Source organism: Ewingella americana, assembly GCF_006438725.1.
GTDB lineage: Bacteria > Pseudomonadota > Gammaproteobacteria > Enterobacterales > Enterobacteriaceae > Ewingella > Ewingella americana_A.
This window is the reverse complement of sequence record NZ_RCZD01000009.1, coordinates 57,672-173,014: the sequence shown is the minus strand read 5'-3', so window position 1 is coordinate 173,014 and position 115,343 is coordinate 57,672. Positions and strand designations below refer to the sequence as shown.

Here is a 115,343-nt window from a genome sequence, read left to right as displayed (position 1 = left end):
TTCCATACCATAAAACTCTTCAAACGCAGGATAACGGGCGACAACCCGATTAGAGAATAAACGCGACAGGCGAGATTCAAGTGCGGTATCTACCATCACTGGTTCACCGATGGCCATCAGCAGACGTTCCGCAGCGTTAACATAAGCACTGCGATCTTGCTTGGCAATGGTAAGAAATTCCTGAAGTGTGAACTCTTCGTCCTTGGCAGCTTCATAGCGCTGGCGATAATGGTCAAATATGTTCATACGATGCCCGTCCTTCGTTAATTTACCCCTTGTTATTGGCGGTGTTGCCGGATAGCCGCAGCGCCAACGACGTTGGGTATAGCACAGGTAAATGAGAGCGTTAGGAATCGTTCTGCTCCCGGAAGAAAGCTCCCCATCTGAGTACAGCAACCCTTATGCCAACTTGCAGAAACCCATCGTTCGGGGTGACAGACCGCGAAAAATATAAACTGTCTGCAATCCCCGGGGCGGGAAGCGCCTCAGGTGGAGTCTTTCGTCTATTAATAAGCGTAGTTTGGCATTACAAAAATTTCCTCTACCTCCCTCCCATTTTTTAAGACATATCAATGACTCACTTAAGGGAATTCTACTTTGAACCCTTACAGGACGTGGTCTGAGAGGGTAATGAAATTCTTTTAGTCATTTTTATTTCATACTTTGCATATAAATTATGCGATCGTCTTGGTTTTCTGAGCAAAATAGTTCGACCGAACTGTAAATGCTAAGCGCAGTCATTAGTCTTCGCTTACACTATTGGCGGTTATTACAATAAGGGATCTATTAACAATGAAAGTTTCGCATTTCAGAACACTGTCCATCGCAGCGACTGCCATCATGTTCAGCCATGCAGCAACGGCTGGTACCTGGGCGCTGGGTGCATCTGCACTCGTTGGCACGACCCCGTACAAAGGGTATGACACCAAAGTTTACCCGGTACCGATTATCAGCTATGAAGGCGATGATTTTTATTTTCATACTCTGACTGCAGGGTACTACCTGTGGAAGGATGACAAAAATAAACTCAGCCTGACGGCAACCTATATTCCATTTGGTTTTGATACTGACGACACCGATGATTCACAGATGAAGCGTCTGGATAAGCGTCGCGGCACCCTGATGGGCGGTCTGGCCTATTCTCATAATGAAGAGTGGGGCACCATCCGCACAACCTTCAACGGTGACGTTCTTAACAATAGCAACGGTTTGGTTGCTGATGTGGCGTATCTGTATGCATTCCATCAGGATAATTGGGCGTTGATCCCTGGGGTGGGCGTATCCTGGAACAGCAGTAACCAGAATAAGTACTACTACGGTATCAACGGCAATGAATCCCGTCGCAGTGGCCTGAGCAGCTATTCGCCTAACGACAGCTTCAGCCCCTATGTTGAGCTTTCCGCTAAGTATGACTTTAACAGCCAGTGGCAAGGTTTCTTCACCGGTCGTTATATTCGTTTAGCTGATGAAGTGAAAGACAGCCCGATGGTTGATAAATCTTACACCGGAATCTTGTGGACGGGTGTGACGTACAGCTTCTAACTCTCTCGCGCTGCATCATGGTGCGTGAATTGTAATAAAATGGGGCATTGCGCCCCATTTGCACATCTGTGGTGCGGTCGTCGTTTGACGGCGGCTTTTTAACGCTGACTTATGGTCACAGCAAGTTTTGCCGGTGCTGACGGCGTGCTTTTTTGTGGCGCGCTCACGGCAGCAGTTTCGACACATACCATCGTTTTGTAACTGTCATCAGCCATATCTTTCATGCTGACAGAAAGCTCTGCGCCCGGGTTCCACGCTACCACATCGCTGTTATGCTGATGTTTGATAACCAGCGTGCGGTTCAATGCAGAATCGACAATCAGACTGGTTGCCTCTGCCTGAGTATAAATACGGTCAGTCTGGCCGCTGAAGGTTAAATCACCTTGCTGCTGCGCCGTTTTCCCGCCATCGACTTTATCGATAAAACGTGTGCCAAGACCTGACACTTTCACCTTGTTGATATCACCGATATTGAAATAGGTGTGCAGTGCGGTGGTAGCTTCGAAATCACCCGCTGCTTCCAGTTCAATATGACACTCTTTACCCAGACGGAAACGCGCCGTCAGCGTGAAGTCGTGCGGCCACATTGCCCGGGTTTCTGCATTTGCTTTCAGCGTTAACAGAAGTTCGACACCGTTTTCATCTTCCTGATGAGACGTCAGTTCCCATGGCAAGTTGCGAGCAAAACCGTGCGACGGTTTTCCTGCCGGGCCAAACCATGGCCAACAGATAGGAACACCGCCACGGATAGCAACGCCAGATTTGAACGCAGACTCGCTGCTCAGCCACAGTACAGGCTCTTCACCCGTAGGCTGGTAAGCCAGAAGATGTGCACCCTGCAGGGTTATCGCGGCACGGACTTTAGGATGGGTGATAACCAGAACAGGTAATTCATCAATCTGACGCTGGCTGATAGCCGAGGTGATTTGTTCTAAGACGGGTAGGGTATAGAGTGTTGTAGTCATAAGGTAGGTCCTGTGATTTTATTAAAAATCCAGACCGGTGATGAACAGCTGCTTCACTGACTTTTGGTGCTTGCTGTGGGGCAGAAAGCAAAAGGGCGACTTAGCGTCGCCCTTCAATCAGTTCATCACATCGGCCAATTATTTGGAGACGTGTGAAATCAGGTCCAGAACTTTGTTTGAGTAGCCAGTTTCGTTATCGTACCAGGCAACCAGTTTCACAAAGTTGTCGTTCAGCGCGATACCAGCTTTAGCATCGAACACAGAAGTCAGTTTTTCACCGTTGAAATCGGTAGAAACAACGTCGTCTTCGGTGTAGCCCAGAACGCCTTTCAGTTCGCCTTCAGAAGCTGCTTTTTTGATTACTGCGCAGATTTCTTTGTAAGACGCGCCTTTTTCCAGACGTGCAGTCAGGTCAACGACAGAAACGTTAGGAGTAGGAACGCGGAACGCCATACCAGTCAGTTTGCCGTTCAGAGCAGGGATAACTTTACCTACTGCTTTAGCTGCACCGGTAGAAGAAGGGATGATGTTCTGAGATGCGCCGCGGCCGCCGCGCCAGTCTTTGTGAGACGGGCCATCAACAGTTTTCTGAGTAGCGGTAGTTGCGTGAACTGTGGTCATCAGGGCTTCAACGATACCGAAGTTGTCGTTGATAACTTTAGCCAGTGGTGCCAGGCAGTTGGTGGTGCAAGAAGCGTTAGAAACGATTTCCTGACCTGCATATTCTTTATGGTTTACACCCATAACGAACATAGGGGTGTCATCTTTAGATGGACCAGTCAGAACCACTTTCTTAGCGCCTGCAGTGATGTGCTTACGTGCAGTTGCATCATCCAGGAACAGACCTGTTGCTTCAGCAACAACGTCAACGTTAACTTCATTCCATTTCAGGTTAGCTGGATCACGCTCAGCGGTAACGCGGATGGTTTTGCCATTAACAACCAGATGACCGTCTTTAACTTCAACGGTACCGTTGAAACGGCCATGTGTTGAGTCGTACTTCAGCATGTATGCCATGTATTCAGCGTCTAACAGATCGTTGATTGCTACGATCTCGATGTCAGAACGTTCTTGAGCAGCACGGAAAACAATGCGGCCGATACGGCCAAAACCGTTGATACCTACTTTGATAGTCATATATTCCACCAGCTATTTTTTAGTGAATAAAAGGTTGGTTGTAAAATTACAAAAACCTTGCTGAGCGTCAAGCGGAATCGTGTCAATTCTTGCTGTAAGTCAAAGCGCAGACTCACTTTTGCTCGGATATTGCACATTCCGTTTTTTAATCGGCTTTTACTTACATGGGGACGAATTGCCGAATATAAAGTGCATGAAGAATGATTATGTGATCGCCGTCACATAGCAACTTTCACTTAACGCCGATGGCATACAGTTTAAGTCAAAACAGGCAGACTCGTTGTTAATTTTTTGTTATTATTAACTGTTATTTTAGTTGATTTTCCTATCTGGCAGAGAATGACAACCATGGCCAATGAATCCAAAGAACCAACATCTTCAGTGCAACTGACTGAAATTCAAAAATATGTTACTCAAGAGCGCGGAACTGAACGCCCGTACAGCGGTAAACTGCTGCACAACAAACGTGACGGCATCTACCACTGCCTGGTCTGCAACTCGCCGCTGTTTTACTCCGATACCAAGTTTGATTCCGGGTGTGGCTGGCCAAGTTTCTACCAACCGGTCAACCATGACTCAATAAAGTATCTGACTGATAACACACACAATATGGAAAGAGTTGAGATCCGTTGCTCAAACTGCGATGCGCACCTCGGCCATGTCTTCCCTGATGGCCCGGAGCCAACCGGTGACCGTTATTGTGTGAACTCCGCCTCAATGAGTTTCATCGACGGCGAGAGCGGAGATAAGACCGAAGGTTAACAGGTAAGCGGTGGTGTAATTTAAACGACAAAATCGATTCAGCCATTATTCACTCTTCGATGAATAATCAGCCGACATAACGAGAGCTGCGAATGGAAATTAATGAGTTGGTCGGCGTCATGACGCCGGAGATTTATCAGCGTCTGGCCCTGGCTGTGGAGTTGGGTAAGTGGCCTGACGGGGTGGCCCTGACGCCGGAGCAAAAAGACAACAGTTTACAAATGGTGATGTTGTATCAGGTGCGTCACAACACCGATGCGCAGCATATGAGTATTGGCACGGACGGGCAAATCGTCACCAAGAGTAAGCAGGAACTGAAACAACAGTTTGCTCAGGAAACATTGATCCGTCTGAAACCTGAATAAAAACGCGATTCTAATCGCAAAAAAGGGCGCTCATCAGAGGCGCCCTTGTTGTTTCGTATGGCTCTGAAAAAATCATCCTAACTCAGACAGCCTGATACACTGTGCACCAGCCTGTTGCATCTGCTCAAGGGCGTGTTGGCTATCTTGCGGATTCAGATTCACCCCACGACAGCCTTCCTCCAGCAGTGCCACCTGATACCCCAGTTCCAGCGCATCGAGTACGGTAAACTTCACGCAGTAATCTGTCGCCAGCCCCATCACCACCAGACGCACGACCTGCAGGTCGCGCAGCCAGTGATGCAAAGTCGTTGCAGCGCGGTGGCCGTTATCAAAGAACGCGCTGTAACTGTCGATGTGGCTGTTCTGACCCTTGCGCACCACATAGTCGATGGCATGGCTTTCAAGCTGCGGGTGAAATTGAGCCCCCGGTTGTTCCTGAACGCAATGCACCGGCCACCAAACCTGCGGTAAACCGTCCAGCTCACCGGCGGTCCAGGGCTCTGCATTTGTATTTACTGCGAAACTGCCGTGGTTGTGCGGATGCCAGTCTTGTGAAGCCGCCACGCTCATCCCTTGCGCCTTGCACACAGCGATAGCCTGATTAGCAACGTTAATCACCGCGTCGCCATCCTGTACGGCCAACGCACCGCCGTGGCAGAAATCATTTTGCAAATCGACCAACAATAACGCGGTTTTCATCAGACTTTCCTTATTCGGTCAGTTCGCCGCGCAGGTTTTGCTGCATCAGCGTGCGTATTTCTTCCGGTGCCAAGGGCTGGCTAAGCAGGTAATGCAGTTTAGTCAGTGCGGCTTCCACGGTCATGTCAAACCCGCTGATCACACCAGCATGCGCCAGCGCGTTACCGGTAGCATAACCGCCCATATTGACCCGCCCCGAAATACACTGTGTCAGATTGACCACTACGATGCCGCGTCCGGAGGCATCTTTCAGCACTTTCAGCAGGTCACCTTTTTGCGGAGCATTGCCTACGCCATAAGAGCGCAGGATCAGTGCCTTAACAGGCTGCATCAGAAAGTTTTGTACCACTTCAGCAGAAATTCCTGGGTAAATGGTTACCACGCCAATCGGCTGCGGGGTGATGTTATGCACTTTAAGCGGGCCTGCCACCACAGGCAGTGAAGGCGTGGACAGCCTGCGAATATGGATACCCGCTTCCAGCAGGGGAGCAAGATTTGGCGAGGCGAACGCGTCGAAACCATCGGCATGGGCTTTCGTACTGCGGTTGCCGCGATACAAGCGGTTATTGAAGAACAGGGTGACTTCATTGACCGGATGGTTGGCCGCAATATACAGCGCATTCAGCAGGTTGATTTGGCCGTCAGAACGCAGTGCTTCAAGCGGTATTTGTGACCCTGTCACAATAACCGGTTTGCCGAGGTTCTCCAGCATGAAAGAGAGTGCTGAGGAAGTGAACGCCATGGTGTCTGTGCCGTGCAGAATGACGAAACCGTCGTACTGATCATAATGCGCCATGATGTCATCGGCGATGTGCTGCCAGTCTTCCGGCGTCATATCGGAGGAGTCCATTAGCGGGGCATATTCCTGAATAGTGAATTCAGGCATTTCAGGACGATGGAATTCAGGCATTAACGCCAGTTGGCGTTGCAGGTGGCCGGATACCGGAATGTAACCATTTTCAGAGCGTTGCATACCAATGGTGCCGCCGGTGTAAGCAACATAAATAGATTTTTTAGTCATCGAAGATGTTCTTTTTTAGAAAGGTGAAAACCACTGCAATAAGTATAAGGGCAGCCATTGATATAAAAAAGCCCGGCAGTCTCTTGTTAAAGAGACGCCGGGCTTTGAACCCACATAAACAGAGGGTTCGTTACTTCACGTCACCACAGGTCAGGCACAGGGCATAACGGTTTTGCGGATCGTTCATATTATTGAACAGGTCAGCCTGTGATTTCAGTTCCAAAGCCATATTGCTCACCGGCGCAGGCAGATAGGCCTGAATGGCGGCGGGGAGCATGGCATGTACTGATGCATTAACTTGTGAGAACAGCAGGTCTGTCAGGCTGGGTTCGCTGACATACCAGTTCAAGTGCCACTTCGGCAGTTTTGCCAGTTCAGCGGCTTTTTTCACGGCGTCATCGAAATCACCAAGCTGATCCACCAGCCCGTTGTTTTTGGCATCACTGCCTATCCACACGTGGCCCTGAGCTATTTCATCGATCTGCTCTGGGGTTTTGTTACGCGCTTTGGCGACCAGACCGATAAAGGTTTTATAACCGTTCTCGATGTTCATCTGCATCATCTGCGAGAACTCCGGCGGCAGAGCTTTGGTTGAGGCAATGTCAGCCAGCGGTGATGTTGCTACGCCATCAGTATGCACTCCGGCATAATCCAGCGTGTTTTGATAGGTATTGATCACGCCGAAGATGCCGATAGAACCCGTCAGTGTACTCGGGCTGGCGATGATGTAATTCGCCGGTGTGGAGATCCAGTAACCGCCGGATGCCGCCATACCGCCCATTGAGACTACCACCGGTTTTCCGGCTGCGCGGGCTGCAGCCAGTTCAGAACGAATCACCTCAGAGGCACTGACGCTGCCGCCAGGGCTGTTGACTCGTAATATAATCGCTTTGACTTTCGGGTCCAAACGGGCATCGCGAATTTGCTGCGCGGTGGTGTCACCGCCGACGGCACCCGGTTGTTCTTCACCGTCGTTGATCGCGCCATTGGCGAAGATCACCGCAATCTGCGGGTCGTTATTGTCCGCTTCCGGCTTCGGCGAATAGTCGTAAATACTGGTGAAGTTGAAGTCTTTGGCTTTCTTGTTCCAGCCGAAGGCTTTTACCATCGCACTCTCGGCTTCATTGCGTGACGCCAGGGTATCGACCAGTTTGCTGTCCAGCGCGTACTGTGCCATGTCACCACCGGTTTTTTGCATACCGGCCAGAACGCCTGCAGCGCCGGGGAACAGCTGCTCAGGGGTGATCTGACGGTTAGCGGACACCGTATTGAGGTAATTACTCCACAGTGCGCCAATCCAGCGGTTGTCAGCATCGCGGGCCGCAGGGGACATATCATCACGGATCAATGGCTCGACCGCAGACTTATAGGTGCCGACGCGGAAGATATTGGTGGTGACTTTCAGTTTATCGAGCAGCGATTTGTAATAAAGATTATTGGTCGCGAAACCGTGTAGATCGACTGCGCCCTGTGGCGACAGGTAAATCTTATTGGCATAGCTGGCCAGATAATATTGAGACTGATTGTAGCTGTCATCAATGGCGTAAATCGGTTTGCCAGCATCGCGGAACTCACGCAGTGTTTTACCGATGTACTGCAACGACGCCTGATCTGCGCCGGTGAAATCGCTCAACTGCAACACGATGCCGGTGATGTTTTTGTCATCTTTGGCCTGACGAACAGTATCGACCAGATCAAACAGCGAGTTTTCCTGCAAACGGTTACTGGACGTTCCCAGCAGTTCGCGACCCCACTGACGCACTTTATTATTAACGGAGGGCTTATCAACCACCGTACCTTTAATATCGACCAGTAGCGCACCTTTGGTTGTGTCGACCGGTTTGTCCTGGAATGAAAAATAGATGCCGACACCGACCAGAATGATCAGGATCAGGAAGACGTTGAGAATAAACTCTCTGACGAAATTAAGAAGACGCCAGGTCCACTTAAAAAAACCGGCGATAATTCGCCACAATGTGCGCATGGTCTCTCCAACAAGAGGGGAAAAGTATCGCTATCCTAATGACCTGCCCGGAAAATGTCAGCTTTAAATCATGTCAGAATTTACCAACGATGCAGTAATGAAGCCTTACGTTGGTACAATTGTGCCAGCATCTCAGGTTGGCAATACAGCGCGCGCCTATGTTAACGTGAGGTAAATGCCTATCATTATCAGATGATTTTAAAGGAGAGATCTATGGATGCCCTGGACTTATTACTCAACCGCCGTTCTGCTTCCCGCCTGGCTGCGCCTGCGCCGTCTGGTGAAGTACTGCAAAACATCATCAATGCCGGTATGCGCGCACCCGATCACGGTGCCTTACAGCCGTGGCGTTTTGTGATTGCTGAAAATGACGGTCTGGTGCGTTTCAGCGAATTACTGCGGGCTGCAGCCATCAAAGATGGCGCTGATGAGAAGGCCATCGAGAAAGCCACGCAAGCTCCGCTGCGCGCGCCGCAAATCATCACTATTATTGCCGCCTGCAAAGAGAGCCCGAAAGTGCCGCAGTGGGAACAGCTGTTGTCCGCCGGTTGTGCGGTGCAGGCCATGCAAATGGCGGCGCTGGCGCAAGGCTTTAACGGTATCTGGCGCACCGGGGCCTGGACCGATCACGCCGATGTGCGTCAGGCCTTTAAATGTGGTCCGAATGATAAAATCGTCGGTTTCCTCTATCTGGGGACGCCGCAATTGAAATCCAGCACGCAGATTATTCCTGCTGACAGCAGCGCTTTCGTGAGCTATTTCTAGTGCTGTGAACGCGTAGAAATTCACCGGTCTATCGGGGAGAAATCCGATAAACCGGGTTTTTGCTGACTTTATGAGCGACCATTCTGCCCTAAACACCTTCCTGACTTACCAATTACGCTGACAGCGGCTAACATAGCCCTATCTGCAACCAGACGATGCTGTGAACAAAGGAAGGGATAATGATCATTAAGGCAATGAACACGGTGCTACCGAGCCTGTTAGCGAAGAGTGCCGTCTGATGCGTTTATTTATTGCCGAAAAACCCAGCCTTGCTCGCGCTATCGCTGATGTCTTGCCGAAACCCCATCGTCGGGGAGACGGTTTCATCGCCTGCGGCAGCGACCAGGTGGTCACCTGGTGCGTCGGCCACCTGCTTGAACAGGCGCAACCTGATGCCTACGACAGCCGCTACGCCCGCTGGACGCTCAACGATTTACCCATCATCCCGGAAAAATGGCAGCTTCAGCCGCGTTCCTCCGTCGCTAAACAGCTTAATGTGATCAAGAAGTTGTTACTGGAAGCCACGCAGGTTATCCACGCCGGTGACCCGGATCGCGAAGGGCAACTGCTGGTGGATGAGGTTCTGGATTACCTCGAACTGACTGCCGAAAAGCGCCAGAACGTTCAGCGCTGCCTGATAAACGATCTCAACCCGCAGGCGGTGGAACGGGCCATTGAGCGCCTGCGTGACAATCGCGACTTTATCCCGCTGTGTGTGTCGGCGCTGGCACGTTCCCGCGCTGACTGGCTGTACGGCATCAACATGACCCGCGCCTACACCATTCTTGGGCGTAACGCCGGGTATAACGGCGTGCTGTCGGTTGGGCGTGTGCAGACGCCAGTGCTCGGTCTGGTGGTGCGGCGTGATGAAGAAATTGAAAACTTCGTCGCCAAAGATTATTTCGAAGTGAAAGCGCACATTGTCACGCCTGCCGACGAGCGTTTTGTCGCCTTGTGGCAACCGAGCGAGTCTTGCGAGCCATATCAGGACGAAGAAGGGCGGTTATTACATCGGCCGCTGGCCGACCACGTCGTTGCACGCATTGGTGGGCAACCTGCGCTGGTCACTGGCTATAATGACAAACGCGAAAACGACACCGCGCCGTTGCCCTTTTCCCTCTCAGCATTACAGATTGAAGGTTCGAAGGCTTTTGGTCTCAGCGCCCAGCAAATTCTCGATATTTGCCAGCGGTTGTATGAAACGCACAAATTGATTACGTACCCGCGTTCCGATAGCCGATATCTCCCTGATGAGCACTTTGCCGGGCGTCACGCAGTCCTGAATGCCATCGGCATCCACCAGCCTGATCTGCTGCCGCAACCGGCCATGGACACTGACCGGCGCAACCGCTGCTGGGACGACAAAAAAGTCGATGCCCACCACGCCATTATCCCAACGGCGCGCAGTAGTAAGGTGAATCTGACAGATGATGAGCAAAAAATTTATAACCTGGTGGCGCGGCAGTATCTGATGCAGTTCTGCCCGGATGCCGTATTCCGCAAATGCGTGATCGACCTTGATATCGCCGGGGGCAAGTTTATTGCCAAAGCACGCTTTCTGGCCGAAGCCGGTTGGCGCACGCTGCTCGGTAGCAAAGAGCGGGATGAGGAAAACGAAGGCACGCCGCTGCCGGTGGTGGCAAAAGGCGACGAACTGTTGTGTGAAAAGGGGGAGGTGGTTGAACGCCAGACCCAGCCGCCGCGGCCCTTTACCGACGCCACGTTGCTGTCGGCGATGACCGGTATCGCGCGCTTCGTGCAGGACAAAGCGCTGAAGAAAATTTTGCGCGCCACTGACGGATTGGGCACGGAAGCAACCCGCGCGGGTATTATTGAATTGCTGTTCCGCCGTGAATTTTTGTACAAAAAAGGGCGCTATATTCATTCAAGTGATACCGGACGGGCGCTGATTCACTCGCTGCCGGATATCGCCGGCAGGCCGGATATGACGGCTGACTGGGAGTCGAGCCTGACCCGCATCAGCGAGAAAAACTGCCGCTATCAGGATTTTATGCAACCTCTGGTCGCGACCTTACAGAACCTGATTGTGCAGGCGAAAAACAACCGGGTTTCATCAGCATTTCGCACTATTCCGTCTAAACCGGCGGGTGCAGGCAAAGTAGCCACTGGCGCAAAAACGGCTAAAAGTGCGCCAAAACGTCGTAAGACGTCCACTAAAGGGAAGGAAGCAACAAATGATGAATAAATTGATGATGGCGTTGCTGCTCAGCTCTACTCTACTTGCTGCTCCGGCGATGGCGAACCGTGCCGGGCTGAGTGGTAACAGCGCGGATGTCGTGGTGCCGCTGCCGCCGCAGATCTGGAACAACAGTGGCACAAACAACCAGAACAGCGCACCGACCTGCCACCGCTGCTGTATTTATAATAATCAGAGCTACAGCGAAGGCGCGGTCGTGACTGCCGACAGCGTGGTGCTGCAATGCGTGCGGGATCCGCAAGTGGTGGGGACTAATGATTTGAAATGGGAAGTATTGAAAAAATAGCCTTTCCTGAACAAAAAAGGCGCGGACTGTTTCCAGTTTCCGCGCCTTTTTCTTGGTATTTTCAGCTAAGCGGACAATGTTTCCAGATAAGCCTCGATCAAGGGGATATCCGCCGGTGCCAGGTCAAATGACAGCACGTTGGCAGGCAAGACCCAGCAAATCTCCGAGTGACACTGTAACGCAATCGTTCCGGTGAATCCGCTGACTCGCCAGCCGTGCAGGCGGATCCGTCTTGCAGGCTGTTGCAGTTCGCTGGTAGCAAGGAAATTTTCCACTGTGGCGGTAATGCACATTTCTTCCTGCAACTCCCGCACCAACGCCGCCTGCTGACTTTCCCCTGCCTCCACTTTGCCGCCAGGGAACTCCCACAATCCGGCCTGGTCGCCGCTGGCGTCGCGTCGGGCGAGCAGCAACTTGCCATCGCGTTCAATCAGCGCAGCGACCACGTCGACCGTTTTCATACTCACCTATTTTTTGAGATCAAAAGTCGCCCAGATGGGCGCGTGGTCAGAGGGCTTTTCCATGCCTCGAATATCGTAATCGATACCGGTCTCGATGCAGCGTGTGGCCAGCGGCGTACTCGCCATGATGAGGTCGATACGCAGCCCCCGGTTTTCGTCAAAACCGCGTGAGCGGTAATCAAACCATGAGTACTTATCCGCCGCGTCCGGGTTAGCGGCGCGGAAGGTGTCGATCAAACCCCAGCCTTTCAGGCGTTCCATCCACTCACGCTCTTCCGGCAGGAACGAACATTTACCCGTGCGCAACCAGCGTTTACGGCTGTCCTCGCCAATGCCGATATCCAAATCCGTCGGGCTGATATTCACGTCGCCCATGACGACGACCGGATTATTCACCGACAGACTGGTGGTCAGATAATCCTGTAAATCACGATAAAACTTCTCTTTGGCCGGGAATTTGGTCGGATGATCGCGGCTTTCGCCCTGCGGGAAATACCCGTTGATCACCGTCAGGATGCCCTGCGGCGTTTCGATGTCGGCCATAATAATGCGGCGCTGAGACTCTTCGTCATCGCCTGGGAAACCACGGCGTACAGCGACAGGCTCTTGTTTGGTCAGCATTGCGACGCCGTAATGGCCTTTCTGTCCATGGTAAAACACGTGATAGCCGTGCTGGCTGACGTCTTCCAGCGGGAACATATCGTCATGCACTTTGGTTTCCTGCAAACCGATGACGTCAGGCTGGTGTTGTTCGATGATCGCGGCGAGTTGATGAGGTCTTGCACGTAATCCATTGATATTAAAGGAGACGAACTTCATAGTCGGGAACCATTTGGCGATGAAATCAGGAGCCGATGTTAGCAGATTCTTTTTCTGAATGGTACGTGGGGCAGGCTTTACAACCTTCGGCCAACGCCAGCCGGTGTGACACCGCCTTGCGGTGAAAATCTCGACTATTAAGAAGTTTAGTAAAATTATCTGTCAACATTTTGTGACAGTCTCTTCTTCCGCTGTACACGAAAGAGTATTATGCCCCTCAGCGATTTCCGCACCGGCAGAAAAAGGTCAACACTGATGCGTCTGGAAGTTTTTTGCGAAGACCGCCTGGGTCTTGCCCGAGAGTTACTCGATTTATTGGTTCTGCGCAGCATTGATTTGCGCGGCATTGAAATTGCCTCTATTGGCCGCATTTACCTGAATTTTTCCCAACTCGATTTTGATACGTTCCGCGCCCTGATGGCCGAAATTCGCCGGATTGACGGCGTGACCGACGTGCGTACCGTTCCCTTTATGCCTTCCGAACGTGAGCACCGCGCACTGCGGGCGCTGCTGGTTTCTATGCCTGAACCGGTGTTTTCCATCGACATGAAAGGCAAAGTGGAGCTGGCGAACCCGGCGGCGCAGGCACTGTTTGAGCTTGACGAGGATAAAATCCGTCAGCACACCGCCGCCAGCCTGATCACCGGCTATAACATCACCCGCTGGCTGGAGCATGACAGTAAACGGCCGCACTCCGAACGGGTAGTGATCCGCAGTCAGGACTTCCTGATGGATCTGACCCCGATTCAGCTTGATGATGATGATAATCAGGCCAGCGAAATGGTGGGGGCCGTGGTGATGCTGAAGTCCGCCGCAAGGATGGGCCGTCAGTTGCAGGATTTAACCGTCAATGACGACAGTGAATTCGACCACATTGTCGCGGTCAGCAGCAAAATGCGCCAGGTGTTGGATCAGGCGCGTAAACTGGCGATGCTCGACGCACCATTGCTGATCATCGGCGATACCGGTACCGGTAAAGATTTGTTGGCCCACGCCTGCCATCTGCGCAGTGCGCGCGGAAAAAATGCATTTCTTGGCCTCAACTGTGCCTCGCTGCCTGATGACGTGGTGGAAAGTGAACTGTTTGGCTATGCAGCGGGCGCTTACCCGAATGCGATTGAAGGCAAAAAGGGTTTCTTTGAACAGGCCAACGGCGGTTCGGTCCTGCTTGATGAAATCGGCGAAATGTCGCCGAGAATGCAGATTAAATTATTGCGCTTCCTCAACGACGGTACCTTCCGGCGCGTGGGTGAAGAGCATGAAGTTCACGTTAACGTGCGGGTGATGTGTGCCACGCAGAAAAACCTGGTGGAACTGGTTCAACGCGGCGAATTCCGTGAAGATCTCTACTACCGCCTGAACGTGCTGACCGTCACCTTGCCGCCGCTGCGCGAACGCCAGGCTGATGTGATGCCGCTGACCGAACTGTTCGTGGCACGTTTCTCCGATGAGCAGGGAGTGTCGCGACCAAAACTGTCGCCACAGCTGGCCAATTACCTGACTCACTACGGCTGGCCAGGCAACGTCCGACAGCTGAAAAACGCCATTTACCGTGCGCTGACCCAACTTGATGGCGGTGAACTGCGCCCTCAGGACATCGTATTACCTGATTTCGATGCCGAAGTGACCTTAGGCGAAGAAGCGCTGAACGGCTCTCTCGATGACATCAGCAAGCGATTTGAGCGCTCGGTGTTGACCCGCCTTTATCGCACCTACCCGAGTACCCGTAAACTGGCCAAGCGACTGGGGGTTTCCCATACGGCTATCGCCAATAAGCTACGTGAATACGGGCTAAGCAGCCGGAAAACTGACGCCAACGACGAGTGACCTGATTTTATATTTATCACTGATAAAATCTGACTCTTAGTCATCGAGCGATAAACCTAAGTAAGCCTTTTACTTAGGTTTATCGCCGTTTATAAATCCGCAGAACGACCTCGCGTTATTACTCAGAATTCTAATCGTATGTTGTGTGGTTGACAGACGATATCAAAAATAGAGTGTTCATAAAATCCTTCTATAAAGTAATCGATGACATTTCAATTGTCTCAATCACTCTCTTCAATAAAAGGACTTTATTATGGATACGTTATCAACGTCAGCTGAAAAAGAAATGAGTCACGTCCCTGCATCAAATAAACGCGTATTACAAGGGACAAGCGACGGGCAAGAATTTAGCCAGTCTGATGCTTTATCATTTTCAAGTTTCCGCCGGGGGAGTGTTGACCCGCGCACCGGAAGTTTTAATTACACGATACCTATCGCCAGGATCACCGGAAATCACCGGAGAGGGCCATCGCTACAACTTTCATTAAAACATAATCATTTCTCCAGTAGAAATGAAGGCTTTGGTGCCGGCTGGTCTCTGGGGTTGAGTAAGTTTTTCAAAGATAATGATCGTATGAAACTGCTGTTAAGAGATGGGAGAATTATCGATCTTATAGAAAAAGATGGGGCTTACATTGTCGAGACGGTTGATCTGAAAAATTTCATACTGACTAAATTATCCAGCCCAGATAATGGATACAAAATATCCTATAAGGACGGTTCGGCAGAAATATTAAAACCCGTTACATCAGATAATAAGTTCGTTTACGTTACAGACATAATACAGGAGGATGGCTATAAATTAAGTATTGACTATTATTTTAAGGAATCTGTCTCTCTGGAGCCATTTGTCAAAAGAGTCTATGATGAGCTTGGGGATGACTTGTTAATTATTTCTCGGACGGGGACCAATGCAAGATATAATGTTGCGATTGAGATGTTCAAAAACATCACTGATCTGGCCTGTAAACTCATTCTCACTATCAAAGAATCCGCTAATCATTCCATTGAATCTTGTCTTGCTGTATCCAATAAAAGCACCAATATATTAACATTTACTTATCAGCAAGGGAGTTATTTCAGGCTAATCAAAAAGGTTGAGAGTAATTTCTTTGGGCCAGCGACTGAAATTATAAATTATGATATCCCACTTGCCGCACCGGCAGGTTCACCTTTCGCTACTTTACCCGCGGTGAGTTCATACCAATTCACTATGGTTTCCCCTGCGACAGGAAAAACCAGTACCGAGGAGTACAAATACAGTTATGGTGAGGACATTTGGTCAAATAATTTTCTGGGCTATAATGGTGTAACGGCTTGGGATAAGAATGCTATCGATAATATTTATGCTTGCCGAGCAGATTATACCTATTTTACGCAAGAAACATTTTTTCTCGATAATGTAGAAGAATGTAAAAATAAATTCACCTATGATAAATATCATCGCGTTATTAAAGAGGAGTTCATCGCTTCCCGTGTTGTTGCCCCCGTGGTAGCTCAAAGTATAACAACTAAATATACTTATCCAGGGAACGTTTCTGGAACGTATTCGTCACTGCCTGCCACCTATAAACTTCCTATTTCAATTAGGAAAGACTATATCGAGAAAGACAGCGAAGATAGCCATATAAGAGCTGAAACTTCTTCGTTTACCTATGATCAATACGGTAATGTCGAAACCAGCACCGATAGTGGCGGGGTTTCAATGAATTACATCTATTATCCCGCTGCAGGTAAGACAGGTAAATGCCCAAAGGATAAAAATGGTTTTGTCCGCTATCTGTCTTCTAGTGATAAATATCAGAATGATTTGTCGGTGGATTCGATTGAAAACACCTATACCTATCAATCTTTGCAAGTCAAAGAAGGATATGACTATGTCGTGGAGAACAGTGAAAATGAAAGGAAAATAATTTCCCAGCACTGGAGTGATAGCTATAAAAAAGTGACTAAAACTTACTATGGTATAGATGATAAGAATTCGTTCAACCGAGGTAAGTTAAAAACTACAACATTAATTTTAAATGGTCAGCAAGGCATTACCACAAGCCATGATTATTCACTAAGTACTGATGGTAATGAATTCACTATAAGCACGACGCAAAAAGGGGCTGACGGTAAACAGTTAGTTTATTCAGAGACCGCCATGACCCGAACCGGGTGGCCAGTTTGCATGACTGATGCATTGGGTGTGATGACTGTCCTTACTTACGATAAGGTCGGCCGCATTGTGTCTACGACCAGAGCCAAGGGAACAAACTATGAAAGCACAACAAAGTACACTTATGGTTATGATCCTGTAACGAATTTTTTCACGAAGGCCACTCTTGCCCCGAATGCTAGCGTGGTGACTGAAACCTATGACGCATTAGGCAATGTGGTTAAACAGGTTATTGACGACAAAGTTATATGTATCGCTAATTTTAACACGCAGTCACAGTTATTATCAGAAGTAACCTATGACTATGATGTTCCACTGTTAATGAGTAACAATGGCGACCTGACGTTTACCGAGACTTATCTCTATGATGCATTGGGTAATGTACGTGAAGTGAGAAAAAATGATGATATTGTCAACTGTAGTCGGTTTAATATCGGAGATGCGGTACTCGTTGAATATATTAAGGTTGCGAAAAATAATGACTTTTACTGTTATGAAGAGAACGAATATGACCGTAGGAATGGACTTCCTTTAAGCTCTACAGATTATAATAAAGACGGCAAAACCAAGATATCGCAGAAAAACTATTATTATGATGTTTTCCATCGGGTAAACAAAATTTCTTCTAATGATGTCATCAGTGGTTCGAAGTTCACTGAAAATTACGAGTATGATTTTTTCGACCGGCCAATATCAAGAGTGGAAAGTGAGGAAGAGGGCACTGGCCGTACACTGAAAATGCAGTATTGGGGTTATGATCAGGAAAGTAAGTTGACCGAGATTGCTATTGATAACATTTCTGTCGGCTATCAGGACTTTGATACCTTAGGTAGAATAATTAAGCAGGACCGCAATCCGGCGCAAAAAGATAAATTTATCACTCGCTATAAATATAAGGATAACTACACTTCAGCTTATGAAAAAATCACGCCTAATGGAGAAGTGGTTAACTATGTCTATATCCCTGAGCTAGACCTTCTTCCTGCTGAGATAACCATGCCGGAGAAAAAGGAAAGTTTTAGTTATGTCTATGATAAAGATACGGTCAAACTGGTGGAAGAAACCCATAAAATGGGTTCTGGTGAATCTATTCGCACGCTTGAGTATGATAGCCAATTAAGACTTATTACCGAAGAGTTTTCCGATAATCTAGGTAAGAATAGTGGTCATAATGTTTTCACTTATACTTATTGTGGCCGGTTAATTTCGATCACTAAATCTTTAATGGGGAAACCGACCCAAACAACCTATTATCGTTATGATGAGAAGGGGCGTTTGCTGACTATTTCAGCAGGGCATGATAATGAAACCGATCTCGAAATAGAGGTGTTATACCTTGCGGGAAATTATCCTTCACTCATCAAGTATCGGATGATTCAATCGGTTGGTAAAGATGTAAAATACAGTATGCAATTGGTTTATGACCATAAATTTAGAATATCAGAAAAACGTTACTATGATGAAGCCGGAAATCTTATCTCGACAAATTCTGAAAAATTCAATGGTGTAGGAAAAGTAATAAGCAAGGATGTTTTTGTTAAGCCTGATAAAAAAACAAAAACAAACTTTAAATTTGATTACCTTGGTCGTTTAATCAGTGCAGCAATAGAGGATTCATCAACCCACTATCCTCTGGATCTCAATGCCAAAGAGGTCAGTCGGTTCGATTATCAATATGATAAATTTGATAATATGACGTCCAGCACCGCCCGTGAGAGATGGTCGGGGGATATCAATAAAGCGAGTTACTCATATAATGGAAAGAACCCTTTTGAAATGACTTCTGCTTCATTGAGCGGAAACAATCCAGATAGCCCAATACACCTGACCTATGACGCCGCAGGGAATGTCATCAAGAAAAAAGCAGGTAATAGAAATGCAGTGGAATATCAATATGATGCATTTAATAAGTTAATGAAATCTACCTCATCAAGTGATATTGTTTCATTGGGTTATAATGACAGCGGTAATATGCAAAGTTCGGAATTAACTATAGGCAGCGCCGAGACACAATCTCGCACAAGTATTTATCACTACAGTAATGGTGTTTTTGATGTATCAGACAGGAAACAATCACCTAATGCACGTAGTCAGGATATTGCTACCTATATTAAAAGTCCTATTGGCGTAGAGGCGATCAATATTCTTAGTGGCAGTTCTGGTGCCTATACGAAAGAACAAACATTATTGTTAAGCGATCGTCTTGGTTCCGTCTATGCTGAATTAAAAGATCAAAACACGGATAGCATTACGTCCTTAACCTATACGCCTTATGGACATCTGTTAAACAGTGCATCAATACCTGCGTATGATCCTGTACGGTTTGCCGGAGAAAAATATGATGATCTTACTGAGTTATATCATTTAGGCAATGGAACCCGATCCTATGATCCTCTCCTTATGCGTTTCATGCAGTACGATTCGATGAGTCCCTTTGGCGAGGGTGGGATAAACCCTTATAGCTATTGTGGCGGTGACCCGATTACGTTCTCAGACCCTTCCGGGCATGGTCGTGATGTTGCCATTATGTTCGCCGCAATAGGGTTGGTTTTTTCGGTGATCTTCCTTGGGCTAGGCGTGTTGGCGCTATTAGGTGGGGCGGCACTCCTGCTGGGCGGAATAAGCATTGCATCTGGAATACTGGGCACAACTGGCGGTGCGCTAGGCGTGGCTGCTGCCGCTGTTGAGGATGATGAACTCTCGCAAAAATTATCACTCGCCAGTGGGATCTTCACCGGGGCATCATTTGCATTAGGTTTATTCCCGGCGGTGATGTTTGGTGGTCATAAATTATCGTGGAAATTAATGCAAGCCTTCTCGAAAGGCCGCATATTTCAGGTAAGGGTGCAGAATGTTAAATTTTATCCTGGTGCCAGTTATCGTATATCTGCGCCGTTTAAATATAACAATCAATCAGTCAGGCTCATTAACGCGCATGGAAATGGAAATAAAGGGCTATTAGCTCACGCTGTCGAAAATAGCGATCATCCGGGCCAGTGGATCGACAAGCCGGTTTCTGTCGAAAAGTTTGCACAATTTACCAAAAATATTTTGGTCAATAAATTGAGGGACAACGATAGCGCACTCTTTATTACCGCGTGCGGCGGTTCACAGGCTGGTGCGAACAGTAATGCTCAAAGTTTGGCTAATTATATGAACCGAAGTGTTTATGCTTTTCCTGCGGGCGTGGTTTCTTCTAACATTCAAGGATCAATGGCTGGGGCGAATGTGACATATTATGGTGTGCCGTGGTTTGTAAAACCTAAGCTTTTCACCCCGGTCACTGCGATGGGCAATGCTGTACCTATGTTACCGTTAGCGTGAATATCTTGAAAAAACCAGTCAGCTATTTTCCGACATTGTAATGCGGTAATGGCAGGTTGGTCTGAATAAAAACGCACCGAATAATAGGATATCGGTGCGTTTTTTCTAAATCACGCTTATTTCTTTAATACTGCCAGCGCATCGTCATAGTTTGGCTCGGTGGTAATTTCATTCACCAACTCGCTGTACAGCACATTGTCCTGACCATCGAGAACCACAACCGCACGGGCAGTCAGGCCGGACAGCGGACCATCGATGATCGCCACGCCGTAGTCATTCTTGAACTCACCGCCACGCAGGGTGGAGAGTGTAACAACGTGCGATAAGCCTTCAGCGCCACAAAAACGTGATTGGGCAAACGGCAGGTCAGCAGAAATACACAGCACCACGGTGTTGTCGATTTCGCCAGCCAGCTGGTTGAATTTACGCACGGATGCGGCACAAACGCCGGTATCAATGCTTGGGAAAATGTTCAGCACCTTGCGTTTACCAACAAAACTGCTCAGGCTGACATCAGAGAGATCTTTTGCGACTAAAGTGAAAGGCTTGGCAACGTCACCTTGTTGCGGAATCTGGCCAGCAACGCTGACCGGGTTGCTCTGAAAATGTACTGTCTGGGTCATGGTATTTTCCTTTGTACAGATGAGACAAACGGCAGTCAGTTTAGGGTATCAAATGTAAATTTGGTATATAAAGTTTGCTAATCATATTAGTGAACTATGTTGAGTGATGACCTCCGTGCATCAGCCGGAGGCAGCGTAAAGCCGTCAGGAGCCATCGATGAGAAGTGTGCGCTTTTATCCCGAAGCCTGGCCGTTGCATACGGCCTTTGTCATTTCCCGTGGGAGCAGGACCGAAGCCAGAGTGGTTGCGGTAGAAATTGAAGAAAATGGCGTTCGTGGTGTCGGAGAGTGCACGCCGTATCCGCGTTATGGCGAGAGCGAAGCCAGCGTGATGGCGCAGATTGCCAGCGTACTTCCGGCCATTGAGCAGGGGGCGGACCGGGCAGCGTTACAACATCTTCTGCCTGCCGGGGCCGCGCGTAATGCACTCGACAGCGCACTGTGGAACCTCGAAAGCCAGCTCACCGCGCAGACGCTGTGGCAACTGACTGGCATCGCGCCACTCTCGTGCATCAGCATGGCGCAAACCCTGAGCGTGGATACACCGGAAGCGATGGCGCAGGCTGCTATCGGCCATCAGAAAAACGGGGCCACGCTGCTCAAGATTAAACTCGATGACCATCTGATCACCGAGCGTATGGTGGCTATCCGCAGCGCCGTGCCGCATGTCACGCTGATTGTGGATGCCAATGAATCATGGCAAAGCGAAGGTCTGGCCGCACGCTGTCAGTTGCTGGCGGACTTGGGTGTGATGATGCTCGAGCAACCGCTACCGGCCGGGCAGGATGACTCGCTGGAAAACTTTATCCATCCCTTACCGATTTGTGCCGATGAGAGCTGCCATACGGCAGACGATTTACCGGGTCTGAAGGGGCGCTATGAGATGGTCAACATCAAACTGGATAAAACCGGCGGCCTGACCGGTGCGCTGATCCTGGCGCAGCAGGCGCGTGAACAGGGCTTTGACATCATGCTTGGCTGCATGTTGTGTACGTCGCGCGCTGTTCGCGCAGTTCTGCCGTTGACCGTCGGGGCCAAATTTATTGACCTCGACGGCCCGACATGGCTGGCGCAGGATGTCGAACCGGCGCTGGCCTTCCACTGTGGCGTGATTGACCTGAGTGCGTCACAGTAACGTTACCGATAGCCGCTATTTCGCCACGCCGGTCAGTAAATCTACCAGCGCCTGCAAGTAGACTTCACTGGCATAGTCGGCGGAAACCGGCGGATATTCCGCCGTAATGCACGGCAGGCTGATATCCGCACACCAACTGCCGAAGGAACCCGGCGTGGCGTAACCCACGCTGGTGACCAGCGGTAAATTAAAGGCATCAGCCAGCCATGCGCCGAGGGGGGAACTGTGCGGGTCTTCAATACAGGCCAGCGGTTCATGGAAGGTCACCACCCATTTGGGGGCCAACTGGTGAATTAAGTGACACAGCGCCAGAGTTTCCAGTTCAGAACCGGCTTTCTCACCGGTTGAAAGCAGCACATCTCTTTCCTGCGCCGCACTGTTCCAGCGATAGACGGTTTCACCGCTTTGCCAGTTGGCGCTGGGAAAGTTGCGGTTGAGATCCACGCCGTTGGCATTGGCCCTCAACCCTAGTTGACACCCATCGGGGTTCACCGCCAGCACCACGTGATGCTTTAAGTTCGCAGGCTCGATGCAACGCAGCGCGCAGGAGAGGGAGACCACAGCGGCCGTTTCATCACCGTGCGTTCCGGCCAGGATCAGCCCGGTGGTGTGGTCCGGTTCGGCGGCCGGGAAGTAGATCAGCGGCGCGCCCAGCAGAGATTTTCCATAGGGCGTACCAAGATTGCTTAAACGTCCGCGCAGGCTGCGGGGGCGAATGTCAGTCATATGTGTTCCAGAACAAGAAGGGGATGAGGATAGCTTTTATTTACCGCAGTTTGCCGCAGGAATGTAGCTTTATTGTCCCGTGATGGGCATTTATCACCTTTTCTTCTCCTTCACCCCCGCCTGATGCCTAAGTTTTGTGCGCTGAGACAAATCTGTAACGAAATTTGATAGGGTATGAATTCAATGAATGATACAACTCCTGAACATCATTAAATCAATTGGTTGTCAGGGGAAATTCATGCTTGAGGGAAAACGGCTTCATCCATTTTCTTACACTGTTTGTGCCGCGCTGGTCGCACTCTCTTTAGGTACAGCGATGGCGGCTCAGGTTCCGGCGGGTACGACACTGGCCGATAAACAGGAGATCGTCCGCCACATTAAAGATGAACCCGCCTCGCTCGACCCGACCAAAGTGATTGGTTTGCCGGAGGCGCAGGTGGCGCGCGATCTGTTCGAAGGGCTGGTGAATCAGGATGCCAACGGCAAAAACGTACCGGGCGTCGCAGAGAGCTGGCAGACACAGGACAATCAGACCTTTATTTTCACCCTGCGTAAAAACGCCCGCTGGTCCAACGGTGACCCTGTCACGGCCAAAGATTTTGTCTACAGCTGGCGGCGGCTGGTGGATCCTAAAGGATTGTCTTCCGGTGCCTGGTTTGCCGGTCTGGCCGGAATTGAAAATGCTGACGCGATTATTGCGGGCAAACTGCCGGTGGATAAACTGGGTGTGACAGCGCTGAGCGATACCCAGCTCAAGGTGCAACTGGCGCGCCCGGTACCGTATTTCGTCAGCCTGCTGGCAAACTTCAGCCTGTTCCCTGTACATCAGGCCACAGTGGAGAAGTTCGGCGAAGACTGGACTAAACCGGGCAATCTGGTGGGCAACGGCGCGTATGTGCTGAAAGAGCGCGTGGTTAACGAAAAATTGGTGCTCGAGCCTAATCCTTACTACTGGGATCACGCACATACCGTGCTGACCAAAGTCACTTTCGTGCCGATCAATAAAGAGTCGAATGCCACCAAGCGTTATCTGGCTGACGACATTGATATCACGGAGTCCTTCCCCAAAGATCAGTATCAGAAGCTGCTGAAAGACATCCCTGGCCAGGTTTATACGCCATTCCAGCTCGGCACCTATTACTATGCCTTTAACACTCAGCGTGCTCCGACCAACGATGTGCGCGTACGTCAGGCGCTGTCTTACAGTATCGACCGCAAAATTATCGCGGAAAAAGTGCTGGGCACCGGCGAGATCCCGGCTTATCACTTCACGCCGGATGTGACCAACGGCTTCACCCCAACCAAAAGCATGCTCCAGCAATACTCCCAGGATGAGCTGAATGCGCAGGCGAAAAGCCTGCTGGCGGCAGCCGGTTATGGGCCGGATAAACCACTCAAGCTGACCCTGCTGTACAACACGTCGGAAAGCCACCAGAAGATCGCCATTGCCGTGGCATCAATGTGGAAAAAAACGCTGGGCGTGGACGTCAAGCTGGTGAACCAGGAGTGGAAAACCTACATCGACAGCCGCAACACCGGCAATTTCGATGTGATTCGTGCTTCATGGGTGGGGGATTACAACGAAGCGTCGACTTTCCTGTCGCTGCTGACCTCAACCCACAACAGCAACATCAGTAAATTTAGCAACGTGGGCTACGATAAAGCCATCAGCGACGCCAGTCGCGAAACCAACGACGTTCACCGCAACACCGATTACAACCAGGCCGAGCAGATCATTGCCGAACAGGCACCGATTGCCCCCATTTACCAGTACACCAATGGCCGGTTGATCAAACCCTGGGTGAAAGGCTATCCGATCACCAATCCTGAAGACGTGGCATACAGTCAGGAGATGTACATTCTCAAACACTGATTCTTTGCGTCAGAAACACAAAGAGCGCCGTTATTTATCAACGGCGCTTTTTTTTTGCTATCCGCTAATCAATGCAGACGGCGGCTCAGCATACGCACAATCAGGCTGGCGGCCGAAGCGACGGTGGCCAGTAATATGACGGCCGGCCAGCCACCTTTTTCCAGAGCCAGACTCCCGAGCGCTGCACCAGCGGACATACCGATAAACACCAGCGTGAAGAGCAGGGCATTCAGCCTGCCGCGTGCTGCCGGTTCCAGCCCGTATACCAGCGTCTGATGGGCGACCAGCGTGGCCTGGATCCCCAGATCAAAACCGATAGCGCTGATGACGATTAACGCCAGCTGACCTTGCACTGGCAGCAGCGGCAGCAGGAACATCGCCGCAAAAGAGATCATCACCAGCGCTGCACCAAACTGCGTTACCCGCGCCGGTCCAGTTTTGTCGGCCATGGCGCCGGCAAGCGGTGCCGCCAGCGCACCTGCCGCCCCGGCCAGACCAAAGGCACCGGCCACCGCGCTGCCAAGGTGATAAGTGTCATTGAGCATAATCGCCAGCGTGGACCAGAATGCGCTGAAGGCTAATGAAAGCAGGCCCTGTGCGATGGCGGCGCGGCGCAGTGTCGGGTAGCGTTGCCACAGGTGATACATCGACAGCAACAAGCTGGAGTAGTTGAGACGTGACGCTGGCGTGAAGCGCGGTAGCACCCGCCACAGCGCCAGACCAATCAGCGCGACACTGACGGCCGCCAACTGATACATCACCCGCCAGCCAAAGTATTCGGCGACAAATCCGCTGATCACCCTGGAAAGCAGAATTCCCACCAGTAACCCGGTCATCACCGTGCCGACGGTTTTTCCCCGTTGCGATGCGGGTGCCAGAATGGCGGAGGCCGGCACAATATCCTGTGCCATGGTGGCCGCCACGCCGGTGACCAGGCTGGCCACCAGCAGGCCATTAATGGCCGGTTCAATGCTGCAAAACAGCAGGGCGACGGCCAGCAAAATACTTTTCAGCAAAATGATCTTGCGGCGATCGTAACGGTCACCCAGCGGAACCAGTAACAGGATACCGAGTGCGTAACCGGCCTGCGTCAACGTGGGGATCATGCCAATAGCGGCCGGCGTGGCCTGCATCCCCTGGCCCATAAGACTGAGCATCGGCTGGCTGTAATAAATGGACGCCACGCTCAGGCCTGCGCCTGCGGCCAGCGTAAAAACTATTTTGCCTGACAGTGCAGATTCTGGTTCTGCCGCAGGAGTATTGATGAGTTCTGACATGATGTTATTCCCGATGGATGAGATGACCTGAGCGCTATTTTTCACCCGAACGGTTATGAGTGGTAGCCAGCCGGAAGGTAAAACTGTTATACGTATGACGCATGAATACATTGAACTCCAGCGGAATTGACCGCATAGATCTGATGCAAACTCTGGTGCGCATCGTTGAGAGTGGCAGTCTCTCCGCCGCTGCTGCACAGCTCAATACCAGCCAGCCGACCGTCAGCCGCAGGTTGCAATCACTCGAGCGAATGCTGGGGGTGAAGCTTATCCTGCGCACCACCCACGCAATGAAACTCACTGACGACGGCGAACGCTGCTATCAACAGGCCAAATTGCTGCTTGAGCGCTGGGCGGCGCTGGAGGATGAACTGCGCGGAGCCGGGGATGAACCGGTTGGCACACTGCGTGTTCGGGTGCCGCACGCCTTCGGACAAGATCAGATGATTGAACCCTTAACCCGCTATTTACAGCGCTATCCTGATGTGACGATTGACTGGATGCTCAACGACCGCACGCCGGACTTCATCTCTGAAGATATCGACTGCGCGATTCAGGTAGGTAAGGTTGATGATCCGTCGATGGTCGCGCTTCTGCTGGCTGAAGTGCCGCGTATTGTGGTGGCGACACCTGAGTTGCTGAGCACGTATCCGGTGACGCAGGTCAGCGAACTGGGGAATCTGCCCTGGGTGTCGTTCAGTACTTTTTATCGCAACGAAGTCACGTTGCGCCATGATAGCGGCGGCCAGACGGAGCGCTGCATGATTGCGCCCCGTCTGGCAACCGACAGCCTGTATGCAGTGCGCAAGGCGGCGTTGTCTGGGCTGGGGGCGGCGATAGTCTCCGCCTGGATCGTCACAGAAGACATCGCACAAGGGCGGTTACAGCAGATTTTACCGGGCTGGAATGCGTTGCCGCTTCCCGTCTATCTGGTTTATCCCTATTCCACTTATTATCCGGCCCGGTTGCGGAAATTCTTCGACATGATGCGCAGTGTGATGCCTGCACTGGCCGAAATGCAGCCGCCAACCCAGGGTTCCGCAGATTCGCGTTAAACGCTAAACTGGCGAACAGATAACGAATAAAACAGCGAGGAATGTCGTGGAAGTTATTAAGGGTAAAGAACTTCAGGTTTCTGATGCCGTGTACGCCTACCAGTTCGACGGCAAAGGTGGCGTAAATGAAATTAATGCTCAGTGTGTTGCCAGTGATGACAAGCCGTGCTGGCTGCATCTGGACTACACGTTGCCCGCCAGCGAACAGTGGATCAACACCACGCCGGTTTTGCCCGACACCGTTCGTGAGGCGCTGGCTGGTGAAAGTGTGCGCCCGAAAGTGATCCGCATGGGCGAGGGGACGCTGATCACCCTGCGGACGATCAATCTGAATGCTGATTCACGTCCCGACCAACTGGTGACCATCCGTGTTTACCTCACTGACAAAATGATCGTCTCCACGCGACACCGTAAAGTCTTCTCGATGGATGAGCTGATTTCCGATATGCAGCATGGCACCGGGCCTACTGACACCGGCAGTTGGCTGGTCGATATGTGTGATGCGCTGACCGATCACACCAGTGATTTTATCGAAGATATGCATGACAAAATCATTGATATCGAAGATGACCTGATGGACCAGCAGGTGCCCGAGCGCGGCCAGATGGCGCTGCTGCGTAAGCAACTGATTGTATTGCGCCGGTATATGTCGCCGCAGCGGGATGTGTTTGCGCGCCTGGCCAGTGAGCGCCTGCCGTGGATGAATGACGACGAACGCCGCCGTATGCAAGAAATAGCCGATCGTCTGGGGCGCGGACTGGATGATCTGGATGCCAATATTGCCCGTACCGGCGTGCTGGCGGACGAAATTGGTTCGCTGATGGCCGATGCACTCAACCGTCGTACTTATACGATGTCGATGTTGGCGATGCTGTTCTTACCGACCACATTCCTCACTGGCCTGTTCGGGGTCAATCTTGGCGGTATTCCCGGTAACACCTCCCCTTATGGTTTCACCATTTTCTGTTTATCGCTGATGACACTGGTGGGTGGTGTGGCCTGGTGGCTGAAGAAGAGTAAGTGGTTGTAACTGTGAGAAATATGCAAAAAAAATGCAAAAAAAAAGCCGGTCAGAAGACCGGCGTCGTTCGAATTAAAGTATCTAGCGGATTAATTCTAAAAAATTGGAAATAAGACAATATGGAGCACAACGCCCATCGCTTGACGTTGCATTCACCTGCGGAATAGATACTGAACCTGTTGCGCGGGGGATATGTTGATTTCGCGCAATCTTTTTGGGATTTTGTGAGCAGGTGACGTTTTGCTGAGTCGTTCAGTGCGGTATCTGCGACTCCTTTTACCTGGCAGGGGATTTTATGTTGCCGTTTGAAAACATTCATCAGGCTTATGAAAATGTGACTAAAAAAACACTGACGCTATGGGAAGCGTCGGCGGGATGTGGCCATGTGCGCAATGAACCTTTTTATCACCCGACCAAACTGGCGTTCTCCAGTGGGAACCGCCCCGCGTTGAGCCGCGACCTGCTGTCGCTGCTTTCCGCGCTACAAGAGGTCACAAAGGATGATCCGCTGGCGGATCTCAACCCTGTTGATGGCGTGCATTTCAGTTTCTTCCCCATCAGTAATGCGCTGTATGACAACCTGGAACAGGTGCCAGAGCGTGACGAGGTGCGGGAAATTTTTACCCGCTGTTGCGCCGGTCATGTCATGCATATTAGCCAGTTGCGGCTGGTGGCGCTGCCCAATCAAATTTTGCTGGCGGGGATCCCCGATGCCCGCAGCCTGGAGGTTCGCCAGCGTCTGGCCGACGCGCTGTTGGCCTCACCGTGGCAAGATAAGGTCAGGGCACGCTATCCCTCTGGCGACATTCCGCAGTTGTTCTGGCACAGCACGCTGTTGCGTTACAGCGCCGACGTTGTGTCGCCTGCGCTGCATGCTCTGTTTCTGCGCTTTCAGAACCACAATTTCGGCGAGGTTTCGCTACCGGTCAGGCTGGTGATGTGCAACTACAACTGGCAGCAGGTGGCGTTTTTGGCCTGAAATCCGCATAAAAAAAGCCCGCTTCAAGATGAAACGGGCGAATTTTTGAGTACAGCTTTTTTTATTGCTTTGAATTATCTAATTTCTAACACGTTCAGACGCTCAATGGGTGCGCCGTTTTCATCGTCTTCCTGCTGCCAGCCAACGGGTTGCATCGGGATCTCTTCGCGGTCAAACGCCAGATCGCCGCCGTCAACCACCGCACTGCCGTGTTTAATACCTTTGAAATCAAACAGGCTGGCGTCGTTAAGATGCGATGGCACCACGTTCTGCATTGCTGTGAACATGGTTTCGATTCGGCCCGGGTATTTCTTGTCCCAGTCATTAAGCATATCGCCAATCACCTGACGTTGCAGGTTCGGCTGTGAACCGCACAGGTTACACGGAATGATCGGGTATTCGCGCGCCACCGCAAAACGTTCGATATCTTTCTCGCGGCAGTAAGCAAGAGGGCGGATCACGATGTGTTTGCCGTCGTCACTCATCAGTTTCGGTGGCATGCCTTTCAGTTTGCCGCCGTAGAACATGTTGAGGAACAGTGTCTGTAAGATGTCATCGCGATGATGACCCAGCGCGATTTTGGTACAACCCAGTTCGGTCGCGGTACGGTACAGGATGCCGCGACGCAGGCGTGAACAGAGTGAGCAGGTGGTTTTGCCTTCCGGGATCTTATCTTTGACGATCGCGTAGGTATCTTCGGTGACAATCTTATATTCCACACCCAGCTGCTCTAAATAGGCAGGCAGAATGTGCGCCGGGAACCCCGGTTGTTTCTGATCCAGATTGACGGCAATCAGTTCGAAATTCACCGGCGCGCTCTGTTGCAGATTGCGCAGAATTTCCAGCATGGTGTAGCTGTCTTTGCCGCCAGACAGGCAGACCATAATGCGGTCGCCTTCTTCAATCATACCGAAATCTGCAATGGCTTTACCTACGTCACGACGCAGGCGCTTTTGCAGTTTATCAAGGTCGTATTTCTGTTTTTGAATTGGAGTTGTCACAAAGATCTCTTTCGTATTAGGAACTGCGGCGCAGGCCGCCTGACTCTATGCGCAGTAGGGTACGGATTTTGCTCCCTTCTGTCAGGTGGATTTTGTGAAATTTCGTTTTTTTGTGTGCGCGAAAAACAGGCGAATGACTTCCGTTTGTCTGAATCTCAAATGTAAGGTCATATTCTCAACTATATTTAATGGGTGATTGTTAAATTAAAACCCCAATACAGGAGGGAATACATGAAAAGGAAACACCTTATTGCTGCTTCACTGGCCGCTGTCTCAGTGCTCTTTGTGGCTGGTTGTGCTTCGAATCAGGCGATAAAAACGACGGATGGAAAAACCATCGTTACGGACGGTAAACCTCAGGTAGATAAAGACACGGGTCTGGTTTCGTACAAAAATGCCGAGACGGGCAAAACAGAACAGATAAACCGTGATCAGGTGAAAAACATGAGCGAACTGGATAATTAATCAGCAGCGCCAGCGATGGAACTTAGAAAGTGAAAATGTTTTTTAGAGGTAAAAACCCGCTGATCAGGCGGGTTTTTTGTTGGTTTTATTCAGCGATGCGAGGAACTGCGGCGCAGGCCGCCTGACTCTATGCGCAGTAGGGGACGGATTTTGCCCCTTCTGTCAGGTGGATTTTGTGAAATTTCTCCAATCTTGACCCAACTCCCGTGCCGGAGGTCTCCAATATGCTACTTTTTGCGTTCTAAACAGACTCCATAACCAGTGAAGGTTGCTATGCGTCAGAGAACCATTGTTTGTCCGTTGATTGAACACGAAGGAACGTATCTGCTGTGTAAAATGTCGTCTAAGCGCGGGGTGTTTCCCGGACAATGGGCCTTGTCGGGCGGCGGGATGGAGCCGGGCGAAACCATTGAACAGGCGTTACTGCGGGAAGTGCGTGAAGAGTTGGGCGAGGCGCTGGAACTGACGCATATCACGCCGTGGACGTTCCGCGATGATATCCGCGTGAAGACTTTTCTCGATGGTACCAAAGAAGAGATCTACATGATTTACCTGATTTTCACCTGTCAGGCGAAGAACAAGGCGGTCACCCTGAATGACGAGTTTGAAGACTATGCGTGGGTGCGCAAAGAAGATTTGCCGAAGTACGATTTAAACGAGGCCACGCGCATTACGCTAAAACAGCGTGGATTGCTTTAAGTCGATAACTGTTTTAAATCGATAACTGCTTTAAGCCGATCAATGCAGGGCACCCCGAGGGAATGCCCTGCATTTTTTGACTCTTTTCCCTTAGCGGTGAGCGGTCACTGCCGCTGCTTTTTCCGCCGTTGCCGCCTTCATGCCTTTCTCAGCACTGCGGTGTAATACCCAGCCAAAGATCAGAATGGAGAGGGCGCAGAGCAGGAACAGACCCCGTCCCCACAGCGGGTTAGGCACCAGCACCATCAGGAGTAATCCGGCCCCCATATACATCGATATTTTACCGATTTTGTCGCGTTGCAGACGGTCGAACTCGTCCTGTTCGTCGTCGGCGTAGACCGGCCTTTCCATATCAACGAAGAATTTATTGCGGATGGCCGTGCGTTCGGTGGCCTGCTCTTTATAAAAGAGCGTGGTCAGGCAGAAGAAGCCGCCGGTGAAGACCATATGCGAGAAGATATTCCACATGATGGCGATGTCGAGCATTTCGCGGGCGGTAAAGTTCATGCCCAGCAGCTTGACGACGTCCGGTGCGGTAAACACGTTGGCGACCACATAAGAGACCATCAGCCCGAACAGTACCGTGGCCCAACCGGCCCAGTCCGGCGTTTTGCGGATAAACACCCCGAGGAACAGCGGTACCACGATCGGTGCCTGCATCAGCGTGCCGACTTTCATCATCAGGTCAAACAGGCTGACGGTCTGCATAGTGTGCATGTACTGCGCGACAAAAATCACCAGCACGCCGTTGACCACGCAGACGACCTGACCGACGCGGAGCTGATATTTATCGCTGCGTTCTTTGTTGCGGTTAACGATAGGCGTCCAGAAACTGCGCACGAATATCCCCGAATTGCGGTTCAGTGCGCAGTCCATTGACGACATGGTGGCGGCAAACAGACCGGCCATCAGCAGCCCGACGGTGCCGAGCGGCATCGCGCGTTCGGCGAAAATCAGATACACCGCATCGGTGGCGTTCTTACCCAGTTCCGGGTGCGCCGTGGCAGCATCAGGGTAGAGAATTGCCACGGCCCACGGTGGAATAAACCAAATCAGGGTGCCCACAAACATCAGTACCAGCGCAAACAGCGCCGCTTTTTTGGCGTTGAAACTGTCTTTGGCATTCAGAAAACGGTAGGAGTCCTGCAGGTTATTAATGCTCTGCACGTTCTTAATAAAGAAGAACAGGAAGCAGGCCACCAGCAGGGAAATGTAATGCGGCCCGACATCCGGCCCGGTAATAAAACCAGAGGGGAACTCAGTCACCAGATTCACCGGCCCGCCGACTTTCACCAGCGCTACCACCGCACAGGCGATGGAGATGATCGCGACCACCAGCGTCTGCACAAAATCACTGGCGACCACGCCCCAGGCGCCGCTCAGCAGTGAAATCACCAGCACCACCAGCCCGGTCACCCACAGCGTCAGCGTCACATCATGTTTGAAGACGGCGCTGGCAAACACCGCCAGACTGTTAAGCCACACCCCGGCGCTGAGAATGCTCAGCGGGATGATCATCCAGGTAAAAAACTGTTCGTTGCCTTTACCAAAGCGGTGATTAATGGCTTCGGTGGCGGTGTCGACACGCAGTTGGCGAAAGCGGGTGGCGAACCACCACCAGGCCACCAGATAACCAAACACGTTACCCGCGAACACGCTGACTACGTTGAAACCGTAGCGGTAGGCTTGCCCGGCGGCACCGGTAAAAGTCCAGGCGCTAAACTGGATCATGAAGGCTGTCGCACCCACCATCCACCACAGCATTCGCCCGCCACCGCGAAAATAGTGGCTGGAGGAGCCGGAGGCCATCTTCTTAAATGCGTAACTGATCGCAATCATTAACACGAAGTAACCGATCATCACTAGAACGTTAATATCCATCGTCGTTACTCTCTCAGTGTAGGGTGAGGTTTTTATGGTTATCTTTTGGTCAGGCTTAATGAGCAATAGTAGGAGAGAGATTTGAAATTAATAGTCCGACAAATAAGAAAGGCTATATTTGTTGCCAGAATGTGACAAGTATCACTTCATGGGCATTAATGCAGGATTGAAACGTGCAAAAGTCACTTTTAAAGTGGCTAACTCAAACAGCTTCTGCTTTATTTGTATTACTAAAGGCGAAGTGGCCGGGATCGCTTAAGAGGAAAATGCATGAAAGTCTCTGATTTAACGATAGGGTTCAGCGCCGTCGTCGGGCTGTTGTTCAGTGCTTCACTGATGGCGGCAGAACCGGCATTTTTGCATACCGCACAACTGACGGTGATTAAACAGCAACTGGCAGACCAGCAGGCCGCGCCGCAAACCACGGCGGCTTATCAGCAGTTACTTAAAACGGCCGACAACGCCCTCGGCAAACCTAATCTCAGTGTGACGGATAAAGGCATGACGCCGCCCAGCGGTTCAAAGCATGACTACCTGAGCCTCAGCGCCTACTGGTGGCCGGACGACAGCAAACCCGACGGTCTGCCGTGGATCCGCAAAGACGGCAAGGTGAATCCGGCCAGTAAAAATGATCAGAGCGATGGCGTGCGGCTGGCCGACTTTACGGCGCGGGTGCAGAACCTGACGCTGGCCTGGTATTTTTCCGGTGAACAGAAATATGCCGACAAGGCCGCCAGCCTGATGCGGGCCTGGTTTATCGACCCGCAGACCCGTATGAATCCGAACCTTAACTTTGCGCAGGGCGTACCGGGTATTGCGGCTGGGCGCAACGCCGGTGTGCTCGACGGACGTTACTTCTCGACCCGCATTGTGGACTCGGTGGTGCTGCTGCACGGTAACCCGGCGTGGAAAGCGGCAGACGAACAGGCGCTGCGCGAATGGATGACTGAATATCTGACCTGGTTACAGGGCAATAAAATTGCCAAAAAAGAGAGCCGCACTGAGAACAATCACGGTAACTGGTATGTCACACAGGTGGCGGGCATTGCCTGGTATCTGGACCAGCCACAGGTGATTAAGCAGATGGTCACCTTGATGAAAAGCAAACTCGACGTACAGCTCATGCCCGACGGCACCCAGCCCGCAGAACTGGCGCGCACGCGCTCCTTCCATTACAGCTATTTTGACCTGCAGGCCATCAGCCTGATGGCGATACTGGCGCAGAAAAACGGTATTGACCTGTGGAATTACCAGACACCGCAGGGCGGAAGTGTCATCAAATCACTGAATTTTATGGCGAAATATACTGACGACGGCCAGCCGTGGCCGTATAAAACCATTGACCGCATCAGCGTACGGCCGGTGCCGTTGCTCTCCTGGGCGGATAACGCCACCGGATCTTCCCGCTACCAGCAGCAGATCCGCAGCGCCACGTTCAGCCTGCCACCCGCCGGTAAAAAACTCAGCGGTGGCTATCATGCTGACGTGACACGCGGCGCAGTCATGGAGGCTGAGCGCGAAACCTGGCTGCTCTCGCTGCCGTCCTGGGCCAAAGGCTACGTTGCGCCACAACCGGCGCTGAAAACCGGAGACACCTCATCATGACCGACTGGCAGCCGCTGTTTATCTCACCCGACGAAGCGCAGCAGTTACGCGCCCAGATCGACGCCGACTCGCTGATGGGCCGTGTCCTGCGTCAGCAGATCGCCGCCCTCGACGCTTATATGGCCCAACCGGTTGAGATCCCCGGGCAAGGCGAAGCGGGCGGGACGGAACATGCGCGCCACAAGCAGAATTATCTTTACATCAATCTGGCCGGGCGGCTGTTTATGATTTGCGCCCGCCCGGCCTACCGGGATTTCGCCCTGACCCTGCTTAACGGCTATGCGGCGATTTACCCCTGGCTTGGCAGCAATGTCAGCAAAGACAGCAATGCGCCAGGGCGGCTGTTTCACCAGACGCTTAATGAAAATATGTGGCTGTTGTACGCAGTCGAAGGATATCACTGCATTAAGCCGACGCTGACCGCTTCCGAGCGCAGCGTCATTGAAAGCCAGCTGTTTCGCGTGATGGTTGATGACGCCCTGACGCGGCACACCAAAGATTTCGACATCGTGCATAACCACGGCGTCTGGTCGGTCGCCGCAGCGGCGGTATGCGGATATGTGCTTGGCGACCAAAAGCTGGTGGACCATGCCCTGTACGGACTGAAAGGCGACAGTGAAAGCGGCGGATTCTTCGCCCAGCTTTCCCAGCTGTTTTCCCCTGATGGCTATTACATCGAAGGCCCCTATTACCAGCGTTTCGCCTTGCGCCCGCTGCTGTTGCTGGCCGAAGCCATTCACCGCCGCCAGCCTGAATTACAGATTTATCAGTTTCGCGGGCAAATCATCCGTAAAACCTGCGAAGCGCTGATGCAGACGGCGTTCCCGGACGGCACGCTGCCGGCGCTTAATGACGCTTCGAAAAGCATCAACATTCATGATGATGGCGCGGTGGTGGCGAGCAGTGTCTGTTTCCATCGCTATGGTCATCAGCCGCAGTGGATCGCCACCGCCTGGCAGCAAAGCAATTTATGGGTCAGCGCGGCCGGTCTGGCGTTGTCGGTTGCCATGCAATACCAGCCTGCGCAGCAACACAACTGGGGCAGTTTGACCTTGTCGGATGGGCCAGAGGGTGAGCAGGGCGAACTGGCTGTCTTACGACATGAAGATGCACGCGGTGATCTCTCTATGGCGCTGATGTGGTACGGCCAGCACGGCAGTATTCCCAGACTGCATTCGGCGCTGAACCACGGTCATTTCGACGGTTTGCACCTGAGCCTGTTTAACAACGGCCGCGAATCACTGCGGGATTACGGCTTTGGCCGCTGGGTAAATGTCGAACCCAAATTCGGCGGCCGTTACATCCCTGAAAACAACAGCTACTGCAAACAGACCGTCGCTCACAATACGGTAGTGGTGGACGAGCAGAGCCAGAACCTCGGCCAGAGCAGTGAAGCGGAAAAACGCTGGGGCGAAAGGCACTTCTTCGTCACCGACAACGCTACGGGACAGGGCATGAGTGCCCGCCTGACGGATTATTACCCCGGCGTGGCTATGCAGCGCACCGTGCTGATGCTGGACCTGCCCGAATTCGAACAACCGTTGCTGGTGGACGTGTTCCGCGTCACCAGTGAGCTAACCCATCAATATGATTATTGCCTGCATCATCTGGGGCAGATGGTGCGCAGCGATGCCGGCCTTCGCGTGGCCGACACCCTGAAACCGCTCGGCACCGGTCACGGTTACCAGCACCTGTGGGACTGCGCGCGGGCTGATGTGCCTGCCGGTGAGTCAGCGCTGTTCAGCTGGCTCGATGGTCACAGCTATACCACGCTGGTCAGCGCCATGCCCGCGGGCGGCGAGCTGATTGTCGCCCGCAGCGGTGCCAGCGACCCGCATTTCAACCTGCGTAATGAACCGGCTTTACTGCTGCGTCAGCACGGCGCGGATGCGCTGTTTGCCAGCGTGATTGAAAGCCACGGATTCTTTGATGAAGCCACCGAAACTTCCCGCGATGCGCGGGGAAAAGTGGCCCGTGTCGAGGTGCTGTCTGACAGCGCAGCAATAACCGAACTGCGTATTCACTGTACGGATTCACGCATTTTACGGGTGGTGATTAATAACCTCGACGCGCCAGAGGCGGGCACCGAGTTCAGCGCCACGTGGCATGCATAAGTACGACCCGTTTTTAGAAACAACGACCCTACATTTTCCATCCCGTTAAAGGAGTTCTTATGTTCAGCGATTTGAAAAACCAACGCGTGTTAATTACCGGTTCCACCAAAGGTATCGGTCTGGCGACGGCGCAGGCTTTCGCCCGTGCGGGTGCTAAAGTCGGTCTTAACGGCCATCGCAGTGATGCCAGCCTGCAGGCTCTGGCCAAAGAGGTGGCCGCGCTCGGCGGTGAAGTGGAATATTTTGCTGCCGACCTGACAAAAACCGATCAGTGCGAGAAGCTGGTGGCTGCCTTTGTTGAACGTTTCGGTGGTATCGACGTGTTGATCAATAACGCAGGCGGTCTCGGTGGACGTAAAGGTCTGGAGAGCATTGACGATGAGTTTTATCAGCACGTCATGGATCTCAATGCCCGTTCGGCGCTGATGGTCACCAAATACGCCATTCCCCATCTGCGCAGCGCCGCCAAACAGAGCGGTAAAACCACCTCGGTGATCAGCACCGGGTCGATTGCCGGTCGTGAAGGCGGTGGTCCCGGTGCGGCGATCTATGCGGCGTCAAAAGCCTGGGTGCACAACATTCACCGCAACTGGGTGAAGGAGTTCACCAAAGACAATATTCGCTTCAATGTGGTGTCACCGGGCACCATCGATACCCAGTTCCATGCTGATAAAACGGCCGACGTACGTGAAAAAATCTCCGGCGGCATTGCGATGGGGCGCTTCGGCACCAGCGAAGAACTGGCACCAAGCTTTCTGTTTTTTGCCTCGCACGCCTGCAGCGGTTACATCACCGGGCAGATTCTGGATGTGAACGGCGGCCAGATGGCGCCGTAAAGCGTAAACGGGACGCCGCGCTGTGCAGCGTCCCATGTCATCAACTATCATGACGGCAGTTAAGCGCAGAAATTAAGGGATGATGGATGAGTATGCAGTTCGAGAACGCGGCGGGCATGACCCGGGGCCTGAATACCCACATTGCGCGGGATATTGCCCGTAAAATCCTCTCCGGTGAGTTACCGCCGGGCGTGATTTTGCCTAATGAAATGGATTTGGGTGAACAGTTTGGCGTCAGCCGGACGGCACTGCGTGAAGCACTGAAATTGCTGTCGTCTAAAGGGCTGCTGGAGTCGCGGCCAAAAGTGGGTACCCGCGTGCGGGCACGTCCGCTGTGGAACATGCTTGACCCACAACTGCTGGAGTGGATGCAGGGCATGGAAGCCACTGAGGAGGTCTACCATCAGTTTCTGGAGTTCCGCCGGGCGATTGAACCGCACGCCACCGCGCTGGCAGCGGTAAATGCCAGCAAAGAGCAGCGCATCGAACTGTCGCGGATTTACCGGCAGATGTGTCTGGTCGCGGACCAGTTTGATCAGGCGCAATGGGTGGAGATTGATACCCAGTTTCACCGTGCGATTTTTATCGCGTCGGGCAACTGTTTTTATGTGCCGTTTGGCAATGTGCTGACCACGATTTTCAAGTGGTTTATCTCTTATTCGTCCAAAGAGGGCGGCATGTGCCTCAACGAACATAAATGCATCTACGAAGCGATCATGGCCGGGGATGAAACCGCCGCCTATGACGCCTCGTTAAGCCTGATGAACGGGCATAAGCATCGCTTGCATAAGGCATAAAAAACGTATTCCCCCTGGCTCAGTGCGCTGAGCCTCGCCCTCGGGTTACTCACGACTTTCCCCCTGACCGACGTTATACTCCCTACTATTATTCCTATTTCAGGTTTCCCCCGCGCACCATGGACATCAAGCAACTGATCTACCTTTGTAACCTTGAACGCGAACGGCATTTTGGCCGGGCGGCAGAGGCCAGTTTTGTCAGCCAGCCTACGCTATCAATGCGACTGAAAAATCTGGAAAAAGAGCTGGATCTTAACCTGATAAACCGTGGCAATAATTTCGAAGGCTTCACTGCCGAAGGGCTGCGAGTACTGAGCTGGGCACGGGAGATCGTGGCGGTTTATGAAGGCCTGAAGCTGGAAGTGGAATCGCTGAAGCAGGGGCTGAGCGGTACGTTGCGCATCGGCGTTATGCCGCAGTGCAGCATCTCGCTGGCGCGGCTGATCAAGGCGGTAAGCGATGAACATCCTGGACTGGATTACCGGGTATCAGAAGTTAGCGCCGACCAGCTTATTGAAGCGCTAAGCAGCCACGCGGTTGACATTGGTATCGGTTTTTTCGAATTCTCCACCCTCAATGAGCTGCGTTTTCAGTTGGTACCGATTGATGATGGCGGCGTTGACGTGGTTTATCATCCGAAGCATTTTCCGCAACTGGTGGGCACTACGCTGCTCAGCGCCAAACAGGCGGCCGCACTGCCGCTGTGCCTGTCGGAGCCCAGTCGCTATTTCCGTCGTTATCTGGACAGCCATTTTCGCCAGAGCGGATTGGAGCTGCGCCCGACACTGGTAAGCACCTCGATTTTCCAGTTGATGCAAGGTGTATTTGTTGGCGTGGGCTGTGCGCTGGTGCCACGTGGCCATCTGATTGATGAGATGCACCCGGCGCTGCAGCGTTGCCCGCTGGATATTCCGCCAATGAGCCGCCACGCCGCGATGGTGGTTGCCGAGGCCGGGCGCGCCACGTCGCTGGCGCAGCACTTTTTCAATGCCGCCGCGCTATGGATTGCCCGCCAACCCCCACTTAACATCAAATAAAAAGCGATTTGTACTATTCAGCGACGTTTTCCTATTGATGAAATTAATGATAGGGACCAAGCTTTGCCGGTATCGTTTTTACGGGTTCATCAGTGAAATTAACGGAGCTAGACATGAAAGCATTAAAGACAGCAGTACTGACTATCGCGGCAAGTTGCGCGTTACTGGCAGGTGGCGCACAGGCAAGTAACCTGTTGAGTTCACTGCAGGATGCAGCCAATCAGGGGCTGAATAATGCCAGCAATAGCAACAATTCTACCGCGTCACTGACCTCACTGCTCAGTGGCGGCGACAGCGCGTTGACGTCGAAAAGTGCCACCAATGCGGCCGGGGTGTTGCAGTATTGCGTGAAAAACAATGTCCTTTCACAGGCCAGTACTGAAGGTGTGAAAGACAAATTGCTCAGCAAACTTGGTATTCAGAGCGCATCGGGCGCACAGAGCCAGGATTATCAGAACGGTTTAGGTGGATTGCTGCAAACCGGTAAAAACCAAACCATCGACCTGAATAACCTCGGCAGTGGTTTGACCCAGGTGAAAGAGAAAGTGAAGCAAAAAGCCTGTGATGTCGTGCTTAAGCAGGCGAAATCCTTTATTTGATGGTTGGGCTTGCTGCCCAAACCTGCTTTTTAAATTCAAATTCAAAGTCAAGATCGTGGGCGGATACCCACGATCTTGACGTTAACTTCAAAGCCGCATTATTTTGCGCAAAGTTTAAAATAAACCTCATTCCAGCGAATTTGATTTTTGAAATCCGCCAGGGTGGTGTCGTTATCAATCACCAGCAACTCCATATTATGGAATTCCGCATACAAGCGCAGATGGTCGATATCCAGCGCTTGTGAGAACACGGTGTGGTGCGCGCCGCCGCCGAGGATCCAGGCTTCGGCCGCTGTCGCAAGCGTTGGCTGGGCTTTCCAGATGGCGCGGGCCACCGGCAGTTTCGGCAGTTCATGCGGCTGTTCGACGGTATCGACCAGATTGACCAGCAGACGGAAGCGGTCTCCCATGTCGATCACGCTGGCATTCACGGCCGGACCGGCCGGGGTAGAGAAGATCAAACGTGCCGGATCCGCCTTGCCGCCTATGCCGAGGTATTGCGCATCGAGCAGCGGTTTTGGCTCTTTGGCGATGCTCGGGCAGACTTCCAGCATGTGCGAACCCACCACCAGATCGTTGCCGGTTTTGAAGTTGTAGGTGTAATCCTCCATAAAAGAGGTACCCCCTTTCAGGCCACCGGCCATCACTTTCATAATGCGCAGCAGGGCGGCGGTTTTCCAGTCGCCTTCGCCACCGAATCCGTAGCCTTTTTGCATCAGGCGCTGCACCGCCAGCCCCGGCAGTTGCTTCATGCCGTGCAGATCTTCGAAGTTAGTCGTGAAGGCGTGGAAGTCACCTTGTTCGAGGAAGCGGGTCATGCCCAGTTCGATTTTTGCCGCATCCAGCAGGTTTTCACGGCGTTCGCCATGCAGTTTAACCGTGTCTGTCAGGCGGTAAGTGGCTTCGTACTCTTCAACCAGCGTATCAATATCGCTTTTGCTGACTTCATTGATCACGGCCACCAAATCGCCGATACCAAAGGCGCTGACGGTATAACCAAACTGAATCTGTGCCGCAACTTTATCGCCTTCGGTCACCGCAACCTGACGCATGTTGTCACCAAAGCGCGCTACTTTCAGATTTTGGCTTTCATTTTTCGCCGCGGCAACGCGCATCCACTGGCCAATACGGCGATGGGATTCGCCATCCTGCCAGTGACCGGCAACGACGCTGTGCTGTTGACGCATACGTGCGCCGATGAAACCGAACTCACGGCCACCGTGCGCGGTCTGGTTGAGGTTCATAAAGTCCATATCCATGGTGTCCCACGGCACTTCGGCGTTGAACTGGGTATGGAACTGCAACAGCGGTTTATGCAGGATGGTCAGACCGGCAATCCACATTTTTGCCGGGGAGAAAGTGTGCAGCCAGGTGATCAGGCCAACGCAAGACTGGCTGTAGTTGGCTTCACGACACAACGCCGTGATTTCGTCCGGCGTGGTGACCAGCGGTTTCAGTACCAGCTTGATGGGCAGACCGGCTTCACTGTTCAGGCCATTGACCACCTTTTCGGCATTCTCTTTCACCTGACGCAATGTTTCCGGGCCATAAAGGTGCTGACTGCCAATTGCAAACCAGACTTCTAGATGTTTAAACGCGTCCATTTGTTACTCCTGCAAAATAAGAGGGTGAATTCAGTGAGTCGTTTTTGCTGCAAACAGGGGTTCAGTGCTGCTGCACCACTGTTGATAACGTTCATAGAGTTTCTGGTATTGCGCTACGCGCTGCGGGTCGGGCAGCAGGGTGCGTTCTATGCTGCACGCCATGTTTTTCTGCGCAGCGGGCACATCGGTAAATTCACCGGCGGCGACGGCGGCAAAAATGGCAGCACCCAGCGCACAGCACTGATCTGAGGCGACGATTTGCAGCGGACGGTTCATGGCATCGGCGCAAACCTGCATGATCACCGGAGATTTACGTGCAATACCGCCGAGGGTCAGGACGTTCTCCACCGGAATGTTCTGCTGCTCGAAGCACTCCATGATGGCTCGCGCACCGAAGGCGGTGGCGGCGATAAACCCGCCAAACAGTTCGGGTGCCTGTGTGCCGAGGTTAATGTCAGTGATCACGCCTTTCAGACGCTGGTTGGCGAAAGGTGTCCGGCGGCCATTGAACCAGTCGAGCACCAATGGCAGGTTATCCAGTGAAGGATTGGCCGCCCATGCGGCAGTGAGGTCCGGCAGCAGATTTTTTTGCACCGCAGAAAGCACCGGTTTGAGTTCAGGGTGGGCATGCATTGCCTGCACCAGCGGCCAACTCAGCAGGCGGCTGAACCAGGCGTACATGTCGCCAAACGCCGACTGTCCCGCTTCCATCCCGATCATCCCCGGTACAACGCTCCCTTCCACCTGGCCGCAAATCCCGCCGATGGCGCGATCGTTCACGCGATCCTTATCAGCAATCAGAATGTCGCAGGTGGAGGTGCCGATCACTTTGACCAGTGTGTAAGGCTGCGCACCGGCACCGACGGCACCCATATGGCAGTCGAACGCGCCGCCTGACAGTACGACGCTTTGTGGCAGACCCAGACGCTGCGCCCATTCGGCGGTAAGCGTGCCGACCGGTTTCTCGGCGGTGGCCGTGTCGGTGAACAGCGGATAAGGCAAGTCCTCGACCAACATAGGGTCCAGCGCGGTGAAGAAGTCGCGTGGAGGCAGGCCGCCCCAGGACGGATGCCACAACATTTTATGTCCGGCGCTGCAACGTCCGCGGACCATGTCAGCCGGAGCGGTTGTACCGGAAAGCAGGGCGGGCACCCAGTCGCACAGCTCAACCCAGGACGCGGCGGCTTCACGCACGGCGGCATCTTCGCGGGAGACGTGCAGAATTTTGGCCCAGAACCATTCAGAAGAGTAAACGCCGCCGATATAACGGGAGTAGTCAGGGAAATCGCCGCTGCGGCACAGGCGGTTGATCTCTTCGGCTTCTTCTATCGCGGTGTGATCTTTCCACAGCACGAACATGGCGTTCGGGTTGTTTTCGAACTCAGGACGCAGTGCCAGCACCTGGCCTTGCTCATCGACCGGAGCGGGTGTTGAGCCGGTGGAGTCCACACCGATACCCATAATTTTTGCGCTGCGATCGCTGCCAAGGCGCTGGACCAGATTCACAATCGCCTGTTCCATCGCTTCTATATAGTCACGCGGATGATGGCGGAACTGGTTTTGTGCAGCGTTGCAGAACAGACCTTCCTGCCAACGCGGGTAGTAGACTACGTCGGTGTCGATCTCCGCGCCGCTCTGACAGTCCACGGCCAGCACCCTTACGGAGTCGCTGCCAAAATCCAGACCAAGAGCAATTGCACCTTGCGTCATTCTTCTCACTCCCAAAATATGGATGAATATGTCTGCTGATCATCCTGTGCGCGAGTGAGGGAAGTGCGTGAGGAGGCGTTAGCTACAAGTATGCACAATCCTGCTCCCCATGATGTTTATGTGAGGTTAGTCAAAAGTTAATGCTTGGCTAAAATCGCTATATCTATGCACGATCCTGCTGTAATCCCCAAGTGTGATAGCGCTCTACCTTCCGGCGTTAATTTCCCGTTAAAACTGTCACGGTCCTATTTGGCTAAACAGCAAACCTGCTACCAGAATTGCCGGTACACGGCACCTCAAAGCAGATTGGTTTTTTGGCTACACCCTACTGATAACGTTTTCACACCTGTTCTGGTTTGAGTCAATTCAGCGGAATAGCGTGTGCGGCAACTATAAAAAGTCGGAGAACATCATGCATAAATTCACTAAGACGTTAGCGATGGCAGGTTTTGCTGTCCTTATGTCACATTCAGCTATGGCGGAGACCATGAAGCTGGGCTTTTTGGTTAAACAACCGGAAGAACCCTGGTTTCAGACTGAATGGAAGTTCGCGGATAAAGCAGGCAAGGATCTGAACTTCCAGGTGATCAAAATTGCGGTGCCGGACGGTGAGAAGACACTGAACGCTATCGACAGTCTGGCGGCTAATGGCGCGAAAGGTTTTGTTATCTGCACCCCTGACCCGCGTCTGGGGCCTGCGATTATGGCCAAAGCACGCAGCTACGATATGAAGGTTATTCAGGTAGATGACCAGTTCGTGAATGCCAAAGGCAAACCGATGGATGACGTGCCATTAGTCATGATGGCCGCGACCAAAATCGGTGAGCGTCAGGGTCAGGAACTGTATAAAGAGATGCAAAAACGTGGCTGGAATGCGGCTGATACCGGCGTTATGGCGATCACGGCTGACGAATTGGACACTGCGCGTCGCCGGACTTCCGGCTCAATGGATGCACTGAAAGCGGCCGGTTTCCCGGAAAAACAGATCTACAAAGTGCCGACTAAATCCAACGATATCCCGGGCGCACTGGATGCCGGTAACTCTCTGCTGGTGCAACATCCGCAAGTGAAAAACTGGTTGATCCTCGGCATGAATGACAACACCGTTCTGGGTGGCGTACGTGCAACAGAAGGTCAGGGCTTTAAAGCGGCGAACGTGATCGGCATTGGTATCAACGGTGTGGATGCGGTCAACGAACTCTCTAAAGGTGCACAGACCGGTTTCTACGGTTCCCTGCTGCCTAGCCCGGACATTCATGGCTACAAAAGTATTCAGATGCTGAATGAGTGGGTGACCAAAGGCGTTCAACCACCGAAATTCACCGAAGTGACTGACGTGGTGCTGATCACCCGTGACAACTTCAAAGTAGAACTGAAGAAAAAAGGCCTGATGCAATAAGTCTTTCTTACACCGTTGTATCACTCAGGGGCGCACAAGCTGCGCCCCCATTTTCGGGCCGCAGGGAGCGCTGCCAATAAAGAACGTTGTTAACCTTCACTCAATTCTTCCAGGTAGCCACTATGACTCAGCAAGCCTTACTCAATGCCTCGCTGCTGAAACCGTCACTGACGGAGTTTGATGCGGCCGCGCCGTATCTGGAGTTCCATAACATTGGCAAGACGTTTCCCGGCGTGAAAGCGCTGGATGGCATCACTTTTGACTGCAAAGCCGGGCAGATTCATGCGCTGATGGGGGAAAATGGCGCGGGAAAATCCACGCTGCTCAAGATCCTCAGCGGTAACTATCAGCCCTCACAGGGCGAAATTCATATCAAGGGCCAGCCGGTGAGTTTTACTCACACCACGGAAGCGCTGGATGCCGGTGTGGCAATCATCTATCAGGAATTGCATCTGGTGCCGGAAATGACGGTGGCAGAGAACATCTATCTCGGGCAGTTGCCGAGCAAATATGGCTGCGTGAACCGCAAACTGCTGCATTACGAAGCCAAAATTCAGCTGGAACATCTGGGGCTGGATATCGACCCGGACACACCGCTGAAATACCTGTCGATTGGTCAATGGCAGATGGTGGAAATCGCTAAGGCGCTGGCACGCAACGCCAAAATCATCGCCTTTGATGAACCGACCAGCTCGCTGTCGGCCCGTGAAATCGAGCAGTTGTTCCGCGTTATCCGCGAACTGCGCGCCGAAGGGCGGGTGATTATCTATGTTTCGCACCGTATGGAGGAGATCTTTGCCCTCAGTGACGCGGTCACCGTGTTTAAGGATGGCCGCTATGTCTGCACGTTTGATGACATGACGCAGGTGAATAACGAGAAACTGGTGCAGGCCATGGTCGGGCGTAATCTCGGCGATATTTATGATTATGTGCCGCGCCCGCATGGCGAGATCCGTTTGCAGCTCGATGCCGTCAAAGCGCCGGGTGTCAAAGCACCGATCAGCCTCAGTGTGCGTCAGGGGGAAATCGTTGGCCTGTTCGGTCTGGTTGGGGCCGGTCGCAGTGAACTGATGAAGGGGCTGTTCGGTGGCACCCGCATCACCGCAGGTACCGTGTCACTCGACGGTGTAGCGCTCAATATTCGCAAACCGGCTGACGCCATCCAACAGGGCATTATGCTCTGCCCGGAAGACCGTAAAGCCGATGGCATTATTCCGGTGCACTCGGTGCAGGACAACATCAACATCAGCGCGCGGCGTAAAAGCGTCATCGCCGGATGCGTGATTAATAATCGATGGGAAGCGCAAAATGCCAAAAAGCATATTGCTGCGCTGAATATCAAAACCCCGAGCGCCCAGCAGTTGATCATGAATCTGTCCGGCGGCAATCAACAGAAAGCCATTTTGGGTCGCTGGTTGTCGGAAGAGATGAAAGTGATCCTGCTCGACGAACCGACGCGCGGCATCGATGTGGGTGCCAAGCATGAGATTTACAACGTGATTTATGAACTGGCCAAGCAGGGCATTGCCGTTTTGTTTGCCTCAAGCGATCTGCCCGAAGTTTTGGGTCTGGCAGACAGAATTATCGTGATGCGCGAAGGCGCGATTTCCGGCGAGTTGCTGCATGACGACGCCACTGAAGAAAAAGCATTAGGGCTGGCAATGTTGAGAACGCCAGAACTGACGGCAGGAGCATAAAATTATGTCATCTATGACCACAAATTCCGGTAAACCGGAGCAATCTTCCGCCGCGTCACGTGGCGGCCAGGGCATCATGCGCATCTGGGACAGTTACGGCATGCTGGTGGTGTTCGCCGCGCTGTTTATTGCCTGTAGTATTTTCGTGCCGAACTTCAGTTCATTTATCAATATGAAAGGGCTGCTGCTGGCGATCTCCATGTCTGGCATGGTGGCCTGCGGGATGCTGTTCTGTCTGGCATCCGGTGACTTTGACTTGTCGGTTGCCTCCGTCATTGCCTGCGCCGGTGTGACCACGGCGGTGGTGATTAACCTGACCGAAAGCCTGTGGATTGGCGTCGGTGCCGGTTTGATTCTGGGGATGCTGACCGGTTTGCTGAACGGTTTTGTTATCGCCCGGCTGAAAATCAATGCGCTGATCACGACGCTTGCGACCATGCAAATTGTGCGCGGCCTGGCATATATCATTTCCGATGGTAAAGCCGTGGGTATCGAAGATGAGCGTTTCTTCGCGCTGGGTTATGCCAATTGGCTCGGCCTGCCAGCCCCTATCTGGTTGACGGTGGGATGTCTGATCATCTTCGGTCTGTTGCTTAATAAAACCACCTTTGGCCGTAATACATTGGCCATTGGCGGTAATGAGGACGCCGCGCGTCTGGCCGGTGTGCCGGTAGTGCGCACCAAAATCATCATCTTCATGTTGTCCGGGCTGGTGTCAGCGGCGGCGGGGATCATCCTGGCATCACGCATGACCAGCGGCCAGCCGATGACCTCGCTGGGTTATGAGTTGATCGTGATTTCTGCCTGCGTATTGGGGGGTGTTTCACTCAAAGGCGGTATCGGTAAAATCTCTTATGTGGTGGCCGGTATTCTGATTTTGGGTACGGTGGAAAATGCCATGAACTTGCTGAATATTTCACCGTTCTCGCAATACGTGGTGCGCGGTCTGATTCTGCTGGCGGCGGTGATCTTTGACCGCTACAAACAGAAAGCTAAAAGAGCGGTTTAAGGTCTTCCCTCCCTCATTCAAATTGCGGCTATCGCACCGGCAATTCGAAGAATGAACGGGATTAGTGATAACGCTTTCACGCGGCATTTAACGCTTTGACGGGTTAAATGCCGTAAAAAATAGCTTTCCTTCACATTTTCGTAACGTTTTCTGGCAGCGCTTTCATCGGCCGATAGAATAAAAGAAAGCCCGCCCCAGAGTGATTTTCAGGAGGTCCCGATGTATCACCGTATGATTCAGGATCAGCAGCAAAACCCGTTGTTGCCGGGTTACAGTTTTAACGCTTATCTGGTGGCAGGGATGACCCCCATACTGGCAGACGGACCGCTGGACTTTGCTATTGACCGCCCCGGAGGGATGAAAGGTTTTATCCTTAATCTGACGGTAAAAGGTCAGGGGAAAGTGTTCGACGGTGAAGATACGTTCTACTGTAACCCTGGCGATCTGCTGCTGTTTCCGCCCAAAGCACGCCATCTGTATGGCCGTTCAGTCAACAGTGATTGCTGGTACCACCGCTGGGTCTATTTCCGTCCGCGAGCTTACTGGGCCGACTGGCTGGAATGGCATACGAAAACCAATGATGTCGGGCGTCTTTCGCTGCCCAATAATACGCTGCTGCTGGAATTTGACCGCTTGTTTGCCAATATTGAACAGACGCAAAAATCCGGGCGACGTTTCTGCGAAGAGCTGGGGATGAATCTGCTGGAGCGCCTGCTGTTGCGCGCCATGGAGGAAGATCCGCAAAGCCCGCAAAAAATCATGGATCCACGCGTTATCGAAGCCTGTCAGTTTATTACCGGCAATCTGGCCGGTGAACTGCGTATTGATGAAGTGGCGCGCCACGTCTGCCTCTCGCCGTCGCGCCTGGCGCATCTGTTCCGCGAGCAAGTGGGTATTAACATTCTGCGCTGGCGTGAAGACCAGCGGGTGATCCGCGCCAAGCTGCTGTTGCAGACCACGCAGGAGTCCATCGCCACCATTGGCCGCGTGGTAGGTTACGACGATCAGCTCTATTTCTCCCGCGTCTTCCGCAAACGGGTCGGTGTGAGCCCGAGCGATTTCCGCCGCCGCAGTGTGGAAACCAACTATCCGGCCAAACCCTACCGCTCGCATCCGTGGCCCGAACCGGAAAATGCCGCAGCGTATCAGTTCTGATCATGACGGTTTAATCCTCTTTATTTATGCCCAACGCGATTGGCGTTGCAGCGAACGCCGTTGCAGCTTCAAGAATGAAGGGATGTGGGCTTTGTCACATTTAGCGCTTGTCCCCGTCCCTAAGCTGGTGTCAAATCAGAGTGATGCTTCATAAATGTAAAGGATAAAGAAATGACTGATACCTTACGCGTCGGGCTGGTGGGCTATGGTTTTGCCGGCAAAACATTTCATTCGCCGCTGATCTCAGGGACACCGGGCTTAGAACTGGCGGTGGTCTCCAGCAGTGATGCCGCCAAAGTGCACGCCGACTGGCCGAACGTCACAGTTGTGGACTCGCCTGAAAAAATCTTTGCCGATCCGACCATTGACCTGGTGGTGATCCCTACGCCGAACTCCACCCATTTCCCACTGGCGCAACAGGCGCTGGAAGCCGGTAAACACGTGATTGTGGATAAACCGTTTACCGTAACGCTGGGCGAGGCGCGCACGCTGAACATTCTGGCGCAGGAGCAGGGCAAAGTGCTGTCTGTATTCCATAACCGCCGCTGGGACTCAGATTTCCTCACGCTGAAAGCGCTGATTAAAGAAGGGACGCTGGGCGACATCGTCTATTTCGAATCGCATTACGACCGCTTCAAACCGCAGGTGCAGGAGCGCTGGCGTGAAAATGATGAACTGGGCAGCGGTATTTGGTATGACCTGGGCTCACATCTGCTGGATCAGGCTTTACAACTGTTCGGTATGCCAGACACCCTTCAGACCGATCTGGCCATTGTGCGTCCAGGGGGGAAAGCGGTGGACTACTTTAATACCGTGCTGACCTATGGCCGTCGTCGCGTGGTGCTGCACAGTACCGTGTACGCCAGTGCTGAAACCGCACGGTTTATCGTCCAGGGCGAAAAGGGCAGCTTCGTGAAATTCGGGCTGGATACGCAGGAGGACAGCCTGAAAGCGGGCATTCGCCCACCGCAGGCCAACTGGGGTCTGGATAAACGTGATGGTGTGCTGACGCTGAGTTTTGAAGGGGTGCTGGCGGATAAACATCTGCCGACGTTGCCGGGTGATTATCCGGCGTACTACGCGGGTGTGCGTGATGCTATCACCGGTAAAGGCCAAAACCCGGTTCCCGCGTCTGACGCTATTCGCGTTATGGAACTGATCGAATTAGGCATCCACTCTTCACAGCAGCAGAAAACATTAAAAGTCGTTAAAGACTGAGTGTTCTGAAAAATGAAAAACGCGCACAGCACAAGGTGCGCGTTTTTCATTTGCTGACTAAAATTTTAATAAATATTCATTTTTTCATTTTGCAAGGAAACGCATCATGTCCTGGTTGCAACGTCTGCGTATTGATACCTTTTTAGTCATCTTAGTCGCGGTGGTAGTGATCGCTTCTTTCTTTCCTTGTGAAGGGATTTACAAGACCATTTTTGAATACCTGACCACTGCCGCTATTGCCCTGTTGTTCTTTATGCACGGTGCCAAGCTGTCGCGTGAAGCTATTATGGCGGGGATCAGTCACTGGAAGTTGCATCTGGTGGTGTTCTTCAGCACCTTTGCACTGTTCCCACTGCTCGGCCTGGGCATGAAATGGCTGGTGCCACTGGGTATTCTGACGCCAACGCTTTACTACGGTTTTCTCTATCTCTGCGCGTTGCCTGCCACGGTGCAGTCGGCCATTGCGTTCACCTCGGTGGCGGGGGGTAACGTTGCTGCGGCCATTTGCAGCGCGTCGGCGTCCAGCATTCTGGGTGTATTCCTTTCGCCGGTGTTGGTTGGTCTGCTGATGCATACGCAGGGCGGCACCAATAATACGCTGCACGCCATTGGGTCGATTATTCTGCAACTGATGGTGCCCTTTATTATCGGTCACCTGTGCCGCCCGCTCATTGCCGAGTGGGTACAGCGCCATAAGAAGATCGTCAACGTTACTGACCGCTCCTCGATTCTGCTGGTGGTTTATGTGGCTTTCAGCGCCGCCGTGGTGGAAGGCATTTGGCATCAGATTGATGGTTGGTCACTGCTGGCGATCCTGGTCTGCTCCATTGTGTTGCTGACAATCGTGCTGATCATCAACACACTGGTGGCGCGTTGGCTAAGTTTCAGCACCAAAGATGAGATCACTATTGTGTTCTGTGGTTCGAAGAAAAGTCTGGCGAATGGTATTCCGATGGCCAACGTGCTGTTCCCGGCCTCTGCCGTGGGAGCGATGGTCCTGCCGCTGATGATTTTCCACCAGGTGCAACTGATGGTGTGCGCCGTGCTGGCCGCGCGTTATGCCAGGCGCGTTGCAAAAGAAGAAAAATCAAACGTGCCTGTGACTCATGGGCAAAAAGTCAGTTCCTAGCGTCGCCTGCACTGTGATTATATTTCCCGGCCAGCACATTCGTGCTGGCTTTTTTATGTTGATATTTGCCATTACATCTCTGCTTACTATTAATGTTGTGAATGCCATCACTATAATTTAATGGTTATTCTATGGGGTGTTTTCCCTCAGGCATAATATTGCCGTTTTCTGAGAATACTTTTTAATGTTACTTATGAATGTATCATTGTTGAATAATCACTATTATGAATGGAAGGGATATTATGCATAAAAGATATTTAGATTGTAATGCTTCTGAATTGGCCGTGATCGCCGGTGTTGATTTATTGGATGCGCTGCGTAATAGCGAGGGGCGGATTGTGGTCAGCGAAGTCATTGGCGCAGTACAGCCAATGCTCATGACCGTAACCAATGCTGAATTGGCAGCCAGTCAGGGTGCGGATATGTTGTTATTGAATATGTTCGATATTGAGGCTCCTGATATTCAGGGTATGCCTGCAGGAACGCCACCTGAGGAGATGATAAAAGAACTACAGCGGTTAACGGGCCGGGTCATTGGTGTGAATCTTGAGGCGGTCGCCACCGATTTTAAACCCACGCACAGTGAGTTCTGGGCAATGAAAAAAGGGCGGTTGGCCAGCCCTGAAAATGCGCTCAAATTGCGTGAAATGGGAGCCAAATTTATTGTGCTCACAGGTAATCCAGGTAATGGCATCAGTAATGCGGCCATTGGCGAAGCACTCTCTGACATTCGTCAGGCAGTCGGCAGCAGTATGGTGCTGATTGCCGGGAAAATGCATGCTGCGGGTATTTTACCCAAGAATGGGGATAAGTTGATTTCTATTGCGGATATTGACGTTTTTATCCAGCAAGGGGCCGACATTATATTAATTCCTGCGCCGGGCACGGTGCCAGGAATGAGCCAGGAGTATGTGGCAAGTTTAATTCAGCATGCCCATCAGGGTGGCGTGTTAACCATGACGGCAATTGGTACGTCACAAGAGGGAGCGGATACTGACACACTGCGCAGTATCGCGCTGATGAGCAAAATGGCTGGAACGGATCTCCATCATATCGGTGATACCGGCTATATCGGGATGGCGTTGCCTGACAACATTCGTGCCTACAGTATTGCCATCAGAGGTGTGCGTCATACCTATACCCGAATGGCGCGCTCCGTGAATCGTTAATTATCAATGGCGTTGAGATAAGGACATTACATGCTTGATCAGCAGATCAGAAACTTTTTGCAGAATACCGGCGCGAAATTGGTTTTAGTGAGCTATTCCCCTACTGGCGGTGGACATACGGCGAGGCTGTTAAATATTATCCATATGGCATTGGAAACACATTCATTGCCGCAGCACAGCATGGTTATTCTGCATATACCCTGTATCTGGGAAAATACCCCCCGACCCGTCGCGCTAAAAACGTTGTCCCAGGCACTGATCGATAAAGGTATTCCTGTCTGGTTGGCAGAGTCGGATAAAGCGATTTATGGTTATCTCAATAAGGAAACTGGCGGGTCAGACGACGCCAGTATTTTGCAACGTATCAGTCATTTTCCACAACGTAACGCCTCAGCGACTCACAATGCAGGGACTTCAGCGTCGGTGTCATCCCTGCGCGATTGTTTGGCTTATAAGCCAGGGATGGAATTCACGGCGCTGCCGGTCATCTCGGCCAAAGACCTAATGAGCAGTATCAGTCGGTTATTTCCAAGAGAGGTGATGGAAAACCGCTGTTATGTGCTGACGGATATGGATCCCTATTTACAGAAGGCAGCAGCCCTGCATGGTGTGCCGGGTAAACGTCGAGTTGACCAGCAAAATCACGCCATTTTACTGAATCTTACTGATAGCGAATTAAATCTGCTGCCGAAATATGCCCTGTTAGCCAAAGTATTGGGAGGGACACGAGAGAGTGTCTCGCATATTGCATTGGGTGGAAAAAATACGCTAAACAGCCTGACGCAGATAACCGGCGAATTAAAGATCTACAGTGGAACACCCAAAGCGATTGCGCGGGCGAAAGTTGCAGAATTACTGATGTCGTTCGCACTGGATCCTTTAACCATCAACGAGAAACTTAAACCCGGTGCGCCGCCATTTTCTGGGGTGATTGCCGGTAACAATCTACGTTATGGCGGTGCGGCAACCCACATCATTTATGTTTATGCGCATAAAAAAACCAGTCTGATTGCTGCCAGTGTCTGGGAGAATATAAAGAAAAACGAACCGGCATTTTCCACGGCATTGTTTCTTTTTTGTGGGCCAAATGCGGTGGGGAAATATAACGCGATGCATCTGGCTTATATTGCCGATGCAGACGGTATTACGACCGCAGGAGCAGGAACCGTGGGTGAATTTACTTACCTGCGTAAGGTGGCGGGGTGTGGCTCTCGTTTATTGATCCTGCCGATTGAAGGGCATAATGAGCAGGAGGCTAACGCAGATTATATCAGCGGCGAACCGGGTATTAAGGCGTTCGTCGTCAGGACGTTGGAAAAGGAACAGCTCTCGGCGACGGTGAGCCGCTTTGTCAATTCAGCCTCCAAATATAAAGAAGCCCCCATGACCATGCATGAATTCTTCGCTGCGATAAGTGATAGCAGTAGTTATGTTCAGCAAGGCAAAGATATTTTGTTTTCTGCCACCCCGGATCCCGATTTCAGCAATATTGAGAAAATTGAACAATTGATGAACCAAAGCGCTCTGTTACGTGCGACACGGAAATATTTGAAACTGGTGTTTCAGGGTTTATCCGCCACGGAGCAAACGGTTAATCACCCTATCGTGATACAGATGAAAGAAAGTAATGGCAAAAACCACGTATTCGAAAACGTTAAGCAATTCAATTATGCTCTAAATAGTAATGCCGAACTTGGCCGAATCATTGAAATGCCTGCAGGCGAAGATATTGGCCAAATGCCTTTATTGCAGGAGGTTAAGCGTCATTTTTCATGTTTGGTCCACAGTGGGAGAGCCGATGCCCCGTTAGGCAACAAATTAAAAGAGCAATTTGGCGAATTTATGGTGACCGGATTCTGACATCCGTTTGCATAAAAGGCAGATAACGGATTGGCTTCGTTATCTGCCCGGAATATCCCTGCTGTGTGTTCAACTTGCGGGGTCTACACTCAGCAGGCAAGGCAAGTTATTCCACCGATTTGCCTGCCAGCATCGCAAGAAAATCATATTTCTGTTGTAACTCTTTCTCTGCGGCAGCATAGAGTTGTGCCGCCACTTCCGGCTGTTGCGCATTGAGCCTTCTGAAACGCTGTTCGTTATTGAGCGTCTCGGTCAGGTTACTGTTTGGCGGACGTGAATCCAGTGCCAGCGCGGGTTTGCCTTCCTCTGTACGGCGCGGGTCGAACCGGTAGAGCGGCCAGAAACCGGTGGCGGTCAGCTGCTTCATCTGGTCATGGCTCAGGGCTAAATCGTAACCGTGCTCTTCGCACGGGCTGTAGGCGATAATCAGCGATGGCCCCGGGTAGGCTTCGGCTTCCTGAATGGCTTTTACCGTCTGGTTGAGCTGCGCGCCGAGTGAAATCTGCGCCACGTAGACGTGGCCGTACATCATCATGCTGACACCCAGATCTTTACGCGATTTACGTTTCCCCTGTTCGGCAAACTTGGTCACCGCACCCATTGGCGTAGCTTTAGACTGCTGGCCGCCGGTGTTGGAATAACACTGGGTATCGAGCACCAATACGTTGACGTTTTCGGTCAGGCTAAGCACATGATCCAGACCGCCGAAACCGATGTCATAGGCCCAGCCGTCACCGCCAATCAGCCAGATGGATTTATCCACCAGATAGTCTGCGTCAGTCGCCAGCTGGCGGGCATCCGGTGTGTCGATCCCGGCCAGAATTTTACGCAGTGTGGTGACATGCTGGCGTTTGATTTCAGGTGTGGACGTCTCATCGCGCAGACCGCCCAGTACTTCAGCCGGAACATGTTCTTCCAGCGACGCGACCAGCCGCAACACGCGGCGGCGGTGCTGGTCTACCGTCAGGCGGAAGCCCAGCCCGAATTCGGCGTTATCCTCAAACAGTGAGTTAGCCCACGCAGGACCACGGCCTTCGGCATTGGTGGTGTACGGCGTGGACGGCAAATTACCGCCGTAGATAGAAGAACAGCCGGTGGCATTGGCAATCAGCAGCCGGTCGCCATACAGCTGGGTCAGCAGCTTAATGTACGGCGTTTCACCACAACCGGAGCAGGCACCGGAGTATTCGAACAGCGGGGTGATCAGCTGTGAGGTACGGATATCAATACGCTCCAGCGTACTTTGATCGATTTCCGGTAACTTGAGGAAGAAGTCATAGTTGGCGCGTTCTTCTTCCAGATGCTCGATACGATCGGCCATGTTGATGGCTTTGATTTCTGGGTTCTGCCGGTCTTTGGCCGGACAGACTTCGACACACAAATTACACCCGGTGCAATCTTCCGGTGCAACCTGCAACACGTATTTCTGGCCGCGCATGTCGCGGGACTTCACGTCCAGCGACTGCAGGGCAGCAGGGGCGCCTTCGAGGGCTTCCGGCTGAACCACTTTGGCACGAATGGCCGAGTGCGGGCAGGCCGCGACGCAGTGGTTACACTGGGTACAGAGGTCCGGCTGCCAGATGGGCACCGCCTCGGCGATGTTGCGTTTTTCCCACTGTGTGGTCCCGGTCGGCCAGGTGCCGTCCGGCGGGAAGGCCGAAACCGGCAGGGCATCGCCGAGACCTGCCAGCATCGCGGCGGTAACGGTTTTGACGAAATCCGGTGCGGCGTCAGAGACAATCGGTGGGCGTTTACGGGGATTTTCAGGAATGGCCTGCAACGGGACTTCGATCAGCTCTTCCAGCGTGGCGCCCAGCGCCTGCCAGTTACGCATCACGACATCTTCGCCTTTGCTGCTGTAGCTGCGGGCAATCGCGCCTTGCAACGCTTTCAGCGCCTGATCGCCTGGCAGAATTTGCGTCAGGTGGAAGAAGGCCATCTGCATAACGGTGTTGATACGCGCGCCCAGCTGGCATTCGCGGGCAATTTTGGCGGCGTTGATAATGTAGAAGCGGGCCTTCTGCTTATGCAGCACGGCCTGGACTTCGAGCGGCAGCCGCTCCCAGACTTCAGCGGCGGAGAACGGCGTATTGAGCAGGAAAATCCCACCCGGACGCAGGCGCTCTGCCATTTGGTAGAGGTCAATAAATTGCCACTGATGGCAGGCCACAAAATGTGCGTGGGTCACCAGATAAGCCGATTTGATGGGCTGCTGGCTGACGCGCAGATGTGAAACCGTCAGGCCACCGGCCTTTTTCGAGTCATAAACAAAATAACCCTGGGCAAACATCGGCGTGCTGTTACCAATGATTTTGATGTTGTTCTTGGTAGCCGACACCGAACCGTCACTGCCAAGACCATAGAACAGCGCTTCCAGCGAGGCATGCTGCGGTAACTCTTCTTCATTGACCGGCAGCGACAGGCCGGTCACATCGTCATAAATGCCGACGGTAAAGCGCGGACGCGGCTGGCTGAGCGCCAGTTCGTCAAAAATAGAGAGCACGCAGTCAGGGCCAAACTCTTTGGATGAGAGCCCATAACGCCCGCCGATCACTTTTGGCAGGCTGTCACGTTCGCCGCGAGTATAGGCTTCAGCCAGCGCAGTCATTACGTCCAGATACAGCGGCTCTGCCAGTGCGCCGGGTTCTTTGGTGCGATCCATCACCGCCAGCGTTTTCACCGTCTGTGGTAATACTGAAAGCAAATGTTCAGCGCTGAACGGGCGGTAAAGACGCACTTTCAGTACACCGACTTTCTCGCCGCGCGCCAGCAGGGTTTCGATCACCTCTTCGCAAGTGCCAATGCCAGAACCCATTAAGACGATAACCCGTTCAGCCTGCGGGTGGCCGACGTACTCAAACGGCTGGTATTCGCGGCCGGTGAGGGCGGCGAAGGCGTTCATGGCGTCAATCACGTGCTGGCAGGTGGCGTCGTAATAAGGATTGGTGGCTTCGCGCGACTGGAAATAGGTGTCCGGGTTGGCGGAGGTGCCACGGATCACCGGGCGGTCCGGCGTCAGTGCGCGGGCGCGGTGGGCGTCAATCTGCGCCTGTGGCAACATCTGTTGCAGGGTGTCATCGCTCAGCGGGGAAATTTTATTGATTTCGTGCGAGGTACGGAAACCGTCGAAGAAATGAATGAAAGGCACGCGGCTGTTAAGGCTGGCGACTTGTGAAATCAGCGCGAAGTCCTGCGCTTCCTGCACGCTGGCGGCGCTTAGCAGCGCGCAGCCGGTCTGGCGGACGGCCATGACGTCTGAGTGGTCGCCAAAAATAGAGAGCGCGTGGGTTGCCACGGTACGGGCAGCGACGTGCAGTACAAACGGCGTTAACTCCCCGGCCACTTTATAGAGCGTGGGGATCATCAACAGTAAACCCTGTGATGAGGTAAATGACGTCGAAAGTGCCCCGGTTTGCAGCGCACCGTGCACGGTAGCAATCGCCCCGGCTTCAGACTGCATCTCCATTACCGTCGGGACATCGCCCCATAAGTTCTGTTTACCTTCACCGGCCCAGGCACCGGCGATTTCAGCCATGGTCGAACTTGGCGTAATAGGATAGATAGCAATCACTTCATTAGTGCGATAGGCCACGGAAGCGACTGCGTTATTACCGTCAGTGGTGATCATGGAAACCCCTTCATTCTTCTTAACTGCAACCGGAAACAGCTAATCTGTTCCTGTCTGATGCGAAAAAGTTTAGCATCGGGCAGTAACATCGATTTATCCTGATTGTGTGCAGGGGTAATAACTGAAAGAAAAGAGAGAGTTAGATACGGAACGGGGGTTTTAGGCTCTTTATTAGTGACGGGCCGTTATTAACAGCCCAGATCATAAAGATAAAAAGGTGAACGGCGTTAATTAATATCAATACGCTTGATGCCGCCGACCGCCATGAGCGACTCGTACAGTATATCAACGCTTTGTTTGGGTCTCAGTACCACGTCCAGTACTAATTCACATTTTGTATCGTCATCGTCACGCTGATTGACTTTAATGTGGCCCGGACGAATTCGCAGTTTCTGCAAGGCAATTAATACCGGTGGAACGCTTTGCGGTGCCAGACGTATTTCAATCAGATGGTGATGGCCGATCAGCCTATTACTGATTTGACGGAATACTTCCAGCACAATTAAGGTCATAAACGCGCCATAAATACCGATCTCATACATGCCGCTACCAATCACCAGGCCGATGGCGGCGGTGACCCATAATCCGGCCGCCGTTGTTAATCCTTTGACCACCTGCTTTTGAATAATGATGGTCCCGGCACCGAGGAAGCCCATGCCGCTTACCACCTGCGCCGCGACGCGGCTGGGGTCAAAACTGACGTGGCTGAGGGCGAGTAAATCCTGAAAACCATACTTTGAGACAATCATAAACATGGCACTGCCGATACCCACTAACACATGGGTACGCAGACCGGCCTCTTTAGCACGTAACTGGCGTTCAATACCAATCAGCCCTCCCAGTATTCCGGCGAGCACAATACGTAATAGAAAATCTGTCAGCATTTTGCAGGGTCTCCTTTCTGACGCGGTTTTTATGTTTATTTTAGGCGTTCAATGGCTAAAAACGATTAATTGGCTTCCAGTTTATGAGTCAAAGAAATAACCGAACGCAATAAAGTGTATCTAATCGTTTATTTTTAGGAAAAAGTTGATGTTAATTGACAGCAATACTCGACGGCTGGCGAATAGCTCGGCTAAGATAGCGACTGCTAATCATTCCCCCGTCATTCATATTCAGGAGCAGCACTGATGATCACTGCGTTACGCGTTTTATTGGCCGGAACTGTGTTGCTACTCGCCGCTTGCAGCAGTCATGACGACTCAGCCGACGTTCCCCAGAAAGGTAACAGCGTGAATCTCAGCAACCACAGCGTGAATATGGACAGCCCGGCCTATGCAGCCTGTTCAATGGCGGGTGGGCAATTACGTCTGGCCCCTCAGCTCGACGGCAGCAATGTCGGTATGTGTTCGATGGCCAATGGCCGCCAGTGTTCGGAAGCCGCGCTGATGCAGGGGCGATGCACCGCCGGATGATGATTAAAGGTCTGCGGCCTTTGACCGCTTTAAATCTTTAAATTCCACTTCAAATTCAAGGTCAAGGTCAAGGTCGTGGGCGTCGGCCCACACCGACCAGAGGGCCGCAGTCGCTCGGCCCTCTGGACTCCGAGCTTTTTAAAAACAGCAGCTGCGCAGGTCACAATGGCCGTGTTTCAGGTGCCGCTGTTATAGCCGCAAACTCCGCCGCTGCGCGGTCCTCTCAGTTCGGGCTTCAACCCGCGTAAAAACCCACGCGGTTTTGCGCCTCTCCCTCGACGTCGTTTTGAACGCGGCCTCGATATTTTTAAAGACAAATACAGTGACGATTAGAGTGACGATTTTGAATTTGAAGAAGCTTCGGCCGCATTCAAAAATGGCGCTGAATGAGAGGTGAGAAACGGCGAGCGGTTTTTATGCGAGCTGGTCCGAACCCGAAATGAAGGTACCGCAACGCGGCGCTATTTTGCGGCTATCACAGCGGTAGCTGGAACACGGCCATCCCGATTCAGCGATAGCGCGCAGTTAAAAAACGCAGGAGATCCAAGAGGAGGCGCGTTTACGCCTCCTCTTGGGCGGGTTTGGGCAGCAGGCCCAAGGTTTAAGGCCGGTGTGGGCGGCGAGCCCACGACCTTGAAGTTGAATTTAAAGATTTAAAAGCAGGCCTGGGCAGTCCGCCCAGTTAAAAACTAAAGCACATTCGGGCAATGCTCACCCTTTGCCAACTGCGACACATTCATCAACGTTGTTTCTGAAATGCTGGTCAGTGCGTCGCTGGTCAGAAATGCCTGGTGACCGGTGAACAGGACATTGTGACACGACGACAAACGGCGGAAGACGTCGTCGAGGATCACTTCGTTGGAGTTGTCCTCGAAGAACAGGTCGCGCTCGTTTTCGTACACGTCCATCCCCAGTGCGCCGATTTTCTGTTTCTTCAGTGCGTCGATGGCGGCGGTCGCGTCAAGCAGTGCGCCTCGGCTGGTATTCACAATCATCACACCGTCTTTCATTTTGGAGAAAGAGGTGGCATTGAGAAGATGGTGATTTTCCGGCGTCAGCGGGCAGTGCAGGGAGATAACGTCTGACTCCGCGTACAGCGTGTCGAGATCGACATACTCTGCGCCGAGCTCCAGGGCCAGCGGGCTTGGATACGGATCATAAGCCAGAATACGCATACCGAACCCTTTCAGAATACGCATGGTGGCGACCCCAATCTTGCCGGTGCCAATAATGCCGGCGGTACGCTGATACATGTTGAAACCAATCAGCCCCTCCAGCGAGAAGTTCGCTTCACGGGTGCGCTGATAGGCGCGGTGAATATGGCGGTTGAGGCACATCATCATGCCCACGGCGTGTTCAGCCACCGCTTCCGGGGAATACGCCGGGACGCGCACGACAGAAATCCCCAGTTCTTTGGCCGCGTCCAGATCCACATTGTTAAAACCTGCGCAACGCAGCGCCAGCGTTTTAACGCCGAGCGTTTTCAGCTCCTGCAACACTTCACGGCAACCATCATCATTAACGAAAATACACACAGCATCCGCGCCAATGGCGGTTTTTGCTGTCTGCGGTGTCAGTAGGAAATCAAAAAATTCCAGCTCATAGCCGTAATGCTGGTTTACCAGCTCGAGGTATTTACGGTCGTAATTTTTAGTACTGTAGACAGCCAGTTTCATCAGGTTTCTCCATGAGAGGCTTTTTAAGTAGATACTCTAATTATGGTATCTTATAGCGGTTTAGTGAAAAACAAGGCATTTCATGAGGAAAGGACTGAGAAATTTTGTGCTGGTGTGTCTGTCCACCGTGCTGATCCTGCTATTGCTGGCGCTGATTTTATGGAAAACGGTTCCGCGTTGGCTGCCTGGCCTGGCCCAACACTGGCTTCCCGCAGGGTCCAGTCTGAGCCTTTCTGCTTCCCCCCGCTGGTCGGACGGCGTGTTATCGCTCCCTGGTCTGAGTTATCAGGCAGGGAATTGCATGCTGGCGCAGGCGACCAATGCCCGGTTGAGCAAGCACCGCGGGCGCTGGGCGTTAGAGGCGGATGTTCTGACCGTGGATACCCGTTGTCTGAGCAACATGCCCGCCAGTACCGACGGCAAACCGCTGACGCTGGCAGATATCCAGAACTCGTTGCCTGCCGGTTCAGTGATCGTTCGCCAGCTGTCGGTGACACCGTGGCAGCGCTATGCTGGTGAGTTACATCTGCAGAACGACGGCGCGGTTCAGCATCTTTCCTTGCAGGGAGACGCGCTGAAACTTGACGTCTCTCTCGACAACCAACAGCAACTGACCATCAGTTCGCTGAGTCTGATACCGCCGGGCAGCGAAGTGCCGCTTTCACTTAGCGGAAAAGTGACCTTACCCGCGACTTTCAACCAGCTTCCTCAAACCGGTGAACTGCACGGCGAAATGCAAACCGCCGAAGTGCCGAATCCGCTGGATATCACCCTGCAATGGCAAAAGACCTCCGGTGTGCTGACGCTGGCAGAAAAAGGCAACACGCAGCCGCTGGCCACGCTGCCGTGGGCGTTGCAGGAGAAACAGTTACAAATTACTCAGGGGCAGTGGCGTTGGCCGTATGCCGCGCAGCCTCTTTCCGGTGGCGTTAGTCTGACGTTAAGCGACTGGAGCGATACGTTCGATCAGACCCAGATAGCTGCGCGCCTGAATGTGCTGACGCACGGGCATAACGGCAAAGCCAACGTGGTACTGACCATGGGGCCGGGGAAAATCGGTCTGCTCGACAGCGATCTGGTTTTCCAGCTTACTGGACAGGCTAACTTGCAGTCGACGTCGATGAGTGCCTCTTTACCCGGCACCCTTTCCGGGTCGGTGCTCAACCCTCAGCTTGCATTACGCAGTGGAGCGTTGTTGCGCGTGTGGGGGAAACCGACCCCCGAACTGACATTGCAGGATGCGCGCTGGCCGCTGGCCGGTGTGAAGGTTTCAGCCGAAGGCGTGAGTGGCCCGTTACAGGCTATTGTGAAAGCCCGCGACAGCTACTGGGGCGCATTTGACCTGCATCTTAACGGTAAGTCGCAAAAGTTCTGGCCGGATCAGGGGCAGTGGGACTTCAACTATTGGGGCAACGGCAAACTGCCGCCGCTGGCCGGTCAGTGGGATATGTCCGGTAAAGGCCGCTGGCACGATAATCTGATCACCCTGACGTCGTTATCAACCGGTTTCAACCGGCTGCATTACGGTCTGGTGGATGTCGATGCACCGCGTTTGACGCTGGAGAAACCACTGACGTGGCGACGCCCGCTGCCTGCGCGTTATCAGGATCAACTGCCTGCCTTGCCCCTTCAATTTGCCGGGGCGATCAAGCTGGTGGCGAAAAAGATTGCGCTGGAGAACGGTGGCTATCTGCCGCCTGCCGAGTTGACACTGCAATTGGCCGGTACTGATCCCCGCAGCTTTAACCTGCGCGGAATGCTCGATGCGAAACCTATCGGGCCGATTCGTCTGCATGGCCGCTGGGATGGCGAACGCCTGCGCGGTGAGGGCTGGTGGCCCAAACAGCAACTGACGTCATTTCAGTCGCTGCTGACGCCAGATCTGGCCGTCAAACTGCGTGAAGGCTCTTTCTATGCGCAGTCTGCATTTTCGATGGCGCGGGGTCAGGGTTTTGTCGCGGGTGGACACTGGGTCGTGAAAAACGGGGGGATGTGGTTACAGGACGGTGACCTTAGCGGGATGGATTTCAGCCTCTCATACCGGCTGAAAAATCAAATCTGGACGCTGGGTGTTAAAGAACCGGTGATGCTGCGTATCCGCGAAGTGAATAATCTTAGCAAACTGGAAAATATTACCGCCGACCTGCAAGGCAGTTATCCGTGGAGCGAACAGACGCCGCTGACGCTCAGTAATCTGGGCGTGGATATGCTGCGCGGCCACGTCAGCCTCTCGACGCTGCGTATGCCACAGCATGACGCGGCGGTGCTTAAACTGGATAAAATTAACTTAAGTGAACTGTTCACCGCGCTCAAACCCAAACAGTTGGTGATGTCCGGTAATGTGAGCGGCGAGTTGCCGCTGTTCGTCAATAACCCGAAATGGATCATCCGTAACGGCTGGATTAAAAATGACGGCTGGCTGACGCTGAGACTCGACCCTCAATTCGCAGAGGCGATGGCGAGTGGCAATATTGCTAACCGGCTGGTGATTGAGTGGATCCACTATCTGGAAATCCGTCAGATGCAGGCGCAGGTCAATCTGGATAACCTCGGCGAACTGACCATGAGCTCCCACGTGATGGGGGCGAATACCTCAGACAAAAAGGATCGCGAAGTGATCCTCAATTACACCCATCAGGAAAATATTTATCAGCTGTGGCGCAGCCTGCGCTTTGGCGACAACCTACAGGAAATGCTGCAACAGCGGATGTCGCTCCCGGCGAATTCACTGTCTCATCAACCTGATGCTACTTCCTCCCACGCTAAAAAGGACACTGATTTGAGGACCCCACAATGAAGCCGCTATTTGCTTACCGCACGTCGGTCTGTACCTGTCTGGCGTTGTCAGTTCTGCTGCTCAATGGCTGCGTGCCGCGTATAGAACTGGCAGCCCCCAAAGAGCCGATCACCATCAATATGAACGTCAAAATCGAGCATGAGATCCATATCAAAGTGGATAAAGACGTTGAGAATCTGCTCAAAAATCAAAGCAATTTGTTCTAGGAGTGTGTATGTCCAGGACATTTATTATAAAAACCAGCCTCATGCTACTGACCACAGGATTGCTCTTTTGTAGCCAGGCGTTCGCGTTAACGCTCAATGACGCCAAGCAGCAAGGGCGCGTGGGCGAAACGCTGTCCGGTTATTTGGCACCGGTCAAACAGGATGCGGAAAGTGTCGCGCTGGCAACGCGTATTAATGATGCACGTAAACAGCAGTATCAGCAGGTGGCGCAGGATAATCAGGTCACCACCGACGATGTGGCAAAACTGGCAGGGCAAAAGCTGGTGGCCAGAGCCGGAAAGGGCGAGTTTGTGCGGGGTATTAATGGGCAGTGGTTGCAAAAATAGCTAAAAAAAGCGCGCTTTCCAGCGCGCAATGGTTTTATCACAACAATTTCAGGAAGGACCTTAGACAACAGATTTTGAGGGTAATAATCTTTCCTGAATGTGATAATTACGCGGCAGCCACTTGTTTGATGGCGGCGTCGATAGCTTCTTTTGCTGCTGCCTGTGCTTTGGTCGCCACTTCTGGACCGTAAGCGATGCCTTCAGCAAAGATGAATTCTACATCGGTCATGCCCAGGAAACCCAGGAACAGAGACAGGTACGGTGCAACCAGGTCTGTAGGGGTGTCTTTATGGATACCACCACGGCTGGTCAGAACGATAACCTGTTTGCCTTTCACCAGACCTTCAGGACCTTTTTCGGTGTATTTGAACGTCACACCGGCACGGGCTACCAGGTCAAAGTAGTTTTTCAACTGCGTTGGGATATTGAAGTTGTACATTGGCGCAGCGATAACAATCACGTCATGAGCTTGTAATTCTTCAATCAGGGTATTGGACAGTGCCAGCGCTTCTTCCTGACGCGGAGTCAGTGCAGCATCAGAAGGACGCAGCGCGCCAACCAGCTCACCATCGAGAACCGGGATTGGGTCTGCTGCCAGGTCACGTACGGTCACCTGTGCACCGCTGTGGGCGGCCTGATATTGTGCGACAAAATAGTCGGTCAGTTGGTTTGATTGAGAGAAGTTCGCCAGAATACTTGATTTCAGAACCAGTACTTTGCTCATGTGAAAATCCTTAACTGAGTGCGTTGCAAGAGCGGATGCCCTGTGAATGGAACCCACTTTATTCACTAATGTCATTCAGTGATAGCGCAATAATTCGAGGGCTACGTTCGAATTATTTGAACGAGTGGAAAACAGTTCTTTTACAGGCTGCCCACTTTTCAGCATCCCCAACAGCTTGTGGTAACATATTGGTCTACAGGCATGTTGTAACCCGCCTAAAACCATTTCAAATTCAGCCGACAGAGCGCCTTTCTGCTCTGGTCGTTTGACTTGCAACAAGGAATACCGAACGTGAAATCTCCGCTCGCGGCACTGTCAGCGCAACTAGACGGGCTGATGCTACGTGACCGACAACGCCTGCAACGACGTTTGCAGGGTGCCAAGGCGCTGTTTAATAAACCCAATCAGGATCCGCAGGCGCTGGAAAAACTCACCGCTGAACTCGAACCTTTGATTGCGCAAAGCCTGCAAAAGGTCAGGGCGCGTGAAGCATCACGGCCAAAAATCAGTTATCCCGAAAATCTGCCGGTCAGTCAGAAGAAAGACGACATCTTCAATGCCATCCGTGATCATCAGGTGGTGATTATCGCGGGCGAAACCGGTTCGGGCAAAACCACGCAGATCCCGAAAATCTGTATGGAGCTGGGCCGGGGTATCACTGGCCTGATTGGTCATACTCAGCCGCGTCGTTTAGCGGCTCGCACCGTGGCCAATCGTATTGCCGATGAGCTGGAAACCTCACTCGGCGGCACGGTCGGTTATAAAGTGCGGTTTAACGATCAGGTCAGCGAAACCACCTTGGTGAAACTGATGACCGACGGCATCTTGCTGGCGGAGATCCAACAGGATCGCATGTTGATGCAATATGACACGCTGATCATCGATGAAGCGCACGAACGCAGCCTGAATATTGACTTTATTCTCGGTTATTTGCGTCAGTTGCTGCCCAAGCGCCCTGATCTGAAAGTGATTATTACCTCGGCCACCATCGACCCGCAGCGGTTTTCTAAACATTTCAACAATGCGCCGATCATTGAAGTCTCCGGGCGCACCTATCCGGTGGATGTGCGCTATCGCCCGGTGGTGGATGATGCTGACGATACCGATCGCGACCAACTGCAGGCCATTTTTGATGCTGTGGACGAACTGGGCCGCGAAAGTGCCGGAGATATTCTGATCTTTATGAGTGGTGAGCGTGAGATTCGTGATACCGCCGATGCGCTCACCAAGCTTGACTTACCGCATACCGAAATCCTCCCGCTGTACGCGCGTTTGTCCAACAGCGAACAAAACCGCGTGTTCCAGTCGCATGCTGGCCGCCGTATCGTGTTGGCAACTAACGTGGCGGAAACCTCGCTGACCGTACCGGGCATCAAATATGTTATCGATCCGGGTACGGCGCGCATCAGCCGCTACAGTTTCCGTACCAAAGTGCAGCGTCTGCCCATCGAGCCGGTATCGCAAGCCTCTGCTAATCAGCGTAAAGGGCGTTGCGGACGCGTCTCGGAAGGCATCTGTATCCGCCTTTACTCCGAGATGGATTTCCTCTCACGCCCGGAATTTACCGACCCGGAAATTCTGCGTACTAACTTAGCTTCGGTCATTTTGCAGATGACCTCGCTGGGGCTCGGCGACATTGCCGCCTTCCCGTTTGTGGAAGCGCCGGATAACCGCAATATCCAAGATGGCGTAAAGCTGCTGGAAGAGCTGGGAGCGATTAACAATGCGCAGGATGGCCGCTATACACTGACGCCATCAGGTCGCCAGTTGGCTCAGTTGCCGGTGGATCCGCGTCTGGCCCGTATGGTGCTGGAGGCGCGTAAAAATGGCTGCGTGCGCGAAGTGATGATCATCACCGCCGCGCTGTCGATTCAGGACCCACGTGAACGTCCGGCAGACAAAAAGCAGGCGTCGGACGAAAAACACCGCCGCTTTGCCGATAAAGACTCGGATTTCCAGGCGTTTGTGAACCTGTGGGATTACCTGAAAGAGCAGCAGAAAGAACTCACTTCTGCGCAGTTCCGCAAGATGTGCCGCAGTGATTACCTCAACTATCTGCGTGTGCGCGAATGGCAGGATATCTACACCCAGCTGCGTCAGGTGGTAAAAGAGCTCGGTCTGCCGGTCAACAGCGAACCGGCGGATTACCGCAGTATTCACTGCGCGTTACTGACCGGGCTGCTGTCGCACATCGGCCAAAAAGACGTCGATAAACACGAATATACCGGTGCGAGAAATGCGCGCTTTGCGATATTTCCAGGCTCTGGTTTATTCAAAAAACCGCCGAAATGGATCATGGTTGCTGAGCTGGTGGAAACCAGCCGCCTGTGGGGCCGCATTGGCGCCCGTATAGAACCTGAATGGATTGAGCCACTGGCTCAACATTTGGTGAAAAGCAGTTACAGCGAACCGCACTGGGAAAAAGCACAGGGCGCGGTGATGGCGACCGAAAAAGTCAGCCTGTTTGGCCTGCCGATTGTGGCGGCCCGTAAAGTCAATTACGGCACTATCGACCCCGTGGTGTCCCGTGATCTGTTTATTCGTCATGCGTTGGTGGAGGGGGACTGGCAGACGCGTCATGCGTTCTTCCGCGCCAATTTGCGACTCCGTACTGAAGTTGAAGAGCTGGAGCACAAGTCCCGTCGCCGCGATATTCTGGTGGACGAAGAGACGCTATTCCTGTTTTACGAACAGCGTATCGGTCAGGAGGTGGTGTCAGGGCGACATTTTGATACCTGGTGGAAAACCCAGCCACAAGACAGCCTGAATTTCGAAAAAAGCATGTTGATCAAAGAGGGGGCGGGTAATATCAGCGCGCTCGATTACCCGAATTTCTGGCATCAGGGCAACATTAAACTGCGCGTGACCTATCAGTTCGAGCCGGGTACTGACGCTGATGGTGTCACGGTACACATTCCGTTGCCGCTGCTGAATCAGGTGAGTGAAGAGGGGTTTGACTGGCAAATTCCGGGCATTCGCCGTGAATTGATCATGGCATTGATTAAGTCGTTACCAAAACCGGTCCGCCGTAACTTCGTGCCGGCACCCAATTACGCTGACGCTTTGCTCGGTCGTATTAAGCCCTTTGAATTACCGCTGCTGGAAGCCATGGAGCGCGAACTGCGTAAGATGAGTGGCGTGACGGTGTCACGCGATGAGTGGCAACTTGAGCAGGTACCTGATCATCTTAAAATGACATTCCGTATTCTGGATGACAAAAACAAGACGCTGCGTGAAGGCAAAGATCTGACGGTACTGAAGGCGGGTCTGAAGGAACAGGTACAACAGACGCTGTCTGCGGTGGCTGACGACGGTATCGAGCAGAGCGATTTACATGTCTGGAGCTTCGGCACGCTGCCGGAGAAGTATGAACAAAAGCGCGGTGGCTATGAAGTGAAAGCCTATCCGGCGCTGGTTGATACCAAAGACAGTATCGCTATCCGTTTGTTCGACAGCGAACTCGAGCAGCAGCAGGCCATGCGGGCGGGGCTTCGCCGCCTGTTACTGCTGAATATTCCATCACCTATCAAGTACCTGCATGAAAAACTGCCCAATAAAGCTAAACTCGGGCTCTACTTTAACCCGTACGGCAAAGTACTGGATCTCATTGACGACTGCATCGCCTGCGGGATTGACAAGCTTATCGCGCAAAGCGGCGGACTGGTGTGGAAAGAGGAAGCGTTTGCCCGCCTGCATGAACATGTTCGTGGGCACCTTAATGAAGCCGTAGTGCAGATTGCAGTACAGGTTGAGCAAATTCTGACGGCGGTATTCAGTATCAATAAGCGCCTGAAAGGCCGGATTGATATGACCATGGCGCTGGCACTGTCTGACATTAAGAGCCAGATGTCCGGGCTGATTTATCGCGGATTTGTGACGCAAAATGGCTGGAAACGCTTGCCGGACACGCTGCGTTATCTCAATGCTATCGAAAAGCGCATGGATAAACTGCCGGTTGACCCTCACCGCGATCGTGCGCAGATGCTGAAGGTCGAGCATGTACAGAAAATGTGGCAACAGTGGTTGAATAAATTGCCGCCTGTGCGCCAGCAAAGTGAAGAAGTGAAAGAAGTTCGCTGGATGATTGAAGAGTTGCGCGTGAGTTACTTTGCGCAGCAATTGGGAACGCCATACCCGATTTCAGATAAGCGTATTTTGCAGACCATGGAGCAATTAGCGTAATGAGTCAGGTTTAAATTCTGCCCCAAAAAGCCCCAGACCTCTTATAGAGGTTTAGGGCTTTTCACGCTAGTTTGTCTCTAAGGTGTCGTTTTTACCTCGCTGGCACTCACCACGCCAGAGGAAAGCTTATTGAGGGCATCGCGAATCGATGGAACTGCGAGGGCGCGGTTGTCTGCCAGATTGCGGTCCTGGGCTGCAGGCGCCGAACTCTGAATGGCAATCAGTGACCATTTATCGCCAGTTTTCAGTAACAACGGTGAACCGCTGTCGCCCGGCAGCGTATCGCAACGGTGTGAAAGCACGCCCGGTTGTGCCCATCCGGTGACTAAACAATCCTGATGGTTGTACAAATCATCCAGATGATCTTCTGGATATCCCGACTGAGTCACTTTCCTGCCATTCTGTTTTAACGCCGCGGTCAGCTCATCACGACTGCCTTCCCAGAGAGGAAGCGGGGTGATCGGCAAGGCAATATTGGTATCGGTCAGACGGACCAGCGCAAAATCAAAGGGGGCGGCTTTGGGTGGAACAATCCAACCGTCACCGTCTGCTTTAAGTTTTTTACCGAGTTTCGGGTCAACTAAGGTTTCCAGCGCCGTCACCTGATAGCGCCATTTTTGATGGTGAGAAATAAAGCGCAGGGCCACGACTTTATCAATCTTGCCTGGAGGCGCCAGCACGCAGTGACCGGCCGTCAGTACAAGATGTTTTGAAATCAATGTCGCAGTACATAAATTTCCACTTTGAGTCTCTATCTGACCAATCGCTTGCCATGGCCACTGGCGGGCATCGGCAACGGGTGTCCGTTGGTCATGACCAAAAAACAGCGCTGTTTTTTCTTTTAGGCTAATAACGGGTGCGTCGGAATCCGGCTCAGGAACATCGGCATGAGCAGAGGGAAGGGCGAAACAGAAAAAGCACAAAACATAAGGTAACGCGATGCGCATAACATTCTGACCTTGAAGACAGGGAAATCCCTTGAATCGTTAATTATGGAGTGATTTTAGATGCTTGCAACATTCGACGTAGATATCGTGCTGATTTTCGCAATCTTTAGAACGCTTTATTCGAAAAAACGTGGTGTGGAACGGATGATTTATAAATAGAAGAACAAAGTGATAAGGCCACAGAGGATCAGGGCGCTCAGGGTGATTTCAAACAGGTATCGGCGCAGCATCTTCCATCAATACCTCAAGATTAAAACTGGAGAAAAAAACACCCGGCGAACCGGGTGTTAGATAATCAGTCTTTAAAGCGGTGAGGAGATACCCTCACTAAGACGTTTTACTTATGCTGCTGGAGTTGCTTTTGCAGCTGGTGCAGCTTTTTTAGCGTGTTTCACGTGTTTTTTAGCGGCCTGAGCTTTCTGAGCTACTGGTGCAGCTTTTTTAGCATGTTTCACGTGTTTTTTAGCAGCCTGAGCTTTCTGAGCTACTGGCGCTGCTTTTTTAACTTGTTTCACAGGTTTTTTAGCAGCCTGTGCTTTCTGTGCAGCTGGAGCGGCTGCTTTCTTAGCGTGTTTTTTGTGTTTCTTGGCAGCCTGAGCTTTCTGAGCTGGTTTCTTGTTTGCTTTTTTAACTACGTGCTTAGCAGGTGCTTTGGCAGCTGGTGCAGCAGTAGTAGAAGCAGCAGCTGCAGGAGCTGGAGTCGCGGTAGTTTCAGCAGCGAAAGCAACAGAAGACAGACCCATTGCAGCGGCAACAACCAGAGCTAATACTTTTTTCATGTTAAATTCCTCAGAATGTTTGTTTATGTGTCCACCCCACTGCGGGGTCGGTAGAAGAATACTAGGCCTGGAAGAACGCTTTGTAAGTGAGTGAATGGTGTCGGCGTGTAACCTTATGTACAAACCCTATAATCCTTTAAAATCAATTCACTAATCTCAATAAAGTATCTCATGTACCGTATAAATCTCCAATTTAGTTACAACATACATAATACTTTGTATACATTAGCTCTCTGCAAGCCTGAAAATCTTTGTGAAACAGGGGGATCTGACAGATTTATTGAGACGATTCTTAGCAGAAAGGGAGATGAATTCAGAAAATAACAAAGGCCCGCCATTGCTCGGGCCTTTATTGGGAGCGGGCGCTCAAATCAAACCCGCTTTGCAACAGCGCACTTAAAGATAACGGCTTTCCAGGTGCTTGCGGAAATAGGCCGGGTTCAACGTTTCGCCAGTGGCGTTCTTAATCAAGTGATCTGTGCTGAAGCGGCTGCCGTGCTGCCAGATGTTTTGCTGCAACCACTGGAACAGGGCGGTCAGGTCGCCGCGGGCAATATCATCCTGCAGGGTAGGGATCGCGTTATTGGCGCACTGGAACAGTTGTGCAGCATACATGGCACCCAGTGTGTACGTCGGGAAGTAGCCAAACCCGCCGTCGGTCCAGTGAATATCCTGCATGCAGCCATCACGGTAATTGCCGGTGGTATCAATGCCGAGATACTCCTTCATTTTGTGCCCCCACAAAGCAGGAATATCGTCGACTTCAATCTCACCGTCGATCAGCGCTTTTTCAATTTCATAACGCAAAATCACGTGCGCCGGATAGCTGACTTCATCGGCATCAACGCGAATAAAGCCTGGTTGAACACGCTGATTGAGTTTGATGAAGTTGCTCTCATCCAGCCCCTGGCGCTCACCGAACTGGGCGATGACCAGCGGATAAACGGATTTCAGGAAAGGCGCGCTACAACCGAGTTGCATTTCGAATAACAGGCTTTGTGATTCATGCACGCCCATTGAGCGGGCATTAGATACTGGCTGACCAAGCCACTCTTTAGGCAGGTTTTGCTCATAGCGCGCATGACCGGTTTCATGGATCACACCCATCATGGCGCTGAGAAATTCATCTTCATTGTAACGGGTGGTGATGCGGACATCCTGAGGCACGCCGCCGCAGAACGGGTGGGCGCTGACATCCAGACGACCGGCGTCAAAATTAAACCCCAGACGGCCCATGACTGCCAAGCCCAGCTGACGCTGTTTTTCAATATCAAAAGGCCCGGCCAGTGCAATGCAGGACTCAGACTTCTGTTTTTCCACCACGTTTTGCAGCAGTTGTGGCAGCCAGGTTTTCAAATCGCCAAAGAGGACATCCAGTTTCTTTGAGGTCATACCCGGTTCGTACATGTCCAGCAAGGCGTCATATCGGCTAATCCCGGCAGCGTCGGCCCGTAATTTGGCTTCCTGACGGCTAAGACGTACCACTTCTCGCAAGTTTTCTGAGAAGCCTTCCCAGTCATTGGCTTTACGCTGTATACGCCATGCATGCTCGCAGCGGGCACCCGCCAGCGATTTTTCCTGCACCAGACTTTCCGGCAATAAGGCCGATTGCTGATACTGACGGCGCATCTCCCGCAGATTGGCTTGTTCAACGTCATTGAGATCTTCATTTCCTGCCTGTTCCAGCCACTCTCCAACCTGTTTAGCCGTGAGGATTTGGTGAGAAAGAACGCTCAGTTCGGCCAGCGCTTCTGAACGGGCCTGACTCCCGGCAGGCGGCATCATCGCGGCCATGTCCCAGCCAGCGATGGCGGACAAATGGCTGAAGCGGGATAAACGGGCGAAGGTGCTACGCAGTTGTGAATAGGCTGTTGTCATTATTTACTCCCTTCGGATGTTGAGATTTAGCGTGGTTCTACATTCAGATTAAAAACAGCTTTGACAGGCCAGGTGAAACGGATGCAGGCGCCGCCAAGGGAAGGGCTGGCATCGACGCTGACACGGCCCTGGTAGGCAACGGCGATAGAGTGGACAATCGCCAGGCCGAGGCCACAACCGCCAGTGGCACGGTCACGGCTGGGATCAAGACGAACAAAAGGCTCAAATATTCGATGACGCTCTTCTGCCGGAATGCCGGGGCCGTCGTCTTCCACCTGTAAATTCGCTTCATCACCTTCCAGCCACAGGCTGATCCGCAGATGCTTGTCGGCGTAGCGCAGAGCGTTGTTCACCAGGTTGTCTAACACTCGCTCCATCAGGCGTAAGTCCACGCCGCCGAAATCAACATTTTGCGGCACCGACAGCGCAATGTCCCGGTCAGAATTGATCAGACTGAAGTCATCTACTTTATCGGTCAGCCAATCGGCGAGGTTAACTTTTTCCAGATTCAGTGCCACCTGTGGGCGGTCAAGCCGGGCATAGGTCAGTAGTTCATTAATTAGCGCTTCAAGCTGACCAATATCGCGGTTAATTGCCTGCTGCTCGACTTCGGGTAGATTTTCGCTGATGGCTAACCGGTAACGCAGCCGGACCAGCGGAGTGCGCAATTCGTGGGCGATACCGTCGATCAACTGTTTTTTACTGGCAATCAGGGTGTTGATGTTGTCCGCCATCTGGTTGAACGCAATCCCCAGTCGATTAAGACTGGAACTGGAGTCAAAGTTGGTGCGTTCATCCAGATAGCCATTACCCAGTCGCTGGGCCGAGTTTTCCAGTTTAACCAGATCTTTCCAGTGCGGGCTCATCCAAAGAAACACCGGAAACGCCAGTGACAGGCCAATGACCATCATCAGGCACAGGTCCAGAATGCGCATTTCATGCATGTAAAATAGGTACGGAATTGGCCCAACCACTAACACGTAATGGCTGCGAGGTACGCGTTGAATGAACGTGTATTCATCATCCAATGCGATAATTTCACCGTCTTTAAGGCGCTTATCCATCTCAGGGGACAGTACGCGTTTTCCCAGCGGTTCAATATGCAATTTAAATGACAGATTGAGGTCTAGCGTATTAATGGTTTTATTCCAGTCTTTAATTGGAATTTCACGTAATTCGCTGCGCATCAAATAGAGCGAGCTTTTCATCAGGTCATTCATTGATTGCCGACCGGTGCGTTCGGCGGTGACTTTGTACACCAGGCCGACGAGCATCGACATCACCAGAAAACAGACCAGCAACAGGAGGAAAAACTGGATGAACAGCTTTTTCATTCTTCGCCTTTCTCCCAGGCATTCGGTGCAAACAGATAGCCTTTATTGCGCACGGTTTTTATACGGAAAGGCTCGAGCGCGTTGTCGTAAAGCTTACGGCGCAGGCGGGATATCGCCACATCAATACTGCGATCCAGTCCGTCGTAGCTTACGCCGCGCAGGTTAAGCAGTAACGCCTCGCGATCCATAATTCTCCCGGCGTGAGTAGCCAGTTCCCACAGCAAATCGAAGTCTGATGTCGAAAGAATAATCGTCTCATCAACCAGCGTGACTTCGCGGTTTACCGGGTCAATACACAACTGGCCGAAGTGCAGGGCGTTGCCGCCTTGTAGTGGTTTGACAGGTTTATCATCGCCGGCAGATTGCGGCGCGTGTTGGCGCAGATGCAGGCGCAGGCGGGCGAGTAACACCGCCGGCGGGGTGGTTTTCAAAATGTAATCGTTAGCGCCCATTTCCAATGACAAAATATGATTCATGTCGCTGTCGAGCGAGGTCAGCAGGACGATAGGGCCGTTATATGTTGGGCGGAGATCGCGACATAATGTCATGCCGTCTTTACCGGGGAGCATGATATCGAGTAGCACCAGGTCGGGTTTTTCCAGTGCAATGCGGTCCTGTGCTGTGTCACCGCGGGGTTCGACTAATACGTCAATATCATGTTTACCTAAATAGGCGGCAATCAGGTTGCCGACTTCTGCATCATCTTCCACAAAAACGATTTTATTCATTGGCTTGCTGCTTGTAAGTCCGGTGATCAGCGTCGCCCAAGAAATTATGTGGCAACGATGAGATATGCATAATAGAAAGTGACAGTTTTTCAGAGTTTACCGACCTTTTACAGACAGAAACGATGAAAAGCAGACAATAGTTAACAATTTCTCAATTTAGGCTGTTAATCAAGCAAAACAGTCACGTGGTATTAACCTAATGAAACAGGCTTTAACTACATCCCAATAGTACCTTAACGAAATGGTTTCATGCGACGAAAACCACATGATTAAAGCGCCTGAACTGACTGGCGTAGTGTCAGTAAAATATGCCATTATAGAGATGAATAGGCTCAACGTTATATATATGGTTAGATTATAAAAATCCTAATCATTCTTCGTGCGTTTAACCGTGCTAACACTGGCCTGGAGAGGAATAGGGGATGAGCGAAACTCGCCTGGTACCCGATGTGCGCAGTGAAAAAGCGTCTTTTGACTATATGGAATATTTGTCAGCATCGTGCAAAAAGCACTGGAGCTTTCTCGATGCGATTTATGGCGTAATGCCGTTTTTTGGCATGGTTCTCAAGTCGCGCACTTCGCAGGAAAAATCGAAGCAGGAAAGTTTACGGGCACTGGCGCTTCAGGTGGTGTCTACTCAGGTTAGCGATGAAACAAATATCGTGCGTCTGATAGAACTGGCTGAGCAGCAAGGGTTCTATGCCATTGAAATTCATCTGCCCTACGCCCTGAATGATGAACAACTGACGGCAATAAAAATTGAATGCAAACATTTGCTTCAGTTGTCCCAAAGTAATGAAATCTTATTGGTACAAATCCTGCAAATGCCCGCGCAGCATTAAATTTTAGCGTCTTTTTCAGTGCGCTATGATTTGTTTTAGTCATGTGAAAAAACGTAGCAAAAAGGCAGCCACTGGCTGCCTTTTGTTATTACGTCATACTTGAGAAAGGGTTACTTGAACAAGTCAGCACTGACTGTCAGGTTACCACCACTCTTATTCTGCCACTGACGGGTCACGTGGTAGAACTTCGCCCCTTTCGCGGCCCCACGGTTACCGACTTCCTGCGATACATCCGTCACGCTGTTAAAGTGACCGGTGAACGTTATCGAGTCAAACGGCACCATCTGTGCAGCAGTCACGTCATTCACTTCCTGAATCTTCGCGCCATTCGTCGCAGTCACGGTATAACGCTGACCGGTAGATGATTGCGTTTCAAAGAAGCGACCCACGTCACGGCTTGGGCTGCTGGAAGAAGCCACACCCGGGATCTCAACTTTCTTCGCCGCTGCACCACCGGCAGCTAATGCTGCTTTACCGGCTTCAGAATCAGCAGGGATAGCATCCGCATCCTGAACGACACGTTTTGCTGCATCTTTCTTATAGATGAAAGCCGTGATGTATTGATTGCCGCCGCCGTTGGCATCAATTTGGCGAACGATGAAGAAGGAGTAGGCCCCTTTCTCTTTCGCTGCTTTACTGATGGCATCGGTAACATCTGGCTGGCTGCGGTAGAAACCGCTGACAGTCACGGTGTCATAAGGCTCGATCAGGTAGGCTTCTTCTTTTGGTAATTCTTTTACGCCATTGATTTCACGGTAAGTGGTTTTCTTGCTGACTTCGGCCGCATCTTTTTTATAAATGTCCGCGACGACACGCCAGTTACCGCTGTTACCTGAGCTATTGGTATCTTGAATGTAAAAATAATCTGCACCCAGCGCATCAGCGCGGCGGGAAACGGCATCAGCCGCATCGCCGAGCGCGTTAAAACGACCGGAAACAACAATGCGATCAAAGGGTTTGATGGCGGCTGCTTTTTCTGGGGAGATTTCCTGGGCTGCCTGTGCTGCTGACAACGCGGAAATAGCCGTTAGAGTTAAACACAGGGCCGATGCGATGATCGTTTTGGTCAGCTTCATAAAAAATCCTTTCACCTTGCGCAGTAATGTTGAAACGTGCTGAATTCTTGATGTGTAACAGGTTAGCGGCCGATTATTGCATGTAACAATACCGAGTGTCTCAGTAATTTATGTCAATCGCGATGTCGGTAACCGCTAGCTGTGTCACTTTTTTTTCAATTCATAACTTATATAAGTTTATTGAATAATCCAAGTAGTGAAATAAATGTTAATTATTCACTATTTTCTAACTTTTATGCTTATCCCGCACGGGTTAAGGTGAGAAGGGCAAAGTGATAGATGCGGCAATTCTTTCAAAAAAAAGATTTTTGAGTCGGTGTTTTACCGGCTTTGCAGCAGCTTTATGACCTGTCGCGTTGAATTGTTAATTAATTCTCTGACTATCGTTGTGATACGTAGATTATTGATTAGAAATTCAGTAGGTTATAAATGGCCTGATAAAACAGTTTCAGTACGGTAAGAATTCACAGGTCTTAAATAGCAATGTTATGTCGATGACACTGATCATCAATGAAAAGGGTGAAGGGAATACTATGCGTATTGGTGTACCAAGAGAGCGGTTGACCAATGAAGCCAGAGTTGCAGCCACGCCGAAAACGGTAGAACAGCTGCTAAAACTCGGCTTCACGGTCGCCATTGAGCAAAGTGCCGGGAAACTGGCCAGTTTTGATGACGCGGCCTATAAGGAAGCGGGTGCTGAGATTGTCAGCGGAGATGACGTCTGGCAGTCCGATATCGTGCTTAAGGTCAATGCACCCGAAGGCGATGAAATTCAAAAATTGCAGGCAGGCACCACGTTAGTGAGCTTTATCTGGCCTGCGCAAAATCCAGAGCTTATTTCGCAACTCGCCGCGCGCAATATTACGGCAATGGCGATGGACTCGGTTCCTCGCATCTCGCGTGCGCAGTCTTTAGATGCTCTGAGTTCGATGGCGAACATCGCCGGTTACCGCGCGATTGTGGAAGCTGCCCATGAGTTCGGCCGTTTCTTCACCGGGCAAATCACCGCCGCCGGTAAAGTCCCCCCTGCGAAAGTGATGATTATCGGTGCCGGTGTCGCCGGTCTGGCCGCCATCGGTGCGGCGGGCAGCCTCGGCGCCATTGTTCGTGCTTTTGATACCCGCCCTGAAGTTAAAGAGCAGGTTCAGAGTATGGGCGCGGAGTTCCTTGAACTGGACTTCGAAGAAGAAGCAGGCAGCGGCGACGGCTATGCGAAAGTCATGTCTGAAGCCTTCATCAAAGCCGAAATGGCCTTGTTTGCTGCACAAGCGGCTGAAGTGGACATTATTGTCACCACCGCGTTAATTCCAGGCCGTCCGGCACCGAAGCTCATCACCAAAGAGATGGTGGCGTCGATGAAACCCGGCAGCGTGATCGTCGATCTGGCTGCGCAAACCGGTGGTAACTGCGAACTGACCGTAGCGGATAAAATCACAACGACAGACAACGGCGTGAAGATCATCGGTTATACCGATCTGCCAAGCCGTCTGCCGACACAGTCTTCACAGCTTTATGGCACTAACCTGGTGAACCTGCTGAAACTGTTGTGCAAAGAGAAAGACGGCAATATCGAAATCGATTTCGAAGATACCGTGGTGCGCGGCGTGACTGTAGTGAAAGCGGGTGAAGTGACCTGGCCTGCGCCACCGATTCAAGTCTCCGCGCAGCCTCAGGCCAAAAAAGCGGAGCCGTTGCCAAAAGTAGAAGCCAAACCCTCTTCGCCTTACACCAAATACATCATTATGGCCGTGGCCATCATTCTGTTTGGCTGGCTGGCGAATGTCGCACCGAAAGAGTTCCTGTCTCACTTTACCGTGTTCGCGCTCTCTTGCGTGGTGGGTTACTACGTGGTGTGGAATGTGAGTCATGCGTTACATACGCCGCTGATGTCAGTCACCAATGCCATTTCAGGAATTATCGTCGTTGGCGCATTATTGCAAATTGGTCATGGCGGCTGGGTTAGCGTTTTGTCATTTATTGCAGTACTCATTGCCAGTATCAATATTTTCGGCGGATTCACCGTCACTCAGCGCATGCTGAAGATGTTTCGTAAGAACTGAGGGATAACATATGTCTGGGGGATTAGTTACAGCAGCCTATATCGTTGCCGCTATTCTGTTCATATTCAGCCTGGCTGGATTGTCAAAACACGAAACATCTAAACAGGGCAATATTTTCGGTGTGACCGGGATGGCCATTGCATTGATTGCCACCATCCTCGGGCCTGACTCAGGCAACGTGGGCTGGATCATCATTGCGATGGTGATTGGCGGTGCGATTGGTATCTATCTGGCACGTAAAGTCGAAATGACTCAAATGCCGGAACTGGTCGCTATTCTGCACAGCTTTGTCGGTCTGGCAGCGGTTCTGGTCGGCTTTAACAGCTACCTGGATCACGGCTCAGTACCGATGGACCGGGTGATGGAGAATATCCATCTGACCGAAGTGTTCCTCGGTATCTTCATTGGTGCCGTGACCTTCACCGGTTCAATTGTAGCGTTCGGCAAACTGCGCGGCACTTTTTCTTCCAAGCCGCTGGCACTGCCGCATCGTCATAAATTGAATCTCGTGGCGTTGATTGCCTCTTTAGTCCTGATGATCACCTTTGTTCGTACCGACAGCGTTGGCGTGCAGGTGTTCTCACTGTTGATCATGACCCTGATTGCTCTTGGCTTCGGCTGGCATTTAGTGTCATCCATCGGCGGTGCAGACATGCCGGTCGTGGTGTCTATGCTGAACTCCTATTCCGGTTGGGCGGCGGCGGCGGCGGGCTTTATGCTCAGCAACGACCTGCTGATCGTCACCGGTGCTCTGGTGGGTTCATCCGGTGCGATCCTCTCCTTTATCATGTGTAAAGCGATGAACCGTTCGTTTATCAGCGTGATTGCAGGCGGTTTCGGCACCGATGGCTCTTCAACGGGTGATGCAGACGAAATGGGGGAATATCGCGAGGCCAGTGCTGAAGATGTGGCAGAAATGCTTAAAAGTGCCAGCTCCGTGATCATCACTCCCGGCTACGGTATGGCGGTCGCACAGGCACAATATCCGGTGCAGGATATTACGGCTAAACTGCGTGCGATGGGCATAAAAGTCCGCTTCGGTATTCATCCGGTAGCAGGGCGTCTGCCCGGTCATATGAACGTCTTGCTGGCAGAAGCGCGCGTACCGTATGACATCGTGTTGGAAATGGACGAAATCAACGACGACTTTGCTGACACCGATGTGGTGCTGGTGATTGGCGCGAACGATACCGTTAACCCGGCCGCCCAGGAAGATCCGTGCAGCCCAATCGCCGGTATGCCTGTGCTGGAAGTGTGGAAAGCGCAGAACGTGATTGTCTTCAAGCGTTCAATGAATACCGGTTACGCTGGCGTTCAGAACCCGCTGTTCTTTAAAGAGAACACGCAGATGTTGTTTGGCGACGCCAAGGAAAGCGTAGAGAATATTCTTCGCGCACTTTAATTCGCCGTATTACGTTTAAAGTTCACCGCGTCTTCGCGATAAAAAAAGCCAGTTCATTATGAACTGGCTTTTTCTTTGGGTGCATATTCCGTGATAACGACGGTTATTCGTCGTCGTGCTCTTCGACATCTTCCGCCGTAAGAGGGCATTCAAAATCATCAGGCTTAATGGCCAGCAGGTCACATTTCAGATGGTCGATCACCTGTTCGGTGGTATTGCCAAGAAACGCCGCGGATAATCCTGTGCGCCCAATCGTGCCGATCACCACCACGCCGGCTTGCAGATGTTCTGCCAGGTCAGGGATCACCTCTTCAGGCAGGCCTTTTTCTACGTGGGTAAATTTTTCGTCGAGGTGGAATTTTTGCCGCAGTGCTTTCATAGCGATTAAATGCTGACCGCGAATGGCGTCGTTATAAACACTTGGGTCAAAGTCGGGTAACTCGATGGCGATATTGATGGGAGTCACAGGGTAAGCACCGACCAGATGCACTTCAGTCTGATTAACGTGCCCGGCCAGCTCAATGGTTTCTTTTACCAGCTTAATATTGAGCGGATCATGATAAGGCTCTTCACTGGAGAGATTCACCGCCACCAGCGCTTTTCCACTTTCCGGCCATGCCTGGTCTTTTACCATCCACACCGGGCAAGGGCATTTGCGTAGCAAATTCCAGTCGGTTGGGGTGAAGATCACAGATTCAAGACGGTCATGCTGATGAGCCATTTTCAGTAACAGATCGTGCTGGCCGTTGAGGACTTCCTGAATGATGGCTTCGAAAGGTTTATTGTGCCAGACCACTTTGATTTCAATCGGAATACCCGCTTCAACATAGTAGTGGCACTGCTCGGCAATCCACGCCTCACGCTCGTTAATCACGCTTTGCCGCATGGCTAACCGTTCGTCAGGGGAGAGCATTGTGGTCATTTCATAGGAGAAATCATAAATCGACAGGAAGGCTTTGATGCGCCCGCCGTTTCTCTGGACCAAATAAACTGCACGACGCAACGCGGGCTGGTCGTCCTGATTGGGGTCGATTGCGACCAAAATATTCTGATACTTAGCCATGGGGGGACTCCTTAACACCTGTGATTGAACAGCGTTATAGCTCAGTGTATTAAGTACAGAGTAAACCAAGATTAAGTAATCGGACAGCGGAGAAATTGAGTCGGATCAACAAATTATTGCTTTTGAAAATCCGACCAATAGGGTTATGCGGTAACGGCGACGGATTGACCGGCCAATTGAGAAAGCAAGGCATGATTCTCAATCGTAATATATTTGCCTTTAACGCTCAGCATTTCTGATTTCTGGAAACGCCCTAACAAACGGCTGATGGTTTCTACAGTCAAACCCAGATAATTACCGATGTCGCCACGGGTCATGGTCAGGCGGAATTCGCGCTGAGAAAAACCACGTTCGGCAAAACGGCGGGAGAGATTGTAAATAAATGCCGCCAATCTCTCTTCAGCATTTTTCTTCGACAACAGCAGAATCATATCCTGGTCGCCTTTTATTTCTCCGCTCATTAAACGCATAATTTGCTGACGCAAATTTGGCATTTTACCGGAGAGGTCATCCAGGGTTTCGAACGGTATTTCGCAAACCATTGATGTTTCTAGTGCCTGAGCAAAACTTGGGTGCTGTAAGCCCCCAATGGCATCGAAACCGACCAAATCACCTGCCAGATGAAAACCGGTGATTTGCTCATCACCCTGTTCTGTGATGGTGTAGCTCTTGATGGTCCCGGAACGGATGGCATACAGGGATTTCAACTCATCGCCCGCCTTGAACAGCGCCTGACCTTTTTGGATCGGCTTCTTCCTTTCGATAATGTTATCGAGCTGATCCAGCTCATGTTCATTAAGGGTGAAAGGAATACACAGCTGGCTAATGCTGCAATCCTGGCAGTGGATGGCACAACCACCAGATTGGATACGACGAATAATACGTTTTTCCGGGATCATAAGATTCACTCTGGCAATATTGATATGGGTCAATTTTAACATCTTTTGCCGGAATTGATAAGTAGGGCAATTAGGCGAAAAGGGCGAATTGATAAAAAACCCCGATTTTTAAGAGGTTTTTTTTATTATTATTTGATCTTGAACAACAAAAAAGGCCAATCGAGAATCAATAAGATTTAGAATGACTTTAATTCATTAAAAAAGTGATTTTTGTGGACTTTTCAAATAACCCTCATGAATCAATAACCACTTTTTCCTGTCCACGCCACCCGCATAGCCGGTCAGGGCACCGTTGCTGCCGATCACCCGGTGACAGGGCACTACCACACTTATAGGATTCGAACCGTTTGCCAGCCCGACTGCTCTTGATGCGCCGGGGTTGTCTAATTTTGCCGCCATTTGTCCGTATGTCATGATTTGTCCACAGGGGATCGTGCGCAGCATTTGCCACACTCTGCGCTGAAATTCTGTCCCGGCGGTCGCCACGGGCAGAGAGTCAATGGCATGTAAATCCCCAGAGAAATAATCCTGGATCCTCTGACGAACGGCAGCATCAACGCTATCCTGATTAAGGCTGAAACTGGTTTTTGCGCCAGATAACGTAATCTTGCTGCCCATCTCCTTGGGTGAAACCGCGACACCGTAGTGACGGACCAGTAATTGCAGGAGACGATGATGAAAATCAGCCCACTCCAACGCGCGCAGTTGCCCCTGCTGATCGGTGACAATTTCTAGTTCACCGAGCGGTGTATCAATGGTTTCACTCACTAAAGTCAGCATCAAATTTTCTCCAAAAAGGTGCGGCGACGATTATTACACGGAGCAATTCATTTTTCGACTTTCAATACCCAACACGCGCTCAACCCCTTACAATGTGAAACTTGTTTAGCTTTTGTTTACTTATCAGGACATGTAATGCCACCAGAGTCTTTGGGTTTTCCGCTGGAAACTACCGCTGTTTTTGTTGTCATCGCCGTATGTGCGCTGCTGATCGACATTTTTGCGCACCGCAGCCATAAGCCAATTGGCCTGAAGAGTGCTTCGCTCTGGACTCTTTTTTGGATCTTCGTGTCGCTGGCGTTTGCGGGTTTCCTCTATTTCCATCACGGCAAAGAAGTTGCCAGCCTGTTCCTGACCGGTTATGCCCTCGAGCAAGTCTTATCGATTGATAACCTGTTTGTGATTATGGCGATTTTCGCGTGGTTCAAAGTACCGGACGGTTATCGCCACCGAATTCTTTATTGGGGCGTTATCGGTGCCATCGTATTCCGTGGCATTTTTGTGGTGATCGGCACCAGCCTGCTGGCACTCGGCCCATGGGTAGAAATGGTGTTTGCGGTGATCATTCTGTGGACGGCTATTTTGATGATGCGCGCCGGGGATGATGATGACGCTTCGGAGGATTATTCCGACCACATCGCCAACCGTTTAGTGCGCCGTTTCTTTCCGGTCTATCCGAAACTTATTGGGGCGCACTTTCTGGTCAGCAGCGAGCAAATCGAAGCTGAATTGGCGAAACCTGAGAACAAAGACTTCAGTTTTCAGGTCAAGAAGGGCATCCGTTACGCCACGCCACTGCTGCTGTGCATCGCGGTGGTGGAGATTTCTGACGTGATGTTTGCATTCGACAGCGTACCTGCCGTGATCGCCGTCAGCCGCGAGCCGCTCATTGTTTATTCTGCCATGATGTTTGCGGTACTGGGGCTGCGTACGATGTATTTCGTGCTCGAAGCGCTGCGCAAATATCTGCGTCATCTGGAAAAATCGGTGATTTTCCTGCTGTTCTTTGTCGCGGCCAAACTGGCGTTGAATTCCAGCGACCATCTGTGGCATCACGGTTATAACATCAGCGCGCTGGCGAGTTTATATGTGGTGCTGGGCGTGTTGGCATTGGGTATTGTCGCCAGTCTGCTGTTCCCCGGGAAAAAAGCGGCCGTGTAAAAAATGGGTCTTCCCCGATCATGGTGGGAGACTCATAACCCCACCGGTCCGGCACGTCCTGTTAAGCCGTTCGATAAACGCGTTTGGCGTCAGCTTGCCCGGTTTGATAATTTCCGATAAAGGAACGGGACGCCAAAAGCGCCCCGTTTGATTTTTGCATCACCTGAGCGTGATCTGTCGTGCTCTTTTACACATCACCCTCATTATCTTGTTCTACCGCGTCATGCAGGCGTTCCAGCATATCGGGGAAGGCGGATTGCACACGGCTCCAGCTCGGAATAAACGGCTTCTCGCTTGGGGTATCCACAAAGGCCTGACCGGCTTCCATAATCGCACCCGAGAATAATTCCACCGCAGACTCTTCGCTGTGGCGGTCAAACGACAAACCGTTCATTTTGGCGTCATTCTCAAAGGCGTCGATCATATCCAGCGCGTTGCGGTAATAGGTGGCTTTGAGAATACGGAAAGACTCGCTGGTAATATTCACCCCAAGTATGGCCATCTTGCGGTACAGCGCTTTGGTAATATCAATACTCATGCGCTGTAAACCGTTGCTGGCATCCTCTTCCGACATCGGCTGATGCTTGTGATCGTAGTTATCAGCGATATCCACCTGGCAGATTCGCTTGGTGGCGGTATTGCGGTGCAACTCTGACAGCACGCCAATCTCCAGACCCCAGTCGCTCGGAATGCGCAAATCATTTAAGACGTCCGTACGCATGGCGAACTCACCGGAAAGCGGGTAGCGGAAAGAACGCAGGTATTCGAGGAAATCAGAATGCCCGTAAACGATTTGCAAAGATTTCAGCAGAGGGAAGACCAGCAGGCGCCCAACGCGGCCATTGAATTTGCCGTCAGCAACGCGGGCGTAATAGCCCTTACAGAAATCGTAGTGGAAGTTAGGATTGGCAACCGGGTACATCAGACGTGCCAGCATATCGCGGCTATACGTGACAATGTCACAATCGTGTAATCCAACGACCGAGGTACGGCGTGACGCCAACGTGTAACCCACGCAGAACCACACGTTACGTCCTTTGCCGGGTTCCATGGGGGATAACCCTTCCTTCTGTAACTCCTGGTCCAGGGCCGTCAGCCGCGGGCCATCATTCCATAAAATACGGTGGCGCTGTGGCAGACGGGAGAAAAATTCCCGGGCAAATAAAAACTGATCGCGGTCAGCGCGGTCCAGGCCTATCACAATCTCTTCCAGATAGGGCACTTTAGTCAGCTCATCCACAATTTTGGTCAATGCCGGGCCTTCAAGTTCAGAAAAGAGCGAAGGCAGAATCAACCCCATCGATCGGCGACCGGAAAACACTTGCAGGTCATACTCCAACTCTTCCGTCTTACGGTGAGTCAGGTTATGGAAATTTGTAATGACACCATCCTGATAAAAATCGCTCATGCGTTACTCTCCAATTTTAGTTTTGGTAAAATCATTGGAATCAAAGTGAAACCACAACAGCCATTCCGTTTGCTTTCCCTTAAGAAAATCTGAATTTCACTTCACAGCAATAAAATGATCCAGCCCTTGCCTCCAGCCTTCTGGCCCATACAGCGTCGTACGAAATACCTTTTCTTCTTCTTTTGTTAACGGAATATCCAGACTGTGATGGCCCCGAATCACCACAGCAAAATCCACCGCTTCAAGCATCGAGATATCATTCGGGCCATCTCCCAGGCCCAAGGTTATGGCCGGTTTTCCACGTCGTTGTGGGTACTGCTCACTTAGCCAGCGCACTGCGGCGCCTTTTCCGGCATCCTTGCCCATGACATGCCAGAATCTTCCGCCACGGGTCATCGCCAGTCCTTCTTGCGCCAACATTTTTTCCATGCGTGACAAATCCAGTGAGCTGCCAAACCAGATCAGGGGTTCAGAGGCGTTCCGTTGCATTGCCCGTTTTGCGTCGGCCAGCGACAGTCCGGTCCAGTCAGAGACCTGCTGAGGCTGAACATCACCAAAACCGCGAAATTCAAAATCATAACGCTTACGCAGGTCCACCAACACCTCACGGATGTGCGCGTAATCTGTCCCAATCAGGTGATGAGCGACGTTATTTTCATCCGGCAAATGAATCAGTGCGCCATTTTCAGCAATAAAGGGCAGGTGGTTAAGCTGTAGAGCGTGCTGCAATGACGAGACTTCCGCCGAGGTTTTACTGGTGGTAATGATCACCGGAATATCATGCTCTGCCAGCTGGTCAAGCCATGCCTGCGCGGGGGTCCAACTGTAATCATGGTGGTCAAGCAGTGAACCATCGAGGTCGGTAAAAACAATCAGGGGATCATCAAGGTACAGCATTATTTCTCCTCAATTTTATTAAGGAACCTAATATAACCACAGCGGATTATTTCCTGTCCCAATGAATGAGTATATACGGAAAAATCAGATTTATTGGTTGAGGGCAGTCTGCACAGGCTTTTGCTTGAAGGGGTTGAGCCGCAAGTCCTGGGCACTCACGAGCGTTTTCATCACGGTGCCGATAGCGCAATATTCAGGTAAAATAGTCCAGCAATAAGAGGATAATGGCCGTCAATGGCCGCTGTTGATCCCTGGTTTAAGTACGTTCCATTACTGTTCAGACCCTTTATGCCGCCTTTTCGGTGCGCAGCGGTTATTTCTAAGCGAGTTATTTATGCCTGATTCACAACATCCCTTCCTTCGACAGAGCATGCGCCTTACCTGTGTCATTGTCGGTATCACGCTGCTGGCCTCCTGTGACAACGTCACGGAAAAAACCCGCAACACACTGGTCATTGAAGGCAAAACCATGGGGACGTTTTACCGTGTCAGTCTGGCTGGCGTCGATAACCGCCGTGAAGCTGCACTGCGGCAGCAAATCGAAGCGCAACTGGCCGAAGATGATCACCAGCTTTCAACCTACAAAGAAGATTCGGTGTTATCGCAATTCAATCAATATCAGGGCAACGTACCGCAACCGATCAGCGCAGGTATGGCGGATGCCATCGTGACGTCGCTGCGTATTGGACAGAAAACATCAGGTGCAATGGACATTACCGTCGGGCCACTGGTAAACCTGTGGGGTTTTGGGCCGAAAAAACAACCGATTAAAACCCCGTCCGACGCACAGATCGACGCGGCGCGCGGGGAGATCGGTTTGCAGCATTTGAAGGTGATCCAGCAGGGAGACGGCCAGTATCTGCAAAAAGATCTGCCGGGAATGTATGTTGACTTATCAACCGTGGGCGAAGGTTATGCGACGGACCATTTGGCACGCCTGATTGAAAGTAATGGCATCAGTAACTATCTGGTGTCAGTAGGCGGCGCGGTGGTCTCTCGCGGTGACAATGCTAAAGGTAAACCCTGGCAGGTGGCTATTCAGAAACCGACCGACAAAGAGACCGCCGTTCAGGCGATTGTCGACTTGCAGGGTATGGGCATCAGCACGTCAGGCAGCTATAGCAACTATTACGAGCTGGATGGTAAACGGCTGTCACACATTATTGATCCCGCGACCGGTCATCCTATTACCCATAAACTGGTTTCTGCCACCGTGATCGCCCCGACGGCGCTGGAAGCTGACGGCTGGGACACCGGCCTGATGGTGCTGGGCACGAAAAAAGCCATGGCGCTGGCCGAGAAAGAGCATCTGGCGGTCTACCTGATCACGAAAAAAGGCGACAGCTTTGAAGTTCACATGACGCCGCAGTTTAAAGCCTATCTGAAAGCGCCAGAGTAATGCCGGTTAAAGGTCGTTGATAAGCGAGTGCTTCGCGGTACTGATTAACTCAAACAACGCCACGGTGCGTGATGGGCAGATATATTCACGACCAAAATCAAAATTATGTTCATTCACGTCATCCGGCTGGAAGGTATCGAAGACATGCCGCCAGCCTTCACCATGTGCCACCGAAGGCAGGCTGAACACCACTTCTTCGTGTGATGCGTTGAACAACAGCAATACCGTACTTAGCGAACCATAACGCAGCAGGCCGGTCGGTTGCGCGCGGCCATCAAGTAACATCGCGATGCTTTTGGCGTGCGGATCTGCCCAGGCGGCATCGTTCATCTCTTCGCCGCGTGGCTCGAACCAGCTGACATCTTTCACGTTTAACTTTTCATGGACCGCACCGGTCAGAAACCGGCCCCGATGCAGGATCGGGAAACGCTTTCTCAGCGCAATCAGCCGGTAGGTGAACAGGATCATCGATTTACCTTTCTCTTCGATATTCCAGTTCACCCACGCGATCTCGGTATCCTGACAATAGGCATTGTTATTGCCGTGTTGCGAACGGGCGAACTCATCGCCTGCCAGTAGCATCGGCGTCCCCTGCGAAAACAGCAACGTTGCCAACATGTTTCTCATCTGACGCAGGCGCAGTTCACTGATCGACGGATCTTCCGTCGACCCTTCGGCCCCGTAATTGGCGGAAATATTATTGTTACTGCCGTCTTTGCCCTCTTCGCCGTTGGCCTCGTTATGCTTATTTTCATACGACACCAGATCGTTGAGCGTAAAGCCGTCGTGTGCGGTGATGAAATTGACCGAGGCGTACGGCTTACGCCCACGATGATTGAAGATATCCGCCGAACCGGACAGCCGGGTGGCAAACTGCGCCAGCTGCCCTTCGTCACCGCGCCAGAATGTGCGCACCGAGTCACGGAAACGGTCGTTCCACTCAGTCCAGCCCGGTGGGAAACCGCCCACCTGATAACCTCCCGGGCCGCAGTCCCAGGGTTCGGCTATCAATTTGCACTGGCTGAGGATCGGGTCCTGACGGCAGGTGTCGAGAAAACCGCAGCCTTCGTCAAAACCATAACTTTCACGGCCGAGAATGGTCGCCAAATCGAAGCGAAAACCGTCCACCTGCATCTCGGTCGCCCAATAGCGCAGCGAGTCGGTGACCATCTGCAATACCCGTGGGTGGCTGAGGTTGAGCGTATTGCCGGTGCCGGTATCGTTGATGTAATAGCGCTTATTGTCGGGCATCAGTCGATAGTAGCTGGCATTGTCGATGCCTTTAAACGACAGCGTCGGGCCAAGTTCATTGCCTTCTGCTGTGTGGTTGTAGACCACATCGAGGATCACTTCTATCTCTGCGGCGTGCAGCGTAGCAATCATCTGCTTAAACTCATTGACCGTCTGCGTCGCCATATATTGCGGGTGCGGGGCGAAAAAACTCAGCGTGTTGTAGCCCCAAAAATTATGCAGGCCTTTCTCCTGTAAATGACGGTCATCAGTAAACGCGTGAATTGGCATTAGTTCGATGGAAGTGATCCCCAACGATTTGATGTAATCGACAATTTGCGGCGTACTCAGCCCGGAGAAGGTCCCGCGCATATGCTCAGGCACTGCGGGATGGCGCATGGTATAGCCACGTACATGCGTTTCGTAAATCAGCGTCTCTTCCCACGGAATATGATTTTTTCGCGAACGCGCCCATGAAAACGCGGGATCAATCACCCGGCATTTAGGCAAAAATTCAGCGCTGTCACGATTATCAATGTGCAGATCTTTTTTATCACTCTGCATGTCATAGGCGAACAGGGCATCGTCCCATTTCAGTTCACCAACAATCTGCTTGGCGTAGGGGTCCAGCAGCAGTTTGGCCGGATTGAAGCGATGCCCGTCGTGCGGCGCGTACGGGCCGTGAACACGGTAAGCATACAGCAGACCGGGACGCGCATCGGGCAGGTAACCGTGCCACACCTCGTCGGTATATTCGGGTAACTCAATCACGTCATACTGCTCACCGAGATCGTTGAACAGGCACAGTTCGACTTTGGTGGCATGAGCGGAGAACAGCGCAAAATTAACGCCCAGACCGTCCCAGGTGGATCCCAGAGGGACCGGCAATCCTTCGCGCACGCGGGTGCGGTGGCTGGAGTCAAAACCTTTGACGATTTCGCCATCACTATAAGGATGAATGATACGTACACCGGCGGCATCAACGGCGATATCAACCTGAGCCTGGCTCAGGGCACGCTGTGGGGATTCGGGAAGGGCGGTGGTCGGTTTGCTGGCTTTTTTTGTGGGATTTTTTGCCATTCTTGTCGTCACTCCTGCACAGGGAAACCAGGATAAATCCTGACGGAAAATTGAGCGAAGCACGCTCGTGCCCGAAATGGCATCGGCACAAACTCACCAAGGAGTGTAGTCGGATTTTTAGAATTTCACTGCTAAAGCGCTCAGCTACTGATCCATGACATTTAAAACAGTGGCAAAAAAGAGGCAAAACAGAAGAAAAACAGAGTCTCTATTCACCCGTCAGGGTTTCTCAATAATGCCTGCTCCAGGAGATTTATTTTCTCAATGATGCAAAATAGAAAACGCTTAAATTATTAATTATATTCGATTTTAATGCCGACGAATTTATTGAGACGTTGTGATTTTTACTTTCTGTTTTCTGCCCGAATACTGACTCCAGGGAAAGCAGAACAATTTCATGATGCCGGATTTCATTCTTCCGGCTGTTTCTGACTTTCGCACATCGAGTCACTTACATTTATGCGGAGTTAAGCGTTATGAGCACGACTAAACAGAAGTACATGGTTTCTGCAGCATGGGAAAATGCAGATGACGTCTGGTCAGCAGCCTGTTTCATCGATGTTTTTAATATGACTGATGAAGATCTTAAGTCTGGAAAAGTGGAATTCACCATTGATAAGAGCCAAAGCGCGTCTGCCAATCAAAATTTCAATTTCGAAACTTATACAAGCCCGATCAAAGGCACGTTGATTGATGATTGCGGCGTGATCCCAGCCGGTGGCAAAGGTACCTTTGCTATCATGATCGGCAACAATACTGGCGTCAGCATTGGTAACTTGCCGCAGGGTTTCAAAGTCAATGGTGAGGCTGCAGATCAGGTCGCCGATACCGTTGCGCCTACCGTACCTAAGGATCTGAAAGTATTGGCCTCCGGCGCGGTGATGTTAAGTATTGGCTGGACTGCATCGACAGATAACGTGATGGTAGCGGGCTACCAGGTCACTTACACCAACACCAAAACTAAAGTCGCTAACACGCTGAAAACCAAAAGTAACTCCCTGACGCTGGTCGGTCTGACCACGCAAACGGCTTACAGCATTCAGGTGCGTGCTTATGACCTGGCGGGTAACTTCTCAGCAAACTCTACAGCGCTGAATGTGACCACTGACAAACCGTTACCCGACGCGGGTGACTACAGCTTCAACCACGCACCTTTTATGGACTTCACCGGCTGGCCAACACCGCGCCCGAGCGTATTCGGTCAAGCGTCTGGGCTGAAAGCCTACACTTTGGGCTTTATTACAGCGGCAGACATGAATCAGGGCCAGGGCGCACCAAACTACCGTCCTTGCTGGGGTGGGCTGGTGAGCATTACGGATGCCAATGTTTCTGATTACGGCCAGGAATACACAGCGGATGCAACGGTTTCAGATTACGGCAAAGCGGATATCGCGGCATTCCGTGCCGCCGGTGGTGATGTGGCAATTTCCTTCGGTGGTGCGAACTCTAACTTCCTCGAAGAGCACATCACGGACATCAGCGTGCTGGCGGATCTTTATCAGCAAGTACTGGATAACTACGGTGTGACTCATATCGACTTCGATATTGAGGGCGGTGCACTGCAGGCGACAGAAGTGTTGACCCGTTTGCTTGCTACCATGTCTGTCGTGCAGAAGAATAACCCGGCACTGCAAATCGCCTTCACCTTGCCAGTCGATGGCCAGACGTCACTCGATTCACAAGGGCTGACCTCCTTCGGTATCGATTTCGTTCAGATGGTTTACGATACTGGCCTGCAACCGGCGCTGTTCAATGCGATGTCGATGGACTTCGGTGACGTCGCGCCGCCACCGGATATGTACACCGGGGTTGAAGTGTCTATGTTGGCGATGCACCGTCAGATTAAAGCCATCTTTACCGAATGGTCCGATGAAAAACTGTGGCGTCGTATCGGTGTAACACCGATGTTTGGTATCAACGATACCGGCCCAAGTTTTACCGTGGAACATATGAAGAAATTGGTTACGTTGGCGCAAAAATACAACTTCGCCATGATCTCCGGTTGGGATGCGACCCGCGATTACAACCAGGGTCTGGAAATGTGTCATACCGACGATCACAACAATCTGTACCAATGTACATATGAAGGCACAGTTTCTTATGCCTACAGCAAGATTATCGCCACCTATCAACATAAGGCGGTGTAACGAGGTCCTTAACGACGGAACGGAATCCTTGTAACTCTTGTCTATTTTTGCCGGTGTGAACCCTTCACACCGGCTTTTTTCGTTACGTTTTTTTTCACAGAAAACCGGCCGGTTGCGCTATAAATTCATTTTGCGTTTCTTTTATCAGGAGCTGTCATGAGCATTGCGCTGCTAAGCCACGTCGATCTCGACGAAGGTTACCCCGCACGGTATGAAGAAGCAGGATTCACTCTGCATTACGCCACGACGGCGCTCAGTCGCGCCACTATTGCCCCCGAATTAGCCTCGCAGATCCGTGCAGTGCTGACCATCGGCAGCATCGGACTGAATGCCGATGAAATGGATAAATTGCCCAGTCTGGAAATTATCTGTGCGCAAGGTGTGGGTTTTGAACAGATCGATACGGCGGCAGCGGCACAGCGTGGCATTACGGTGACCCACGGGCCAGGTACCAATAACGCTGCGGTGGCCGATCACGCACTGGCACTGATGCTGGCCATCACCCGCCATATTCCACAGATGGACGCCGCCGTGCGCCGGGGGGAATGGACGCGCGCGCGCTGGAATGTGCCGGGCATGTCCGGCAAAAAGGTGGGCATTATTGGTCTGGGCAATATTGGCGAGCAAATTGCCTTGCGCTGCGCGGGAGGCTTTAACATGGCCGTGGGGTATCACAACCGCCATCCGTTGAATAACAGCCCGTGGCGCTATTTTGACACCATCACGCAGCTGGCACAGTGGGCGGATTATCTGGTTGTGGCCACTCCGGGCGGTAAGGGTACGGCGAAACTGGTGGATGCCGCTGTTTTGCAGGCGCTTGGCGAACGTGGATTTTTAATCAACATTGCGCGGGGAAGTGTGGTGGACAGCGCTGCGCTGATTGCCAGCCTGCAGCATAAACAGATCGCCGGTGCCGCGCTGGACGTGGTTGACGGCGAACCGACGGTGCCCGCCGACATGTTGCCTCTGGCCAATCTGGTGCTGACCCCGCATATCGCCGGACGTTCACCCGAAGCCGTGGACAACATGATGTCTCTGGTGATCCAAAATCTGACCGCTCATTTCGCCGGTCAGCCAGTAGCCACGCCCGTTCCAGTCTGACATCTTGCCTGTTATCTCTTTCTGAACGCCGGTTTCCGGCGTTTTCTCAGCGGCTTTAGTCGGAAAAAGCATAAGTAACCGTTTTTTCGTATTTGTCCTGCGCTGCGACAGACCGTAACAATAGGGTAACGTTACGTAAAAAAGAGGCAGAACACGGTGAATTTCCAACAGCTAAAAATCATTCGCGAATCAGCGAGATGCAACTACAACCTGACGGAAGTTTCCAACATGTTGTTCACCTCGCAATCTGGCGTCAGTCGCCATATTCGCGAATTGGAAGATGAGCTTGGCGTGGAGATTTTCATTCGCCGGGGCAAACGCCTTCTGGGTCTGACCGAGCCAGGCAAAGAGTTACTGGCCGTCGCCGAACGCATTCTCAACGAAGCGCAAAATATTCGCCGCCTGGCGGATATCTTCTCCAAAGAGGATGCGGGGGTGTTGACCATCGCCACGACGCACACACAGGCGCGTTACAGCCTGCCGAAAGTGATCAAAGCATTCAGGGCAATCTATCCGGGTGTGCGGCTCGAATTGCAGCAGGGATCGCCGCAGGAAGTGTTGGCGATGTTGTTGGGCGGTCAGGCGGACATCGGCATTGCCAGCGAGAAGCTGATCAATGATCCGGCCGTGGCATCGTTTCCCTATTACCGCTGGCACCATGCAATTGTCGTTCCCGACGGGCATCCGCTCATCAACCAGCAACCGGTGACCCTGCAACAACTCAGTGAGCACGCGTTGATCACCTACCGCCAGGGCATTACGGGCCGTTCCCGCATTGATGAAGCGTTCAGCCGTGGGGCATTAAATGCGGATGTGGTCCTCAGTGCGCAGGATTCCGATGTGGTAAAAACTTACGTCGAACTGGGATTAGGCGTGGGTATTGTGGCTGACAAAGCCTTTGAAGCTGAGCGCGACAGCGGCCTGACGCTGCTCAATGCCGAGCATCTGTTTGAAGCCAATACGGTGTGGCTGGGGCTGAAAAGGGCGCAGTTACAACGTAACTATGTCTGGCGTTTTATTGAGCTTTGTAACCCAAGGTTGTCGGTCAGTGAAATCAAAGAGAAGGTATTTGCGCAGCCACAGGAGAGTGAAGTGGTGATTGATTATCAGATTTGAGGGGAAATTCGCTGCTTCCCCCGCCGAAACGGGGGAAGTGAGTGAGGTCTTTAGTTACTTGGCGCATCCTGACTTGTGCCTGTTTTGGCACTGTCATCCACGCTGTCTGAGGTTTTAGTGTAGATGATCTTCTGGGTATCGCTCTGACAGTGGCCTACAACCTGGCCACCGGCTTTATCGGCCTGGTCATTCGGCACGATATCCAGTTTGAAATTGGATTCCGGTAAGCCATTGGCAACGATTTTCTGGGTGATATCTGCTTTAACGGTTTCACATGTTGCCTGAGCCGCTAAAGGTGCGAGGGCCAGAATGGCCAGTCCTGCTAACAGTGTTTTTTTCATCATCCAATCCTTTTATGATTTTTACGTAATGAGAAAGACCGTATTAATCAGTTTAGCATCTAAGACGCGACAGAGGACGCCGATCGCGCTTTTAGTGTATTAACGCAGTCTTACGGCGCTAACAACTGGCGACCCGTGCGGCGATCAAGGCAACGTTCAGAGTTTGGCTCCCAGTAGGCATTTAGATTCTGGCTGGCCTGGCATTTATCGCGCAGATCAACGGCCTGATCGAACTTATTGAAACTCTTGGTGGCGCGCTGGTTGATGGATCTACGCAACTCCTGGGTATCATTCCACTGCTCTTTGCTCTGGCGCGCATCTTCATTATTGATCGCATCATTGCCTGACCCACTAAACACGCAGGTACCACCGCCCGCGCAATTACTGGCAGCCTGTGCCGAAACCTGCCAACTTGCCGCCATGACCAGCAGGGCGACCGGTAACAACCGGCGAGTCATTCGGGTCATAAACATTGTATTCATTAGCTCTTCCTTATAGGTTTACATATCGCTCAGGCGAATACATAAATTATAACATCGCAACCAGTTACGTCACCCTTTGACGAGCCACTGATTGTTTTCTTATTTAATGACGGACTGTAAACCTCGCTATGTTCAAGACCTCTTTACTCTTTTTTGCCACGGCACTGGCGGAAATCATCGGCTGCTTTTTACCCTATATGTGGCTGCGAAAAGGGGCGAGTGTCTGGTTGTTGTTTCCGGCGGCGCTTAGTCTGGCACTGTTTGTCTGGCTGCTGACGCTGCATCCGGCGGCAAGCGGGCGGGTTTATGCGGCCTACGGCGGAGTGTACGTGATGACCGCAATGTTGTGGCTGTATTTTGTCGATGGCGTCAAACTCAGCCATACCGATTGGCTGGGTGCCTGCGTGGCACTGGCGGGAATGTTGATCATTGCCTCCGGCTGGAAAGCCGGGTAAGCCGCATTCCTGATGAAAATTGGGACATAAAAAAAGCGCCAAAGGGCGCTTTTTTGTTAAGTACCGCAACCGTATTACGCGTCGCGGTGAACCTGTAAACCCGCCAGAGACTGGCTGACCGGCATCATTTCAATGCTGTTGATATTGACGTGTGCAGGCAGAGTTGAAACCCAAAAAACAGACTCAGCCACATCAGCGGCGGTCAGTGGATTGGCGTTGTCGTAGGTTTTGCTGGCTTTCTCGTCGTCACCCTTAAAGCGCACGTTGGAGAATTCCGTCCCGCCACACAGGCCCGGTTCGATATTGGTGACGCGAACGTGGGTGCCGTGCAGATCAGTACGCAGGTTATAACTGAACTGACGTACGAAAGCTTTGGTCGCGCCATAGACGTTGCCGCCGGCATACGGCCAGTTACCGGCAGTGGAACCGATATTGATGATGTGACCGATATTACGCTCAACCATACCTGGCAGCACGGCACGGGTCATGTACACCAGACCTTTGGCGTTAGTGTCGATCATACTTTCCCAGTCATCCAGATCGGCTTTATCGGCTTTTTCCAGACCCAGTGCCAGACCGGCGTTGTTGACCAGCACATCGATATTGCGCCATTCGGCAGGCAGTGCGGCGATGGCTTCTTCAATCGACGCGCGGTTGGTCACATCGAGTTGCACGACATAAAGGGCATCGCCCAATTCAGTTTTCAACGTGTCCAGACGCTCTTTACGACGGCCGCTTGCAATCACTTTATGGCCGGATTTTACAAATTTACGTGCGATTTCAGCACCAAAGCCAGCGGTTGCGCCGGTTACAAAAATAATCATCCCAGTCTTCCTCAATAGTTATCGCCATCAAAATGTGAAGCTGCACACAGTATTAGCATAAAAGAGAGAAAACCGGCAGTGCTACGCCGGTTTTCAGGGCCATCATTTACGCAATTTGTGTCTTTTATTTCTTCAGATAGGGCGCGATCAGCGAAAGATCCGCCGCCGATAAGCGGTCAGATGCGGTCCAAGCCTGATGCCAGTAAGGGTAAATGAGTGGCGGCTGGCTGACGTGGTCCAGACGTTGAATCTCATGCGCATTGAGGGTCAGATCGGCGGCTTGCAGGTTATCTTTCAACTGCTCTTCGCTGCGTGCCCCGACGATCACCGAACTGACGACCGGGCGGGAAATCAGCCAGGCCAGCGCGACTTGTGCAGCAGAAACACCGCGTGATTCAGCAATCTCAACCAGTACATCGACAATATCGTACAGCGCAGTTTCATCACGTATCGGCGGTTCACCCCAATCAGCCAGATGACGAGTGCCTTCAGGTTTTGCCTGATCACGACGATATTTCCCAGACAGCAAACCGCCCGCCAGTGGGCTCCAGACCAGCACGCCGAGTCCCTGATCGTGGCTGACCGGCAGCAATTCGTACTCAGCTTCACGCGCCTGCAAGGTGTAGTGGATCTGCTGGCTGACCGGACGGATGTAGTGGCTAGCCTCTGCCACACCGAGCGTTTTCATGATGTGCCAGGCGGAAAAGTTTGACACACCGATATAGCGCACCTTGCCGCTGCTGACTAAGTCGTCCAGCGCACGCAGTGTTTCATCCAGCGGCGTCTGGCCATCCCACTGATGCAACTGATAAAGATCGAGGTAATCAGTGCCTAAGCGCTTGAGACTGGCTTCGCAGGCGCGAATAATATGGTGGCGCGATGAACCACGATCGTTAGGACCTTCGCCCATCGGGAAGCGGGCTTTGCTGGCGACCAGCACATCATGGCGTTTCTCGCCGAGCGCTTTACCGAGGATCTCCTCAGACAGACCACCCGAATAAACATCAGCGGTATCAAACAGATTGATCCCCGCATCCAGGCATAACCCAATCTGACGTTTGGCGGTTTCCGTGTCAGTCTGACCGGTTTTAGCAAATTTGCCCTGACCACCAAAGGTCATCGTGCCCAGACTGAGAACGGACACTTTCAGGCCGGAGCGGCCCAGTTGACGGTATTCCATTGCTTGTCTCCTTCACGAACGTTGATAAACCGAAGCGCCGTGGCGCTGATATTTAAGGCTTAAGTTTCACATCAAATTTTCCCGCCTGATAATCCAGTATTGCCTGATTGATCTCCGCCACGCTGTTCATCACAAACGGCCCGTGGGACACCATCGGCTCGTTGATTTTATCGCCGTGGCCAAACAGGAAAACAACATCATCTACGGCGGTGATCGTCACGCTGTCGTCGCTACCATCCAGGTCAACCAGATGCCAGGCGCGGGCTTCTTCATCGCCAATACGCAGACGGCCCTTGACCGTATAAAGGAAAACTTGACGTGCAGCAGGGGCAGGCAGGGTGACTTCGCTGCCTGCGCTAAGCTGTGCAGTCATCATAGTGATGCCGGTTAATGATCTGACCGGCCCGGCGACCCCCGCCAGGCTGCCGGAGATCAGGTTAACCGAACCGTGGCCATGACTGAGCGGGATCACAGGAATTTCATCAGCTTGTAAGCCGATATAGCCTGGCTCGGTCATTTTCAGGGATGACGGTAAATTGACCCACAGCTGCAAAATTTCCAGTTCACCGCCGCTGCGTTTGAATGATTCGGGTGAAAGTTCAGCATGAATCAGACCCGATCCGGCCGTCATCCACTGCACGCCGCCAGCGTGAATAATACTTTCGTGCCCGCCGGTATCACTGTGTGCCAGTTCGCCGCGCAGTATAAAGGTGACCGTTTCAAAACCACGGTGTGGATGCGGGCCAAATGGCAGACCGAGATTATCGGGTGCGTAAACCTGAGGGCCGTGATGATTCAGAAATAGAAACGGATCCAACTGCTCGATCTGAGGACCAGGAACAGGGCGCCGGGTTTGCAGGTCGCGGATATCATCGCGATAGGCTTTATATTGCTGAGTGATTTTACGGGTCATCGGGAAGCTCCGAAAAGAGGTCTGGTGGTTCTCAATATAGTGATCAGACTACCTTTTCGCGACCGGCGTGTCACAGTTGAATGTTATCGAAGTGTAATAAAATACAGCAGAATCAAGGGGCGCAGAAGGCTGCGCCCGCACAAAAAATCAAATCACTTTGGAGGAGAAGTCTTTCTTCACTTCACTTTCAATATAGGTATTCAGACCCCAACCCGCGCGGGCCAGTTCTTTCATTCTTTCGAGGTGTTCCGGGCCGGGGTGGCGAATATCATAAAGATAGACATGGTGGTCTTTGAAGCGGACTTTGATCGAATTACTGTCAATCTGGAAACCGGTGACTGCGGAGTCACCGCTTTTGTTTGCGTAATTTTCCATACTCAATCCTTTTTGATGATAGACACTCTCTCTATTAACCATTTTTGGCGGCAGATTTTATGGCGAAACTTCACAGAACCAGAGATTGACGCAAATGAGGGCAGGGTGCAGCAGAATAGATCTCATGAATGACCAGGGATCACTGACGATCCCGGGCTTTCATTTTCTTTCACTTTAATGCATGCACGGCTGCCTGTTCAATAAGCGCCGCCACTTCTTGCGGGTGTGACTCATAGACGGAATGGCTGGCACCGGCAATTTCCACCGTATGGCTGTGAGCGCGTTTGGCATAAAAACGCTCAAGATCGGGGCTGATAATTTTGTCTGATTTTGCCACCATGTACCAGCTGGGTTTGGTTTTCCAGGCGGGATCGGCAATATTGGCGGTAAAGACGCTGGCAGACGTCAGCATTTGGGCCTGGGCTTCAAACTGCGCCTGCTTGAGTGGTAAATCGGCCGCAAAATCAGCGGGGAAATTCTCCGGTTTGATATACAGGAAGCCATCGGCCGTTTTGGCGAATGGGTGTGCTGTGTTAGGTGAACAGAGCCTGTTGGCCTGATATAAACAGTTTAGGCTCCGGTGCCTGACAGCTGAGTGGCGAGTGGATGACAAAAATGACATTAAACGCAGAATAAAAGGGGTAGAAAAAGGCGTGAACTGAGCAATTCTGACGGGTAATGATACTGCGAGAATTGCAGAATTCACGTAGCGTTGCCTGTGTGAAACAGGTTTATGCTGAGCCAAGGGGACAACGAAATTGACTGAGGCCATAGTAAGGACAGAGAATCAATTTAACATAATATACATTATACGCACCAAGCATGTAACGCCTCAATAGTAATGTCCGCCTGTAGCTCAATTCACGTGACCGCGATATGGTGAGTTTCACGGAGTCGTTTTTCATCAGTAAAAACTACCGGGAGATTGCCATGTACGCAGAAAGCTCAGGAATGTTTACCTTGAAAGAGATCAATCGCGTCAAAATTATCCAGGATGTCATCGAGCGCCGGATGACAACGCACCGGGCAGCTGAACACCTCGGGATCAGCGACAGACAATGTCGCCGGCTTCTGGTGCGTTACCGTGAAGAAGGTCCGCTCGGTATGGCCAACCGGCGACGTGGCATGCGTGGTAACCGGCAGCTCAAGCCCGGACTTGCCGATCAGGCTCTGGAACTTATCAGGACACGTTATGTTGATTTCGGTCCGACACTGGCGCAGGAAAAACTCGCAGAGCTCCACGGTCGGCTCCTCGGTAAAGAGACCGTGAGGCGTATTATGACGCACGCTGGTCTCTGGGTTCCCCGTAAACAGCGGGCAGCCAGGATCCCTCAACCCCGTTACCGGCGCCCATGTACTGGTGAGCTGATACAAATTGATGGCTGCGATCATGACTGGTTTGAAGGCCGTGGCCCGGCCTGCACGGCTCTGGTCTACGTTGATGATGCAACCAGCAAGATCATGGAGCTTTTGTTCGTCAAATCAGAGTCCACGTTCTCTTATTTTGAAGCCACGCGACGCTACATCGACAAACACGGGAAACCACTGGCGTTGTACAGCGATAAAGCAGGTGTTTTTCGTGTGAATAACAAAAATGCGACCGGCGGTGATGGCCATACGCAGTTCGGTCGGGCCATGCACGAGCTGAGCATTCAGACCATCTGCGCCGAAACCAGTGAGGCTAAAGGTCGCGTCGAACGCGCGCATCTCACGCTGCAGGACCGTCTGGTGAAAGAGCTCCGGCTACAGGGGATCAGTTCAATGGAAGCGGCCAATGCATTTGCCGAAACGTACCGTGCAGATTACAACCGGCGCTTTGGTAAAATCCCGAGACATGATTTTGATGTTCACCGCGCCGTGGAACACGATGAAGACCTGGACCTGATATTCACTGTTCGCGAGACGCGAAAGGTCTCAAAAGCATTGACCATTCAATACGATAAAATGTTGTATCTGATTGAAGACAGCGAATACAGTCGCCGTGCCATTGGTAAGTACATTTATGTGTATCATTACCCCGATGGGCAAAAAGAGCTGCGTCTGAATGGCGTGGTTCTTCCCTGCTCTACCTACGATAGGCTCTCTGAAATCGACCAGGGTGCCATTGTTGATAATAAACGTCTCGGCAGAACACTTGAGTTTATCCGGCTGGTACAGGGCAACCGTGATGACACCCGTTCGCAGTCCGTTCCTGCCGGTGATGGCCCTTCCCGACGACGTTCCAGAGCGGCCGGGAAAAAGACACAGCGTGCACTGAACCAGGATGACATGCTTGATGCCCTGAAACAGCTTCAGTCGCGTTCAGAGCAAATCTTTGGCAAAAAGCCAGGCTGATACAACCGTTATTCATTTAACGTGGCGATAAGTGAATGATGTGCTTACCAGATAATAGTCTCTGGCCAGACCCAGTCCGTATTATTCATGGTATTCAGCATTTTTGTATCCGGCTTTTCACGGGCATATTTGCTCCAGAGTGAATCAAAGGAGCAAAGAATCTTATCCAGTTTTTCTTTTCTGTTTACAGGTGACTGGCTGATGAAATAACAACACCGACTGTCAACGCTCTCCTCAAGCCATTCAAAATCAGAATCTGACACGCTGCTGGCCATTTTTATCACCACTTCTGCCCGGTTACCCGGCAGAAATTCGTGTAAAGCGGACTCCAGAATATGCTCGAATGCATACATAATGGATAACTGTTTTTTATCTGTCTGGATGTAACTCATTGAACGTCTGAGAATTGAAGACTGAAGCAAGACCAGTGGCCATAACAGTTCCACGCCATAAAGCTGATAGGTATCTCCTTCTTCATACTGATACTGCTCAGCACGACGACAGCCTTCTCGGGCTTTGCGGACGTCATAGGCCAGGGCCAACATAAAGCCATCTTTAATCTTTATCAGAGGACTTTCTTCCACAACGTAATGGATAAATTGGTGTAACTCATCCAGTGCTGCCGTATCCCCCCATAAAATAAAACCGGCATTATTTGGTGTTAATTCAAATCGGAACATAACGTCCATCTTCACATTGTTTCAGTATTAAAAAAGACTATCAGTAAAGATTACATTCAGCATCCGATACTAAACAAAATATTGTGATTAATTTGAAGGGAACATGATTAATGGTCATTTGAATTGAGCCAGATAACGGTCAGTTTAATTGAGGTTTGACAAAGCATGTTACTGCAATTTGATAATGTCACTTTTCCGCTAGTTTATAATGTCACCCTGGATCTGCAACCCAGCCGATCTTCCAGGGAGACTTTCAGTGATGTTGGTGACTATGTCAGGAAAAGAACTTTGCAGACTTCCGGTTATCCCGGCTGTTGTCGAGAAACGCTTACGCCGCCGTGATGCCGCCTCTCAACTACAGCTGACTGAGCGTCAGGTGCAGCGACTGATGAACCGTTTTCGTGTTTCTGGTGCAGATGGTTTGACTCACGCCAGACGAGGAAAATCAGGTGCTAATCGACTGGATGATTCACTTCGCTTACGGATCATGGCGCTGCTACGTGAAAAATACAGCGACTTTGGACCTACATTAGCCGCAGAAAAGCTCAGCGAACGCCATAATATTCGCGTCTCAGTGGAAACGCTCAGAATCAGATTGAAGGCGCTGCCGGACTGTCATCCCGAAAACGCGGCAAGCCCGCAAACAATCGTGCCCCTGATGAACTGCGGTTTAAAGTTCTGACGCTGCTACGTGAAAAATATAGCGATTTCGGCCCTACGTTAGCCGCCGAGAAGCTTCTCGAACGTCATTGCATCAGGATCTCCATTGAGACGCTGCGCAGCTGGATGACTGCTGACGGTCTCTGGCTCCCGAACATCAGCTTGCCAATATAGTAGCCTGGATTTTAGTCGCCTTTTCAAAATGGTTAAACTTCATCTCAAGAATCCACCACTTGGCCGCTTCCATAAGAAGCTCAGGATCATCATTCTTATTAGAAAAAAACGCATAAAAAGACAGGCCAACATTGTTGCCTTTAGCTGTTATTTTCGCATCACACGTTTTTAAAATCTTATCTTTCAGGCTATTTCTCATACTTTTCCCCTTTTCCTTGCTTAATATGGCTGATGAAGTAAACCTTGCTTCAGCATTATATCATCCTTAAATTATGTGAAGGCATGCTTAAAAGATGAAGTTTTAAACGAGAAACCGAAGTGATTTATAATTAAATATTGATAAATAACACTGGCTTGTCGTCATGCTTTTCACGTTTCGTCTGAAGGTGTAATATATGTTGTAATCTATTTTTTTGATCATAGGACATGGATATGTTTAATCGTTTTAAATCTTCAGTAGCAACACCCCATAATGGTTTTGATAGAAACATCGGTAATCTTAATTTTGACGGAGCAATCATTTCCGTAAGAAATAAAATAGCTTACCGTTATGATTCGCGCTCACCCGACATTATAAAAATCAATGGGTTTTCTGGGACACTGAGTCGTGATATTGAAGAAGTTCGCGTATTTGGCCCTAATAATGTATTTTCTTCGCGTACAAAAGAAGGTGCGAAAGAGTTTCTGACAATTAATAAATTTGTAGGCCAAGAAAGAATGCAACATCTTTATCAAATTGATACTAAGGGGATTGAAACATTTTCATTCATGGAAAATTATAAACAAAACCCTCTTGCCTTGATTGAAAGTATCGCTAATCTTGCTCAAAATGGAGCATTAAAAAATTTACCAAAGGATCAGATCAGACTTTTTGCAAGAGAAACCATTAACAATCAATTCTGCTTTGTAGATGAATTACATATTAATGGGCCTATTCCCCCATCACGCATAAAACATATAACGACTATTCTAGCCAAGTGAATATCGGTGAGAAGCACTTTCAATGCTAATAGCAGTAATTAATATTAAGATGAATTAATCAGATGTTTTATATAAAAATTGATTTATCCTTGCAGGATTACTGATCAGTAAGCGTAATTTTTCTATTAATACCGGTCTGGAATGACCGGCATTTCCTTAGGGGCCCTCTCCTGCTGACCTTTTACCCAGCAAGGTAATACCATCGAAAAAGTGATCTTCTGGGAACATCATCTGTTGGTAATAAGTTGATTTTCATTGACTACCATATCGATAAAGTTATCGCGAACTTTATCCGGGATACATGCATTCCAGGCAATGCCCACGTTCCAACTGACTGAGTCACCGGTTAGCGGCAGTCGATGTACTGTCGCGGGGGCGATATGTAGAATACTTTGCGGCAGAATTGCCACGCCAATACCGGCACTCACCAAAGCAAGCAGGGTTTGAATATCTCCGGCTTTCTGAATGGATGAAGGGAAAAACTGGCTTGATTGCAAAAATATATCCGTCTGCGTATTCAGCCCGCGACCACGCTCTGTGTGTAAGCGTAATAATGGCAGTCGCTTTAACCAGTTTTCAACCGTCAAACCGTTATTTTCAGGCACTACCATCACCAGCCGGTCTTCGAATAAAGTATGGTGTTGCAATGGTGGTTTCGCCGGAACGCGGACAAACCCGATTTGTAATTCTCCGCTTTCTAACAGTTCGTACTGTTTCGATGACGGAATATCTTCCAGGGTGATATCAATGGCCGGATAAGTATTGCGAAATTTGGCAATACTTTCAGGTGCGAAATAGAAACTGGATAACCCAAAACCCATGGCGATCCGCCCTTCACTCCCCTGAACAATCTGTTCTGCATACCGCAGCATATTGTCCATCTGTTTGAGCACCTTTATCACTTCCGGGAGCAACCGCCGTCCGCCTGTCGTCAGCTGACTGCCATGACGGCCACGGCTAAACAGGGGAATATTTACCTGCGATTCTAACAGGTTAATCTGCTTAGTCAGCGCCGGCTGAGTCATCGAGAGTGCCAGCGCTGCCTGCGCATAGTTGCCCTTCTCTGCCAGTGTTACAAACGCCTTAAGAAGCTTAATATTCATGCGTTACATTCCATTTGGTAATTAAAATTGGAAAATTATTCATTATAAAGTTATCAGTGAAGTTGCTGTAATAGCAATGTTGTTATCCCGATAAAAGCCTTCCTGATTTTACCTTTGGAGAAATGTAATGAGTGAACCGCTACCCGTTAAAGCCGCCGTCGTTCAGTTCCAGCATCAGGCTGGCAACAAGAAATACAATTTGTTCGTGATCGAAAAATTTATCGAGCAAGCCGCGCTACAGGGAATTCAGATTTTAGCCTTTCCTGAAATGTGCATCACCGGCTACTGGCATGTGCCGAAATTGCCTGCCGTTGAGGTTGAAGCACTGGCGGAGTCGCTGACAGCCAGCCCTTCGCTGACATTAATTCGTTCCCTTGCGGCGCAACATCAGATGATGATTTGTGTGGGCTTAATTGAGCGGGCCGAGGACGGTCGTCTTTATAATGCCTATGTAGCCTGTATGCCGGATGGCACTTCTCATACCCATCGTAAATTACATGCCTTTGAACACCAGGCGATCAGCAGTGGTGACAGCTATACCGTGTTTGATACCCCCTGGGGGGTTAAAGCGGGAATATTAATCTGCTGGGATAATAATCTGGTGGAAAATGTTCGCGCCACGACCTTACTGGGTGCCGATATCCTGATTGCGCCGCACCAAACCGGCGGCACAAATTCACGCAGCCCCTACGGCATGAAACCTGTTCCGCTGGCGTTGTGGGAACAACGTGCTGAGCGTAAAGAGGAAATGACGGCAGCCATCCGTGGCGTGAATGGCCGCGAATGGCTGATGCGCTGGCTCCCGGCCCGCGCCCATGACAATGGCATTTTCATTCTTTTCAGCAATGGTATTGGTGCTGATGATGATGAAGTCCGTACCGGTAACGCCATGATCCTTGACCCCTACGGCCGCATTATCGAAGAGACTGACGCTGCCGATGACATGATGGTCACCGCCGTGCTTGACCTGTCGCTGATCCCACTGAGCACAGGCCGTCGTTGGATCTACGGACGCCGCCCAGATTTGTACCACATTCTGACCGAGCGCCAGGGCTACGAGCGTGATGCCATCACTGCACGTTTTTCTGATGAGGAAACCGGGGTTAAAAAAGGGTAATTGGGGGCAATGAGCCGTTTACATTCTCGATTCGGCTCTTACAATGAGCCGATAAGCGGGTTAATCGGCTCAGGCTCCATCAAACCAAACCTGATGATCAACTCCGTATTTTATCCGGTAGCTCCCACAGGAAAATCCATGAAAAACATCACTTTTTACTCCCGCTTTGAAAATGACATTCTGGCAGGCCGCAAAACGATCACCCTGCGTGAAGCCAGCGATGCGCAATTTGACGCGGGAGATAGCGTGCGGGTTTCGCGTTACGAAGATGAGGTTTTTTTCTGCACTATCGAAGTGCTCGCGGTGACACCGGTGCAGTTCAGTGAACTGAACCAGCGCCATGCTGATCAGGAAAACATGACGCTGATGGCGCTGAAACAGGTGATCTCGGAGATTTATCCCGGCCTGAATGAGCTGTTTATGATTGAATTCCGTTTGATATGATCAGCTGTTCCAGCGTGACGCGCGGATAACCGAGCAGAAATTGCCTTTCACAAATTGTGGCTGTTTATCGGCGATAACATCCGCTTTCACGTTGCCGAAAGTCGTGTCAGGTTTGTGCTTAATGCCGTCATAAAATGCCTGAATAATGTCTTCTTTAAAATCAGGCGTTCTTGGGTGTGCAGCGACCACCTGCTCACGCACCGCCTCCCCATAGCCTTCGTAGTTTATGCCCAGCACATCCATTTCCACCCCAGCGGTCACCAGGGCAATCACTGGCGCCATAAACTCCGGGATCCCCGGCGTGGTATGCAAAGCAATCGCTGTCCAAACCTGATCGATATCCTGCGCCGACACCCCATACTGGTGCATAAAGTCTCGCGCCGTATTGGCCCCATCTACTTCAAAACGCTTATCGCAGCTGCAATGTTCGTGCGTCAGCCCCATATCATGGAACATACAGCCGATATACAACAGCTCCAGGTCAACCTGCAGATTGCGCTGCTGCCCGGCCAGCGCCGCCCAATAATAAACCCGGCTGGAGTGATGAAACAACAGCGATGACTCCGTATCGCGCACCCGTTCGGTGGCATCACGCGCCATTTTGCTGTCGGGAATACGGATACCATTAATGTTCAAACTCATGATGTTGATCCTCGTTGACGTGAATGCTTTTCGTTGTCTGAAACGAGAATAGGCGTCATGATAAATGTCATCAATCATCACATTGCGATGAAACGGGACATTGCGCGCATACGCGACAGCAAAACAGAGGAAAGAGCCTGATGATCAAAAATATCGTTATCCTGGCCGTCCCCGGCGTGCAATTGCTGGATATCTCGGGGCCACTGGATGTATTTGCCGAAGCCAATACCCAACTCGACCGTCAGGTTTACCGATTACAGGTGATGGCGCTGGACGATCAGCCGGTGGTCTCATCCTCCGGTGTGCGCCTGCTGGCAGATCTCCAGCTACAGGATGAAAACCAGCCCCCGGTTGATACCTTTCTGATCGCCGGTGCACCTGGTCTGGACACCTTCCAGCCAGGCAGTGAAATATTGTCCGCTGTTCGCCATCTGGCGCAGAAAAGTGTGCGTTATGGCTCGGTATGCAGCGGCGCCCTGTTGCTGGGGGCGGCTGGTTTACTCGATGGTCGGCGCGTCACTACCCACTGGGCTGTGGCTGAAAAACTGGCGCAGGATTATCCGCTGGCGCAAGTCGATGCCGACGCTATTTTCCTGAGTGACGGCCCGCTGCGCACCGCCGCCGGCGTCACGTCGGGGTTGGATCTGGCATTAAATATGGTTGAGGAAGATTTAGGACGGGAAGTCGCGATGGCTGTCGCTGCGCAACTGGTGATGTTCTTCAAGCGGCCCTGCGGACAGTTGCAGTTCAGCCGTCATGGGAAAGCGTCAGTCAGCGGGCGCTCAGCCATGCAGGATCTGCAACGTTGGGTGATGAATTCGCTGGATTCGCCGCATAATGTGCAGACGATGGCGGCCCATATGGGCGTTAGCGTCAGGCATTTGACGCGTCTGTTTAATCAGGAACTCAGCCTGACTCCGGCGCAATGGCTGGAACAACAGCGCATTGCCCGTGCCCGGGAACTGCTGGAATCGACAGCGCTTGCCATTAAGCAGGTTGCCGACGATTGCGGATTTTCCAGCGTAGACATTTTGCGGCGGGCCTTTGTACGGCAGCTAAACGTGACACCGTCACAGTATCGTCGCTTTTATGCCCCTCCAACGACCTGAGCACGGCGAAAACAGTCGGGATGATGCGTATTAATCAGTCCGGTGGCTTCCATCCAGGCGTAGACAATGGTCGGGCCAACGAAGGTGAAACCGCGTTTTTTGAGGTCTTTGGAAATACGCTCAGACAGCGCATCTTTGGTCGGCACGGGGCCGATATGCTGAATGGGCTTTCCGCCAACCTGCGCCCAGATCCACTCGCCAAACTCTTCGCCCGCCTGCTGCATGGCCAGATAGGCGCGGGCATTTTTCACCACCGCATTTATTTTGCTCCGCGACCGAATAATGTCGGCATTACCGACCAGTCTTTCGATATCTTCATCGGTAAATTGTGCGACTTTCTGCGGTTCGAAACTGCAAAAAGCCAACCGGAAAGCGGCACGTTTTTTCAAAATAATGCGCCACGATAGCCCTGCCTGAAAGCCGTCGAGCATCAGTTTTTCCCACAGTGCCCGGCTGTCATACAGCGGTTTACCCCACTCATTGTCGTGGTAATCCAGCATCATCTGGTCGGAGAAGCCCCAATGGCAGCGCGGCTTGTTGTCAGGTAAAAACGTTTCGGTTGCCATCTGGGCGTCATCCTTTATTTAAAGTCCGCATAAGGTACCAGCGGCTGTGGCGGCATATCGAGATCGCCCTGCCAGCCGGACAGCGAATATCGCGCATACAGCAGGAAATGGCTCGGCGTGTAATCTTTGGCCTGCTGAATATCTACACCGGCCCCGATGGTCCAGTGTGATGTCACCCGCCGTTCAACCAGCGCCTGCGCGGTATAGCCGAATCCTGAGCTGCTGCTGCCCTGTTCTACGGCGTCTTTGTCCGGCAGCGACTCTGGGATCAGGTTCTGCAACGGGTAGCGCTGCTGATCGCTGGTCGAAGAGCGCGACCATGACACGGACCCGCCCACTTGCCACGACCAATTATCCGTCCGCTGGCGATAATTCAGCGGTACGGCCAGAGAGAAATATTGCTGCGGACTGTAATAACCGCCCTGTCCCAGCGTGTAGCCGCTGAGATCTTTCTGGTAGTGCCACAGCATCGAGTTCAGGCCGATGGTTGCACGGCGGTTATCCTCGTTGATCATCTTGTAGTAATAGCCGCCCATCAGGCGTTCCCGGCTGTTATCAGCCACGTTTTTTCCGGTGATCTGGTGTGCGCTGATATCGCCCCACAGCCCGTTGGCTTTGCCCTGATCGTAACTGAGACCAAGGCTGACACCGGTGGCACGAACGCCGCCCCAGGTAGTACCAGTATTGGGATCTTTGGCACCGGCAAAAGAGAGTAACGAGCTGGAAATCGGCCGCCGCGACGCCGTTGCCGTCCAGCCGATATCGCGCCAGTCGCTGCTGTACGCCAACCCGCCGACCCAGTCAACCACCGGGAAACCGAGCGGCGTGGTGCCAAGATCGCCCTCCCACTGAGCATCTTTATAACCTGCGCCAAAACTGACGCCGTTAGCGTTCTGGTCCTGATCACGGTGGCAGAGAATGTCATTACAGGTGCCGAAAGAGGCGCTGTAATTACCGTTGTCATTATTAAATGTGCCGTTGTCCATACGCACGATGTCCGAGCGCAAAAAGGCCCGCCCCTGATACCACGGCATGTCGGCCTGCAACATGGTGGTGTTGGACTGCAGATCCGATTTTCCCGGCGTGCCACTGTTGGTCGATCTGTCTTCGTCGAGGGTGAAATTCACATCCTGCTGGCGGTATAAATCATGGGCATCAGAGCGGATCCCGCGCTTTAACCAGTCATCACTGGCGTCGTTGCGCGTCAGTTGGGTGTAGCTGTCGTTGTTTGTTGGCGTTTCAGCGGTGATGCCGCTGGCGACCATCGCCTGCTGATAATCTTCGCGGGCCGCCTGCGGATGGCCGGTCTGCTGTTCCAGCTGGGCGGCATCGCGGTAAATCAGCGCTTTGTCCTGACCGGCAGGCAATTTGGCCGCCGCCGTGGTCACCGGGCGCAACAGGCTCGCGGCTTTCACCGTTTCGCCGACGTCACGCCAGGCCATGGCTACACGGCGTTGTTGGTTGAGGCTCAGCCCGCTGGCCGGAAGTTTCGCGGTTTGCAGCTGCGTTTTTGCCTCGCCGGTGTCACCACGGGCAATCAGTTGGTCAATGTCATTGAGCGTTTTATCGAGGGTAATGCGCTGCGACATCTCGCGCATATTATTGTCCCATTGTGCCTGCGGCAGGGTATGTAAATGGTTAAGCGCTGCGGCATCGCGGTCGGTCCCGGAAAGGTACAATGCATAGGCATAGACCTGCTGCGGGTCGGCCGGACGTTTGGCCGCCAGCCGCGCAAATGCCGCATCAGCGTCATCCTTTCGGCCGATTTCACGCAGCGCATTGGCGTAGTGATAGGTTGCCCACACATCACCGGGTTTACGTTGCAAGATTTCTTCATAGCGCCGCGCCGCCTGAGGCCACTGGCGGTTGGTGGTAAAACGTTCGGCATCGGCACTCAGTAAATCGTTCTGAATGCTCTGCTGTTTATCACTGAGTTTGGCGCGCTGCGGCGCAGGCAAGCTGTTGATATAGTCGAGGGCTTGTTGTGGCGACTGGCGCTGGTAAATATTGGTCAGCCCACGCTGGGCGCTGCTGTTATCACGTTCGAGGCTGAGTGCCCGGCGGTAAGCTTGTTTGGCCTGAGGGTCATCATGACGTGCAACCGCAACATCCCCGAGGCCGATTAGTGCCCACGGGTCGCGCGGGTCAATATGCTGTGCCCGCTGATAATGAATACCTGCCTGATTGAGATCATTGGCTTTCAGCGCTTTATCGCCCTGTTCGATCGCCAACCAATAGCGGTTGGTCTGGATCAGGCTGGTCCATTTCCCATTGTTATAGCCATCCTGTTCAGCATTTTTTGCCTGCTCGAACAGGCTGAGGGCCTGCGCACGTTTGCCTGCGCGCGAATAGGCTAACCCCATTGCACCCAGAACTTCGGCATCGTTGGGTTTCTCTTCCAGCGCTTTTTTTAGCGGAGTTATCGCACCCGTTGAGCCACCGTTGGCAATCTGCGCCAGCCCGGTCACGCGGGCCTGGTAGTGTGGATCAGCCAGTAGCGCCTGCTGACGCTGTAATTCCTGCTGCGCGGCAATTGCCGGTGCACCGCTGTCAAATACCCCCATAAAACGCTGTAAATCTGCCACGCTTTGGTTGCTCACCGGCTGCGTTTTAATCTGCGCCAGCCACATGTCTGCTGCCGGGCCGCGCCCTTCATCGCTATTGGCAACCTGTTTTAGCAGCGAGATAGCCTGCCCGGAATTACCCTGTTCAAAGGCCATTCTCGCCAACTGCAGCCGCAGGTTAACATCGCCAGGGTATTGAGTATTGAGCGCCAGCAACTGCGTCTGCGCCTGATTTTTTTGCCCCGGAATTCGTGCGACCAATAGCCAGTATTCAACGGCCAGATCCAGCGTCGGCGGCTGCCCGTCAAATAATGCGTCATACTGCGTTCGGGCCTCAGACAAACGCCCTGCCGTTGCCAGCAAACGTGCCTGCTGCAGCTGTTGCTGCACTTCTGGCCTGGCCATTTTCAGGCTCAGCTGTGCCTGATGGTAGATGTTCGAATTCGGCGCAACCTGTTGGATTTTATCCAACTGCCGTTTCGCCTGCTCCTGGTTGCCTTCACGCAGGGCCAGACGCAGACGCGCCGCCAGCACCTGAGGATTTTCCGGTGCCATCAGCTCCAGACGGTACAGCGACTGGCGCACAAGGTCGTCCTGGTGGCTGGCTTCGCCGACGCGAACCTGCTCCAGCAACCACTGTTCCGGGGCCACTTCAGCCGCCGCTACAGGGTGTTGAGAAAGTGCCAGCCCCAGCGTCAGAGCCAGCAGACTCAATCTTAATGACGTCAGCCGTGGTGTAAGCAGTGAGTTAACCACGTGTTCAGTCCTGATCGTCAGAGGATAAACGACGGCGGCTCAGCGCACGTAACCCGTTCCACAGCAGAATGGCAAACAGCACGACGGCAATCACCGCCATGAAAGCCAGCAACACAGGATGGGTCGCAAGCGCATTCCAGACGCGCTCCCACCAAGGCAAATGCCCAACATAGTAGATGTCACCGACTTTCAGGCTGTTTACGCCGGAATCACGGAAAATAGCCACCGAACCGAAGACCAGTGCTTTCTGTTTGCTGTCCTGCAAGGACTTATTCAGCATCTCGAAACCTTGCGGGCTGTTGGCCAGCAACGCCACGATACTGCGCTGATCGTGGTAAGGCGATTGCAGCCCGACGATGGCGGAGATCGGCCCCTGTGCGGTAATTTGCGCATCGGTATCGGCGAGGGCATCACTGGCTGGCGCGGTGCTTTCCGGCAGCGCAACCTGACGGGATGGCGTGTTGACTGAACCGCGCGTAGTGTCGATCAACAGGCTGGCTTTACTTTCATCCTTCATATTGGCGTCACGCAGATCTGCGGGCAGCGCACCGACCATCAGCACGTCCGCATCGGTGGTTTTAGCCGTTGACCAGTCATCGCTAACCGTGATGCCCACGGCCGGATAGCCCGTCAGCGCACCGATATTGCCAAGCGTATCGAGCAGGGTTGTCAACTGCACCGCCTGCGGCTGTGGTTTTACCAGCACCAGCGTTTGCGACAAATCAGCCAGACGGCTGAATGGGAAACCGGCATTGGCGAAGGCGCGTAAATCTGGCATCGCCATAAAGTGACGGTAACCTGAGAAGTCGATCGTCGAACTGTCATCAATCACCACATGATTCGGTACCGTGGTATAGGTTTCGCAGCGCCCTTCGGCACCGCTCGCCAGTAATGACGTGTAATCAAAATCGAAGCGCATCTGGTTCACCGCACCGAGTTTCAGCGCCGGGATCATCAGGTTTTTATGATCATCCAGCAGCCCCTGCAACAGAGATAAATGCAGCAGTTGTGAATCCTGGTCGTGCCCGGGGATCAGCGTGAAATCCTGCACAAACTGGTTATTCAGGCTGATGCTTAGCCGTGAGGTATTTTTCAGTTGTGGTGAGGTGTAGCGGTATTTCAGCCGCATATCGATACCGGTGCTGTTAATCAGGAACAGATCCGGCGGCAAATTCATATTCAGCGTGATGGGGTTCGGTTCAATGCCATCGGCCTGTAACTGTTCGGCATACTGTTTCAGCTCCCCGAAGTTCATCGGACGGTCGGTGCGCACCCAGTTCGGCGCATCGTAAGGCTGGCGTGGCTGCAGTTGCTCGACGTGATCAATACTCACCGTCTGACCCCGGAACAACATATTCCCCTGCGCAATACCTTTGACGGCGGTCAGCAAATCTTTATCGTCACGACCCAGGATCAGCAGCATTTTGACGTACGGATTATCTGGCCGGCTGACCATTTGCACGGTCGGCCCTTTTACTGGCGGCAATGCGTTGAGGAAATCAGGCCGTTTGTCATTGGTGGCAAACACCACGGCATGGCTGTCAGGCAATTGATTATAGAGTGTCGGGAAATTCTGTCCGCGCCACTGCGCTTTAGCACCAAACCAGGATGCCAGAATGGCGGCAGCTTGTTGCTGGCTGGCATCCGGCGAAGCTGCAAACACCATCGGCAGCGATAGCGCACGCGTATCCCGCGCATCAAAAAACGGCACCGGGAAGTGGGACAACTCGTTGCTCAGCGGCAACTTCTGATAACTCAGCGACAGCGAACTGCCCTTGCCGATCTCCAGCCAGAGCGTGCTGTTGGCCGGGTTTTCGCAAATATTTTGGTAATGGCCGATGAACTCCAGCCGGATCCGGTTGAAATCGGTGATATAGCGCGGATCAATCGCCATTTGCAGATGGTTCGGCTTGCCAAGCTGATCTTTGTCGATGATTTCAACGCCCATCAGTTGGTCATTGAGATACACCTTAAGGTGTGACTGCACCGGAATCAGCGATGGCGACGGCGTGAACTCAAGATTCAACATTGCCTGCGTCACAACTTCATCGCCCCGCACGCCGAACTCAATCTGCCCGTTCGGCTGGAAGCCGCGCAGTGTCATAGCCCCCGGCGCAGGCGCGATATCCTGAAACGCCAGCGTGACGTTACGCACCGGCGCACCGGGAATAATCATCGGAGCAACGGCAGGCGCAACGCTCGGCAGCGAACTGACCGGCGCTGATTGCATCACGGCATGACTGACAGGCTGCGGCATAACCGGCGCTTCAGCACTCATCACTGGCGCTGTAGTACCCAATGCCGCGGCCATCAAAGTGATCCAGGGAAGTATTTTCATTATTTCGTCATCATCAAGGTTGATTCATCAGGCTGAACGGGCAGCGGCGGATTGCGTGGAATAAATGACATCATCCAGCGGCCAAACGTATTGGTGCGGGCGACAAAAGGCCGGTATCGGTGCGGTGCGATGTCGAGCATGCGCAAGTATCCCCGAATTCCCAACCCCAGCACTTCACGCAAACTCTCCAGCGGTTTGTCTTCCGGGAAACTGTCTTCACGTACCACCCAGCTGTCTGCGCGGGCAAAAGTACATTGGATAAAATCGATTTGCTGTTGTGTGGTCATAGGCTGAAGCTGAACACCGACGTGCTGCCCAAACACGCGGCTCACATTGCAAGGGAATGCATATTCTTGTGGCCCCCGGCGTAGCAAGAGCATGACGCTCTCACCGGGTTCGAACAGCGCTGCGCTCTCGGTTTCTATACCGGCGCCGCTGTCGGAAAAGTCCTGCATGGTGCAAACATAAACGTGCCCTTCTGCCCGGGCCAGCGCCGCTGGCAGGGAAACTTCCACCCGATGCGCCTGGCGCACCTGTTTGGATTCAAAGGCCACCGCAATCGCGCCGCCCAGAATAATCATGTTGTAAATCACCCACGCCAGACTTATCAGCACGGTGTAAAACTCCCCGGCGTTGCCATACATCAGCCGCCAGATCCCCACCACAAACCCGGCCAGATTGAGCAGCATCAGAATTTGATAAGGCCGGGTGATTTTCCAGTCGACATAGTCATGTTCGTTTTTGCCCCCTTTGGCGGTGACGTTGAATGTCCCGGCATGAGGATTAAACAGCGCCACGGTCGTCGGCCTGGCGATATACCAGGCCAGTACTGTTTCGTAAATTTCACTCCAGAATGAGTGGCGGTATTTACCCTGCACGCGCGAGTTGGTGAGGCTGGCGTGGATCATGTGCGGCAGTACATACAGCGCAATGGCCAGCGCTGGGGCATAAATGATATAGGCATGCAACAGCAGGAAGGCCAGCGGCGCGGTAA

Annotated in this window: 93 protein-coding genes and 3 pseudogenes (2 of these 96 cut by a window edge); 50 read left to right on the top strand and 46 right to left on the bottom strand. The window is 51.9% G+C overall.

Going from position 1 to position 115,343, the window contains the following annotated elements:
• Positions 1–246: the 5' portion of a protein kinase YeaG gene (gene yeaG, locus EAH77_RS17075; RefSeq protein WP_140474012.1), read on the bottom strand. It extends 1,689 nt beyond the left edge of the window; the window shows 246 of its 1,935 coding nt (coding positions 1–246); it begins with the start codon at positions 244–246; the stop codon falls past the left edge of the window.
• A 546-nt stretch (positions 247–792) separates the two neighbouring features.
• Here yeaG and EAH77_RS17070 point away from each other — a divergent pair.
• Entirely contained in the window at positions 793–1,542 is a 750-nt protein-coding gene (locus EAH77_RS17070) for a MipA/OmpV family protein (RefSeq protein ID WP_140474011.1), read from the top strand.
• Positions 1,543–1,640: 98 nt separating this feature from the next.
• On the opposite strand, the gene EAH77_RS17065 is transcribed toward EAH77_RS17070, so the two are convergent.
• Positions 1,641–2,507, bottom strand: a complete 867-nt coding sequence (locus tag EAH77_RS17065; RefSeq protein ID WP_140474010.1) for a D-hexose-6-phosphate mutarotase — start codon at positions 2,505–2,507, stop codon at positions 1,641–1,643.
• Between the two features lie 138 nt (positions 2,508–2,645).
• A complete protein-coding gene (gene gapA / locus EAH77_RS17060; RefSeq protein ID WP_161985819.1) occupies positions 2,646–3,644 on the bottom strand; it encodes a glyceraldehyde-3-phosphate dehydrogenase in 999 nt (332 codons plus the stop codon).
• 348 nt (positions 3,645–3,992) lie between these two features.
• On the opposite strand from gapA, the gene msrB reads away from it, so the two are divergent.
• Both msrB and EAH77_RS17050 read left to right on the top strand, forming a co-directional pair.
• The gene (gene msrB, locus EAH77_RS17055) at positions 3,993–4,406 is read left to right on the top strand and encodes a peptide-methionine (R)-S-oxide reductase MsrB (RefSeq protein WP_140474008.1); all 414 of its coding nucleotides are present in this window, start codon (positions 3,993–3,995) and stop codon (positions 4,404–4,406) included.
• Positions 4,407–4,498: 92 nt separating this feature from the next.
• Entirely contained in the window at positions 4,499–4,771 is a 273-nt protein-coding gene (locus EAH77_RS17050) for a YeaC family protein (RefSeq protein WP_140474007.1), read from the top strand.
• Between the two features lie 72 nt (positions 4,772–4,843).
• Here EAH77_RS17050 and pncA read toward each other — a convergent pair whose 3' ends face one another.
• From pncA to sppA, 3 genes are all read right to left on the bottom strand, one after another.
• Positions 4,844–5,470 (bottom strand): bifunctional nicotinamidase/pyrazinamidase, encoded by a 627-nt coding sequence (gene pncA, locus EAH77_RS17045; RefSeq protein WP_140474006.1) that lies wholly within the window; start codon positions 5,468–5,470, stop codon positions 4,844–4,846.
• A gap of 10 nt (positions 5,471–5,480) precedes the next feature.
• Positions 5,481–6,491, bottom strand: a complete 1,011-nt coding sequence (gene ansA / locus EAH77_RS17040; protein ID WP_140474005.1) for an asparaginase — start codon at positions 6,489–6,491, stop codon at positions 5,481–5,483.
• Positions 6,492–6,621: 130 nt separating this feature from the next.
• Positions 6,622–8,475, bottom strand: coding sequence for a signal peptide peptidase SppA (gene sppA / locus EAH77_RS17035; protein WP_140474004.1), 1,854 nt, complete (start codon positions 8,473–8,475; stop codon positions 6,622–6,624).
• Positions 8,476–8,688: 213 nt separating this feature from the next.
• Here sppA and EAH77_RS17030 point away from each other — a divergent pair, with 213 nt between their 5' ends.
• The 3 genes from EAH77_RS17030 to EAH77_RS17020 all read left to right on the top strand — a co-directional run bounded on the left by EAH77_RS17030 (position 8,689) and on the right by EAH77_RS17020 (position 11,744).
• A complete protein-coding gene (locus EAH77_RS17030; protein ID WP_140474003.1) occupies positions 8,689–9,240 on the top strand; it encodes an NAD(P)H nitroreductase in 552 nt (183 codons plus the stop codon).
• A 238-nt stretch (positions 9,241–9,478) separates the two neighbouring features.
• Complete coding sequence (locus EAH77_RS17025; protein ID WP_140474002.1) at positions 9,479–11,446, top strand: DNA topoisomerase III; 1,968 nt, start codon at positions 9,479–9,481, stop codon at positions 11,444–11,446.
• A complete protein-coding gene (locus EAH77_RS17020) occupies positions 11,436–11,744 on the top strand; it encodes a DUF1496 domain-containing protein (RefSeq protein WP_140474001.1) in 309 nt (102 codons plus the stop codon). The genes EAH77_RS17025 and EAH77_RS17020 overlap by 11 nt, the downstream gene beginning before the upstream one ends.
• Before the next feature lie 65 nt (positions 11,745–11,809).
• On the opposite strand, the gene EAH77_RS17015 is transcribed toward EAH77_RS17020, so the two are convergent.
• Positions 11,810–12,205: a pyrimidine (deoxy)nucleoside triphosphate diphosphatase gene (locus EAH77_RS17015; RefSeq protein WP_140474000.1), complete on the bottom strand. Its 396-nt coding sequence runs from the start codon at positions 12,203–12,205 to the stop codon at positions 11,810–11,812.
• A gap of 6 nt (positions 12,206–12,211) precedes the next feature.
• Complete coding sequence (gene xthA, locus EAH77_RS17010; RefSeq protein WP_140473999.1) at positions 12,212–13,024, bottom strand: exodeoxyribonuclease III; 813 nt, start codon at positions 13,022–13,024, stop codon at positions 12,212–12,214.
• A 255-nt stretch (positions 13,025–13,279) separates the two neighbouring features.
• Between xthA and tyrR the strand changes: the two genes are divergently transcribed.
• A complete protein-coding gene (gene tyrR, locus EAH77_RS17005) occupies positions 13,280–14,851 on the top strand; it encodes a transcriptional regulator TyrR (RefSeq protein WP_140473998.1) in 1,572 nt (523 codons plus the stop codon).
• Between the two features lie 253 nt (positions 14,852–15,104).
• Positions 15,105–20,336 carry an RHS repeat domain-containing protein gene (locus EAH77_RS17000; RefSeq protein ID WP_140473997.1) on the top strand — a complete coding sequence of 1,744 codons (5,232 nt, stop codon included), beginning with the start codon at positions 15,105–15,107 and terminating at the stop codon, positions 20,334–20,336.
• 116 nt (positions 20,337–20,452) lie between these two features.
• On the opposite strand, the gene tpx is transcribed toward EAH77_RS17000, so the two are convergent.
• A complete protein-coding gene (tpx, locus tag EAH77_RS16995; protein ID WP_140473996.1) occupies positions 20,453–20,959 on the bottom strand; it encodes a thiol peroxidase in 507 nt (168 codons plus the stop codon).
• A gap of 157 nt (positions 20,960–21,116) precedes the next feature.
• Between tpx and ycjG the strand changes: the two genes are divergently transcribed.
• Positions 21,117–22,094 carry an L-Ala-D/L-Glu epimerase gene (gene ycjG / locus EAH77_RS16990; RefSeq protein WP_140473995.1) on the top strand — a complete coding sequence of 326 codons (978 nt, stop codon included), beginning with the start codon at positions 21,117–21,119 and terminating at the stop codon, positions 22,092–22,094.
• A gap of 15 nt (positions 22,095–22,109) precedes the next feature.
• Here the strand turns inward: ycjG and mpaA are convergent, their stop codons facing one another.
• Complete coding sequence (gene mpaA, locus EAH77_RS16985; protein WP_140473994.1) at positions 22,110–22,820, bottom strand: murein tripeptide amidase MpaA; 711 nt, start codon at positions 22,818–22,820, stop codon at positions 22,110–22,112.
• A 316-nt stretch (positions 22,821–23,136) separates the two neighbouring features.
• Here mpaA and EAH77_RS16980 point away from each other — a divergent pair, with 316 nt between their 5' ends.
• Positions 23,137–24,693, top strand: a complete 1,557-nt coding sequence (locus tag EAH77_RS16980) for an ABC transporter substrate-binding protein (RefSeq protein ID WP_277752566.1) — start codon at positions 23,137–23,139, stop codon at positions 24,691–24,693.
• A gap of 68 nt (positions 24,694–24,761) precedes the next feature.
• Here the strand turns inward: EAH77_RS16980 and EAH77_RS16975 are convergent, their stop codons facing one another.
• On the bottom strand, positions 24,762–25,970 hold the full coding sequence (locus EAH77_RS16975; RefSeq protein ID WP_140473992.1) for an MFS transporter: 1,209 nt from the start codon (positions 25,968–25,970) through the stop codon (positions 24,762–24,764).
• 101 nt (positions 25,971–26,071) lie between these two features.
• Here EAH77_RS16975 and EAH77_RS16970 point away from each other — a divergent pair, with 101 nt between their 5' ends.
• From EAH77_RS16970 to EAH77_RS16960, 3 genes are all read left to right on the top strand, one after another.
• Positions 26,072–27,025 carry a LysR family transcriptional regulator gene (locus tag EAH77_RS16970; protein ID WP_140473991.1) on the top strand — a complete coding sequence of 318 codons (954 nt, stop codon included), beginning with the start codon at positions 26,072–26,074 and terminating at the stop codon, positions 27,023–27,025.
• 46 nt (positions 27,026–27,071) lie between these two features.
• Entirely contained in the window at positions 27,072–28,055 is a 984-nt protein-coding gene (gene zntB, locus EAH77_RS16965) for a zinc transporter ZntB (RefSeq protein WP_140473990.1), read from the top strand.
• A 286-nt stretch (positions 28,056–28,341) separates the two neighbouring features.
• Positions 28,342–29,025 (top strand): hypothetical protein, encoded by a 684-nt coding sequence (locus tag EAH77_RS16960; RefSeq protein ID WP_140473989.1) that lies wholly within the window; start codon positions 28,342–28,344, stop codon positions 29,023–29,025.
• 74 nt (positions 29,026–29,099) lie between these two features.
• Here the strand turns inward: EAH77_RS16960 and ttcA are convergent, their stop codons facing one another.
• Complete coding sequence (gene ttcA / locus EAH77_RS16955) at positions 29,100–30,026, bottom strand: tRNA 2-thiocytidine(32) synthetase TtcA (RefSeq protein WP_241673477.1); 927 nt, start codon at positions 30,024–30,026, stop codon at positions 29,100–29,102.
• A gap of 231 nt (positions 30,027–30,257) precedes the next feature.
• Here ttcA and EAH77_RS16950 point away from each other — a divergent pair, with 231 nt between their 5' ends.
• Together EAH77_RS16950 and nudI are read left to right on the top strand one after the other, a co-directional pair.
• Positions 30,258–30,491 (top strand): YgdI/YgdR family lipoprotein, encoded by a 234-nt coding sequence (locus EAH77_RS16950; protein WP_140473987.1) that lies wholly within the window; start codon positions 30,258–30,260, stop codon positions 30,489–30,491.
• 273 nt (positions 30,492–30,764) lie between these two features.
• Positions 30,765–31,190, top strand: a complete 426-nt coding sequence (nudI, locus tag EAH77_RS16945) for a nucleoside triphosphatase NudI (RefSeq protein WP_140473986.1) — start codon at positions 30,765–30,767, stop codon at positions 31,188–31,190.
• A 90-nt stretch (positions 31,191–31,280) separates the two neighbouring features.
• Here nudI and EAH77_RS16940 read toward each other — a convergent pair whose 3' ends face one another.
• Entirely contained in the window at positions 31,281–33,071 is a 1,791-nt protein-coding gene (locus EAH77_RS16940) for a sodium:solute symporter family transporter (protein ID WP_140473985.1), read from the bottom strand.
• A 270-nt stretch (positions 33,072–33,341) separates the two neighbouring features.
• On the opposite strand from EAH77_RS16940, the gene EAH77_RS16935 reads away from it, so the two are divergent.
• From EAH77_RS16935 to EAH77_RS16910, 6 genes are all read left to right on the top strand, one after another.
• Entirely contained in the window at positions 33,342–34,676 is a 1,335-nt protein-coding gene (locus EAH77_RS16935) for an alginate lyase family protein (RefSeq protein WP_140473984.1), read from the top strand.
• Positions 34,673–36,790 (top strand): heparinase II/III domain-containing protein, encoded by a 2,118-nt coding sequence (locus EAH77_RS16930; RefSeq protein WP_140473983.1) that lies wholly within the window; start codon positions 34,673–34,675, stop codon positions 36,788–36,790. Before EAH77_RS16935 ends, EAH77_RS16930 begins: the two co-directional genes overlap by 4 nt.
• Positions 36,791–36,849: 59 nt before the next feature.
• Positions 36,850–37,626, top strand: a complete 777-nt coding sequence (locus tag EAH77_RS16925) for an SDR family NAD(P)-dependent oxidoreductase (protein WP_140473982.1) — start codon at positions 36,850–36,852, stop codon at positions 37,624–37,626.
• 86 nt (positions 37,627–37,712) lie between these two features.
• Positions 37,713–38,423: a FadR/GntR family transcriptional regulator gene (locus EAH77_RS16920; protein WP_140473981.1), complete on the top strand. Its 711-nt coding sequence runs from the start codon at positions 37,713–37,715 to the stop codon at positions 38,421–38,423.
• A gap of 119 nt (positions 38,424–38,542) precedes the next feature.
• Positions 38,543–39,460 carry a LysR family transcriptional regulator gene (locus EAH77_RS16915; protein WP_140473980.1) on the top strand — a complete coding sequence of 306 codons (918 nt, stop codon included), beginning with the start codon at positions 38,543–38,545 and terminating at the stop codon, positions 39,458–39,460.
• A gap of 113 nt (positions 39,461–39,573) precedes the next feature.
• The gene (locus tag EAH77_RS16910; RefSeq protein ID WP_140473979.1) at positions 39,574–40,059 is read left to right on the top strand and encodes a DUF2501 domain-containing protein; all 486 of its coding nucleotides are present in this window, start codon (positions 39,574–39,576) and stop codon (positions 40,057–40,059) included.
• 98 nt (positions 40,060–40,157) lie between these two features.
• Here EAH77_RS16910 and araA read toward each other — a convergent pair whose 3' ends face one another.
• Positions 40,158–41,663, bottom strand: coding sequence for an L-arabinose isomerase (araA, locus tag EAH77_RS16905; protein ID WP_140473978.1), 1,506 nt, complete (start codon positions 41,661–41,663; stop codon positions 40,158–40,160).
• A gap of 30 nt (positions 41,664–41,693) precedes the next feature.
• Positions 41,694–43,373: a ribulokinase gene (locus EAH77_RS16900; RefSeq protein WP_140473977.1), complete on the bottom strand. Its 1,680-nt coding sequence runs from the start codon at positions 43,371–43,373 to the stop codon at positions 41,694–41,696.
• 412 nt (positions 43,374–43,785) lie between these two features.
• Between EAH77_RS16900 and EAH77_RS16895 the strand changes: the two genes are divergently transcribed.
• From EAH77_RS16895 to EAH77_RS16860, 8 genes are all read left to right on the top strand, one after another.
• Positions 43,786–44,772: an arabinose ABC transporter substrate-binding protein gene (locus tag EAH77_RS16895; protein WP_140473976.1), complete on the top strand. Its 987-nt coding sequence runs from the start codon at positions 43,786–43,788 to the stop codon at positions 44,770–44,772.
• 122 nt (positions 44,773–44,894) lie between these two features.
• Positions 44,895–46,469 (top strand): L-arabinose ABC transporter ATP-binding protein AraG, encoded by a 1,575-nt coding sequence (araG, locus tag EAH77_RS16890; RefSeq protein ID WP_140473975.1) that lies wholly within the window; start codon positions 44,895–44,897, stop codon positions 46,467–46,469.
• 4 nt (positions 46,470–46,473) lie between these two features.
• Positions 46,474–47,478: an L-arabinose ABC transporter permease AraH gene (gene araH / locus EAH77_RS16885; protein ID WP_140473974.1), complete on the top strand. Its 1,005-nt coding sequence runs from the start codon at positions 46,474–46,476 to the stop codon at positions 47,476–47,478.
• Positions 47,479–47,697: 219 nt separating this feature from the next.
• Positions 47,698–48,633 (top strand): arabinose operon transcriptional regulator AraC, encoded by a 936-nt coding sequence (araC, locus tag EAH77_RS16880; RefSeq protein ID WP_140473973.1) that lies wholly within the window; start codon positions 47,698–47,700, stop codon positions 48,631–48,633.
• A 171-nt stretch (positions 48,634–48,804) separates the two neighbouring features.
• Entirely contained in the window at positions 48,805–49,851 is a 1,047-nt protein-coding gene (locus EAH77_RS16875) for an oxidoreductase (protein WP_140473972.1), read from the top strand.
• Between the two features lie 106 nt (positions 49,852–49,957).
• Complete coding sequence (locus tag EAH77_RS16870) at positions 49,958–50,980, top strand: bile acid:sodium symporter family protein (RefSeq protein ID WP_140473971.1); 1,023 nt, start codon at positions 49,958–49,960, stop codon at positions 50,978–50,980.
• Between the two features lie 242 nt (positions 50,981–51,222).
• The gene (locus EAH77_RS16865) at positions 51,223–52,149 is read left to right on the top strand and encodes a haloacid dehalogenase-like hydrolase (protein WP_140473970.1); all 927 of its coding nucleotides are present in this window, start codon (positions 51,223–51,225) and stop codon (positions 52,147–52,149) included.
• Between the two features lie 30 nt (positions 52,150–52,179).
• The gene (locus EAH77_RS16860; RefSeq protein WP_140473969.1) at positions 52,180–54,009 is read left to right on the top strand and encodes a UDP-N-acetylglucosamine--N-acetylmuramyl-(pentapeptide) pyrophosphoryl-undecaprenol N-acetylglucosamine transferase; all 1,830 of its coding nucleotides are present in this window, start codon (positions 52,180–52,182) and stop codon (positions 54,007–54,009) included.
• Positions 54,010–54,115: 106 nt separating this feature from the next.
• Here the strand turns inward: EAH77_RS16860 and nifJ are convergent, their stop codons facing one another.
• A complete protein-coding gene (gene nifJ, locus EAH77_RS16855; protein ID WP_140473968.1) occupies positions 54,116–57,637 on the bottom strand; it encodes a pyruvate:ferredoxin (flavodoxin) oxidoreductase in 3,522 nt (1,173 codons plus the stop codon).
• A 227-nt stretch (positions 57,638–57,864) separates the two neighbouring features.
• Positions 57,865–58,521 (bottom strand): MgtC/SapB family protein, encoded by a 657-nt coding sequence (locus EAH77_RS16850; RefSeq protein WP_140473967.1) that lies wholly within the window; start codon positions 58,519–58,521, stop codon positions 57,865–57,867.
• Between the two features lie 246 nt (positions 58,522–58,767).
• Here EAH77_RS16850 and EAH77_RS16845 point away from each other — a divergent pair, with 246 nt between their 5' ends.
• Positions 58,768–59,052 (top strand): putative hemolysin, encoded by a 285-nt coding sequence (locus EAH77_RS16845; protein ID WP_140473966.1) that lies wholly within the window; start codon positions 58,768–58,770, stop codon positions 59,050–59,052.
• Between the two features lie 689 nt (positions 59,053–59,741).
• Here EAH77_RS16845 and EAH77_RS16840 read toward each other — a convergent pair.
• The gene (locus EAH77_RS16840) at positions 59,742–60,728 is read right to left on the bottom strand and encodes a 2-hydroxyacid dehydrogenase (RefSeq protein WP_140473965.1); all 987 of its coding nucleotides are present in this window, start codon (positions 60,726–60,728) and stop codon (positions 59,742–59,744) included.
• Between the two features lie 82 nt (positions 60,729–60,810).
• On the opposite strand from EAH77_RS16840, the gene EAH77_RS16835 reads away from it, so the two are divergent.
• The 3 genes from EAH77_RS16835 to EAH77_RS16825 are packed head-to-tail and all read left to right on the top strand — an operon-like array spanning position 60,811 to position 64,078.
• The gene (locus EAH77_RS16835) at positions 60,811–63,525 is read left to right on the top strand and encodes a YdbH family protein (protein WP_140473964.1); all 2,715 of its coding nucleotides are present in this window, start codon (positions 60,811–60,813) and stop codon (positions 63,523–63,525) included.
• Positions 63,522–63,731 (top strand): YnbE family lipoprotein, encoded by a 210-nt coding sequence (locus EAH77_RS16830; RefSeq protein WP_140473963.1) that lies wholly within the window; start codon positions 63,522–63,524, stop codon positions 63,729–63,731. The genes EAH77_RS16835 and EAH77_RS16830 overlap by 4 nt, the downstream gene beginning before the upstream one ends.
• A gap of 8 nt (positions 63,732–63,739) precedes the next feature.
• Entirely contained in the window at positions 63,740–64,078 is a 339-nt protein-coding gene (locus EAH77_RS16825) for a YdbL family protein (RefSeq protein WP_241673476.1), read from the top strand.
• A 106-nt stretch (positions 64,079–64,184) separates the two neighbouring features.
• On the opposite strand, the gene EAH77_RS16820 is transcribed toward EAH77_RS16825, so the two are convergent.
• On the bottom strand, positions 64,185–64,802 hold the full coding sequence (locus tag EAH77_RS16820; RefSeq protein WP_140473962.1) for an FMN-dependent NADH-azoreductase: 618 nt from the start codon (positions 64,800–64,802) through the stop codon (positions 64,185–64,187).
• Between the two features lie 291 nt (positions 64,803–65,093).
• Here EAH77_RS16820 and hrpA point away from each other — a divergent pair, with 291 nt between their 5' ends.
• Complete coding sequence (hrpA, locus tag EAH77_RS16815; protein ID WP_140473961.1) at positions 65,094–68,984, top strand: ATP-dependent RNA helicase HrpA; 3,891 nt, start codon at positions 65,094–65,096, stop codon at positions 68,982–68,984.
• 77 nt (positions 68,985–69,061) lie between these two features.
• On the opposite strand, the gene EAH77_RS16810 is transcribed toward hrpA, so the two are convergent.
• The 5 genes from EAH77_RS16810 to rstA form a co-directional block, all read right to left on the bottom strand.
• A complete protein-coding gene (locus EAH77_RS16810) occupies positions 69,062–69,931 on the bottom strand; it encodes a trypsin-like serine peptidase (RefSeq protein WP_140473960.1) in 870 nt (289 codons plus the stop codon).
• Between the two features lie 341 nt (positions 69,932–70,272).
• Positions 70,273–70,710: an acid resistance repetitive basic protein Asr gene (asr, locus tag EAH77_RS16805; RefSeq protein ID WP_140473959.1), complete on the bottom strand. Its 438-nt coding sequence runs from the start codon at positions 70,708–70,710 to the stop codon at positions 70,273–70,275.
• Positions 70,711–71,106: 396 nt separating this feature from the next.
• Positions 71,107–72,588: a carboxypeptidase M32 gene (locus EAH77_RS16800; protein WP_140473958.1), complete on the bottom strand. Its 1,482-nt coding sequence runs from the start codon at positions 72,586–72,588 to the stop codon at positions 71,107–71,109.
• Positions 72,589–72,614: 26 nt separating this feature from the next.
• Entirely contained in the window at positions 72,615–73,922 is a 1,308-nt protein-coding gene (gene rstB, locus EAH77_RS16795; protein WP_140473957.1) for a two-component system sensor histidine kinase RstB, read from the bottom strand.
• Positions 73,919–74,650, bottom strand: a complete 732-nt coding sequence (gene rstA, locus EAH77_RS16790) for a two-component system response regulator RstA (protein WP_140473956.1) — start codon at positions 74,648–74,650, stop codon at positions 73,919–73,921. Before rstA ends, rstB begins: the two co-directional genes overlap by 4 nt.
• Before the next feature lie 422 nt (positions 74,651–75,072).
• On the opposite strand from rstA, the gene EAH77_RS16785 reads away from it, so the two are divergent.
• Positions 75,073–75,492 (top strand): hypothetical protein, encoded by a 420-nt coding sequence (locus EAH77_RS16785; RefSeq protein ID WP_140473955.1) that lies wholly within the window; start codon positions 75,073–75,075, stop codon positions 75,490–75,492.
• Positions 75,493–75,602: 110 nt separating this feature from the next.
• On the opposite strand, the gene ydgH is transcribed toward EAH77_RS16785, so the two are convergent.
• The gene (gene ydgH, locus EAH77_RS16780) at positions 75,603–76,568 is read right to left on the bottom strand and encodes a DUF1471 family protein YdgH (protein ID WP_140473954.1); all 966 of its coding nucleotides are present in this window, start codon (positions 76,566–76,568) and stop codon (positions 75,603–75,605) included.
• 533 nt (positions 76,569–77,101) lie between these two features.
• Between ydgH and pntA the strand changes: the two genes are divergently transcribed.
• Positions 77,102–78,628 (top strand): Re/Si-specific NAD(P)(+) transhydrogenase subunit alpha, encoded by a 1,527-nt coding sequence (gene pntA / locus EAH77_RS16775; RefSeq protein WP_140474091.1) that lies wholly within the window; start codon positions 77,102–77,104, stop codon positions 78,626–78,628.
• Positions 78,629–78,638: 10 nt separating this feature from the next.
• On the top strand, positions 78,639–80,030 hold the full coding sequence (pntB, locus tag EAH77_RS16770; RefSeq protein WP_140473953.1) for a Re/Si-specific NAD(P)(+) transhydrogenase subunit beta: 1,392 nt from the start codon (positions 78,639–78,641) through the stop codon (positions 80,028–80,030).
• Positions 80,031–80,133: 103 nt separating this feature from the next.
• Here pntB and uspE read toward each other — a convergent pair whose 3' ends face one another.
• From uspE to ogt, 3 genes are all read right to left on the bottom strand, one after another.
• The gene (gene uspE, locus EAH77_RS16765; protein ID WP_140473952.1) at positions 80,134–81,093 is read right to left on the bottom strand and encodes a universal stress protein UspE; all 960 of its coding nucleotides are present in this window, start codon (positions 81,091–81,093) and stop codon (positions 80,134–80,136) included.
• 143 nt (positions 81,094–81,236) lie between these two features.
• A complete protein-coding gene (locus tag EAH77_RS16760) occupies positions 81,237–81,992 on the bottom strand; it encodes an FNR family transcription factor (RefSeq protein WP_140474090.1) in 756 nt (251 codons plus the stop codon).
• Between the two features lie 195 nt (positions 81,993–82,187).
• Positions 82,188–82,772: a methylated-DNA--[protein]-cysteine S-methyltransferase gene (ogt, locus tag EAH77_RS16755; RefSeq protein WP_140473951.1), complete on the bottom strand. Its 585-nt coding sequence runs from the start codon at positions 82,770–82,772 to the stop codon at positions 82,188–82,190.
• Positions 82,773–82,907: 135 nt separating this feature from the next.
• Between ogt and EAH77_RS16750 the strand changes: the two genes are divergently transcribed.
• Positions 82,908–83,933 carry a TerC/Alx family metal homeostasis membrane protein gene (locus tag EAH77_RS16750; protein WP_140473950.1) on the top strand — a complete coding sequence of 342 codons (1,026 nt, stop codon included), beginning with the start codon at positions 82,908–82,910 and terminating at the stop codon, positions 83,931–83,933.
• Between the two features lie 187 nt (positions 83,934–84,120).
• On the opposite strand, the gene EAH77_RS16745 is transcribed toward EAH77_RS16750, so the two are convergent.
• Both EAH77_RS16745 and EAH77_RS16740 read right to left on the bottom strand, forming a co-directional pair.
• Complete coding sequence (locus tag EAH77_RS16745) at positions 84,121–85,341, bottom strand: glycosyl transferase (RefSeq protein WP_140473949.1); 1,221 nt, start codon at positions 85,339–85,341, stop codon at positions 84,121–84,123.
• Positions 85,342–85,437: 96 nt separating this feature from the next.
• Complete coding sequence (locus EAH77_RS16740; RefSeq protein WP_140473948.1) at positions 85,438–86,238, bottom strand: mannosyl-3-phosphoglycerate phosphatase-related protein; 801 nt, start codon at positions 86,236–86,238, stop codon at positions 85,438–85,440.
• Positions 86,239–86,608: 370 nt separating this feature from the next.
• Here EAH77_RS16740 and apbE point away from each other — a divergent pair, with 370 nt between their 5' ends.
• The gene (gene apbE / locus EAH77_RS16735) at positions 86,609–87,637 is read left to right on the top strand and encodes an FAD:protein FMN transferase ApbE (protein WP_140474089.1); all 1,029 of its coding nucleotides are present in this window, start codon (positions 86,609–86,611) and stop codon (positions 87,635–87,637) included.
• A 6-nt stretch (positions 87,638–87,643) separates the two neighbouring features.
• Here the strand turns inward: apbE and glgX are convergent, their stop codons facing one another.
• Positions 87,644–89,947, bottom strand: a complete 2,304-nt coding sequence (gene glgX, locus EAH77_RS16730) for a glycogen debranching protein GlgX (RefSeq protein WP_140473947.1) — start codon at positions 89,945–89,947, stop codon at positions 87,644–87,646.
• Between the two features lie 476 nt (positions 89,948–90,423).
• On the opposite strand from glgX, the gene EAH77_RS16725 reads away from it, so the two are divergent.
• From EAH77_RS16725 to cbl, 3 genes are all read left to right on the top strand, one after another.
• On the top strand, positions 90,424–92,094 hold the full coding sequence (locus EAH77_RS16725; RefSeq protein ID WP_140473946.1) for a fibronectin type III domain-containing protein: 1,671 nt from the start codon (positions 90,424–90,426) through the stop codon (positions 92,092–92,094).
• A gap of 156 nt (positions 92,095–92,250) precedes the next feature.
• Positions 92,251–93,195: a 2-hydroxyacid dehydrogenase gene (locus EAH77_RS16720; protein ID WP_140473945.1), complete on the top strand. Its 945-nt coding sequence runs from the start codon at positions 92,251–92,253 to the stop codon at positions 93,193–93,195.
• Positions 93,196–93,351: 156 nt separating this feature from the next.
• On the top strand, positions 93,352–94,311 hold the full coding sequence (gene cbl / locus EAH77_RS16715) for an HTH-type transcriptional regulator Cbl (protein ID WP_140473944.1): 960 nt from the start codon (positions 93,352–93,354) through the stop codon (positions 94,309–94,311).
• A gap of 50 nt (positions 94,312–94,361) precedes the next feature.
• On the opposite strand, the gene EAH77_RS16710 is transcribed toward cbl, so the two are convergent.
• Together EAH77_RS16710 and EAH77_RS16705 are read right to left on the bottom strand one after the other, a co-directional pair.
• Positions 94,362–94,652: a DUF1161 domain-containing protein gene (locus EAH77_RS16710; RefSeq protein ID WP_140474088.1), complete on the bottom strand. Its 291-nt coding sequence runs from the start codon at positions 94,650–94,652 to the stop codon at positions 94,362–94,364.
• 110 nt (positions 94,653–94,762) lie between these two features.
• On the bottom strand, positions 94,763–95,134 hold the full coding sequence (locus tag EAH77_RS16705) for a DUF1283 family protein (protein WP_140473943.1): 372 nt from the start codon (positions 95,132–95,134) through the stop codon (positions 94,763–94,765).
• Between the two features lie 128 nt (positions 95,135–95,262).
• Between EAH77_RS16705 and EAH77_RS16700 the strand changes: the two genes are divergently transcribed.
• Positions 95,263–95,589 (top strand): YnfA family protein, encoded by a 327-nt coding sequence (locus EAH77_RS16700; protein WP_140473942.1) that lies wholly within the window; start codon positions 95,263–95,265, stop codon positions 95,587–95,589.
• A gap of 74 nt (positions 95,590–95,663) precedes the next feature.
• Here the strand turns inward: EAH77_RS16700 and ydfG are convergent, their stop codons facing one another.
• From ydfG to EAH77_RS16675, 5 genes and pseudogenes are all read right to left on the bottom strand, one after another.
• Positions 95,664–96,413 (bottom strand): bifunctional NADP-dependent 3-hydroxy acid dehydrogenase/3-hydroxypropionate dehydrogenase YdfG, encoded by a 750-nt coding sequence (ydfG, locus tag EAH77_RS16695; protein ID WP_140473941.1) that lies wholly within the window; start codon positions 96,411–96,413, stop codon positions 95,664–95,666.
• Positions 96,414–96,537: 124 nt separating this feature from the next.
• On the bottom strand, positions 96,538–97,593 hold the full coding sequence (locus EAH77_RS16690; RefSeq protein WP_140473940.1) for an aldo/keto reductase: 1,056 nt from the start codon (positions 97,591–97,593) through the stop codon (positions 96,538–96,540).
• Between the two features lie 52 nt (positions 97,594–97,645).
• Positions 97,646–98,506 (bottom strand): pirin family protein, encoded by an 861-nt coding sequence (locus EAH77_RS16685; RefSeq protein WP_140473939.1) that lies wholly within the window; start codon positions 98,504–98,506, stop codon positions 97,646–97,648.
• Positions 98,507–98,653: 147 nt separating this feature from the next.
• Positions 98,654–98,881: a hypothetical protein gene (locus EAH77_RS16680; protein WP_140473938.1), complete on the bottom strand. Its 228-nt coding sequence runs from the start codon at positions 98,879–98,881 to the stop codon at positions 98,654–98,656.
• A gap of 169 nt (positions 98,882–99,050) precedes the next feature.
• Positions 99,051–99,419: pseudogene (locus tag EAH77_RS16675) on the bottom strand (alpha/beta fold hydrolase); the annotation flags it as partial.
• A gap of 392 nt (positions 99,420–99,811) precedes the next feature.
• Here EAH77_RS16675 and EAH77_RS16670 point away from each other — a divergent pair.
• Positions 99,812–101,215, top strand: coding sequence for an ISNCY family transposase (locus EAH77_RS16670; protein WP_140473937.1), 1,404 nt, complete (start codon positions 99,812–99,814; stop codon positions 101,213–101,215).
• Positions 101,216–101,259: 44 nt separating this feature from the next.
• Here the strand turns inward: EAH77_RS16670 and EAH77_RS16665 are convergent, their stop codons facing one another.
• Positions 101,260–101,895 carry a DUF6904 family protein gene (locus EAH77_RS16665; RefSeq protein ID WP_140473936.1) on the bottom strand — a complete coding sequence of 212 codons (636 nt, stop codon included), beginning with the start codon at positions 101,893–101,895 and terminating at the stop codon, positions 101,260–101,262.
• 271 nt (positions 101,896–102,166) lie between these two features.
• On the opposite strand from EAH77_RS16665, the pseudogene EAH77_RS16660 reads away from it, so the two are divergent.
• Both EAH77_RS16660 and EAH77_RS25565 read left to right on the top strand, forming a co-directional pair.
• Positions 102,167–102,484, top strand: a pseudogene (locus tag EAH77_RS16660) (helix-turn-helix domain-containing protein); the annotation flags it as partial.
• Between the two features lie 2 nt (positions 102,485–102,486).
• Positions 102,487–102,711 (top strand): annotated as a pseudogene (locus EAH77_RS25565) (ISNCY family transposase); the annotation flags it as partial.
• Between the two features lies 1 nt (position 102,712).
• Here EAH77_RS25565 and EAH77_RS16650 read toward each other — a convergent pair.
• The gene (locus EAH77_RS16650; RefSeq protein ID WP_140473935.1) at positions 102,713–102,928 is read right to left on the bottom strand and encodes a DUF6500 family protein; all 216 of its coding nucleotides are present in this window, start codon (positions 102,926–102,928) and stop codon (positions 102,713–102,715) included.
• Positions 102,929–103,161: 233 nt separating this feature from the next.
• Here EAH77_RS16650 and EAH77_RS16645 point away from each other — a divergent pair, with 233 nt between their 5' ends.
• Positions 103,162–103,710 (top strand): hypothetical protein, encoded by a 549-nt coding sequence (locus EAH77_RS16645; RefSeq protein WP_140473934.1) that lies wholly within the window; start codon positions 103,162–103,164, stop codon positions 103,708–103,710.
• 227 nt (positions 103,711–103,937) lie between these two features.
• Here EAH77_RS16645 and EAH77_RS16640 read toward each other — a convergent pair whose 3' ends face one another.
• The gene (locus EAH77_RS16640) at positions 103,938–104,813 is read right to left on the bottom strand and encodes a LysR family transcriptional regulator (protein ID WP_140473933.1); all 876 of its coding nucleotides are present in this window, start codon (positions 104,811–104,813) and stop codon (positions 103,938–103,940) included.
• Positions 104,814–104,940: 127 nt separating this feature from the next.
• Between EAH77_RS16640 and EAH77_RS16635 the strand changes: the two genes are divergently transcribed.
• Both EAH77_RS16635 and yqfB read left to right on the top strand, forming a co-directional pair.
• A complete protein-coding gene (locus EAH77_RS16635) occupies positions 104,941–105,930 on the top strand; it encodes a nitrilase family protein (RefSeq protein WP_140473932.1) in 990 nt (329 codons plus the stop codon).
• A gap of 138 nt (positions 105,931–106,068) precedes the next feature.
• A complete protein-coding gene (gene yqfB / locus EAH77_RS16630; protein WP_140473931.1) occupies positions 106,069–106,374 on the top strand; it encodes a N(4)-acetylcytidine aminohydrolase in 306 nt (101 codons plus the stop codon).
• Here the strand turns inward: yqfB and EAH77_RS16625 are convergent, their stop codons facing one another.
• Positions 106,375–107,016, bottom strand: coding sequence for an HD domain-containing protein (locus EAH77_RS16625; protein ID WP_140473930.1), 642 nt, complete (start codon positions 107,014–107,016; stop codon positions 106,375–106,377).
• A gap of 140 nt (positions 107,017–107,156) precedes the next feature.
• Here EAH77_RS16625 and EAH77_RS16620 point away from each other — a divergent pair, with 140 nt between their 5' ends.
• Positions 107,157–108,125: a GlxA family transcriptional regulator gene (locus tag EAH77_RS16620; RefSeq protein ID WP_140473929.1), complete on the top strand. Its 969-nt coding sequence runs from the start codon at positions 107,157–107,159 to the stop codon at positions 108,123–108,125.
• Here the strand turns inward: EAH77_RS16620 and EAH77_RS16615 are convergent.
• The 4 genes in view from EAH77_RS16615 to bcsA are tightly spaced (at most 31 nt apart) and all read right to left on the bottom strand, a layout consistent with a single transcriptional unit that may run on beyond the window.
• Positions 108,104–108,691, bottom strand: a complete 588-nt coding sequence (locus EAH77_RS16615) for a DNA-3-methyladenine glycosylase I (protein WP_140473928.1) — start codon at positions 108,689–108,691, stop codon at positions 108,104–108,106. The two genes, EAH77_RS16620 and EAH77_RS16615, sit on opposite strands and share 22 nt — an antisense overlap.
• Positions 108,692–108,705: 14 nt before the next feature.
• Positions 108,706–111,984 (bottom strand): cellulose synthase subunit BcsC-related outer membrane protein, encoded by a 3,279-nt coding sequence (locus EAH77_RS16610; protein ID WP_140474087.1) that lies wholly within the window; start codon positions 111,982–111,984, stop codon positions 108,706–108,708.
• A gap of 31 nt (positions 111,985–112,015) precedes the next feature.
• Positions 112,016–114,349 carry a cellulose biosynthesis cyclic di-GMP-binding regulatory protein BcsB gene (gene bcsB / locus EAH77_RS16605; protein ID WP_140473927.1) on the bottom strand — a complete coding sequence of 778 codons (2,334 nt, stop codon included), beginning with the start codon at positions 114,347–114,349 and terminating at the stop codon, positions 112,016–112,018.
• On the bottom strand, positions 114,349–115,343 hold the 3' portion of the coding sequence (gene bcsA / locus EAH77_RS16600) for a UDP-forming cellulose synthase catalytic subunit (RefSeq protein WP_140473926.1). Its footprint extends 1,618 nt past the window's final position; only the last 995 of its 2,613 coding nucleotides appear in the window; its start codon lies off the right edge, out of view; the stop codon is at positions 114,349–114,351. Before bcsA ends, bcsB begins: the two co-directional genes overlap by 1 nt.

Bases quoted from the DNA above. Each gene is read 5' to 3' on its own strand.
- pntB (WP_140473953.1), top strand. From the start codon at position 78,639: ATGTCTGGGGGATTAGTTACAGCAGCCTATATCGTTGCCGCTATTCTG.
- EAH77_RS16935 (WP_140473984.1), top strand. From the start codon at position 33,342: ATGAAAGTCTCTGATTTAACGATAGGGTTCAGCGCCGTCGTCGGGCTG.
- EAH77_RS16930 (WP_140473983.1), top strand. From the start codon at position 34,673: ATGACCGACTGGCAGCCGCTGTTTATCTCACCCGACGAAGCGCAGCAG.
- EAH77_RS17015 (WP_140474000.1), bottom strand. From the start codon at position 12,205: ATGAAAACGGTCGACGTGGTCGCTGCGCTGATTGAACGCGATGGCAAG.
- EAH77_RS16760 (WP_140474090.1), bottom strand. From the start codon at position 81,992: ATGATCCCGGAAAAACGTATTATTCGTCGTATCCAATCTGGTGGTTGT.
- EAH77_RS16800 (WP_140473958.1), bottom strand. From the start codon at position 72,588: ATGACAACAGCCTATTCACAACTGCGTAGCACCTTCGCCCGTTTATCC.
- gapA (WP_161985819.1), bottom strand. From the start codon at position 3,644: ATGACTATCAAAGTAGGTATCAACGGTTTTGGCCGTATCGGCCGCATT.
- msrB (WP_140474008.1), top strand. From the start codon at position 3,993: ATGGCCAATGAATCCAAAGAACCAACATCTTCAGTGCAACTGACTGAA.
- rstB (WP_140473957.1), bottom strand. From the start codon at position 73,922: ATGAAAAAGCTGTTCATCCAGTTTTTCCTCCTGTTGCTGGTCTGTTTT.
- rstA (WP_140473956.1), bottom strand. From the start codon at position 74,650: ATGAATAAAATCGTTTTTGTGGAAGATGATGCAGAAGTCGGCAACCTG.
- glgX (WP_140473947.1), bottom strand. From the start codon at position 89,947: ATGGCAAAAAATCCCACAAAAAAAGCCAGCAAACCGACCACCGCCCTT.
- nudI (WP_140473986.1), top strand. From the start codon at position 30,765: ATGCGTCAGAGAACCATTGTTTGTCCGTTGATTGAACACGAAGGAACG.
- EAH77_RS17050 (WP_140474007.1), top strand. From the start codon at position 4,499: ATGGAAATTAATGAGTTGGTCGGCGTCATGACGCCGGAGATTTATCAG.
- ogt (WP_140473951.1), bottom strand. From the start codon at position 82,772: ATGCTGACTTTAGTGAGTGAAACCATTGATACACCGCTCGGTGAACTA.
- araA (WP_140473978.1), bottom strand. From the start codon at position 41,663: ATGGACGCGTTTAAACATCTAGAAGTCTGGTTTGCAATTGGCAGTCAG.
- EAH77_RS16845 (WP_140473966.1), top strand. From the start codon at position 58,768: ATGATCACTGCGTTACGCGTTTTATTGGCCGGAACTGTGTTGCTACTC.
- EAH77_RS16810 (WP_140473960.1), bottom strand. From the start codon at position 69,931: ATGCGCATCGCGTTACCTTATGTTTTGTGCTTTTTCTGTTTCGCCCTT.
- nifJ (WP_140473968.1), bottom strand. From the start codon at position 57,637: ATGATCACCACTGACGGTAATAACGCAGTCGCTTCCGTGGCCTATCGC.
- EAH77_RS16970 (WP_140473991.1), top strand. From the start codon at position 26,072: ATGAATACATTGAACTCCAGCGGAATTGACCGCATAGATCTGATGCAA.
- EAH77_RS16690 (WP_140473940.1), bottom strand. From the start codon at position 97,593: ATGGAATACCGTCAACTGGGCCGCTCCGGCCTGAAAGTGTCCGTTCTC.
- pntA (WP_140474091.1), top strand. From the start codon at position 77,102: ATGCGTATTGGTGTACCAAGAGAGCGGTTGACCAATGAAGCCAGAGTT.
- EAH77_RS17030 (WP_140474003.1), top strand. From the start codon at position 8,689: ATGGATGCCCTGGACTTATTACTCAACCGCCGTTCTGCTTCCCGCCTG.
- pncA (WP_140474006.1), bottom strand. From the start codon at position 5,470: ATGAAAACCGCGTTATTGTTGGTCGATTTGCAAAATGATTTCTGCCAC.
- EAH77_RS16950 (WP_140473987.1), top strand. From the start codon at position 30,258: ATGAAAAGGAAACACCTTATTGCTGCTTCACTGGCCGCTGTCTCAGTG.
- EAH77_RS16895 (WP_140473976.1), top strand. From the start codon at position 43,786: ATGCATAAATTCACTAAGACGTTAGCGATGGCAGGTTTTGCTGTCCTT.
- EAH77_RS16785 (WP_140473955.1), top strand. From the start codon at position 75,073: ATGAGCGAAACTCGCCTGGTACCCGATGTGCGCAGTGAAAAAGCGTCT.
- EAH77_RS16705 (WP_140473943.1), bottom strand. From the start codon at position 95,134: ATGAATACAATGTTTATGACCCGAATGACTCGCCGGTTGTTACCGGTC.
- EAH77_RS16615 (WP_140473928.1), bottom strand. From the start codon at position 108,691: ATGGCAACCGAAACGTTTTTACCTGACAACAAGCCGCGCTGCCATTGG.
- EAH77_RS16645 (WP_140473934.1), top strand. From the start codon at position 103,162: ATGTTTAATCGTTTTAAATCTTCAGTAGCAACACCCCATAATGGTTTT.
- mpaA (WP_140473994.1), bottom strand. From the start codon at position 22,820: ATGACTGACATTCGCCCCCGCAGCCTGCGCGGACGTTTAAGCAATCTT.
- EAH77_RS16915 (WP_140473980.1), top strand. From the start codon at position 38,543: ATGGACATCAAGCAACTGATCTACCTTTGTAACCTTGAACGCGAACGG.
- EAH77_RS16825 (WP_241673476.1), top strand. From the start codon at position 63,740: ATGTCCAGGACATTTATTATAAAAACCAGCCTCATGCTACTGACCACA.
- EAH77_RS17025 (WP_140474002.1), top strand. From the start codon at position 9,479: ATGCGTTTATTTATTGCCGAAAAACCCAGCCTTGCTCGCGCTATCGCT.
- EAH77_RS16685 (WP_140473939.1), bottom strand. From the start codon at position 98,506: ATGACCCGTAAAATCACTCAGCAATATAAAGCCTATCGCGATGATATC.
- EAH77_RS16725 (WP_140473946.1), top strand. From the start codon at position 90,424: ATGAGCACGACTAAACAGAAGTACATGGTTTCTGCAGCATGGGAAAAT.
- EAH77_RS16980 (WP_277752566.1), top strand. From the start codon at position 23,137: ATGGCGGCTCAGGTTCCGGCGGGTACGACACTGGCCGATAAACAGGAG.
- asr (WP_140473959.1), bottom strand. From the start codon at position 70,710: ATGAAAAAAGTATTAGCTCTGGTTGTTGCCGCTGCAATGGGTCTGTCT.
- EAH77_RS16960 (WP_140473989.1), top strand. From the start codon at position 28,342: ATGTTGCCGTTTGAAAACATTCATCAGGCTTATGAAAATGTGACTAAA.
- araC (WP_140473973.1), top strand. From the start codon at position 47,698: ATGTATCACCGTATGATTCAGGATCAGCAGCAAAACCCGTTGTTGCCG.
- EAH77_RS16700 (WP_140473942.1), top strand. From the start codon at position 95,263: ATGTTCAAGACCTCTTTACTCTTTTTTGCCACGGCACTGGCGGAAATC.
- tpx (WP_140473996.1), bottom strand. From the start codon at position 20,959: ATGACCCAGACAGTACATTTTCAGAGCAACCCGGTCAGCGTTGCTGGC.
- EAH77_RS16925 (WP_140473982.1), top strand. From the start codon at position 36,850: ATGTTCAGCGATTTGAAAAACCAACGCGTGTTAATTACCGGTTCCACC.
- EAH77_RS16920 (WP_140473981.1), top strand. From the start codon at position 37,713: ATGAGTATGCAGTTCGAGAACGCGGCGGGCATGACCCGGGGCCTGAAT.
- apbE (WP_140474089.1), top strand. From the start codon at position 86,609: ATGCGCCTTACCTGTGTCATTGTCGGTATCACGCTGCTGGCCTCCTGT.
- EAH77_RS16750 (WP_140473950.1), top strand. From the start codon at position 82,908: ATGCCACCAGAGTCTTTGGGTTTTCCGCTGGAAACTACCGCTGTTTTT.
- sppA (WP_140474004.1), bottom strand. From the start codon at position 8,475: ATGCGCACATTGTGGCGAATTATCGCCGGTTTTTTTAAGTGGACCTGG.
- EAH77_RS16680 (WP_140473938.1), bottom strand. From the start codon at position 98,881: ATGGAAAATTACGCAAACAAAAGCGGTGACTCCGCAGTCACCGGTTTC.
- EAH77_RS17020 (WP_140474001.1), top strand. From the start codon at position 11,436: ATGATGAATAAATTGATGATGGCGTTGCTGCTCAGCTCTACTCTACTT.
- EAH77_RS16670 (WP_140473937.1), top strand. From the start codon at position 99,812: ATGTACGCAGAAAGCTCAGGAATGTTTACCTTGAAAGAGATCAATCGC.
- EAH77_RS16640 (WP_140473933.1), bottom strand. From the start codon at position 104,813: ATGAATATTAAGCTTCTTAAGGCGTTTGTAACACTGGCAGAGAAGGGC.
- EAH77_RS16740 (WP_140473948.1), bottom strand. From the start codon at position 86,238: ATGCTGTACCTTGATGATCCCCTGATTGTTTTTACCGACCTCGATGGT.
- EAH77_RS16860 (WP_140473969.1), top strand. From the start codon at position 52,180: ATGCTTGATCAGCAGATCAGAAACTTTTTGCAGAATACCGGCGCGAAA.
- yqfB (WP_140473931.1), top strand. From the start codon at position 106,069: ATGAAAAACATCACTTTTTACTCCCGCTTTGAAAATGACATTCTGGCA.
- araG (WP_140473975.1), top strand. From the start codon at position 44,895: ATGACTCAGCAAGCCTTACTCAATGCCTCGCTGCTGAAACCGTCACTG.
- EAH77_RS16865 (WP_140473970.1), top strand. From the start codon at position 51,223: ATGCATAAAAGATATTTAGATTGTAATGCTTCTGAATTGGCCGTGATC.
- EAH77_RS16745 (WP_140473949.1), bottom strand. From the start codon at position 85,341: ATGAGCGATTTTTATCAGGATGGTGTCATTACAAATTTCCATAACCTG.
- EAH77_RS17070 (WP_140474011.1), top strand. From the start codon at position 793: ATGAAAGTTTCGCATTTCAGAACACTGTCCATCGCAGCGACTGCCATC.
- uspE (WP_140473952.1), bottom strand. From the start codon at position 81,093: ATGGCTAAGTATCAGAATATTTTGGTCGCAATCGACCCCAATCAGGAC.
- ydgH (WP_140473954.1), bottom strand. From the start codon at position 76,568: ATGAAGCTGACCAAAACGATCATCGCATCGGCCCTGTGTTTAACTCTA.
- EAH77_RS17000 (WP_140473997.1), top strand. From the start codon at position 15,105: ATGGATACGTTATCAACGTCAGCTGAAAAAGAAATGAGTCACGTCCCT.
- EAH77_RS16840 (WP_140473965.1), bottom strand. From the start codon at position 60,728: ATGAAACTGGCTGTCTACAGTACTAAAAATTACGACCGTAAATACCTC.
- EAH77_RS16910 (WP_140473979.1), top strand. From the start codon at position 39,574: ATGAAAGCATTAAAGACAGCAGTACTGACTATCGCGGCAAGTTGCGCG.
- EAH77_RS17065 (WP_140474010.1), bottom strand. From the start codon at position 2,507: ATGACTACAACACTCTATACCCTACCCGTCTTAGAACAAATCACCTCG.
- tyrR (WP_140473998.1), top strand. From the start codon at position 13,280: ATGCGTCTGGAAGTTTTTTGCGAAGACCGCCTGGGTCTTGCCCGAGAG.
- araH (WP_140473974.1), top strand. From the start codon at position 46,474: ATGTCATCTATGACCACAAATTCCGGTAAACCGGAGCAATCTTCCGCC.
- EAH77_RS16625 (WP_140473930.1), bottom strand. From the start codon at position 107,016: ATGAGTTTGAACATTAATGGTATCCGTATTCCCGACAGCAAAATGGCG.
- EAH77_RS16830 (WP_140473963.1), top strand. From the start codon at position 63,522: ATGAAGCCGCTATTTGCTTACCGCACGTCGGTCTGTACCTGTCTGGCG.
- EAH77_RS16835 (WP_140473964.1), top strand. From the start codon at position 60,811: ATGAGGAAAGGACTGAGAAATTTTGTGCTGGTGTGTCTGTCCACCGTG.
- EAH77_RS16710 (WP_140474088.1), bottom strand. From the start codon at position 94,652: ATGAAAAAAACACTGTTAGCAGGACTGGCCATTCTGGCCCTCGCACCT.
- bcsB (WP_140473927.1), bottom strand. From the start codon at position 114,349: ATGAAAATACTTCCCTGGATCACTTTGATGGCCGCGGCATTGGGTACT.
- EAH77_RS16900 (WP_140473977.1), bottom strand. From the start codon at position 43,373: ATGACGCAAGGTGCAATTGCTCTTGGTCTGGATTTTGGCAGCGACTCC.
- EAH77_RS16820 (WP_140473962.1), bottom strand. From the start codon at position 64,802: ATGAGCAAAGTACTGGTTCTGAAATCAAGTATTCTGGCGAACTTCTCT.
- ansA (WP_140474005.1), bottom strand. From the start codon at position 6,491: ATGACTAAAAAATCTATTTATGTTGCTTACACCGGCGGCACCATTGGT.
- EAH77_RS16720 (WP_140473945.1), top strand. From the start codon at position 92,251: ATGAGCATTGCGCTGCTAAGCCACGTCGATCTCGACGAAGGTTACCCC.
- ycjG (WP_140473995.1), top strand. From the start codon at position 21,117: ATGAGAAGTGTGCGCTTTTATCCCGAAGCCTGGCCGTTGCATACGGCC.
- EAH77_RS16940 (WP_140473985.1), bottom strand. From the start codon at position 33,071: ATGGATATTAACGTTCTAGTGATGATCGGTTACTTCGTGTTAATGATT.
- ydfG (WP_140473941.1), bottom strand. From the start codon at position 96,413: ATGATTATTTTTGTAACCGGCGCAACCGCTGGCTTTGGTGCTGAAATC.
- EAH77_RS16870 (WP_140473971.1), top strand. From the start codon at position 49,958: ATGTCCTGGTTGCAACGTCTGCGTATTGATACCTTTTTAGTCATCTTA.
- EAH77_RS16620 (WP_140473929.1), top strand. From the start codon at position 107,157: ATGATCAAAAATATCGTTATCCTGGCCGTCCCCGGCGTGCAATTGCTG.
- xthA (WP_140473999.1), bottom strand. From the start codon at position 13,024: ATGAAGTTCGTCTCCTTTAATATCAATGGATTACGTGCAAGACCTCAT.
- EAH77_RS16875 (WP_140473972.1), top strand. From the start codon at position 48,805: ATGACTGATACCTTACGCGTCGGGCTGGTGGGCTATGGTTTTGCCGGC.
- EAH77_RS16635 (WP_140473932.1), top strand. From the start codon at position 104,941: ATGAGTGAACCGCTACCCGTTAAAGCCGCCGTCGTTCAGTTCCAGCAT.
- EAH77_RS16850 (WP_140473967.1), bottom strand. From the start codon at position 58,521: ATGCTGACAGATTTTCTATTACGTATTGTGCTCGCCGGAATACTGGGA.
- EAH77_RS16650 (WP_140473935.1), bottom strand. From the start codon at position 102,928: ATGAGAAATAGCCTGAAAGATAAGATTTTAAAAACGTGTGATGCGAAA.
- EAH77_RS16975 (WP_140473992.1), bottom strand. From the start codon at position 25,970: ATGTCAGAACTCATCAATACTCCTGCGGCAGAACCAGAATCTGCACTG.
- EAH77_RS16665 (WP_140473936.1), bottom strand. From the start codon at position 101,895: ATGTTCCGATTTGAATTAACACCAAATAATGCCGGTTTTATTTTATGG.